The following is a 112,158-nucleotide window of genomic DNA, read 5'->3' on the forward strand; positions in this document are numbered from 1 at the left end:
CCGGTCGCCGCGCCCATCGTATCGCCCAAGCAGGCCGATCCCGCCTCAATTGAAGCGATCATCGCAGCGGCCGATCTGACCGAAATGGAGCCGACGCCGATCGCGGCCCGGGCGAACCCAGCCAACAAGATCGTCCCCAAGGCGCAGCCCCCGGTGCCGGCTGAAATCGAAGAGGACGAAGCGCCTGAAGAGGAGCCGGTTACCCCTCCTGTACCGCTTCGCAATGGCGGCAAGCCCGTGCCTTCGATCGTTGCGCGTGCGGAGGCGGCCAAAGGGCGCCCGGCGACCACCGTGTTCGCGATACCGTCGGACAAGCCTTATGACGCCGGACGGCGTGGGCCGAGTTTCGAGCCGCGCCGCGATGCCGTTGCGCTCAATGGCGGCCAGGCGGCGATGCGCAAGCCGGACGTCGAGCCCGGCTATGCCGAGCCGGAGGCCGTTTCGCCGGCCATGTCGAGCGTCCGCGAAGTTGAGGTCGAGCAAACCAATTCGGATCCGCAAGGCGCCATTGACCGCGCCATTGCGGCCCTCGATCGCGAGGCCCGGGGCGAGAAGGCGGATGCCGAACCGGTCGCTGAGATCGCCATCGATCGCGACGAAGTCACGCCCGTTGCGGCGCCCAAGAAGGGGCTGTTCAGCCGGAACAAGGCGCCCGATATTGCGCCGGAGCCGCCGCTCGCACGCAAGGATGACAAGCCAAAGCGTGAGGAGAAGGCAGAACGGCCGGAGAAGCCATCACGGCCGGAGAAACCGGCTCGCGGCGCCAAGCGCGGCCGTGGTGAGCGCGGCGCGCCGGTCGGCGACGCAGCTTTCCCGCGCGCCCGGCAGGAGACCGAGCGCGGCGGCATCGGCGCTGTCACGATCTTCCTTCTGATCTTCATCGTGCTGCTTGCAGGTGCCGGGGGTGCCGGCGTGTGGGCGTGGCGGGAAGGTTATGTCGATCTCGACGCCATGTTCGGCCGAGGGCAGGTGGTGGAAGAGGCCAGCGTCCCCGAGATCGAGCCGGGTACGCCCGCGCCGGTGCTCGAGGCAATAAACGACGTCGCCTCGACCCCGCCCGTCGAGCCGCCTCCGGTGCTGCCAAGCCAGGAGCGGCTGCCCAGTATTCCCAATGGCAGCGCCGCGACGGCCGCCCCCAATGCAGATTCGCCCCTTGCCCTTGCGCCGCAGGCGCCCGGTGCGACGGCGCCCAATGAAGAGCGCCTGCCCACCGACGATGGCGCGGCAACGCCTGCCGATCCCCAGGTGGCAGCGCTTCCTGAAGTCAGTGCCGGCAGCCAGTCGCTGCTGCTCGAGGCCGCCGAAAGCGGACAGACGGGCGCCGTGCCTTTTTCGGGCACCGTCGAGTGGAGCCGCGGCACGGACGAGACCGGGGCGCCCACGCTCGTCGGGAGCGCTTCGATTCCGGCGCGCAATCTCGGGGTCGACCTTCTCATCCGCCGCAATGCCGATCCGGCGCTGCCCGCAAGCCATCTGATGGAGATCAATTTCTCCGTAACCGACAGCTTCATCGGCGGTTCGATCGCTGGATTGCCCGGGGTATTGCTGAAGAACGAGGAACTCGTGCAGGGCACGCCGCTGATCGGTGCGTCCGCCCGTGTCGTGGGCAATTCGTTCCTCTTTGCCCTCAGCGCAACGCCGGATGACACGACGACCAACATCAATCTGCTCACCGGACGCAAATGGATGGACCTTGCGCTGATCTATGCGACCGGGCGGCGGGCGATCATCACGCTCGAAAAGGACGCCGAGGCAGAAGCGCTCTTCACCGACGTGTTCGACACTTGGGCCGACAGCGCTTCGGCGCAGTAGACCAACCGAGCCTCGAGAGCCGCCGGACCCATCCGGCGGCTTTTTCTATGGCGCCGCCATGGTAGAGGGCACGAGTTCCCCATCCCTGATGGCATAGGTCTGGCGGGCAAGGGCTGCGATATCGTCTTCATGGTGGCTGACGAGGATCGTCGTCCAGCCGCGTTCCGCCGTCAGCCGCGCGATGAGCGCCCGCATCCGAGCGCGGTTCTCGTCATCGAGAGCGGAAAAGGGTTCGTCGAGCAACAGCAGCGGTTTGTCACGCAGGAGCGTCCGCGCCAGTGCGACGCGCTGCTTCTGGCCACCCGAAAGCGTCGATGCGCGCTGACGTTCGAGCCCAGCGAGCCCCATGTCCGCGAGTGCGCGGGAGACCGCCCCCCCGCGTTCTGCGCGCGGCGTATTGCGGGGAAGGCCCAAAGCGACATTCGCTCCGGCGCTCAGATGATCGAAAACCGCGTCCGATTGGAAGAGGATCGAGAGCGGTCGGCGTTCCGGCCGGGGCGGCAGGAGGTCTACACCGTCGAGCTTGATTGCTCCACTGCTGGGCCTCAGGAAACCGGCGATCAGGTCGAGGAGGGTCGACTTTCCCGATCCGCTCGGACCCGAGATGGCGGTCACCTCGCCCGGAGCCGCGCTCATCGAAAAGCGATAGGGCGTGCCATTTGCGCCATGGCTAAACCTCACATCATCGAGAACGAGCATTTGCAATCCATGCGAAGAGGCGGGGCAGGGCGAGAAAGGCAAAAAGGGTAAGTAGGAGAATAAGGGCCGCGATAACCGCCGCATCATTGGTGCGATAGGCGCCGAGCGCGCGCACCATCAGCAGGGGCAGGGTCGAAAAACTATCCGTGCCGAAGAGGGAGATGACGCCCAGATCGCCGAGCGAGAAACAGAAAGCGAGCGCAAAGACGACGCCCATGTCGCGGGCGAGCAGGGGCCATTCGAGCAGTTGGAACTGTCGGAAACCGCCGATGTCGAGTGCGCGGATGAGCCGGCCCCTGCTGCTTGCAAGTGCTTCGAGCGGTGGCCCAAGGGTTGCGATCGCGAATGGAAGGGCGAGCAGGGCGTTGGCGAGCACGAGGACGATCGGCGCCGCACGGGTGGGCGAAACGCCCATGTCCCTCACGAAGAGGAAGAACCCGAGGGCGAGGACGATTGCGGGTACGGCAAGATAGGCGAAGGCGGGGAGCCCAAGCACAAGCTTCAGCCACCTGTCTGTCGCTGCGGCGCGGCCGAGGCCGAGCGCAAGCGCCAGCGCCAGGGTGAGGGTGGCAGAGGCAAGCCCGATGGCTACCGAAGCAATGGCTGCGCTCCAGAAGCTGCTGCTGGCAATAACGCGGCCAAGGCCTGGTCCCAGCCCATCGACGATAACGACGATGAGCGGGAGGGCAAATGCCCCAAGCCCCAGGCCGAGGACCAGCCATTGCAGAAGCCGGGCCATGGTCCCGTCCGCCCAGGTCTGAGCACGCGAGGGGCCCGTCGATGCCGGAACGGGGGAGAGGGCTGTGGTCGCAAGGATGATGCCCGAACACACGATGATCTGCACGAGGGCGAGAACGACCGCGCCGCGGAGGTCGAAATCGAGCCTCACGGCCGAGTAGATCGCGACTTCGAGCGTCTGGTTTGCCGGCCCGCCGCCGAGCAGCAGGACGATGGGAAAGCTGGTGAAGCAAAGAAGGAAGATGATCGCCCCGAGCCCCGGCAACGTGCCGCGGAGCATCGGCCAGTCGATAATGCGGAAACGCTCGAACGCACCGAGCCCGAGGCTCTGCCCGGTCTTGAGGCGCGCCGCTGGAATGGCGTCGAGGCGGGCGAGGAGGATGCGCGCGGCAAATGCGCCGTTCAGCGTCACATGAGCAAGAAGGATGCCGCCAAGCCCGAAGATCGGGTTGCCTATCCCCGTGTCCAGAAGCGCTTCGAGCGTGCGGTTGATCCAGCCATTGCGTCCCCAGATGGTGAGAAGACCGAAGGCCACGACGACGCCCGGGGTGACGATTGCGGTAGCAAAAAGCGCGATGACGAGATCACGGCCAAAAAAGCGCAGCCGGTTGAGCGCCCAGGCAATGAGCAGTCCGACGAACAGCGACAGGGCAGTCGAAAGCCCGGCCTGGATGGCGCTCATGCGCAGGAGATGAGGGATATCGACGCGCAGCGCTGCGCTCTCTCCTTCCGCCCCGGCGGCGCGGAGAATGGACGACAGAACCAGAATGACGAGGCCCAGAATGGCCAGCGACAAGCCCGCCCCGGCGGCGAGCCGGAACGGGCGATACGGACGCGAGAGCCGCTCAGCGGATGGCGGCAAGGGCCTGCTCGATCCAGAGCCGGCTGTTGGCAGTGACGGCGTCTTCGTCGAGGGCCAGGATCGTTTCGGGCTGCGCTTGTGCGGTGAAGGCCTCGGGAAGCGCGTCCCCCAGATCGACCACCGGATACATCCAGTTCGTCGTCGGGATCTCCGCCTGGCCTTCGGGCGAGGTCAGATAGGCGAGGAAATCGCGCGCCAGATCCTGCTGGTCGGAGGAGGCGAGGATGCCGGCCACTTCCACTTGGGGCAAATGGCCTTCGGAGAATTCCGCATAGGCGAAGCGATCGTCATCTTCGGCCACCGCGTGATAGGCGGGCGATGTGGTGTAAGAGAGGACCATGTCCGCTTCCCCGGAGAGGAAGAGGTTATAGGCCTCCGACCAGCCGCGCGTCATGGTGAGAATATGCGGGGCAAGGCCGGCCCAAATTTCAGGCGCACGCTCGCCATAGGCCGCCTCGATCCACAGCAGGTGCCCGAGACCCGGCGTGGATGAGCGCGGATCCTGAACGACAATCTTGAAGTCGTCCGGCAGCGCGATCAGTTCTTCAAAGGATGTCGGCGGTTCGGGCAGCGCTTCGGTGTTGTAGACATAGGCGAAATACCCGTAGTCGAAGGGGACGAACTGCGCGTCGGTCCACTCGCTGGGGAGCACCAGGCCGCTCAGATCAAGCCCGTGCTCCGCAAAGAGCCCCGTTGCACGGGCCTCCCCCGCAATCGCCGTGTCGAGGCCTACGACGACGTCCGCTTCGGTCGCCGCACCTTCGAGTTGGACGCGGCGAAGAACCGCAATGGCGTCGTCCGTGCCCAGGAAGTCAATGGTGCAGGTGCACTGGGCTTCAAAGCCTGCCTTCAGTGCCGGGCCTGGGCCCCATTCGGAGGCAAAGCTGTCATAGGTGTAGACGGTGAGACGGGGCAGGTCCTGCGCGACGGCGTAGGCGCCGCCGGCAAGGGTGAAAGCGACCGCAAGCGTGGTGCGGGTCAGATCGAGCATGGCTCTACCTTCCTCATGGAATGGCTGGCATTCCCGTTGCGGCCATGTGAGAAGGTGATGCGTCAATGGTCGAGGGCACGTGCCCTTGCCATCTCGAACTTCCTCCGCCAGCATGACCTGGTTCAGGTTCAATGGGTATTTCTCAGTTTCGGGCAGGCCCGAAACACCCCAGCGAGACAACCCCAGACTTAAATAGAGTTGGTAAGCCTTGCAAGTGCCCGCATCGGAGCGGATCGGTCCGCCGCTGCTGAGTTTTTCGCGAACGCTCGTCATCGTGGGCGGCGGGCGGGTCGATTTCGACATTCTGGCCGGTCTGGTCGCGAGCGGGGCCCATATGGTGGGTGCCGACGGAGGTGCTGACCTCATCGCGCAGGCCGGCGTGGTGCCCGATGCCATCATCGGAGACCTCGATTCGCTCGCCGACCCGCAAGGTTGGGCAAGGCGGACACGCGTGATCCACGTCGCCGAGCAGGAGACGACGGATTTTGAAAAGGCTCTCTACTGCACGCGCGCACCGGTGACCGTTGCGCTAGGCATGACCGGCGGGCGCTTCGACCATACGCTGGCGGCGCTCGACGCGGTATTGAGGCATGCCCATGAACGGGCGCTCATTCTCGTCGATGAAGAGGACGTGGCGCTGGCCGCGACGGGTCCGGTACGGTTCACCGTCGGTCGCGGGGAACGGATCTCGATCCATCCGCTGGGACCCGCGCGGTTTCTCGGTTCGGAGGGGCTCGACTATCCGCTACAAGGCGTGGAACTGAAGCCAGGTGGGCGCACGGGCACCTCGAACGTCGCGACCAACGGCACGTTCAGCATCGAGCCCGAGCCCGGTGCCGCTCCGTACCTCCTGATCTTGGGCCAGCGCAATCTGATGGCCCTGATCGAAATGGCAGGGCAGAGCGCAAAATAATGGCCCGGCGCTTTCCAGCGCCGGGCGTGAATTTCAGCCTCTAGACGGTTAGGCGTCTTCGCGGAACCGGGTGCGCGCCGCTTCCTTGACCGCATCCTGAACCTTTTCGAAGGCGCGGACCTCGATCTGGCGGATGCGCTCACGGCTCACATTGTATTCCTGCGCGAGCTCCTCGAGGGTGGAAGGATTCTCCTTCAGCCGCCGGGCCTGGAAGATCGCCTTCTCGCGGTCGTTGAGGTCGCCCATGGCGTCCGATAGCAAAGCCATGCGCTCGTTGAACTCCTCGGAGTTCCCGAGCACCGTCTCCTGATCCGGCGTGTCGTCGACCAGCCAGTCCTGCCATTCGGACGTGCCTTCATCGGCCCGCATCGGGGCGTTGAGCGATGCATCGCCGGAAAGGCGCTGGTTCATCGAAACGACGTCGTCCTCCGACACCGAGAGGGTGGTCGCGATGTGCTTGATCTGGTCGGGATGCAGGTTGCCGTCTTCGAGCGCCGCGATCTGTCCCTTGATCTTGCGCAGATTGAAGAACAGGCGCTTCTGGGCAGCAGTCGTGCCGATCTTAACGAGCGACCATGACCTCAGGACATATTCCTGGATCGCAGCGCGGATCCACCACATCGCATAGGTCGCGAGCCGGAAGCCCTTGTCCGGCTCGAACCGCTTGACCGCATGCATGAGCCCCACATTGCCTTCCGAGATCACCTCGGAAATCGGCAGGCCATAGCCACGGTAACCCATGGCGATCTTGGCCACGAGACGCAGGTGCGACGTGATCAGACGTTGGGCAGCTGCAGGATCCTCGTGCTCGCGATACCGTTTGGCGAGCATGAATTCTTCATCCGGCTCCAGCATCGGGAACTTCCGGATTTCCTGTAGATACCGGCTGAGGCCGCCATCGGAACTCAGCACGGGCAGATTTGACTGGGCCATAATGCACCCCTTTCCCCCGCAAGCGGGCAGAGCGACCCCATCATGTCCTGGCGGCACATGCAGGATCATGAACATATATAGGTCAGATTCCGGCGATGATAAGACCGTCTGCGCGTCCGCATCGCGCCGGTCTACATGCTCTCAACTCAGAGAACCAATGGCGTACGACCATCGCGGTTCCTCACGTCTCGCCAATTTGAACGGCAACGGCAGCCCAGTGGATCACCCGGCGCGGCCCGGAAGCGACCGATCAAACGGCATGAGCGCCTGCTCGAGGCGTTGCAAATCATCCGGCAGATCGGAATAAAACCCCATCTCCTCGCCGGTGATCGGGTGCGCAAAACCGAGCTCTGCTGCATGGAGAGCCTGTCGCCCGAGAGCAGAAACCGCCTCTGCGGCCGCCTCCGGCAGTCGCCTGACCTTGGTCGCAAAGCCCGAGGCGTAAAGCGTATCCCCGACGAGCGGATGGCCGATATGGGCCATGTGCACCCGGATCTGGTGCGTACGGCCGGTTTCCAGTCGGCATTCGAGACGGGTGATGTCCCAGCCCTCGTCTCCGAAGCGGGTTTCTGCCGTATAATGGGTGATCGCCTCCCGGCCGCCCTGCCGCACCGCCTGCTTCAGTCGGCTCTGGGCGTCCCGGCCGAGCGGTGCATCGACGGTGCCGCTGCCCTGCTGGGTGCGTCCCCAAACGAAAGCCGTGTAAGCGCGATGGAGAGGGCCGGTGCGGCCGTGATCGGCAAACTGCGCGGCAAGATCGGCATGGGCGCGTTCGGTCTTGGCGGCCACCATGACCCCCGAAGTGTCCTTGTCGAGCCGATGCACGATGCCCGGGCGTTTCACGCCGCCAATGCCCAGAAGGCTGTCCCCGCAATGATAGAGCAGGGCGTTGACGAGTGTCCCGCTGGGGTTGCCCGGGGCTGGATGGACGACGAGACCCACGGGCTTGTCGATGACGATCACCTGGTCGTCCTCGTACAGGATCGTCAGGGGAATGTCTTCTGGCGCCGGCTCGGCCTCTTCCGGCGGTGGCGCCACAAGCTCGACGATCTCGCCCGTCTTCAGCCGGTAGTTCGGCTCAGCGACCGTTTGTCCATTGATCGAGACGGCGCCGCCAACTATCAAGTCCTTGATGCGGCTGCGGCTGAACGCGCTGACCTGCCGCGCGAGCACCGCGTCGAGCCGGCCTCCGGCGGTTTCGGCATCGACGATCACCTGCCATTCCTCTGTAAAATCGGATACTGACTGCATGAGCGATCCCAAACCTGATGCTGAGCCCGAAGCCGCGCCGCTGTCGCCGGAGGCGCAGGCCCTGATGGCGCGTGCGCGGCGATCCTTTGCGGTCAGCATGGGGGTGTTGCTGTTCGGCTTTATGGCCATAGCGGGCGTGCTTGTCTATCGCGCGTCGCAATCGGAAGGCCCGACGGCAACAGCCTATGCGCTCGGCGCGGTCAGCCTGCCTGCCGGATCGGAAATCCTCTCGGCGGTCGCGGCGGACGGCCAGGTGACGGTCACGTATCGCAACGGGCCCAGCACCAGCATCCGCGTGTTTTCGGGCGAAGACGGCCGCGTTCTGCGCGAAATCGCAATCATCGCCGAATAGCGCGGCGGCGATCGGCGCCTATTTCTGATCCTGCAGATTGCGCAATGCACTGATCCGGTCGGACAATGGGCCTGTTCCTGCGAGGCGCGGCGCCTGATCGTTGGCGGGCAGGGCATAGTCCTGCATGCCCATGCCATCATCGGCGAACCGCTGCACCCGATCGAACAGGCTTTCCTCCGCATCGGCCGGCCCATGGCCTTCCATGGCGTAGACCAGCCGGCTGACGTCGGAGGCAATGTCATTGAGTTTCTCCCGGAGGTGGGATTGCTCGATGCGATCGGTGTCCCAATCGGCCATCACCGTTTCCTCCACGCTCAGAACTTTCTGGCGCAGCGCTTCCACTTCGGCCTCGAGGCCAAGCTTGTCGGCAAGCAGCTGGTCCTGCCGTTCTTCGCTCTCGGCGACGACACGTGTGGTCTCCAGCAGGATGGCGTTGACCCTGTTCTCGGCATCCGCAATGCGCGCCTCGGCGGCCACAAGCTCGGTGCCGACGGCGCTTGTCTCGTCGCTGCGCCGGGCCAGCGTGCGGCGGAGCTCGGCCGATGCTGCAGCGGCGTCAAGGCCGCGCTTGTCGGCGCGCTCCAGCTGGGTGATGAGCCCGCGGATCTGCGTTTCGAGGTGACCGGCACGCCGCCGCTCCTGCTCGAGCGCATCGATGAGTTCTGCGACGTCCTTGTCGTATTCGCCCGAGAGCGCCCTGCCGTCGAAAGCGAAAATCCCCGTCCGCTTCTCCTGCATCTGCATGCGCGCGATCTCGAGCTGCTCCACCTTGTCTGCGAACTCGCGGTCTCGCATGCGCAGGCGCTGCGCAAGGTCGGTGCTCTCCTTTTCGAGCTCCAGCACGCGGCGGCGCAACTCGCCTTCGCGCTCTTCAAGCTCGCGCACGATGGCGAGGTGCTTCTCGCGTTCTTCCTTGATCGCGCCGAGGTCAGTCCGGTTGGTGCTGACGTCGCGGAGCTGTTCTGCAAGCCGGCGCCGCAGCGTTTCGACGTTCTTTTCGAGCCGCCGCGTGGAAAGGGCAAACTCGGCCCGGAGCTGATCCTTGTCGGCTCGGAATTCGGCCATCGTCATGGGGGTCGCCGCTTCGATACGCTTCTTGGTGAGGCGGACGGCGCGCCGCCAGATGGCCGGCATCAGCATCAGCGCCAGAAAGCCTGCAGCCAGCAGGCCGAGCGCGAAATACATGACGTTTTCGATGATCATGGGATGCTCCGGCCTCTGGCTGCGCCAGCAATGGCGCATGGCCGGGTCCGTCCCGGCGCGTGAGGCGGAGTTTAATGGAAACGGCCCGCCGGGTCATCCGCCTTTGCTTGCGGAACACCCGACGGGCCGATCACAAAACGAATCGAGGATGGGTAGAAACCCTTAGAACGGGTTCCAGGTGGGCGTCTGGGTGAAGTTCAGATACCCCACATTGACCCCGAGCCGGGCCCCGACGCCCGAACGGATCGGCACCATGACGACATCGCCATAGCTCATTACCGTCATGCCAAGTCCGCCGACGACATAGGCCGAGCCATCCACCCCCGGATAACGGCCATAGACGTTCGATACGCTGTTGAGGTTGTAGACCAGCATCATGACCTTGGAGCCGTCGCCGCCGATATCGAAGCCGATCGACGGGCCCTGCCAGAAGAGCGGATGCTCACCCTGGTTGCGAGTGTACATGGTGCCTTCGCCATATCTGGCGCCGGCGAAGATCGCGCCGCCTGCTTCATCCCCGAGGATATAGGCGTTGGGCAGGCCGTACTGGCTGACTGCTCGCTCGACGAGCGATGCGAGACCCTGGGCAACCGACCCGAAGAACTCGTGGCCGCGATCGACGATCTCCTGGCTGGAGAAGGTCTCGCTGACCGAGCCGCCCTGGGCGTGGGCCAGTTGTGGCGCGCCGACGAGCCCGAGCAGCAGGATGAGGCTGAGGGCGAAGCGTTTGAGCATTTCGGCACTCCTGAGTTTCATGATCCGCCTGCGGTTGGATTCCATTTACCAAGGGCACACGCTTGCCCGTTAGGCTGAGGCCGTGCACGCCATCGAACTATGCGGACATGACGGCTATGATGGGGCAGAAGCGTAAACAAATCTTAACCATGGCGCGGCTCGCGCTGGTGGTGGTTGCGGCCGCAGCCGCCCTTCCGCTCATGCAGCCTGCGAGCGCCCAGTCGACAGGCGCACGGCTCGTCGTGGATCCGCTGATGGGGGTGGCGCTCGGTGGGTTCGACCCGGTCAGCTATTTCACTGAAGGGGCCCCGCTACCGGGCCGCTCCGAATACGAACACATCTGGCAGGGTGTGCCGCATTATTTTGCCAACGCAGCCAATCGGGATGTGTTCGCCCGCAATCCCGAGATCTACGCGCCGCGGTTCGGCGGGCATTGCGCGATGGCGCTGTCGCGGGGCTATTTTTCCGACGGCAAGCCACAACTGCATGTGATCCATCGCCAGCGGCTCTACCTGTTCCACTCGATCGGCAATCGCTCTGCATTCCTTGCGGCCCCAGACGCAGCGCTAGAGCGGGCAGAAACGAACTGGTCGGGCGAGGCTGCAGGCCCTGCTCCCGACTGAGCCCGAGATTGCCCCGGGGGCGCAGGCAGGTAAAGTGCCGCCCAGTGATTCCCTTTGTCGCCGATCATGTGGAGAACGCCCATAATGGCCGAAATCATCGAGCTCAAAGCCACCGACCTTGCGGCCATGCTCTGCTCCCGGGTCTGCCATGACCTGATCAATCCGGTCGGCGCCATCGGCAACGGGCTCGAAGTGCTTGCCGATCCGACGCAGTCGGCCATGGCCGATGGGGCGCAGGACCTGATTGCCAACTCCGCCAAGCATGCGCGCGCCAAGCTCGAATTCGCGCGGCTTGCCTATGGGGCATCCTCGACCTCGGGCACCGATATCGACACGCGCGAATGCGAGCGCGTGGCGCGTATCCTGTTCGACATCGAAAAAGCCGATCTCGAATGGCAGGTGCCGCTCATCCTCCTGCCCAAGCACAAGGCCAAGCTCTTCATGAACATGCTGCTGATCGGCACGACGGCCGTGCCGCGCGGCGGCATCGTGACGGCGCGGATCGAAGGCGAGGCGGACGCGGAGAGGTTCAGTGTCGTTTGCATCGGGGACCCCGAAAAGCGTCAGAAGACGTTGATGCCATCGGGTGTCGAAGCGCTCCTCGCCGGCAATCCAGAGGAAGGTGTCGATGCGCGCGGCATTCAGCCCTTTTACACGGGGCTGTTGGCGCGCATGACCGATATGGCGATCTCGGTGCGGCTCGAGGACGGCCGTTTCACCTTTACCGCTGAGCCCGGTGCCCAGAAGAGCGCGGCGCCGATCGGAGAAGAACCCGCCCCCAGCGAGGCTCCCGCTGCGGACGGCGTCGTCGAACCTTTTTCCCCGACCGATGAGAAATCGGCCTGATTACCTCTTTGCTAACCATTCTGGGCAAGACTTGCCGTAGCTGGTCGGGTCGAGCCTAGACTGGCGTCTGGGGGTGCCCAACGGGGCGCGGAACGGGGCGGAGCGGCGATGAAATCCTGTCTGATCGTCGATGACTCGACCATCGTGCGCAAGGTCGCCCGACGGATCCTCGAGGATATCGACTATGTGGTCGACGAGGCCGAGGACGGGCAGGAAGCGTTCGAGAAGTGCCGCCAGGAGATGCCGGACGCCATCCTGCTCGATTGGCAGATGCCGATCATGGGCGGGCTGGAGTTTCTCAAACTGTTGCGGGGCTATGTCGGCGGGGAGAAGCCGCGGGTCGTGTTCTGTGTGACCGAGAACGACATCGGGCAGATCGCGCTGGCCCGCAAGGCGGGCGCCGACGCCTACATGATGAAGCCGTTCGATCGTGACCTTCTGGAATCCATGTTCGTTGCCCAGGACGAAGGCGCGGATCTCGTCGCAGGCTGACCGCCTCAGCTCAAGAGGGTCGCGAGCGTCTCGGGGCGATCGATGTGCGCCATGCGCAGGCGCTGCCAGTCGACGATGATCAATGGCTCCGGCGATGGCAGGTGCGACAGCGCTTCGAGTACGACCCTGCTGTCCTGTATATCGTTGAGCCGCAAGCCGGCCGCGCTCAAAACGCCGGATTGGCGATTGACGGCCAGGATGAGCGCTCCGATGCCGGATCCTGGGCCGAAGGCCGTCAGGGCCGGGGCAGGGGTGGTGTTTGCCGAGCTTCCCACGCGCACGCTATCGAAGCGCGGCAGCCGGGCCTCCATGGCGGCAATTGCTGAAATGCCGTCGATACCCAGATCTCCGATCAGGCGAGGCCCTTCGCGTCGCAATTCCGCGTCCTGCCAGCCATGAAGCGCATCTGGCATGGGCGCGTCTCGACCGAGCCTCCGGAGCTCGCCGGCAACGAAGAAAGCGGCGGTTGCGGGCAGAATTTCGATGTCCTCGAGCTCGTCCTCTCCCATGAGGAAGATGCGCTGGCCTGAAGCGTCGGCGCGGCCCCGGCCATCGCCGGCTGCGCGGCCCGTCAGAGAACGCCACCAGTGCCTCAACATGTCCATCCGGTTTCCCTCTGCCCGGCACAGTCCATTCCGATAGAGTTGAGCTGTAAAGATCTGCGCTAACCAGGCTTCGCCGATGTAGCGCAGTTCAGGCTCCAAACGACAAACCCCGCGCCGGGGCGCGGGGTCTTGGCAGGGGCGGAAAGGGCTCAGGCGCTTTCGGAGTATTCGGCCTCGTCGGGCTCGCGCAGCACATAGCCGCGGCCCCAGACGGTCTCGATGTAGTTCTTGCCGCCCGTCGCGACAGAGAGCTTCTTGCGCAGCTTGCAGATGAAGACGTCGATGATCTTGAGTTCGGGCTCGTCCATGCCGCCATAGAGATGATTGAGGAACATCTCCTTGGTCAGCGTCGTGCCCTTGCGGAGCGAAAGCAGCTCCAGCATCTGGTATTCCTTGCCCGTCAGGTGGACACGGGAGCCCGTGACCTCGACGGTCTTGGTATCGAGGTTGACAGTCAGATCGCCGGTGGAGATGACCGACTGGGCGTGGCCCTTGGAGCGGCGCACGATGGCGTGGATGCGGGCGACCAGCTCATCCTTGTGGAAGGGCTTGGTCATATAGTCGTCGGCACCGAAGCCGAGGCCGCGCACCTTGTCCTCGATGCCGGCAAGGCCGGAGAGGATCAGAATGGGCGTCTGAACCTTGGCCACGCGGAGCGTCCGCAGCACTTCATAGCCCGACATGTCGGGCAGATTGAGATCGAGCAGGATGATATCGTAGTCGTAAAGCTTGCCGAGATCGACGCCCTCCTCACCCAGATCGGTGGTGTAGACGTTGAAGCTTTCCGATTTGAGCATCAGCTCGATGCTCTGCGCCGTCGCGCTGTCGTCCTCGATCAAGAGTACACGCATGCCAATCCCCTAAACCGTCTGTCCCTGACTGGAACCGGATGTCGTGCGTCATGCAGACATCCTTTACCGAACCCTACTGGATATGACTCAAACCTAAGCCCAATTAGTTAACAAAGTTTAATTCACTTCCGCAATACGCAATCCGTGGTAATATGAAATATATCTAAGTCGTTGATCTAAAACGATAAATCGGATGAAATTTTCTTAAGATTTTAGTTTAAGAAGGCCTTTCAAGCGACTCTGCGGACTCGCTCAAACGTGGCTACGGAAGGGTGTGATTGTGGCGGCGTGGCGCACTGACGCAGGGGCGGCCCGAGCATCGAGTGTGGCGCTTTTACCTTAACGTTCGGTTACGCTCAACCACCCGCGAATCGAGAGGTGAAGGCTCAGCATGGACGCGCTCATCACCGCCATAGACGGGATCGACGACGTCGAGGCTTTCGGGCGCGTACGGACGGTCCAGGGGTTGCTCATAGAGGTGGTCGGCCCAGTGCGCGAATTGCGCATCGGGGGGCGCGTGCTGGTGGAGGCTCCAGACGAAGCCCCGCTGGTCTGCGAGATCATCGGATTTCGCGACGGGCATGCCCTCTGCCTACCCTTCGGCCCCGTCGCTGGGATCAGGTTGGGCTGTCGAGCCATCTTCCGTCGTGGCGAGGGCGCGGTCCATCCTTCCGAAGCGTGGCTCGGACGAGTGGTCGATGCCATGGGGCAGCCTATCGATGGAAAGGGCCCCATTTCCTCGGGCCCGACAGCCTACCGCCTTCGCCAGAGCCCACTTGCAGCCCATGACCGCGCGGGGGTTGGGGCGCCGCTCGATCTCGGCGTGCGCGCGCTCAACAGCTTCACGACGGTTTGTGATGGCCAGCGCATGGGGATCTTTGCAGGCTCGGGCGTCGGCAAGTCCGTCCTCCTCTCCATGATGGCACGCAACACCGAAGCCGATGTCGCCGTGATCGGGCTGATCGGGGAGCGGGGTCGGGAAGTGCGCGAGTTCATCACCGAGCATCTGGGAGAGGCGGGGATGGAGCGGGTGGTGGTCGTCGTCGCCACCTCAGATGAAGCCGCGCTGATGCGGCGGCAGGCCGCTTACCTTACCCTCACACTTGCCGAATATTTCCGCGACAGCGGCAAGCGGGTTCTCTGCATGATGGACAGCCTCACCCGCTTCGCCCAGGCCCAGCGCGAAATCGGCCTTGCGACCGGCGAGCCGCCGACCGCAAAGGGCTACCCACCAACCGTCTTCACCGAACTGCCGCGGCTGCTCGAGCGCGCTGGCCCCGGCCTTGTTGGTTCAGGTTCCGTTACCGGCTTATTTACCGTTTTAGTCGAAGGTGATGACCATAATGAACCGATCGCTGACGCCGTGCGCGGCATCCTCGATGGGCACATTGTGATGGAGCGAGCCATTGCCGAGCGCGGACGTTATCCCGCGGTCAACGTGCTTCGATCCATCTCTCGCACCATGCCCGGCTGCGTGCCGGTCGAATTTCGGCCCGTATTGGGCAAGGCGCGGGAATTGCTGTCGGTTTTTGCCGACATGGAGGACCTGATCCGGCTGGGGGCATACCGGAAGGGATCGGATCCGAAGGTGGACCGCGCGATTGCGATCAACCCGGCGCTGGAGGCCTTTCTGAGCCAGCAGCGGGAAGAGCGGACTACGCTTGCCGACGGCTATCGGATGCTGGAGGCGATCGTGGACAAGGCAGGCGCGGCCGGCTGAGCCCGAACCCGGCGGGGGTCGTCCGCCGACGGGCGACTTGATGGGGTAAGGAGTACAAGTCGATGAAGTCGCGCAGCGCAAGCCTGATCCGGCTCAAGAAGTTCGAGGTGGACGAGAAGCGCCGCCAGGTTACGCAGATCCAGATGATGATTTCGGATTTCGAGCGCATGGCGAGCGAGCTCGACCAGCAGATCGAGATCGAGCAGCAGAAAACCGGCATCTCCGATGTTGCCCATTTTGCCTATTCCACCTTTGCCAAGGCGGCCATTCAGCGGCGGGACAATCTGCTCGCCTCGGCAAACGACATGCGCGACAAACTCGAGAGCGCGCAGGACGCGCTCGCCGAAGCGGTCGAGGATCTGAAGAAAGTCGAGCTGCTCGACCAGCGCGAAGCGGGGCGCGAGGCGGCAGCCGAAGCCCAGGCCGAGCAGGCCCAGTATGACGAAATCGGCCGGCTGCGCCGGCGGCGCTGAAGACAATAAACGCCCAAAGAGAAAAGGCCCGCCGGAGCGGGCCTTTTTTATTGCGGCTGATACTCGGGAAGCGCCTCGATGGCTTCGCGCGTCGCATCGACGACCATGAAGCTGTTACCATTGGCATCAAGTTCCAGCCTCAGTTGCCCATATGGCACCGCAACCGAGCGGGTGCCGATCCCGAGGAAACCGCCGACATCCACGATCACATCCTGAACCGTGCCGACATCGGAGACCAGTACATCGCTGATCATGCCGACGACCTGATTATTGGTGCTGTAGAGCGTCGCCCCACGCAACTGGTCGGCGGCGATCGAGCCGTCGTCATTGGGATTAGCGGTCTCTACCGCGGGCGCGTCGGGCATGGCGGTTTCGTCGATGGGAACGGGCCCGTCGGTTTCGCGGGACTGGCCGGGCTCTGCCAGCGTTTCCGTCCAGACGAATTCGGGCGCGTCCTGAAGCTGCTCAGCGGTCGTGGGATAGACCCAGCGCCAGGACCCGTCATGTGCCACCTGGTATTGCAGGTTTCGGTATTCGATTGCGATGTTGCGCGCGCCTATGCCCAGGAAGCCGCCGATTTCGACGACCACGGCGGCAATCGAGGCATCGGGCGTGACGATGATCTCGTTGATCGAGCCGATGTTCTCGCCGGTTTCCTCGACAGAGGTGTAGACGGGCTGGCCGAGAATTTCGGTGACCCGCCGATCTTCCGTGGAATAGGTGTAGCCGCTCTGGACCTGCAGCGGTGGGCGAAGACCGGCGCGTTCGAGTTCGCTCATCGGCTCATTCGACAGGGGCGATGATGGCGCCTGTGTCCCAAAGCCGTCAGCAGGCGGCGGCACGTCCAGTCCGCCCTGGGCGAAGCTGGGTGCGGTGAGCATCGTAGTAATGGTAAGGGAGAGGAATAGCGACCTGATCACGGGAGCCTCCGGAGATTATGTAAGAAAAAAGGCTGGCCACAGGGGCCAGCCTTCCAGAAAGTCTCGGTCTGGCGCCGATTACATCGCCGGGGCAGCCGGAGCGGCCGGGGCCATCGGATCGGCAGCAGGAGCCATCGGGTCTGCGGCAGGAGCCATGCCGGCATCCGCATCGTCGCGCCAGATGAACTCAGGCGCAGCTTCGAGGGCTTCCGAAGTGGTCGGGAAGACCCAGCGGCCGGTGCCGTCAGCGGCAACGGTCCACTCGAGCTGGGCGAAGTCGGCTGCAACCCACTTCTCGCCAATGCCGAGGAATCCGCCGACACCGATGACCACGGCAGTGATCTGGCCGGTCTCGTTCAGCACGATGTCGCTGACGTTACCGATGTTTTCCGCATCGTCGGCGGCCGACGAGTAGATCGACTGACCAATGATGTCAGATGCAAGGTGATCGGTGGGCTGGGCCGTATAGCCCTGCGCCAGGTCAAAGCCCATCACGCCAGCAGTTGCACCATCCATGGGCTCAGCCGTCATGTCGGTAGCAGGGGCTGCCGGGGTGGCCGGTGCGGCATCGACCGGAGCTGCTTCATCGGCGGGAGCCATCTCATCGGCCGGCTCCATCTCGTTGGCGGGAGCCATCTCGTTGGCCGGCGCCATTTCGGTCGCAGGAGCGGTTTCGTTGGCGGGGGGCGTGACCTGTGCAACCGCACCGGTCGCAAGAAGTGCTGCCATGGCGGTGGTGGTCAGAAGCGTGCGGAACATGGTTGTCTCCAATTTTTCTCGTTGACGTTCTTGGCTCCACGCGAGGCATCGTTATCGATGTGACGCGGCGCGGCTCCGTATGCCCAATCAACGACAAACTTGCGCAGTCGTTCCGTCATAAAGGCCGCTTTGCGGTCATCGCTTACCGATTGTCTGGTGGGCAGCGCACAAAGAAAAAGACCGGCCCGATTGTCTCGGGTCCGGTCTTTCCGCCTCCCAGCGGTTTGTCGGTGGAGCGCTCGGCTCCATGGCGCTCACCTTATCCAATCATCGCCGGCTCCGCGCCTTGAGCCGGCCATAAGGGTTAAGCACCAGTTAGCGCCCTGCCGGGTGGCGGGCGATCAGCCCGTGGATGTAGCCGAGCTTCTCGATGACCTGTGGTGTGAGCACGAAAGGATACGCATCCGGCTGTCCGATGGCCCGGTTCAGGTTGTTGAGGAGAGACGCAAGCGGGATCCATTGATCGATCAGGTCGCTGATGTCCCCGCGGGTATAAGGATCGAAGTCGATCGCTGCGGTCAGTTCGTGCCGCTGATCAATCCCGGGCCGCACGCGAAGGCCGTAGGCCGATGCCATTTCCACCGTGTCGACGATGTGCAGGTAATGAGCCCAGGTTTCGGCGAAATCCTCCCAGGGATGCGCGGTCGCGTAGCTCGAAATATAGCCCGATTGCCAGTCGGCCGGTGCGCCCTCCGCATAATGGCGCTGCAGGGCGGCTCCATAGTCGGCGCTTTCATCCCCGAACATCGCGCGGAAGCCAGCCTGCTCGGGCCCGCTGCCGATCAGAATGTCCCAATAGTGGTGTCCCACCTCATGGCGGAAATGTCCAAGCAGCGTGCGATAGGGCTCGTTGAGCTGGGTTCGCCTGTATTCGCGTTCGGCATCGTCGGCTTCTTTCAGGGCAATCGTGATGACGCCGTTGTCATGCCCGGTCATGACAGGGTTCGGTGCCACGTCCTCGGCCAGAAAGCGGAAGCTGAGGCCATGCTCAGGGTTCTCGTTACGCGTTTCGAGCGGCAGGTTGAGCCGCAGGAGCGAATAGAAAAGGCGCTTCTTGGCGCGCTCGATGGTCTGCCAGCGCGAGAGATTTTCGGCGTCGTCGAGGGGCGGGACGGTCTCATTGTGACGGCAGGCCCGGCAGAAGGGATCTCCGCCCGGGTTATAGGGCAGAAGCCAGTTGCAGGCGCCGTGCGCGGAATTGGCGCAAAACACGTAGGCGGCCCCGTCAGCCGCAGGCGCATTGAGCACACCATCGGTTTCCACGAGGGAGAGCAGGCGATTGCTGTCCGGCTCATAGCCGAGCGTGCGGCCGCAGTGCTCGCAGGCCACGTTCTCGAAATAGAGCGCGTGTCCGCAATTGTCGCAACGAAAGAGCTTCATGGTGTTCCCGCCTCAGGCGCCGACGCGACGCGGCACACAATGCGCGGCCATCTCACCTCGTTCCACGCCGTGCGCGCCGTTTCAGATGCTGCCGATTGTCTTGAGCCGGATACGGGGATGCACCTCGTTCTGGCTCATCACGACAGTCTGGGGCCGGAAGCGCTCGACGATGGCGCGGACATGGGGGCGGATCGAGGGGGAGGTGATGAGCACGGGCAGTTCGCCCATCTGTGCCGCATTCTCGAAGCCCTGCTGCACCGCGCCGATGAATTGCTGCAGGCGGGACGGTGCCATCGCAAGATGCCTGTTGTCGCCATCGCCCACCATGGCTTCTGCGAAATCCCGCTCCCACTGGTGACTGAGGGTGAGGAGCGGCAGATTACCGTCCGGGCCGAGATTGGCCGCGCAGAGCTGGCGGGCGAGACGGGTACGCACGTGCTCGGCGATGGCCTGCGCGGTTCGCCCGGGTCCCGCGATCTCGGCGATCCCCTCGAGAATGGTTGGCAGGTCGCGGATCGAGACGCGCTCGGACAGCAGCGCCTGCAGGACCCGTTGTATGCCCGACACCGAGATCTGGCCCGGAACGATGTCGTCGACCAGCTTCTGCTGCTCCTTGGTGAGCCCGCCCAGAAGTGACTGCACGTTGGCGTAGCTAAGGAGGTCCGCGACATTGCCCTTCAGCACTTCGGTCAGATGGGTCGAGATCACCGTCGAAGGGTCGATGATCGAGAGGCCGCGAAGCTCGGCTTCGTCGCGCAGGGCAGGTTCGATCCACGTGGCCGGGAGCCCGAAAGTGGGTTCGGTCGTATGATGGCCGGGCAGGGTGATGTCGCGCCCCATCGGATCCATCACCATCAGCTGGTTCGCAAAGATCTGCCCGTGGCCGGCCTCCACTTCCTTGATGCGGATCTTGTAGTCGTTGGGCTCGAGCTGCATGTTGTCGAGGATGCGCACCGGCGGCATGATGAAGCCGAGTTCGGTGGCGAGCTGGCGACGCAGGGCCTTGATCTGCTCGGTCAGGCGATCATTGCCGTGCTCGTCCTCCTTGACCATGGAAAGCAGCCCGTAGCCGAGCTCGAGCTTGAGTTCGTCGATCTTGAGGCTCTCGCTGATCGGAGCCTCCTCGCGCCCGGTGGGCGGTGCGGGCTGGGTCGCGGCGGCTTCGGCGGCGGCGACCATCGCCTTGCCGGCTTTGGCGCGCATCGAAGTATAGGCGAGCACCGACAGTCCGATGGCCAGCGCCATGAACGGCACGAGCGGCATGCCGGGCAGAAGGCCGAGCGTGCCGACGACGGCCGCGCTCATGCCGAGGGCCTTGGGATAGTTGGTGAACTGCTCGCCGAGCGCCTTGTCGGCGCTGCCGGTGACGCCCGCCTTCGACACGAGCAGGCCTGCCGCGGTCGAGACGATGAGGGCCGGGATCTGGCTCACGAGGCCGTCGCCGACTGTCAGCAGGGTGTAGTTGTTTGCTGCCTCGCCGAAGGAAAGGCCTTCCTGCATGGTGCCGATGATGATCCCGGCGACCACGTTGATGAAGGTGATCAGAATGCCCGCGATCGCGTCGCCGCGGACGAATTTGCTGGCGCCGTCCATGTTGCCGAAGAAGGCGCTTTCGGCCTCAAGCGTTTCGCGGCGGGTCTTGGCGGTGGTTTCGTCGATGAGCCCGGCGGAGAGGTCCGCATCGATCGCCATCTGCTTTCCAGGCATGGCGTCGAGGTTGAAACGTGCGGCGACTTCGGCGATGCGGCCCGAACCCTTGGTGATGACGACGAAGTTGACGATCACGAGGATGATGAACACCACCGCCCCGATCACGAAGCTGCCGCCCATGATGAAGCTGCCGAAGGCCTCGATGACGTGACCGGCTGCCGCCGTGCCGTTGTGGCCATCCGAGAGGATGAGACGGGTCGAGGCAAGGTTCAGGGCGAGCCGGATCATCGTGGCGATGAGCAGCACGGTGGGGAAGCTCGAGAACTCGAGCGGCGTGCGGATGAACAGCGCCGTCATCATGATCATCACCGAGAAGACGATCGATACGGCAAGGAACATGTCCAGCAGCATTGGCGGCATGGGCAGGATCAGCACGACGATGATCGTCATGATGCCGATCGCAAGCGCGATGTCGCCCGAGCGCAGCGTCTGCGAGACGGTGGCGAAGCTCGGCAGGGTGAAGCCCGGGCGGCCGCTGGGCACGTCAGTCATGGTCAGAGGCCCGTCTGGTCGCGCGGGGGAAATTCATCGATCAGGCAACCGATCGCTGTTCGCCGGGTGCGGGAATGGCAAGGCCCTCGTCGGCATACTGGTTGAGCTTGTTGCGCAGCGTCCGGATCGAGATGCCAAGGATATTGGAAGCGTGCGTCCGGTTGCCGAGGCAGTGCCCGAGCGTATCGAGGATGAGTTCGCGCTCGACATCGGCAACGGTGCGCCCGACCATCGCCCGTGTCGCGCTCTCGGCGGCCGCGGCGGCCTGACCGGCCAACCCGCCGGCCCGAACCGCATCGGCAAGCCCGGTCCCGTCGGGCATGGCGATGGCTTCGGGGCCTATCTCCTCACCCCCCGACAGCAGCACTGCGCGATGGAGGGTGTTTTCAAGCTCACGCACATTGCCCGGCCAGGGCGCGGCCAGCAATTGCTCGCGGGCAGAGGCGGAGAGCCTGCGCGGCCCCATGCCATTGGCCTTGGCGTATTTTAAGACGAAGAAATCCGAGAGGGCGGCAATGTCACCAGGCCGCTCGCGCAGCGCCGGCAGCTTGAGGTTCACGACATTGAGGCGGAAGAGCAGATCTTCCCGGAAATGCCCTTCGCGCACGGCCTGGCCGAGGTCGCGGTTGGAGGTGGCAAGGATGCGGATGTCGACCGGAACGGGCTTGGTGCCCCCCACGCGGTCGATCAGCCGCTCCTGGATGGCCCGGAGGAGCTTCGCCTGGAGACGGAAATCCATCTCCGAGATCTCGTCGAGAAGCAGCGTGCCTCCCGAGGCTTCCTCGAACTTGCCGATGCGCCGGGCGACGGCGCCGGTGAAGGCGCCCTTTTCATGCCCGAAGAGCTCGCTTTCGAGCAGTGCCTCCGGGATCGCGGCGCAGTTGATCGAAATGAAGGGTTTTCCGGCGCGACGCGAGCGCGCGTGAAGATACTTCGCCATCACCTCCTTGCCGGTGCCGCTCTCGCCCGTGATGAGGACGCTGGCGTCCGATCCGGCAATCTGGTCAGCGAGCTTAACGACGCGCGCCATGGAAGGGTCGCGGTAGAGGAAGTCGCTCGACTCCCGTGCCACGGCGGCAATGACCGCGGCGATCAGCTCGGCGTCGGGGGGCAAGGGGATGTATTCCTTGGCGCCCGCTCTGATTGCGTTGACCGCCGCCGCCGCATTGGTCTCGGTGCCGCAGGCGACGACCGGGATGACGATGCGCTCGGCTTCGAGGCCGGCAATCAGGCCCGGTATGTCCACCATGACGTCGACGAGCAGCAGGTCGGCGCCACGTCCGGCGCGCAGGCTGGCGAGGGCGATTTCGATGGAGGGCGCGTGCGCAACCTTGGCACCACCTTGCATCGCAAGGCGGGTGGCTTCGGTGAGCTGGCCCTCAAGGGCTCCGACGATCAAAAGGCGCATGCTGTTCTTCCTCAGGCCGCTCTGGCGATTTCGGTCATGGTGACGCCGAGACGGTTCTCGACGAGCACGATCTCTCCGCGTGCCACCAGCCGGTCGTTGACATAGATCTCCACCGCCTCGCCGACCTGGCGGTTGAGCTCGAGTACGGTGCCGACATCCATCTTGAGGAGGCTCGCAATGGGAATGCGGGTGCGTCCGAGGACGACGGAGATCCTGACCGGAACGTCGAAGACGGCCTCGAGGTCCGAGGCCATCTTGGCGCCGGTCTCCGGCGGGAGCGGCCGGTCGGGGGATCCCATGTCCTCGAAGGTGACGCCGCTTTGCGGGTCCGGCTTCTGGCCCGGGGGATTGGTCATTCCTGGTCTCCTCGATTGGTCCCGCGGGCGGCGAGATAAGCTGTGATCGCGTCGTCGATGGCGCTCTCGATGGTCGCGCTGTCGCGGACGAGACCGCCATCGGCCCATTCGATCCGGCCATCACCAATGGCGATCGCTTCATCGGGGAGGATGACGAGGCGGCCTTCGAAATGGCTGGCATCGGCCCGGCGGCGCGCCAGGGGCTCAAGCGTATCGACCAGATCGGGATGGCATCGGATGACGAGGTGCGGGACCTTGTCGAGCGAAGACAGGCATTCCCCGAGCAGCGCTTCGAGTTCAGCCTGTGGCTCGCGGGCCAGAAGGTGACCGGAGAGCTTCCCCGCCACGCTGCGGGCGAGGGCGATGGCGCCGGCCCTGAGCCCGTCCGCTTCGGCGTTCTGCCTCTCGATGAGCGCATCGATCCGTCCGGCCAGGGCTTCGGTCGCGGTTGCAAGGCGCCGAGCGTCGCTGATGCGGGCCTTGCGTTCGGCTTCGGCGTAGCCCTCGGCATACCCGGCCATACGCGCTTCCTGGGCGTTCTGGTCTGCGGCCTCGCGGCTCATCTGGGGATGACGCGACTGGCCGGTGCCCAGGTCGAGGTCGAAAGTGAATCGTGCGGCGTTCGCCATCAGACCACCATCTCGTCGTCGGACTTGGATTTCTGGATGACGATCTCGCCCCGCGCGGCCATGTCCTTGGCGATGCCGACAATGCGCGCCTGGGTCTCGTCCACGTCCTTGAGCCGAACCGGCCCCATCGCTTCCATGTCCTCGAGCAGCATGCGACCGGCGCGCTGGGACATGTTGGAAAAGAAGATCCCACGCACATGGTCGTTGGCGCCCTTGAGGGCGAGGCCGAGCTCGCGCTTGTCGAGCTTTTGCAGGAGCGCCTGGATGGCGGAAGCGTCGAGCCGGGTCAGGTCCTCGAAGGTGAACATCAGCGCCTTGATCTTTTCGGCGTCCTCGCGATTGGTTTCCTCGAGTGCGGTCAGAAAGCGCGCTTCGGTCTGCCGGTCGAAGGCGTTGAAGATTTCGGCCATCTGTTCATGGCTGTCGCGGCGCTTGGAATGGCTCAGCGTCGACATGAATTCGGTGCGCAGTGTCGATTCGATCTTTTCGAGAATGTCCTTCTGCACCGGGTCGAGCCCGAGCATGCGCTCGACGACGTCGAGCGCGAGTTCCTCCGGAAGCGCCGCAAGCACGCGGCTTGCATGCTCGGTCGGGATCTTGGAGAGGACGACCGCGATGGTCTGGGGGTATTCGTTCTTGAGATAATTGGCGAGCACGTCCTCGTGCACGTTCGCCAGCTTTTCCCACATGGTGCGGCCGGCGGGCCCGCGGATCTCGTCCATGATGATCTCGACCCGGTCGGGCGGCAGGAAGGACAGCAGGAGCCGCTGGGTCGTATCGGTGTTGCCCGAAACGGCGCCCGAGGAGGTGATGGACGTGACGAATTCGATCATCAGCTCGTCGAGCATTTCGGGGGTAAGCGGGCCCAGACGGACCATGGCGCGGGACAGCGAGCGGATTTCCAGTTCGTCGAGCTGCTCGAGGATCGGGCGCCCATAATCGGGACCGAGCGCCAGCAGGAGCGCCGCGGCTTTTTCATCGCCGCTGAGCGGCCGCTTGGCACCGCGCTCGCCCATGACGAGCTGGCGGCGCATCGCGTCCTCGATATTGGTCTCCTCGGACATGTCGCGGGTCTCTGTCATGCTGCGTCCGAAATCCAGTCACGCACGATGAGCGCTGCCTGTTTGGGGTTCTCGTCGACGAGGGTGCCGACGGTCTTGAGCGTCTGGGCCTGCGTTTCGCCCATGGCGCGGGCGCCGTCCATCCAGGCGGGCTTGCGCACCAGATTGGCCTCCGGGCCTTCATCGACGCGCTCGACGGCGCCGCTGGAGGGGCTGAGTTCGGCGCTCGCGGGGAGGGCAAGAGGGGCGGTCTCGGGGGTCAGTACGCGCCCCAGAAGCGGGCGCATGACGAAGAAGACGAGGGCGAGCGCGATCAGCAGCGTCACGGCCATTTCGGCGCCCTGCATTAGATCGTCGCGCGTGAAGTCGAAGAGACCCTGACCCTGGGTCCCGAGCGCTGCGAGTTCAGGCCGCTCGGCGAACTGCATGTTGACGACCTCGAGCTGGTCGCCACGCGTGGTGTCGAACCCGGCAGCGGAGCGGACGAGTGCCGCGATCTGCGCGAGCTCGGCATCGGAGCGCGGCTGGTAGCTCGCATTGCCCGAACCGTCATCGGCGTAGACGCCATCCACCGCCACCGCGATCGAGAGCCGGCTGATGCCGCCCGCTTCGGTCATTGCGGTCTCGGTGACGCGCGAAATCTCGTAGTTGACGGTTTCCTCGACGGTGCTCTGCTGCTCGTTGGTGCCCCCGCCAAGGCCTGCGTTTTCGCTTGCGCCGGGCAGTTCGTTGGCAACGCTGACCTGGCCGGACGTGCCGGCCCCGATTGCCGAGTTCTGCAGTTCACGCGTCAGGGTCGAGCGCACCACCTGGCCGTCCGGATCAAAGGATTCGGACGTCCGCGTCAGCCGGTTCATGTCGAGTTGGGCGCTGACCTGCACCCGTGCTCGACCCGGGCCGACGACATTGACCAGGAGGTCCTCAATGCGGGCGCGGAGCCGGCCTTCGACGCCCAGCGTGCGCTCTTCGAGTTCGCCGGCGAGAATGCCGTCTTCGCCTGTGCCGGCGCCCGAGGCAAGCAGGCGCCCCGCATCGTCGACGATCGAAACGCGGGTCGGGGTCAACCCTTCGATCGCCGACGCCACGAGGTGCTGGATGGCGCGGATTTCGCCGGCCGAGAGCTCACCGCGAACGCCGAGCACGATCGAGGCGCTCGGATCCTGCCGCTCGCGCCGGAAGAGTTCACGCTCGGGGAGAACGAGGTGCACCCGTGCGCTGCGGATGCGGGCCAGGGAAGAGATCGTGCGGGAGAGTTCGCCTTCGAGGGCGCGAACATTGTTGATGTTCTGCACGAAGCTCGTCGCGCCCAGAGTGTTCTGCTGGTCGAAGATCTCATAGCCGACCTGTCCGCGATGGGGCAGGCCGTCTGCCGCCAGGGACATCCGGAGCGTCGTGATCTGATCTCGGGGCACGAGAATGGTGTCGCCTTCCCCGCGCAGCTGGAAGGGGACGTTGGCGGTCTGCAGTTCGGAGACAATGGCGCTCGAATCCTCGATCGACAGGCCTGAATAGAGCGGCGCCATCTGCGGGCTGGCGCTGCGCAGGATCAGGAAGACGAAGAAACCGAGCATAAGGACGGCAACGACGCCCATGGCAGCGACGCGGGCCAGACCCAGCCGATTGAGAAAATTGACAAAATTATCCAAGTCGCACCCGACAATGTGTGTCGGTGATGCTCCGCGAGCCCCGCAGCCATCCCCTGGGCAAAAATTACCTAGCGGATGGTAAACATTGTCTTAACCGATGTCGCAGAATGCGAAATGGGGCGCGGATAAGCGACCGTGCGCACATGAACGAACCGCCCCGGCGGGGCCGGGGCGGTGCGAAGATCGGCGACAGTAGCGTTATCAGCTTTCGCGGTAGTGCTGGATCCAGGTCGTCCGAAGCCCGGCAAGGCCGTGCTTCTCGATGGCCGCCTGCCAGTTCAGGAACTCGTCCACGCTCAAGGTGTAGCGCTCGCACGCTTCCTCGAGGCTGAGCAGCCCGCCGCGAACGGCAGCCACCACTTCGGCCTTCCTCCTGATCACCCACCGCCTCGTGTTCTTCGGCGGCAGATCCGCAATCGTAAGCGGACTTCCATCCGGCCCGATAACGTACTTAACGCGGGGACGCATTTGTACGGTCATTTTACTCTCATACTCAGCCTGACCATGGGTCTAACCCTAGACCCGTGCACTTAAAATTTGGCTAAGGGGAAAGTTAAACCCGGTTAAGGATTTGAACCAAATGCGATGCACTTGATCTCTGGGCCGAGGACTTGAGTAAAAGACCCGCCGGACGAAGACAGGATCAGGCCGGCGGCTGGCGTACCGAGGTGACGCTCGAGAGGTTCAGCCGCGAAGTGCCCACGATCAGAACCGGCTCGCTGCCGGTGAAATCGACGCCGCTGACGACACCGGTCGTTTCGGTGGTGATGGGCACATATTGCCCATCGGCGTTGCGGCCGGCAATGGTTATCGAATACGTGCCATCGGGCTTGCGCTGCCCGTCATTGCCGATCCCGTCCCAGGCGAACTGGCCGACACCGGCCGTGAGGCGCCCTTCTTCGGTGTAGACCGTGTTGCCGGCAGTGTCCTTGATGGTGACGGTGACGTCGGCGGTATCCTGCAGCGCAAAGGACCAGGTCGCCGAGCCATTCACGAGCTCGGAACGTACGCCGGAAGCCGTCACCTGCTTGCCGATATAGTTGACGGCGTTGTTTATGCCGGAATTCGCGCCGGCCAGCATCATGGCTTCGAGGAACTCATTGGTCTTGAGCTGCTGTTCGACCGAGGTGAACTGCACCAACTGCTGGGTGAACTGGTTGGTGTCGAGGGGGTCGAGGGGGTTCTGGTTGCGTAGCTGGGTCGTCAGCAATTGCAGGAACGTGTCGAAGTTCTCGGCGATCGTCTGGCGCGACGAGGACATCGCGCTGGTGCCGGTGGAGGAAATGCCGCTGACGCTCATGTCCGTCTCCTAGACGAAAAGGTCGAGCCCGCCCGGTCGGGCGATGCCGCGATAGAGGATCGCTCGTTCGGTCTCGGGCCGATCCGGTTCGGTGCCGTCCAAGCCGGCGTTCCCATAGAAATCGGGGTCGCGTCCATCGCCCTGGGCGTTGGAAAACGGGTTCTGCCGAAGCGAGAATTCGAGATTGGTCTTTGTGCCGTCGAGTCCAGCCTGCATCAGCGCGCGCTCGAGCGCCCTCTGATCGCGCTGCAGGAGATCGAGGGTTTCGGCCCGTTCCACTGTGAGACGGGCATTGACGGTGCCCGAGCCATCCATATCGAGCCGCACGTCGATGCGGCCGAGTTCGGGTGGATCGAGCCGGATTTGGAAGCGGCTGTTTCCCGCCTGCACCTGCCGTACGATCTCGTAGGCAAGCTGCGGGACATTCACCTGCGAAGCAGGTGCGTTGTAGGCGGACTGGACGAGCTTTGCGCCCGCGCCGAGCTCGGGCCGGCCCTGCAAGGGGGTGAGCGGCTGTCCGTCGGCGTCGAGTTCACCCGGTGTGGTCTCCACAAGCCCGGCAGAGGCCGCAAGACCCGCCGGTGATGCCTCCGTACGGCCCTGTGCGCCATTCGGCTCGCTCGCCGCAGGCCGGATCGGGGCACTGGGTTCCGTTCTCGTCCGGACCTGCTGGGGGGAGGGGGCGTGCAGCGCCATGTCGGGCGTTTCGAGCCGGGCTTCCCCAAGGGGACGGGTCTGAGCGGCCGGGCTCACATCGACTGGCTTTCCGAGCAACGCCTGCAGGGCGGCCTCCAGCCCTTTCGTGCCGCCCGACGCGGCCAATGCTTCTGCAGAGGGCGCAGCGGCCAGTGCGGCAGCGAGTGCCCTCAGGCGAGCGGCGAGTGCTTCGCCTTCGGCCCCGAGGGGCGCGACAAGTTCGCCGGCGCGCTGGGCAAATGCGGCCAGAGGCCCGTCTTCGGGGAGCGGGGGCAACTCGGCTGTTGGCGGGAACAGGGCGGCGAGGCCATCGAGAAGATCATCGAGCCGGTCGACGAGTTCGGACGAAGGCGGCTGGTCATCCGGACGAGCCGCCTCAAGTTCGCCCAGAAGGGAGGCAAGCTGGTCGAGCAGTGAAGGTTCCCCATCCTCGCCACCGGGGGCGAGTGCAGCAGGGGACGTCAGGAGGGAAGAGGTCGCGTCGATCGCCGGCCTCGCCCCATCCCCGCCGATCGCGCCCAGGAGCGCGGCGAAGGCACCCAGCATGTTATCTCCCGGCGCCGCAGGGCGCGCCGAGGCCGTGCCCTTAGGCTGACCGGAAATCATGGTGACGACAAGATGAGACGACACGGACGCACTACCTTCAAACGGAGGTTCAGGGTTTCCCTTGCAATCGTCGGGCCAAACCGGCGGCTCGAAGGTTTTCCCAGTCATCTCATGGGTATAGGTGGTCCCGGCGGCGATCACGGCGCCCAACGAGGCGGCAGTTTCAGCCCGCAAGGCGGCAAGAACTGCCCGGTGCCGACGCTTGCCGAGGCTTTCCAAAGGGCGTAAACACCGCCACTTCCGCTGGCCCTTGACCCCAACCGGATGACACAGATGCTGAATTCGCTTGATATCGCCAAGCGCCCGGAGGACACGCGCGTCGTCGTCGCGATGTCCGGTGGCGTGGATTCTTCGGTCGTTGCAGGCCTGCTTGCCCGCGAGGGCTATGACGTGGTGGGCGTGACGCTCCAGCTCTACGATCATGGTGAAGCCACCCACCGCAAAGGCGCGTGCTGCGCAGGGCAGGACATTCACGATGCGCGCCGCGTCGCGGCCCGGCTCGGGATCCCGCACTACGTCCTCGACTACGAGGAGCGCTTCCGCAATGCGGTGATGGAGCCCTTTTCCAACGCCTATCGCCAGGGCGAGACGCCGGTGCCGTGCATTGCGTGCAACCAGTCGGTGAAGTTCGTCGACCTCATGGAAGTCGCCAGGGATCTGGGGGCGGACGTCCTCGCGACGGGGCATTACATCCAGTCACGGCTCGGTGCGGACGGGCTGCGCCACCTGTTGCGCCCCGTGGATGACAGCCGAGACCAGAGCTACTTCCTCTTTGCCACCACCCGCGCCCAGCTCGATTTCCTGCGCTTCCCCCTCGGCGGGATGGACAAGCCGCAGGTGCGCGAGCTCGCCCGGGACATGGGCCTCGAAGTTGCCGAAAAGCACGACAGCCAGGACATCTGCTTTGTGCCGCAGGGCAAGTATGCCGACGTGATCCGCAAGATGCATCCCGAAGCCCTGGAAGGTGGAGAGATCGTCCATCTCGACGGTCGAGTGCTTGGCCGGCATGAGGGCATCATCAATTATACGATCGGGCAACGCCGTGGCCTTGGCGTCGCCTCGGGCGAGCCGCTTTACGTCGTGAAGCTCGAGCATCGCACGGGGCGCGTGGTTGTCGGGCCGCGCGAGGCGCTGAAGACGCACACGGTGCGGTTGCGCGACGTAAACTGGCTCGGCGACCTGCCTCTTGCGGATGCCGCCGCCGGCAATGGCATGCCGGTCGAGGTCAAGGTGCGCTCGACCCGTCCGCCGCAGGAGGGCGTTATCACGCTGAGGGACGGCGAGGTGTTCGTCACGCTGCTCGCCGGGGAGTATGGCATATCCCCCGGGCAGGCCTGCGTCTTCTATGCGGATCAGACCCCGACCAGCGAAGTGCTGGGGGGCGGCTTCATTGCCGAGGCCGTGCCACAGGCGCTTGTCGCCTGACGACAAAATTCGGATGAGGCCTGATTTTCTCCCAAGGATTTCGATCGGCGCGCCGTCATAGACCCAGACGCGGCTTGATCGGGCCTTTGGCGCATGCAGATTGCTTTGATGACGCAGGAGACAATCGAGGCGGCACGGCCCGCGCCGGAGGGAACCGATTGGCTCCTGGCGCGCGCCCGTGCCGGTGATCGCGCCGCGTTCACGCGCCTGCTCGAACTCCATTACGACCTCATCTTCCGCACGGCATGCAAATGGAGCGGGCGTCGCAGCGACGCCGAGGACATTGCGCAGGACGTCTGCATCAAGCTTGCAACCGCCATCCACTCGTTCGACGGGCGATCCACGTTCACGAGCTGGCTCTATCGGGTGACGCTGAACGCGGTCCGCGACATGCAGCGCAGCTCCGCCCGGCACAGCCGGCGCGCCGCGGCACTCGCCGCCGAGACCGAGGACGCATTTCCGGCCGAACAGGAAGCCGCGGCGGAGGCGCACGCGCTCTGGGCGGTCGTGCGGCGCCTGCCCGACAAGCAACGGGACGCGGTGCTGCTCGTCTATGCCGAAGATCTGAGCCATGCCGAAGCCGCAACGATCATGGGGTGCAAGGAGGCGACCGTCTCCTGGCACATACACGAAGCGAAAAAGACCCTCAGGGGGCTGCTATGACCGATCAAGGCGCAGAGGACAGGCTACGGACGCTGCGGAGCGCGACGCCCGCGGCACCGGGCGATGCTGCCCGGCGGCAGGCGCTCGCCGCGGCGGTGTCTGCTTTCGATGCGAACGAGGACGCGCGCGCGAACCGCTTCGCAGGCCAAGGATCAGGCGCCTCCGGTCGTCTGAGGTCCATGCTCATCAAGGCAAGGACCTGGATCATGGATACCCGCATCCCCATCGGCGCAGTGGCTGCAAGCCTGCTGCTGGTACCACTCGGCTATCAGCTCTACGCCACGACGGCCATGACCGGGTCCGTACCGGACGACACCGGGCGGCCAGCCGTGATGCTGCGGCAGGTGGAGCCGGCCTCCGCTCCGCAAATGGAGATCGCGGCGGACAGCATCGCCGCTGTGCCGGCGCCACTGGCCGATGAGGCGGCGCCCGTCACCACGATGCGCGCCGAGCGCTCGGGCAGCTCAGTGTTGCGCCCCCAGGAGCCGGCGGCGCCGTCCATGCTCGCCTTGCCCGAAGGGGCTGAAATGAAAGCGCGGCACTTCGCCCCCGGGTCCACGCCGCTCGCCGGAGACCGGCTCACCCCATTCGAGGAAAACCGCGTGAAGGTTGCGGCCGAGGATCCGGTTTCCACCTTCTCGGTGGATGTGGATACGGCAAGTTATGCAGTGATGCGGCGCATGATCGGGCTTGGGCAGCTGCCAGCGCCCGGTTCCGTCCGGATCGAAGAATGGCTCAACTATTTCAGCTATGACTACCGGCTGCCCGAGGACGCCGCGGCGCCTCTTTCCCCGGACCTCATCGTCTTTCCCGCGCCCTGGGACACGCGCAAGCAGCTATTGCGCATCGGCATACGCGGCTACGAGCCTCAGGACGTGCTCGATCGACCGAGCAACCTCGTCTTCCTTGTCGATACGTCCGGCTCGATGGATGCGCCCGATCGGCTGGATCTGCTGAAGCGTGCTTTCGGCCTGCTGGTCGAGCAGCTTTCAGACAATGACAGCGTTTCGATCGTGGCTTATGCGGGCTCGGCCGGCGTCGTGCTGGAACCGACAGCCGGAACAGAAAAAGCGACAATTCTCGCTGCGTTCGACAGGCTCGAGGCCGGCGGCGCCACGGCAGGCGCGGACGGGATCGCGCTGGCCTATGAGCTTGCCGAAGGGGCGATGGTGGAGGGCGGCACGAACCGCGTCATCCTCGCCACCGATGGGGATTTCAACGTCGGGCCCGATACGCCCGACGCTCTTGAGCGGCTGATCGCCGAGAAGAGGGCGGGCGGCGTGTCGCTCTCGGTGCTGGGCTTCGGGCAGGGCAATCTCAACGACGCCGTCATGCAGTCGCTCGCCCAGGCGGGGAATGGCAATGCGGCCTATATCGACAGCTACTCGGAGGCCCGGAAGGTCCTCGTCGAGGAACTCGGCGGTACGCTCGTCACCATTGCATCGGACGTGAAGGTGCAGGTCGAATTCAATCCCGCGCTCGTCTCGGAATACCGGCTGATCGGATACGAGACGCGTGCGCTCATGCGCGAGGATTTTGCTGACGATCGCGTAGACGCAGGCGAAATCGGCGCAGGGCATACCGTGACTGCACTTTACGAAATCGTTCCTGCCGGATCCGGTGCCGAGGCGATCGCTCCACTTCGGTACGGTGCACCTCTGTCCAATACCGGCCCTGCGGACGAGCTTGCCCATCTTCGGATCCGCTACAAGCTGCCCGGCGCAGGCGAAAGCCGGCTGATCGAAGCCCCGATCACGACAGATCTGGTGGTTCGGGATCCCGAGGCCGTTCCCGCCGATGCACTCTGGGCTGCCGCAGTCGCCGCGTTCGGTCAGGTGATGGCTGGCACGCAGGGGGTTCAGCCGATGGCGCTTGAAGATATCCTCAGCCTGGCCGAACGGAGCCAAGGAGAAGACCGAGGCGGCTACAGGGCGGAGTTCCTGCGGCTTATACGCGACGCCATTTCGATCTCGGGCACTGCGCCATCGCGCTGTGCGGTGCCCGGAGAGCGCCGGACCTGCAGCTGAGCAGCGCGGAGCCGGAATGCGGGAAAGCCGGGGTGGGGGCCCCGGCTTTCTTGCGTTCTTGAAGGTCGACCGCTCAGGCGAGGGGCTTCAGCCCGGCCTCGATGCTCGCGCGCCGCGGCTCGAGGAAGGGGGGTAGCGCGAGGCTCTCGCCAAGGGTCTCAAGCGGTTCATCGGCGGTGAAGCCCGGCTCGTCCGTGGCGATCTCGAACAGAATGCCGTTTGGCTCGCGGAAATAGAGCGACGTAAAATAGTACCGCTCGACCTCTCCGCTCGAGCGCAGGCCGACGCTGTGCACGCGCGCGATCCATTCCCTGAGCGACGTCTTGTCGGGCGTGCGGAACGCGACATGGTGCACGCCACCAGCACCCGGGCCGGTGCGGCGCAGATCGGGATCGACCTGCACATGCAATTCTGCGCCCGGACCGCCTTCGCCCATCTCGAAGACGTGCGTCTCCCCGGTCCGCTCCCGCGCGGGATGCACGCGTGCCTTGCGCATGCCCATCACGCGCGTCAGGACCAGTTCGGTCGGCTCGAGATTGGGGACGCTCATGGTGATGGGACCAAGGCCAACCATCTGGCGCTCCGCGGGAATGGTGCTTTTTTCCCAGGGCTGGGCAGGGCTCGGCGTCTCGTCCGCAACGAAGCGAAGCCGCTGACCCTCGAAATCCTCGAAGTCAAGGCTCAGATGTCCCACCCGCTCTTTTATCGCGCTCGTGCCGACGCCCTGATCCTGCAGATGGCTCTTCCACCACGCGAGACCTTCTTCACCCCCGCGCACGCGCAGCGCCGTCCGTACGATGGCGTTCGTCCCGCGACGTTCGGGAAGCGTGTTGAAGTCAAAGAAGGTGAGATCGCTGCCAGGCGAGGCGACGCCGTCGCCATAGAAGAGATGGTAGGCGGTCGTGTCGTCCTGGTTCACCGTCTTCTTGATGAGGCGCATCCCAAGCACCCGGGTGTAGAAGTCGAGATTTTCGGAGGCGCGGGCCGACACCGCCGTCAGGTGATGAATGCCCGAGAGTTCGAGAGCCATTGTTTTTCTCCTTTGCAGGTCAGCCTGCTTGCTAACGACCAACATAGGGACTTGAGCGGGCGTCCGTCACCCCACCCCTTGACGACGGATTGTTGCGGCGCTGCGAACGATCAAACATCTCCGTCGACGAAAAGCGGCCAATCACAGTTTGCCGAGCCATGTCTTTTTTCAATGCGAACCGCTTCGCAACCCACTACTTCTGTTCGGAACAGAAAGTGAACGCATGGTCCAGCTCTCCCTCTCACGCAAGCTCGCTGTCCTTTCGGACGCTGCAAAATACGATGCGTCCTGCGCCTCGTCGGGCACAACCAAGCGCAACAGCCTCGGCACGGGCGGTATCGGTTCGACCGAGGGGAGCGGCATCTGCCATTCCTACGCGCCCGACGGTCGATGCATCTCGCTCCTCAAGATCCTGCTGACCAATTTCTGCATTTACGACTGCGTCTATTGCGTCAATCGATCCTCATCCAATGTCGAGCGGGCGCGCTTCTCGGTCGACGAGGTCGTGAAGCTCACTCTCGACTTCTACAAGCGCAATTACATCGAGGGGCTCTTCCTCTCGTCGGGCATCATCCGCTCGCCGGATTACACCATGGAGGCCCTCGTCCGAGTGGCGCAGCGCCTGCGCGAGGTGCACGGCTTTGCCGGCTACATCCACCTCAAGGTCATTCCCAATGCCGATCCGCTGCTGCTGGCCGAGGCGGGGCGGCACGCGGACCGGCTTTCGACCAATATCGAACTCCCCACCGATATCAGCCTTGCAAGCCTCGCGCCCGAAAAGCGCCCCGCCGAGATCCGCTCGGCCATGGCCAATATTCGCCTCAATGGCGAAGCGGCGACACCCGAGCCGAAGGCGCGTCATCGGCCGAAGAAATTCGCTCCCGCCGGGCAATCGACGCAGATGATCGTCGGGGCCGACCCCACCGACGACGCTGCGATCCTGAAGCGCAGCGCGGGGCTCTATTCGGGATATGGTTTGAAGCGTGTCTACTATTCGGCGTTCTCGCCGATACCGGATTCGAGCGCGCGGCTTCCCCTGCAGCCGCCACCGCTCATGCGCGAGCACCGCCTCTATCAGGCCGATTGGCTGATGCGGTTCTACGGGTTCGGGGTGGACGAGATCGTCGCAGGCGGGGAGGGTGGACATCTCGACCTCGCCGTCGATCCCAAACTCGCCTGGGCACTCAAGCATCGGCAGGATTTTCCGCTCGACGTTAATCGCGCGCCCCGGGAGATGCTGCTGCGGGTGCCCGGGTTCGGCACGCGCACGGTGGACCGGTTGCTCTCCACGCGCCGCCATCACCGCCTGCGCCTTGCCGATGTGGCGCGCATTGCCGGCAGCATCGAAAAGGCGCGTCCCTTCATTCTCGCCGCGGACTGGTCGCCCGGCGGGATGATCGATGAGACCAAGCTTCGCGGCCGCCTCGTGGTCCAGCCAGAGCAGTTGGCGCTTTTTTGATGGCCGGTCGCCGGATCACCCTCGCCTCGCGCAATGATTTCGCCGAATGGCGCGGTGTCGCGCGCTCGCTCCTGGCCGAAGGCGTGCGCCCGGAGGATCTTTCATGGACCGGCCCTGACGACACCGAAGATCTGTTCGGCGCGCCCGCGGAAGCGCCCCTTCCGTCACGCGCCGACAGGCCCGTCGGTCGCGTGCCGCAGAAATTCATCGGCCTTGCCGAGGCCGCGATCTGTCATGTGGATCCGGAACGCTTTGCCCTTCTTTATCGGCTGCTGTGGCGGTTGCAGAAGGACGCCAGCCTGCTTTCGATCCTGTCCGATCCGGACGTGCAGAAACTCGAGCGGCGCGCGAGCGCGGTTCGTCGCGACAGTCACAAGATGACGGCTTTCGTGCGCTTCCGGGAGATCGTGTCTGCGGAGGGTGAGCGGTTCGCCGCTTGGTTCGAGCCCGATCATTTCATCCTCGAGCGCACCGCGCCGTTCTTTGTGCGGCGTTTTTCCGGCATGGTATGGGCGATCGTCACGCCCTATGCATCGGCTTTCTGGGACCGCCAGGACCTCATCTTCGGTCCGGGTGGCAACAAGGCGGACGTGCCGTCGGAGGATGCGATGGAGGACGCCTGGCGAACTTATTTCGCGTCGATCTTCAATCCGGCACGGCTCAAGGTTTCGATGATGAAATCGGAGATGCCGGTGAAATACTGGCGCAACCTTCCCGAAGCCGAACTCATTGCGCCACTCATACGCGGCGCGCGCGAGGCAGAATCGGCCATGATCGAAAAAGCATCGAGCCAGCCCCCGTCCCGGCACCTGCGGCATCGGGCTCGTGAAGACGCACTCGTTTCGGAGGCCGCACCGGCAGACATGCTGAGCCTTGCCGACGCCCGTGCGGCAGCGTCAGGCTGCACGCGGTGTCCACTCTACGAGCACGCGACCCAGACCGTGTTCGGCGAAGGCCCCGAAGGCGCGGACATCATGTTCGTGGGCGAGCAGCCGGGTGATCAGGAAGACCTGGAGGGCCGGCCCTTCGTCGGGCCCGCAGGACAGGTTTTCGATGCCGCCCTTGCCGAGGCCCGGATCGACCGGGCGCGTGTCTACGTCACCAATGCGGTCAAGCATTTCAAGTTCGAGCCGCGCGGCAAGCGCCGCCTGCACAAGCGGCCGGATGGCGGGGAGATCGCGGCCTGTCGCTTCTGGCTCGGACTGGAGCGCGCCTTCGTTCGCCCCCGCATGATCGTCGCGCTCGGCGCCACCGCAGCGCATAGCCTTCTGGGACGCGCCGTCACCATTGGGTCCGTGCGCGGCGTGGCCCAGCCCCTCGAGGACGGGACGCTCCTCTTCGTTACCGTTCACCCGTCCTACATTTTGCGCATCCGCGACCGGGACGCCGCGATCGCCGAGCGCGCCCGCTTCGTCGCCGAGCTTACCGAAGCGGGGCGGATCGCCACTACCTTGGGCATCGGGCACGAACGCGCCGAGCGGCACGCGTAACGCTTGACAGCCCCCTTTGCCCTCCATAAGAAGCACCGGCGCAACCAGCGCCGCCGGCCAATGCCGCGCCCTGGGGCGGAGTAGCTCAGTTGGTTAGAGCAGCGGAATCATAATCCGCGTGTCGGGGGTTCAAATCCCTCCTCCGCTACCAAGTTTTTCCTAGGTAATTCAATGGGTTGACGCCGGAGAACAGACTGTTGCTCTGTCGCACATGTGCCGTGCGTGTGCCGCTTGTTTCCCTGTGTTTCCGGGGTTAGCAAATTCGCTCGGCAAATCCGTGGCACACCAACGGCACATGGAAGATAGGTCTATTACTGTGCGGTATCGCCGCATGGGCGCGCAGCGTGATCACCACAGGCAGCCACAACGCTTATGGGGCCGGAAGCGGACTTGCCGGTTCTGGCTGAAAGCCGAAGAAAGCCGCAATTCAGCTGCCGACCCCGTATCGGACTTTCGGATCATTGCTCCCACGACCAAGAGCTGCCAATCGGACTCATCTCGAATTCAGGCTTGCCAGCTTCACCGCCGTCTTTGAACCCACATGACCCCATAAACTTCCAAGCCCGCATCCAGTTGTTCACTTCGTTGCTCTTCAGCAGCGACAGCGGCGGGCGTGTGAAGCTCTGGATGTTGATCGTCGAGCGTGCGGTATCGCAGTCTGCGGCCAGACGACCGCGAGCTGCGGGAGGCGATGAAGACCGTTGCTGCTCAGCGGCGCCGGTTCGGATATCGTCGTATCCATGTGATGCTGCAACGACAGGGCATCGCGATGAATATCAAAAAGCTCAGGCGCCTCTAGGCCGAGGAGAAGCTGCAGGTGCGCAAGCGCGGCGGCCGCAAACGTGCCTTGGGAACACGGCGTCCGATCATCGTGCCGGACCAGCCTAACCAGCGCTGGGGCCTGGATTTTGTCAGCGATGCTTTGACCGATGGCCGGCGGTTCCGGGTGCTGACCGTTGTCGATGACCACACCAGGGAATGCCTCGCCCTGGTCGTGGACACTTCGCTCTCCGGGCGACGGGTGGTGCGCGAGCTTGATGCCATCATTGCCCAAAAAGGCTGGCCGTCGATGGTAGTCAGTGACAATGGCACCGAGGTCACCAGCATGGCGATCCTGCGCTGGTCCCAGGACCGGCAGATCGACTGGCACTATATCGCTCCGGGCAAGCCCATGCAAAACGGCTTCATCGAGAGCTTCACGGCAGCTTCCGCGATGAATGCCTCAAACGAGACGCTGTTCACATCACCGGCCGAAGCCAAGATGCGTATTGGCCCATGGAAGGATGATTACAACGACCATCGACCGCATTCCTCGCTGGGCAATCTCACGCCCAGCGAATTCGCCAGTAATCTGGCACTGGAAAAACAGGCCGCTTAGGGCCAAACATCAACTCAAGGACTCTCCGTAAAACCGGAGGGGACTTGGGGCTCAGGTCACGTCACTTAAACGTACATTGCAATGTTTGTAAGAGTTTGAGATTGACACGCCTGCTCAGCGCTCCAGGACAACGGTACGAAACGTCAGCGACACTCTGCGTTCACGGGTCACCATTCGTTGCTCGATAACATCAGATTTACGTGCGGGGATGCCGTGTTTCCATCCAAAACGTGCCTCGCCTTGCAAGACGAGCAGGCTTTGTGGTTCCAGAAGTCGGGTCAAAGAGTCCCCCGAGTGCAGACTGGAAAATTCCATCATGCAGGCCGAGCCTAGGCTGAGCGACGCGATGGTGTCGCCAAAGCATGGCTCACAATCCACATGCGCGGTTATGCCCTGTCCAGGCAGATACTCGTTGATGATCACCTGATCGGGTTTTGCGCCGAATATTTCTTCCTTCCAGATCCGATCTGCCAATTTGTCAAGCCAATCGGGCAGGGGGCTGAGATACGAGTCATCGGTAACGCGCCGGGCCTTGTAGTCGTAGCGATATCCGTAATGCTGGACGCGGCGTTTCAGGTCTCCAAGCCATGGTAGGGTATCGATTTGGCCAAGCAGGGCGGTTTCTTCGAACTGATCGATGTAGTTGGGTAGATATCGAGCACCTGGAGGCAGCATGGGCAAAGTCTCGTTTGACAATGCCGCTGATGATAGCGGTGGATTTTTATCGGGTCACGGCAATCTGAACACCCAAGTGCCGAAGGAGCGGTACTTGGTCAATGCGCTTCGGCCGTCCAGCGTGTTGGCGTGGATGTAGCCTGGAAAGCGGGATGGCTTGAACTCGTGAATTTCAGGTTCGCCAAAGCCCGCAAATCGAGCCGCAGCAGGCAGACCGAATGCGCCCGCATAGAATGTGCTATCGACGGCGGTCATGACCACAAGCCCACCGTGGACCAGTTGCCCAGCCGCGCTACGCAAGAATTTGTGGGCCAGAATGTGGTTTGGGTTGTGTCCGTAGATCGGCGTACGACTCGCGACGTTGGGAAAGTTGAAAATGATTGCGTGGAACTTGGTTGTGCCGAAGTGCGCCTGAAGCCGTGTTGCATCGATGCCGTTCAGAACCTTCGCGCTCATCCGCGCAAGTTGGCTTGCATTCTGAAGAGTGCGCGGGGAAAGCCGGACGGCAGGCTCAAAAGTCGTTGCGGTGAAGTCCCTTGCTGCGCTGGGTTTCAATTTTGCAAGCGCCCGCGAGAAACTCAGATTTCCGTCACCAAGGAAAAGAGTCCGCCCTTGGGAAACGGTTTGCACAAGGTCGAACGCCCCGATCTTTCCCTTGTGGGTCAGGAGCTGCTTGATGAGCCGCATATAAATCACCCGGAAGATGAGGCGGCTTGGACTCACCGATTTCGGCTCCGTCGAAGTCGGTCAATTGTGCGGTAGCGGGCGGGCCGAATGCACCCGCGTAGATCGTTGGTTCATCTGGATGTTCCATTGCTCATAATCGTTGGCGGCAATAGTGAGCCTGTACCCAACGGGCAGGATTAGCTCGACTGCGGTTCGATACAGAACACGCGTTTACCCCTTATTGCTGCGCGAGCCAGCGCAGCAGTCGTGCGAACAGTTCTGGTGTGCCAGGCCAGTTGAGGAACCGGTCGGGCATCCAATGGGGGCCGATGTCGCTGGCCCAGGCGGCGCTGCGGCCCTGGCCGGCCGTGCCGACGACGAGGAGGGGGTGCGTGCGCCCCTCGTCGATCGTCGCCGAGAGCAGCGTCTGCGCGTCGGGGCGGGCACGAATTTCGTTGAGGCCGAGCAGCACCGGCTCTGCCTCGAGCGGCAGGCCTTTTGTGATGTCGTGTTCCGCCCTCAGGTTCGGAACGAAGCCCTCGGGCACTTCGAGCCGATCGTCCTGCGGGAGGATGGTGACGGGCAGCACATCCTCGACCGGCGTGTCGCGGAACCGCGCGCCACCATTGATGCCCTGAAAGCTGTAATACCCCCCGACCATCAAGAGCCCTCCGCCGGCGCGGACGTAGGAGCGGATGGCCTTCAACCTGTTCGGCGTGGGTATGCTGCGCAGCCAGGTATCGGTGTGGAGCAGCAACGCGTTGGCGCCGATGTCGCTGAGAATGACGACGTCAAAAGCCGAGAGCGCTTCCTGGGTCGTCGGGAACTCCTGCGGCACGTCATGGGCCTTGATCCAGGTGACCTCCATGCCGGCCGCTTCGAGCATGGCGACGAAGCGGTCCGCCCCGGTGTGGTAGGTCGCGGTCGCAAACTGGTCGAAGCCCTTGATATGGCTGGCGGTGCTGATCCAGCTTTCGCCGGCGAGGAGGATCTTCATGCTTGGAGCTCCGAATTGGGGATATTGACGTCTGTTCAGCGGCCTCTGAGCTTCCGCCAGGCGTCGAAATCGCTGAGGGCGGTCTCGTCCGTGGGCGGATAGAGGCCCAGTATCGAACGGCCGGCCAGAACCTCTTCGGTCACGAAGTCCTCGAAAGCCGTCATCTCGAACGCCTCCTCGGCAATCTCGTCTGCCAGGTGCGCGGGGATTACGACGACGCCTTCGGCATCGCCCACGATCACGTCGCGGGGGAAGACGGGGGCGTCGCCGCACCCGATCGGCACGTCCATGTCGATCGCCTGGTGGAGGGTCAGGTTGGTGGGGGCAGAGGGTCTGTTGTGATAGGCGGGAATGGCGAGCCCGGCGATCTCGGGGCTGTCGCGCAGCCCGCCATCGGTCACGATGCCGGCCACGCCCCGCACCATCAGTCGCGAAACGAGGATGGAGCCGGCCGAGGCAGCGCGCGGGTCCTTGCGGCTGTCGATGACGAGAACGGCGCCGGGCGGGCAGGTCTCGACGGCCTTGCGCTGGGGGTGATCGCGATCCCGGAAGACGCTCAACGGGTTGAGATCCTCGCGTGCGGGGATGTAGCGCAGTGTGAAGGCCTCCCCGATCATCGGGCCGGCGGCCGGGTTCAGCCGATGCACGTCCTGGATCCACTGATTGCGAAGCCCGCGCTTGAAGAGCGCCGTCATCAGCGTCGGCGTCGCGACCTTGGATAGCTTTTCGCGGGTGCGTTCGGTCAGGGCCATCAGGTTCTCCCCCCGGTCGGTGCGGGGCGCTCCGAAGCTGTTCAGCGGCCCCAAATGTTGATAACTCCTACCATATACAAAGTCGGGCCGGCGGCGAGTCCCCTCGCAGCGGCATGGTGGAGACCGGATGGCGGCGCAGAACGACAGGGCGACAGGCCTGAGCCAGCTCGAAAAAGCCAATCTGAAGCTGCATCTGCGCGTTGCCGATCATCTCGGGATGGCGATCGCGCGCGGCGATTTCAAGCCGGGGGCGCTGCTGCCGGCGGAAGTGGACCTCTGCGAAGCCCTTGGCGTGAGCCGTACCGCGGTGCGCGAGGCGGTTCGCGGGCTCATCGCCAAGGGCCTCGTTGAATCGCGCCCGAAGCGGGGCACCTGCATCCGCGAGCCGGAATTCTGGAGCCATATGGATCCAGACGTGCTCCGGTGGCAGCTCGCAGCCACCGATACGGAAAGCTATCTGGTCAAGATGTTCCAGCTGCGCCGGGCGGTCGAGCCCACGGCGTCGGCGATCGCGGCCGAACAGTGCACGGCAGAGGACAAGGCCCGGCTTTCGGTGGCGTTCGCGGCAATGGTGGCTGCGGGGGACGACAACGACGCCTGGGTCGACGCGGACCTCGACTTCCATCACGCGATTTATCTTGCGACCCACAACGAGTTCTTCTGGCCGATCGGCCAGCTCTTCAGCCTTGGCCTGCGACAGATGTTCGTCATTGCCGCGCAGGGCTCGCACCGGCAGCGCGCGATCGCCGAGCATGGCGCGCTGGCCGATGCCATCCTCGCTCACCGGCCCGAAGACGCGCGGGCCGCGGCGCTGACGCTGCTCGGCAATGCGGTGGACGATATCGACCGCATCCGGTCGGGGCTCAGCGGGGCCCGGGAGCGCCGCGCCGCTGCGCTCTAGGCGTACGGCGCGGGCCGGGTTCAGCCGGTGATGCGCATCGACATGCCGCCGTCCACAGTCACGGTCTCGCCGGTCATGAAATCATTGCGGATGAGCTCGAGGCAGGCGGTAGCCACATCATCCACGCTGCCCTCGCGCCGGAGCGGAATGCGGTTGGTGATGTTGTGGGTGTAGGCGGCCTCCGACATCGCGTCGTGGAACCGGGTGCGGATGACGCCGGGCGCAATGACGTTGACGCGGATGCCTTCGGCGGCATGGTCGAAGGCGAGCGCCTTGGCGAGCGGGATCAGGGCGCCCTTCACCGTCTGATAGGCCGGCGTCCCCGGACACCCGCGCAGGCCGGCGACCGATGAGACGAGCAGGACGGCCCCACCTTCGCGCTTGAGGTAGGGATGTGCGGCGCGGAAGAGGTGGAACACCGGGTGGACGTGCACTTTGAACGCGTCCATCCAGGCGTCGGTGGAAATATCGGTGACCTTCCCGGGGACGGGGCCGCCGGCTGAATGCACGAGGATGTCGAGGCGGCCACGGCGGCTGCCGATGCCTTCGACGAGCGCCGTGGCGGCAGCCGGATCGCCGACGTCGCCGAGGGCGATCTCGACGCGTTTCGGTCCGAAATCGGCAAGGAGCTGACGGGCTTCGTCGGTCTCGCTCCGCCCGTTGATCACGACGTCGGCGCCGCCCGCCAGAAGATGCCGGGCAATGGCAAGGCCGATACCGCGCGTGCCGCCGGTGACGAGGGCGAGCTTGTTGGTGATGTCATACATTGAAGGACCTATCGATAGGTGCGCCGCGGCGCTGTTGGAGGATTGGCGGGCCGTCAGCCGAACACGGCATTGGGGATGGCGCTCGCAAGCGCCGGGAAGAAGATCACCGCGAGAAGGACGAGGATTTCTGCGCCGATGAAGGGCCAGGCATATCGGACCGTCTCGCGATAGGGACAGCGCGCGATGCTCGTCGCCACAAAGAGCAGCACCGCAACCGGAGGGGTGGTAGAGCCGATCTGGGTGGCCATGACCAGCGCCACGCCGAGGTGGAAGGGATCGATGCCGAAGGTCGAGCCGATATGGACCGCGATCGGAACCGTGATGATCAGCACCGCCATGGAATCGACGAACATGGTGAGGACCAGCATGGTCGTCACGAGCAACAGGAAGACGAGCATCGGCTCCTGGGTCAGCCCCAGAATGCTGGCGAGCACGATCTGGTTGAAGTTGAGGTAGGCCAAAAGCCAGCCGAAGCCCCCTGCAATGCCGATGATGCCCGAGACCATGCAGGTGGTCATCGCTGCGGCAAGAAAGATGCGCGGCAGATCCTTGAGGCGGATCGTGCGGTAGATGAAGAACGAGATAAGGAACGAGTAGACGCAGGCGACCACGCCGGCCTCGGTGGCGGTAAAGACGCCGCCCAGAATGCCGCCGACGATGATGAGCGGGGCGAGCAGCGCTGCCCAGACGTCGAAGAGTGCCCTGAGGGCGCGACGGAGGTCAAAACGCTCGCCGCTCTTTTGCAGTGCCGGGTGCGCGACCGGATTGAAAGACTGGATGAAAACGACGCTCATCAGCGCCAGCCCGACGAGGATGCCGGGGATGATGCCGCCGAGGAAAAGTCCGCCGATCGAGACATTGGCGAGCGCGCCATAGACGATCATGGTCATGGAGGGCGGGATGATGGCGCCGATCGTGCCGCTGGTCGCGGTGATCGCCGCGGCGTAGCCGGCAGGATAGCCCTTTTCCTTCATCGCCGGGATCAGCACTGAACCGATGGCCGATGTATCGGCAGTCGAGGAGCCGGAGACGCCCGAAAACACCATGCTCGCAACGATATTGGCCTGCGCGAGGCCGCCGCGCAGATGTCCCACCACGGTGCTGGCGAACCCGACGAGGCGGCTGCTGATGCCGCCGCGCGACATGAGTTCGCCCGCGAGGATGAAATAGGGCAGGGCGAGCAGGCTGAACGAATCCAGCGTCGAGAACATCTTCTGGGGGTAGAGCGGCAGGACGAGGTCGGGCACCAGCATGATGCCGGCGAGCCCGACAAGGCCGAGCGCGAGGATGACCGGCACGCCCACGAAGATCATCGCGAGCAGGGCGACGAAGAGCAGCACGAGCATCATGGCGTCACCTGGCCCGAATACTCGTCGCTTTCCGGCGGCAGACCACGCAGATTATCGACGATGCGGCGAAGGCCGATGAGCAGCATGTAGCCGGCGCCGATAAGGATGCCGCCATAGGCATAGGGCATGGGCAGGCGCATGCCCGGGCTGCGCTGGAAGTTGAGGAACTGCATGAGCTGGCCGAGCCCGATGAGCAGCGCAAGCGCGAGCGCACACCAGAGCAGGTCGATGACGAACTGGAAGATGCGCTTGCCTCTGGCCGACAGGCCGCCCGCCAGCGTCTCCATGCCGATATGCATGCCGCGCCGATAGGCCACCGGAATGCCCAGGAACACGAGCCAGACATGGCCGTAGCGCTGGAATTCCTCGCTCCAGCTCAGCGACAGATTGAGCACGTAGCGGTTGAACACCTGGGCCGTGCCGACCAGGACGATTGCCAGGAAGCACGCGAACACCAGAAACTCGATCGATCGATCGAGCAGGCGGAAGGCCCGTCTCATGATGATCCTCCTCGGGGCAGGGAAGGCGGCCATACCGCCTTCCCTGGAGCGGTCTAGTTCGCGGCGGCGCGGATCTGCTCGAGCAGATCGGTCGCGCCGGCGTCCGCAGCCAGCTCGTCCTGAAGGGGAATGGCCGCTTCGGCGAAGCGCGTCGTGTCCACCTCGGTGATGGTCATGCCCTCATCGATCAGGAGCTGCAGTGCCTGCTGCTCACGGCCCGGTGCGAGCGCGCGCGACACCTCGATCGCGAAGTCCGCCGCTTCCTGCAGCAACTCCTGCTGCTCGGCGCTGAGCTGGTTCCAGAGCGGGAGCGAATAGGTCATCACCGTGGGGCCGAAGAGATGACGCGTCAGGGCCACGGAGTCGGTCACCTCGAAGAGATTGGACGAATAAACCATCGAAGCGGCATGCTCGAAGCCGTCGAGCACCCCGGTCTGAAGGGCCGTGTAGACCTCCCCAAAGGCCATCGGCGTAGCATTTGCGCCCATTGCATTGAGGGCGGCCACGTAGATCGGCGACTGGATGGTGCGCAGCTTCAGCCCGGCGATGTCATCGGGGGATTCGACCGTGCGCCCGCGCGTCACGACGTTGCGGTAGCCCCAGCTGAAACCCCAGCCAAGCACCTTGAAGCCCGCCTGCTCGAACTCGGCCGCAAGCACGTCGCCGACCTCGCCATCGAGCGCGGCGCCGACATGCTCGTAATCTTCCCACATGAAGGGCAGGTCGAGCACGCCGACGCGCGGCAGGAACGAGTTGAAGAGGGCCGTGCCCCCGATATGCATGGTGGCCCCGGAGCCGAGCTGCAGGGCCTGGATCACGTCCTGGTCGCTGCCGATTTCGCTCGAGCCATAGATGCCGACTTCGAGGTCGTCGGTGCGGCTTTCCACATATTGCTTGAAGAGCCAGGCGGTGGCGCCATTGTCGTTTTCGAGATCAGCGACCGACGAGAAGCCGAACCGGATCAGGTTCGCATCCTGCGCCAGAACAGGCGCGGCTGTGACAGTGGCGGCAAGGCCGGCGATCATGAGAGCTTTCAGCATTTGGGTCTCCTCCTCCTTATGCTGCTCTTTATGTCATACAATATACATTTGCTGTCAACGCCGTCCATGTTCCGTGCCCCCAGATGAAAGCGCCCGGGACAGGGCCCGGGCGTGGAGGTGGATAGATGGGGCGGCGCAATCTCAGTCGCCTTCTCCATGCGGGTTCAGCGTGTCGTTGAGCCCATCGCCCAGAAGGTTGAAGCCAAGCACGATCGCGATGATGGCGAGGCCCGGCCAGACCGCCATCCAAGGTGCTTCGGTGAGGAATTGCCGGGCGATATCGAGCATGCTGCCCCAGGATGGTGCAGGCGGGCGTTGTCCGAGGCCGAGAAAGGCGAGGCTCGCCTCGGCAAGCACGGCAACAGCCATGGTGATGGTCGCCTGCACGACGACGGGGGCGAGAATGTTCGGCAGGATGTGCGAAGCGATGATGCTGCGGTCACGCACGCCAAGGGCACGGACGGCCGTCACATAGTCCTCGTTCTTGATCGACAGCACCTGCCCGCGGGTGAGGCGAATGAAGATGGGCATGGCCGAAACACCGATGGCGATCATCGCGTTTTCGAGGCTCGGGCCGAGAAAGGCTGCAAGGGCGATCGCCAGGACGAGGAAGGGCACGGCAAGCAGCGCATCTGTGAAGCGCGAGATCACCATGTCGAGCACGCCGCCGAAATAGCCTGCGATCAGCCCGAGCGGCAGCCCCAGGGCAATGGCGATGGTGACGGCGATCAGGCCCGCGGCGAGCGAGGCGCGCGCGCCGAAGATGACCCGCGAAAGCACATCTCTTCCCAGATCGTCGGTGCCGAACCAATGCAAGGCTGACGGCGCCTGCCGGATAGAGAGCCAGTCCGAGACATTGGGATCGTAGGGGGCAAGCCAAGGCGCGAAGATGGCGACGAGCGAGAAGAAGACGACGATGCAAAGCCCGATCATCGTGCTCGGATGGCCAAGCGCGCGGCGCAGCGCGGAAGGCCGGTTTCCGCCACGCGGGGCGGCGAGTGGGGTGGCGGTCGCGTCGCTCATGAGCGCAGCCTTGGGCTTAAGATCACATAGGCGATGTCGGCGATGAGACTCAGCAGGATGAAGATGGCCGCCGAGACCAGCACTACCGCCTGCACGACCGCATAGTCGCGGCTGAAGACGCCATCGACGATCATCTTGCCGAAGCCGGGAATGCCGAATACCTGCTCGGTCAGGACTGCCCCCGACAGCAGTTCGCCAAGATGGAGCGTGCTGGTGGTCACGACCGGGATCAGCCCGTTGCGAAGGGCGTGGCGGGTAACGACGATCCGCTCTTTCAGCCCCTTGGCCCGCGCGGTGCGGACATAGTCCTGCCGGAGCACCGCGATCATCGAGCTGCGGGTGTGACGCATGACGATCGCGGCTGCGGCAGTGCCGAGCACGAGGCTCGGCATGAGCGTATAGCGCAGATTGTCGATGGGGGACTGGAAGAAGCCGACATAGCCGCCGCTCGGCAGCCACCCGAGCGAGACTGCAAAGAGGAGGATCAGCATGATGCCGAGCCAGAAGCTCGGTATCGAGAGGCCACCGAGGCCGATGGTCGAGACCATCCAGTCGACCGGGGTGCCGCGCTTGATGGCAGCGAACACGCCCGCGGGAATGCCGATGAGGAGTGCGATCAGCATGGCCTGGAAGGCCAGCTGCATGGTGACCGGCAGACGCTGGAGGATGGTCTCGCCGATCGGCAGTCTTGTACGGATGGAGGTGCCGAAATCGCCCTGGACGATGCCACCGAGCCATCGGACGTATTGCACGGGGACCGGCTGGTCGAGCCCGTATTTGACCCGGATGGCCTCGACGATCTCGGGGCTCGGCTCCTGGCCGGCGAGGGCCAGCGCGGGGTCCCCCGGCAGCAGCTTGAGGAGCCCGAAGACAAGGATCGAGACCAGAAAGAGCGTCGGGACCGCGACCAGCAAACGCCGCAGGATGAAGGAGAGCATGGCGATCGCACCTCGGTCTTCGGGGAGGTGCCGCGCCCGGCAGGGGGCCGGGCGCGACGGGTCGGATTACTCGACGGGGCGGAGGCCCGTCACCCGGAGCAGGCCATCGGGGTAGATCTCGATCCCCTCGACATTGGCCTGGGCGCCATAGAACCAGGTCGGGTGGTAGAGCGGGATGGTCGGCCGATCGTTGAGGTAAATCCCTGCCGCCTCTTCATAAAGCGCCTTGCGGGCGTCGAGGTCGAGCTCGCTGCGGGCCGAGATCAGCACTTCGTCGAGCTCTGGGGAGGAATAGCCGTTGAGGTTCTGGCTGCCGCCCGTTCCGAAGAAGGTGTAGAGCGTCGGATCCGGATCGGCGCGGCCGCTCCAATTGCCGATATAGAGCTCGAAATTGCCCGCCAGATAGCGCTCGATTGCCGAGGAGGTCTCGAGCGGCAGCAGGTTGACGGTGAAGCCCGCCTCCTGCAGCAGCGACTGGATGATCTGGGCGACGCGGCCGTCGGTCAGCGAGTTCTCGTAGGTGATCTCGATGGTCGGGCTGGCGACGCCCGAGGCTTCGATCAGGGCGCGGGCGGCCTCGACGTCCCGCTCCGGGATCGGATGGCTCGCGCTGTGGAAGGCGCTCGAGGGCGGGATCATCTGGTTGGTGGGGATGAACTCGCCGTTGAAGGCCACCTGATTGATGACGTTGCGGTCGAGCGCCAGTTCCACCGCCTCGCGCAGTTCGGGGCTGTCCGCGAGGATGCCGCCGGCTTCGCCGACATTGATGAACAGGTGCGAAACCGCGAGGCCCGGGGCGGTGTGCAGCTCGAGCTGGGCGTTCGAGCGGACGGTCTCGAGGTCGGTCGGCGCGATGCGCTCGGCGACGTCGAGATCGCCGGCCTGCAGGCGCGAGAGGCGGACGGTGGAGTCCGGAATGATCTGGTATTCGATCCCTTCATAGCCGATTTCGTCGGCATTCCAGTAGCCGTCGAACTTTTCGAGGCGGATGAAGTCGCGGGCGCTGCGCTCGACGAACTGGTAGGGGCCCGAGCAGACCGGGGCGGCGCCGAACTCACCGCCTTCGGCGGCAGCGGTAGGCGAAACCATCATGCCGGCGCGGTCGGTCAGGACCGAGAGCAGCGGCGCAAAGGGTTGTTCGAGCTTGAAAATCACCGTCTGGGCATCGACCACTTCGACATCGACGATGGGGGAGAGCTCGGAGCGGCGACGGGAATCCTCGAGCGTCTGCATGCGCTCGATATTGGCCGCGACGGCCTCGGCATCGAAGGGCGTGCCGTCGTGGAAGGTGACGCCTTCGCGCAGGGTCAGTGTCAGTTCGGTGTTGGCGTCGTTCCAGCTCCACTCGGTGGCCAGCTGGGGGACAATTTCGAGATTTGCGTTGATATCCACGAGCTTATCGCAGAGGGCATCGAACACGATGCGTCCCGAATAGGTGCCGCCAACCGCCGGGTCCAGCGTGTCCGGGTCGTCCTGAAGCGCGACGCTCAGGGTCTGTGCGCTTGCCGATGTCATGGTCAGGGCAAGAACCCCTGCCAGCACCGCCATCCTCGTTCCAGCCGTCATATCGTTTCCCTCTCTAGCGGGGCGCACCATGCGCCGTGTGTCCACATGAGGGGAGCCAAGCACAAAGGTTTTCGATTGTAAAGTTGCCGAACCAATGAATCTCATCGGGCGTAAAACTTCACCGAAACGAGTACAAATTACAGCGTCCTGCGCTTGACCGGCGAGAAAATTTCGGGACATTTGTTCGACGAATTGACTAATAGGCCGTCGCTTTCATGATCGATCTCAGCTCGCTCGCCTCCACGCGCCAGATCACCCTTCGGACGGTGATGCGCATCCTGCTCGACAGGGGGGCGGTTTCGCGCGCCGAGCTGTCACGGATGACGGGGCTCTCCAAGCAAACCATGTCGGAGGTGTTCCGCGAGCTCGAGGATGGCGGCTGGGTGCAATTGGCCGGGCGGACGCAGGGGAGCGTCGGCCGGAGCGCGGCGACCTACGAGGTCTGCGCGGACCGGGCGCTGGTGTTCGGCGCCGATGTGGGCGGGACCAAGATCCATGCAGCCCTTGCGGACATGCACGGGATCGTCCTGACCGAGCTCATCGAGCCGACCGACCTCAGGGGCGGGGAGCATGTGGTGGGCCAGCTCGCGCGGATGAGCGGGGCGCTGGCGGATGCCATCGGGCTGCCGGCCGAACGGATCCTTGCGGGCACCGTCGGGATCCCCGGCGCCTATGATCCGCGCTCGCGGCAATTGTTCATGGTGCCCAACATCGAAGGGCTCGAGGGCACGCCGCTGGTCGACCGGCTCGAGGCGCTGGTCGGGTTCGACGTGCAGGTGGGCAATGACGTCAACATGGCCGCCAAGGGCGAGCAATGGCTGGGCGAGGGCAAGGACGTCGATAATTTCGTCTTCATCGCGGTGGGGACGGGGATCGGCATGGGGATCATCTCGGAGCGGCGGGTGCTGCGCGGGGCGCGCGGGGCGGCCGGCGAGATCTCGACCCTGCCGATCGGCTCGGACCCCTTTGACGGACGATCGCTGCGGGCCGGCGCGCTCGAGACGGCGATCGGCAGTGCAGGCATTCGCGGGCGCTATGAAGGGTCGGGCGGGGAGACGGGGCTCACCGTGAGGGAGATCTTCGATCGGATCGGGAGGGGCGACGCCATCGCCATCGCGACGCTCGACGAGGTGGCGCGCGCGCTCGCCCAGGCGATCCTCGCGGTCTCGGCGGTGATCGATCCCGAACGCGTGGTGCTGGGCGGCAGCATAGGGGCGCGGCCCGAACTGCTCGAACGGGTGCGGCATTTCCTCGACCGGTGCATGCCGAACGCGCCCCATTGCACGATCAGCGAACTGGGAAGCAAGGCGGGGCTCTACGGGACGCTGGCGACCAGTCTCGATGCGCTGCGCGAAAGCCTTTTCCAGACGCCCGGCTACGACATTCCGATGCCCGGCGCGAAGCCCCTGGAGCAGATCCCGTGAGCGTGCCGATGAACGAACCCTTCCGGGACGTCAGGGTCTGCGCTGATGCCGTGGCCGCCGAGGCGCTGGCGGCGGGGCTCGTCGCCGACCAGGTGGCGCGGCGGCCGCACAGCGTGCTCGGGCTTGCAACGGGGCGGACGATGATCGGGGTCTATGAGGCGCTGATCGAAAGGGCGCACGCCGAAGGGCTGAGCTTTGCTGAGGTGGAGAGCTTCAACCTCGACGAATATTGCGGGCTCGGCCCAGAAGACGCGGCGAGCTTTGCCCGCTACATGGAGCGGCACCTTTTTTCCCGACTCGATTTCGACAAGGCCCGCTGCCATTTGCCCGACGGGCTCGCCGCTGACGGAGCGCCGCGCTACGAGGCGCTGATCAGAAGGGCCGGCGGGATCGACCTGCAATTGCTCGGCATCGGGCGAAACGGACATATCGGGTTCAACGAGCCCGGCTCGGCACGGGGGAGCCGGACCCGCGTGGTCGAGCTTTCGGAGGAAACGCGGGAGGCGAACCGGCCCGATTTCCCAGCGGGACACGAGGTGCCCGGGACCGCGATCACCATGGGGGTCGCGACCATACTCGAGGCGCGCCGGATCGTGCTCGTCGCGACGGGCGCGGCCAAGGCCGAGGCGTTGGCCGGGGCGCTCGAAGGCGAAGTCGGGGAACACAATCCTGCATCCTTCCTGCAGGGGCATCGGCACGTTACCATTGTCTGCGACAGGGAGGCGGCCGCCGGTCTTGGCGCCGCCGCGCACAAGGAGACACACATTGGCTGAACGCGATTTCATGGTCCCGGGCAAATCGGTGGCACTCGCCCGGAACGGCATGGCCGCAACATCCCATCCGCTTGCGACGCTGGCCGCCATCGAGACGCTGAAGGCCGGAGGCAATGCCGTGGACGCGGCCATTGCAGCGGTGGCGCTGCAATGTGTCGTCGACCCGCACATGACCGGGCTCGGCGGGGACTGCTTTGCGCTCTATGCGCCCGCGGGCGGGAGCTTGGTTGCCTATAATGGTTCGGGCCGGGCGCCGAAGGGCGCCAGCCTCGAGACCTATCTCGAGCGCGGCTGGACGAGCATTCCGGACGGATCGGTGGATGCGGTGACGGTGCCGGGGGCGGTCGACACCTGGTGCCAACTCAGCGAAAGCCATGGCAGGATCGGCATCGAACGCATCCTGCAGCCGGCGATCGATGCGGCGGAAAACGGCTTCACCATCGCGCCGCGCGTCGCGCGGGACTGGGCGACCTATGCCGGGCGGATCGCGGCTTATCCGGTTTCCGCCGAGCATTACCTGCCCCAGGGCAAGGCGCCCTCCGCAGGCGACCGGCTCGTCCATCCGGCGCTCGCGCGCACGCTGAGAGCCGTGGCGAAATCGGGACGGAGCGGGTTCTATGAAGGCGAAACTGCCGAGGACATCGTTGCGACGCTGAAAGGCCATGGCGGCTTCCATACGCTCGAGGACCTCGCGAGCTTTTCGGCCGAGCGCACCGCGCCGATCTCGGGGGAATATCGCGGCCATACGCTCAACGAATGCCCGCCCAACGGCCAGGGGCTGGCGGCGCTGATCATCGCGCGGCTGCTCGACGGGTTCGACCTCTCCGAGGGTGCGCTCAGCGAAGCGGACCGGATCCATCTCTTGGCCGAGGCAACCAAGGCTGCCTATCGCCAGCGCGACGCGCTGATCGCCGATCCGGCCTTCATGACGGTGACGCCCGAAGAGGTGCTGGCCGAAGTCAACATCGCCAAGCTCCGCGCGGAGATCCGGATGGACCGGGCATCGGCACCCGAGAGCTGGGACATGCCGGTGCACAAGGACACGGTCTATGTGACGGTGGTCGATGGCGAGGGCAACGCCATGTCGCTCATCAACTCGCTCTTTTTCGCTTTCGGCAGCGGCATCTATGCGCCCAAAGCCGGCGTGCTGCTGCAGAACCGAGGCAATGGCTTCTCGCTGAAGCCGGGGCATCCGAATGCCTTCGCGCCGGGCAAGCGACCCTTCCACACCATCATCCCGGCAATCCTCAGCAAGGGCGGCCGCGCGGTCGCTTCGTTCGGGGTGATGGGCGGGCAATACCAGGCGACCGGGCACGCCCATTTCCTTTCGCAGGTGCTCGACCGGGGCCGCGACGTGCAGGCGGCATCCGACCAGCCGCGCAGCTTCTATACCGAGGGCAAGCTGACGCTCGAAACGACGATCCCCGAAGCGATCAAGGCCGATCTGAGCGCCCGCGGGCACGATACCGCCTGGGCCGACGAGCCGCTCGGCGGCTGCCAGGCGATCTGGATCGACCATGAGCGCGGCGTGCTCTGGGGCGCGTCGGACCACCGCAAGGACGGGATCGCACTGGGATATTGATGATGGAACACACCGCCCCCCGGCCCGTGGCCGTTTCGGTCGAACACCTGGCGCTACGGCTGCCCGAGGGGGCGGACCGCGACTATGCCCTCGCGGATCTGAGCTTCACCCTGCCCGAGGGCGAAATCCTCTGCATCGTGGGGGAGTCCGGCTCGGGCAAGTCGCTCTGTGCGCAGACGCTGATGGGGCTCCTGCCCAAGGCGATCCGCATCGAGCGGGGGGCGGCGCTGTTCGACGACGTCGATCTCATCGATACCGACAAGGCGACGCTCCGCAGCCTTCGCGGCCGGCGGATCGGCATGATCTTCCAGGAGCCGATGACTGCGCTCAACCCCTCGATGCGGATCGAGGACCAGATCATGGAGGTCTTCGAGGCCCATGACCTGCTGACCCCGGCCGAGCGGCGCGCGAAGGCGCTGGCGCTCGCCCAGGAGGTGAAGCTGCCCGACCCCGAGCGCACCATCAAGGCCTATCCGCACCAGCTTTCGGGCGGGCAGCGCCAGCGCGCGATGATCGCGATGGCGCTGGCGCTCGAGCCTGCGCTGCTGATCGCGGATGAGCCGACGACGGCGCTCGACGTGACGACGCAGGCGCAGATCCTCAGGCTGATGCGCGACATCCAGCGCCGGCGCGGCATGGCGGTCGTGTTCATCACCCATGATTTCGGCGTCGTCGCCGACATTGCCGACCGGGTGCTGGTGCTCGAAAAGGGCGTGGTGGTGGAGCAGGGGACGGCACGCGAAGTGCTCGACACTCCGCGCCATCCCTATACCAAGGCGCTGCTGGCCGCGGTGCCCTCGGGCACGCCGCCCGAGCGGAACGAGGTGGCCGATGCACCGGTTGCGCTTTCGGTTTCGGGGCTCACCAAATCCTACGTGACCAAGAAGAGCCTCTTTGGCGCCGGACGGACCGTGCACGCGGCGCGCGATGTGTCCTTCGAGATCAGGCGCGGGGAGACGCTCGGGCTCGTGGGGGAATCAGGCTCGGGCAAATCGACCGTGGCGCGGCTCGTGACGCGGATCATCGAGCCCGATGGCGGGCGGATCCTGCTCGACGGCGCCGATTTCGGGGCGATGCGCGGGGAGGACTTGCGCAACCAGCGCAGCCGCATCCAGATGGTGTTCCAGGATCCGTTCGCCTCGCTCAACCCGCGCCGCAAGATCGGCCTTTCCATCGCCGACGGGCCGATGGCACGCGGGATGAAGCGGGAGGCGGCGCTCCAAAAGGCGCGTGAGCTCCTGACGCTGGTCGGGCTCGATCCGCGCTCGGCCGAGCGCCTGCCGCACGAATTTTCGGGCGGGCAGCGCCAGCGCATCGGGATTGCGCGGGCGCTCGCGCTCGATCCGGACGTGCTGGTCGCCGACGAGGCGGTCTCCGCGCTCGACGTGACGGTGCAGGCGCAGGTGCTGAAGCTGCTCGAGACGCTGAAGGCGCGGCTCAACCTCGCCATGCTCTTCATCACGCACGACCTCAACGTCGCCGCGCAGGTCTGCGACCGGCTCGCGGTGATGCGCTCGGGCGAGATCGTCGAGATCGGGCCGACGCGGCAGATGTTCCTCGAGCCCCGGCACGAGTATACCCGCCAGCTGCTGGCGGCCATTCCCGGCGGCGCGCACAAGACCCTCCCACAGGACGCATAGATGAGCCAGGACCTCTTGATGGACTACGGCGTATGGACCGCCGCGATGGTGTTTGCCGGCCTGATGGGCGGGTTCGTCGCGGGGCTCCTGGGGGTCGGCGGCGGGATCGTGATCGTGCCGATCCTCTATTTCGTGCTGGGCGGCATGGGGGTGGACGACGACATCAGGATGAAGATCGCGGTCGCGACCTCGCTGACGACGATCGTCTTCACCTCGCTCTCCTCGGCGGGGAGCCATTACCGCAAGGGCGCGGTGGATTTCGACCTGCTCAAATCCTGGGGCGTGCCGATCTTCATTGGGGTCGTTGTCGGCACCGCGATCGGCGGGGCGGTGAGCGGGCTCGTCCTGACGCTGGTGTTTGCGGTGGTGGCGCTGCTGGTGGCGCTCAACATGGTGCTGCGCGCCCAGAGCGCGCCGCTGCGCGACGGGTTTCCCAACCGGATCGTCAAGGCGATCGCGGGGTTCTTCGTCGGTTCGGTCTCGGCGATGATGGGGATCGGGGGCGGGACGCTGAGCGTACCGATCCTCACCGCGTTCGGCTACGACATCCGGCGGGCGGTTGGGACGGCGGCGGCGATCGGGTTCATCATCGCCATTCCCGGCACGATCGGCTACGCGATCGCGGGCTGGGGGGAGGCGGACCTGCCGGCGGGGTCGCTGGGCTATGTGAACCTCCTGGCGCTCGTCGCGCTCGCTCCGCTCACCATGCTGGTCGCGCCGCTGGGCGCGCGGGTGGCGCACAATCTGCAGCGCCGCACGCTGAGCTATGCGTTCGCGGCGTTCCTGTTCGTCACATCGGTCCGCATGTTCATCGACATCTGGCAGGGGCTCTGAGCCCCGTTTAGAGGAGGATTTCGCCAATGACAGCAAGAACGACTGCCGCCGAAGAGCGCCGCCCGCTGAGGATCGGGTTCATCGGCTCGGGGTTCATCGCCCATTTTCATCTGAAATCGCTGACCGGCGTGCGCAATGTCGAGGTGGTGGGGGTCTATAGCCCGACGCCCGAGAAGCGCGCGGCGTTCGCCGCTTCGGTCGCCGAACTCGATCTGGGCGAGTGCACGGCCCATGAGAGCCTCGAGGCGCTGCTTGCGGACGACCGGCTCGATGCGGTCTGGATCCTCTCGCCCAACCATACCCGGCTTGAGACGATGGAGATGATCGCGGCCCAGGTGAAGGCGGGCCGTTCCGGGATCACGGCGGTCGCCTGCGAGAAGCCGCTGGCGCGTACGGTGGCGGAGGCGCGGCGCATGCTCGCGCTCGTGGAGGAGGCGGGGCTCAACCACGGCTATCTCGAAAACCAGCTCTTTTCGACCGCGGTGGTGCGCGGCAAGGAGATCATCTGGCGCCGGGCGGTGCCCAATTCGGGGCGGCCTTATCTGGCGCGTGCGGCCGAGGAGCATTCGGGCCCGCACGAGCCCTGGTTCTGGCGGGGCGACATGCAGGGCGGGGGCGTGCTGCTCGACATGATGTGCCATTCGGTCGAGGTGGGGCGGTTCATGCTGACCCGGCCGGGGGCGGCGCGCGATACGCTGCGGTTCAAGAGCGCGTCTGCGACGGTGGCGACGCTCAAATGGGCGCAGCCGAAATATGCGGCCGACCTCAAGGCGCGGATGGGTGGGGGCGTCGACTACACCAAGCGCCCGGCCGAGGATTTCGCGCGCGGGCTCCTCACTTTCGTCGATGAGGACGGGCAGGAGGTGATCGTCGAGGCGACGACTTCCTGGGCGTATGTAGGGCCGGGGCTCCGGATCGTGATCGAGCTGCTCGGGCCCGAATACGCGCTCGAATTCTCGACGCTCAACACCGGGCTCAAGGTGTTCATGTCGCGCGAGGTGACGGGCGACCAGGGCGAGGATCTCGTCGAAAAGCAGAATGCCGAGCAGGGGCTGATGCCCGTGCTCGAGGACGAGGCGGGGGTCTATGGCTATACTGACGCCAACCGGCACATGATCGAGTGCTTCCGCGCGGGCCGGACGCCGATGGAAACGTTTGCGGACGGCGTCGCGGTGATCGAGATGCTGATGGCGCTCTACAAGTCGGCCGAAGAGGGGCGGGTGATCGAGATGGCGGACACCGACCTCACCGATTATCGGCCGGCGGTGTCGAGGCCGCAGGACTGATCAGCGCTCGGGCGGCGTCCAGGGCGAAAACCCGAGGACGTTGCCCCCGAGCCGCGAAAAGGCGCGCTGGCGGCACGAGAAGACGAGGATCTGCTGGTCGCGGGCCTCCCGGTGGAGCGCATCGAACATGCGCTCGATCCGGTCGTCGTCCGAATAGACGAGCGCATCGTCGAGGATGACGGGGGCCTGGCGCCCGTCATTGGCGAGGAGGCGGGCGAAGGCGAGGCGGGTCAGAACCGAAAGCTGCTCGCGCATGCCCCCGCTGAGGCGGTCGACATCCTCCTCCTGCCCGTTGCGGCGCACGCGCTGCGGCAGGAGATTGTCCTCGTCGAACTCCACCACGATGTCATCGAAGAGGAGCCCGATCAGCGGGCGAAGCTCGGTGATGACCGGGCGGAGATAAAGATCGCGCGCCGCCGAGCGGGCGCTCGAAAGGGCGGAGCGGAGTTTTGCGAGCGTCGCGATCTCGGCCGAAAGCCGGGCGATGCGGGCTTCGGCCGCCTGCAGCGCCTCGGCGGTTTCGGCAAGGGCCTCCTCGATCGCCTCGTCGGCGCGGGCGCGGATCTGGCCGTTGAGCTCGGCAAGGGTGATCGACAGGCGCGAGGCTTCGGTGCGGGCGGCCTCGTCGATCGAACGGACGCGGCGCAGCCGCGCCTCGGCGGCGGCGAGGTCGTGCCCGGCCGCGCGGAGGGGGGCGATTGCGGCTTCGGCGGTCGCGAGGGCTTCGGCCGCGCTCCGCGCTGCGGCGTCGAGAGCGACATGGCGCGCCGCACGCTCGGGCTCCGGGCCGAGCCGGGAGATAAGCGAGAGGGTTTCGGTCTCAATCCGCACGGCGTCGGTTTCGAGGGTCGCGAGTTCCTCGGCGGCGCGCTGCAGGGCGGGGCCGGCCTCGTGATAGCGGGCGCGGGTCGCCTGTACCTTGAGGCCAGCGTCTTCGAGCGCGGCGCGGATGGCGGAGGGATCGAATTTCAGTTCGGGCGCCTCCCCGAGCGTCGCCTCGAGACGCGCGCATTGGGCGCGCAGGGCATCGAGCCCCTCGGGCGCCGCCTGGGCGAGGGCCTGCCGGGCAAGGGCGAGATCGCCTGCGAGGCGCGCGGCTTCGGCCATGCGGGTGCGCGCGGCGGCGAGACTTTCGACCCCGAGCGCGGCGAGAACATCGCGGTGGCGCGCTTCGGCCCGGGCGAGCTTTTCTCCGGCGCCGGGGGTCTCGGGGGTGCGAAGCGTCAGCCGGCCGATGCCGGGCAGGTCGACCCCGAGCGTGCCCGAGACGGGATGGTCCTGCGCCCCGGCCAGGGGGGCATCGGCGAGCATGAGGGGCGCGGCGCCCGGCGCATAATCGATGCGAAGCGTGGGGAGGGTGGCGGCGCGCGCGGCGCGGAGGCCGACGAGGTCGATTTCGAGGGCTTCGAGTTCGACAACGGATTTCTCGGAAAGGACGCGCGCGGCGTGGAGCGCTGCAAGCCTTTCGATCCCCTCGCGGGCGGTTTCGGCGCGGGCGAGGTGCTCGCGGAGGGTGGCGAGCCGGTCGGCGGCCTCCCGCGCGGCTGCCGCGGCCTCGGCCCCCGCCATCATGACGCGCGCTTCGGTTTCGCGTGCTTCGGCGGCGGTCATGGCCTCGCGGGCGGCGTCCAGCGTCTGGCGCGCGGCGTCGCGGCGGCTGGCGCATTCGGCGCGGCGGGCAGTGAGGGCGGCTGCGGACTGTGCGAGCGCTTCGGCCCGCGCGAGCGCTTCGGCGAAGGCGCGGCGCTCGGCTTCGGCGGCGCGGTGACGGTCGGCGGCGAGGGCGAGGCCTGCCTCGGCCGCGCGGAGCGCATCGCCATGGGCGCGGGCCGCTTCGAAGGCGGTTTCGGCCTCGGCGATGTCGGCGCGGCGTGTCGCGGCATCTTCGGGATTATCGATTTCGGCGAGGCGGGCCTGGGCGGTGCGGCGGCGCTCGAGCGCGGCATGAAGCATTTCGACATCGGCGGCAAGCGCGTCGCGGCGGATGAGGAGGCCATCGCGCGCGGCGAGCGCGGCGGCATAGGGACCACCGGTCTTGGGACGCATCGTAGCGGTGACGAGGGTGTCGAGTTCGGCTTCGCAGGCGGCGAGGATTTCGGCCATGCGCCGGCCACCGGTCAAGGCCTCGACCTCGCCCTGGACGGAGCTGAGAAGCGTTTCGCGCACGCGCCGTTCGTCGCGCTCCTCGCTCGGGCTCCGGCGCTCGAGCCCGGTGAGGCCCTGGCGCACCCAGAGGAGGCCCGCGGGGCCGGCCGGCCCGCCACGGGTCAACTCGGCGATGAAGGCCTCGGCCTCGTCGGCCTGCGCGACGAGGCGCCCCGAGCCCAGATCGGTGACGCTGGCCCGGCGGCCGCGATAGAATTGCTTGGTGAGCCTGAAGCGCCCGTTGCCGGTCTCGATATCAACCTCGACCAGCGGATTGCCACCGGCATAGGGGCGCAGCAGCTGCACCGCGCCGGGCGTGCCGGTATGGGCCTGGAAGAAGAGCGCATGGAGCGCTTCAAAGCAGGTGGACTTGCCATGCTCATTGGCGGCGGTGAGGACGTTGACGCCGCTCGAGATGTTTTCGATGGCGACGCCCCGTCCGGCGAAGCGTTTGACGTCGTGGAGGCGGAGGGCGGTGAGCTTCATGCGCCGGCCCTTTCGGCAAGGGTGAAGAGCCGAACGAGGGCGGCGCGGGAAGTTTCGCGCTCGGCAAGCGAAAGGAGCGGATCCTCGCTTTCGGCAAGGAGCGTCTGCGCGGCTTCGCGCAGTGCGCCCGCACGGTCGATCCGATCGAGATCGCCGGGCTCGCAGGCAATCGAGAGCCCGGTTTCGTCGGTTTCAAAGAGGGCGAATTCGGGCGCGACGACGTCGAGCGCTGCAACAAGCCCGTTGCGCTGGCCGAGCGAGAGATGGCCCGAAAGGACGAGCCGGACGAGGGCGGTGCGCCGGAAGGCGGGCTGGGGCAGGCGCGAAAGGAGCGCGTCGGGGTCGCTGCCTTCGAGAAGCGGATCGAACCCGATGCTGGTCCAGCTGAACTGGGCGGTCGGGACGGCGGTGATCTCGGGTGGCGCCCCGGGGCCTTCGATCGTAACGAGGAGGGCGGTGCCGGGCGCATCGTGCTTGAAGCGGTCTGGTTCGGGCGTGCCGGGATAGCGGGTGCGCAGATCGAGCGCCATGGGGCCATGCCAATCCCCGAGCGCCAGATAATCGAGTCCGGCGCGGCGGGCGCGATCGGGCGCGATGACGGAGGCGGCAGTGCCGCTTTCGGAGAAATCGAGGACGGGGCCGTGCGCGAGCCCGATGCGGAGGGCCCCGTCGGGCGTTTCCGCGCCATCCATCCATTCGGTGAGGTCGCGGCCGGGGCGCCGCGTGGTGCCGGGGGCGGGCAGGAGGGTGACGCCGGGGGCAAGCGTGAAGGGGTGGGGGCTGGTCGCCAGATGCAGGTTCGGCGGGGCCGCCTCGCCGATGCGGCGCCAGAGCTCCTCGGCCTGCAGCGAATCATGATTGCCCGGCAGGATGATCCAGCGGATGTCGGCCTCCTGCCCGATGGCGGCGAGGGCCTGGCGGAGGATGGCGGGCGAGGGGGTTTCGGTATCGAAGCTGTCGCCGGCAAGCAGTATCGTGCCGGCCCCGCCGCTGCGGGCGCGTTCGGCGAGCCGGGCGATCAGCCCGTGGCGGGCTTCGCGCAGGCGCCCGCGCAGATCCTCGGGCAGATTGCCGAAGGGCTTGCCGATATGCAGATCGGCGCTATGGAGAAAGCGGAAGGCCATGGCTCCTGTTTGAACCCGCACGCGCCGATCCGCAAGCGCAGATGGCGCGATGGAGGAGGATGCGGGGGGCGGCAGGGTGCAACGGCTCGCGCGCATCTTCGTTGGCACTGCTGAAACCGGAGCCGAGCAAGGATTTTCCCGATGAGCGAGACGATCGACCCCGCCCGCCCCGCCGACCCTGCCCCGCTGCCCGACGCAGCGGTGCCGGAAGCCAAGGGGACCGCGCCCAAGCGCAAGCGCGTCGTGATCGTGGGGGCCGGGTTTGGCGGGATTTCGGCGGCGCGGGTCCTCGAGAAATCGGACCTCGAGGTGATCGTGGTCGACCGGACCAATCATCACCTCTTCCAGCCGCTGCTCTACCAGGTGGCGACCGCGATGCTCGCCCCGACCGACATCGCCCAGCCGATCCGCTCGGTGCTCGATTGCACCCATCACGCCAATCTCTCGGTGCTGCTCGACAGCGTCGAGGCGGTGGACAAGACCTCGAAGGCCGTGGTGCTGGGGAGCGGGATGCGGCTCGCCTATGACTATCTCGTGCTCGCGCCGGGCTCGCGCTACAATTATTTCGGCAATGACGCGGAATGGGCGCCGCATGCGCCGGGGCTCAAGACGATGGACGACGCCATCATGCTGCGGCGCCGGATCCTCATGGCGTTCGAACGGGCCGAGCTCAGCCGTGACCCCGAGGAGCGGAGGCGGCTCCTGACCTTCGTCGTCATCGGCGGCGGGCCGACGGGCGTCGAGATGGCGGGCGCGATGGCCGAGCTCGCCAAGGCGACGCTGGCGCGGGATTTCCGGCATATCGACCCCAAATCGACGCGGATCGTGCTCGTCGAGGCGGTGGACGAACTTCTCGGACAGTTCACCGACCGCCAGAGTGCTTACACCAAGGAGACGCTCGAAAAGATGGGCGTCGAGGTGATGCTGAACGCCCCGGTGAAGGGGGTGGAGAGCCATCGCGTGATGGCAGGAGAGACGGCGATCGAGGCCGAGACGATCATCTGGTGCGCGGGCGTCAGCGCCTCTCCGCTCGTCGGGCAGATCGGGGCCGAGACCGCCAAGGGCGGGCAGGTGAAGGTCAGCCGCGATTTTTCGGTGCCGGGGAGCCCCGAGATCTTCGTGATCGGGGATGCGGCGGCCTATGAGGAGGACGGGCGTCCGCTGCCGGCGCTGGCGCCGGTCGCCAAGCAGCAGGGCAAGCATGTGGGCCGGCTGATCGCCGCGCGCGAGGGGCAGGGGCGCGATCCGGGGCAGTTCCACTATCGCGACTGGGGCACGATGGCGACGATCGGCCGGGCGGCGGCGGTCGGGAAGTTCGGCAAGGTGACGGTGAAGGGGTTTCCCGCCTGGCTCCTCTGGGGTGGGGTGCACGTCGCCTATCTCGTGGGCTTCCGCAACCGGATCATGGTGATCGTCAACTGGCTCTGGGCGTGGCTGACCTATGCCAAGGGTGCCCGGCTGATCACGGGTGCCGACCGGGAGGCGCCGGAGCGCCTGCCGACAAAGGGCTGATCAGGCAAAGCCGAGGAAGCGGGCGGTATCCGGATCGATCGGGATGCCCTCGCGCTCGCGGCGGGCGAGGGTTTCCCATTCCCGGTCGCCCGGGGCCATGACGCGGCCGCCTTCGCGCGCAGGGGCGCCCCGCAGCGCATCGAGATAGCGCAGGATGCCGCTTTCGTAGACGGCGCGGCCGGCGAAATGATCGGGCGAAAGGGCGAGGACGAAATGGCCCATATTGCGCGGGGTCTTGTCGTCGGGCGTGCCGTACATGGGAATGAAATCGGGATCGAGCGTCGTGCCGGTGAGGACCGCCGAGAGGAGGGTGGCGACCCCGGCGAGGCCCGCGCCCTTGTAGCCATAGCCCGTGCCCCCGAGGGGCAGCACCATGTCGACGGCGTCCGCATCGGTTGCGGGATGGCCATTGGCGTCAGCGGCGACGCCCTCGGGGAGGGGTTTTTGCAGCGAACGGTGGAGGAGCACCCGGTTCATCGGGATCGAGGAGGTGGCCATGTCAAAGAGCCAGGGCTTCTGGCCCGGGACCGGCGCGGCAAAGGCAAGGGGGTTGGTGCCGTGGAAGCGCGCGGCGCCCTCAAAGAGCGCCACCATGGAATCGGTATTGGTGGTCGCAAAGCCGATATAGCCGGCCTCGGCGCCCGCAAGGGCATAGGCGCCGGCGGCCCCCAGATGTGAGGAGCGGCGCACGCCGACCGCGCCGACGCCGCTTTCGGCGGCCAGCTCGCAGGCAAGCGCCATGGCGCGGTAGCCGGCCAGATGCCCGAGCGCATCATCGGCATCGAGGATGGCGCTGGCGGCGGTGCGGTTGAGGATTTTCGGGACGGGGCGGGGATTGATCCGGCCGCCTTTCATCATGGCGCAGTAATGGCCGGTGAGGCGGACGCCATGGCTGTCGATGCCCAGGAGCGAAGCATGCATCATGGCGCGGGTGGCGGTCGAGACGGATTCGGCATCGGCGCCGGCGGCAGCCAGAGCGTTCGAGACAGCCTGCTGCAGCGCGGCGGCGGCCACGATCGTCGTTTCGTTCATCGAAATCTTCCTTCTTGGGGGCGTGGGACCCGCCGGCGCCGGGGGATGCGCCAGGCGGAGCCGGACTTATTTGCGGAAGGGCACCGAGGCGGTCAGCACCTCGCCCGAATTGTTGAACTCGACCTCGAAATCGACGGTGATCGCCTCGCCGTCAAGCAGAATGCGCGAGCCGATGCGCACGTCGCTGCCGGCGCGGTCGCGCTGCTGCTCGCGCAGATCGAAGCTGATGCGGTCGCCCTGCTGGCGGCCCATGGCCATGCCGGTGAAGCCGGCATTGGAGCTCATCGCGGCTTCGTAGCGACGGGTCTGGTCGTTGTAGGCGATGGTGCCGCTGACCGAGAGGTTCATGTCCACGAGGCTGCAGCGGCCGGCATAGTTGATGCGGGCCTGGTTGCCCTTGTTGATGTTGAGCCGGCAGCGGAAGGGCTCGCCGCGATTGCCGCCCGAGAGCCGCCCCTCGCCGCGCCAATCCCCGATATAGCTCGTGAGCAGCGCGATCTCGGCTTCGCCGGCCTGCGTCGCGGGTGCGGTCATCATTCCGGCGATCGCGAGCGCACCGAGCGTCGCAAGGCCTTTGGTCAGCAGTTTGGTCATCTGGTCATCCCCCTTGTCACGGCGTCACTTCCCAAACCGCGGGCTTACCTGCATGGTTGCAGTGCCGAGTCGACCGGCCGCCGCCCCGAGGGCGTGACGGCCGTGACGCTGCCACGCATGAGAGGGGGAATGCCGCGCCATGACAAGACACGCTCCGCAGGTTGTGACGCTGCGCATGGAGGCTTCCTTTGTTCGTGATCGCCCGCAAGGGGAAAAATGTCACTGATGAAAAAAATCGACAGCGAAACGGGCGCGGGCGCCGGGCCGATCATCGATGCGCGCGGGGTGGGCTATTCGCTCGAGATCGCCGGGCGACCGCTGCACATCCTGCGCGGGGTGGATCTGCGGGTGGAGCCGGGCGAGGTGGTCGCCATCGTCGGGCCCTCGGGCAGCGGGAAAACCTCGATGCTGATGCTGCTGGCGGGGCTCGAAAAGGCGACGGCGGGCACCGTGCGGGTCTGCGGCGAGGGTCTGACCGCCATGGGCGAGGACCAGCTGGCGCTGTTCAGGCGGCGCAATGTGGGCATCGTCTTTCAAAGCTTTCACCTCGTGCCCTCGCTTTCGGCGCTCGACAATGTAGGGCTCGCCCTCGAGATCGCGGCGCCTGAGCTGAGCCTTGCCGAAACGCGCAAGCGTGCCACCGCTGCGCTGGCCGATGTGGGGCTCGGGGACCGAGTCCATCACCGGCCATCGGCGCTTTCGGGCGGCGAGCAGCAGCGGGTGGGCCTTGCGCGTGCCATGGTCTCTCGCCCGAGGCTGCTGCTTGCGGACGAGCCGACGGGCAATCTCGACCAGAAATCGGGCGCGGTGGTGATCGATCTCATGTTCGGGCTCGCGCGCCAGCAGGGCGCGACCGTGGTGCTCATCACCCATGATCCGGCGCTGGCGGCACGGGCCGACCGCATGCTGACCATGACCAATGGGGAATTGGTGGAAAACATGCGGGAACCGGCCTGATGGGCCGGCTGCTCAAGGCGGTTCGCATCGGGCTGCTCGACATGCGGGGCGATCTGCGGCGCTTTGCGCTGCTCGTCGTCTGCCTTGCGGTCGGCACCGCGCTGATTGCGGGGGTGAACCTCGTGGGCGCGACGATCACCCGCGCAGTCAACGAGGACACCGCGCTCCTCATGGGCGGGGACATCGAACTCTCGCGCGCCGACCGGCCCGCCGATGCCGGGGAACTGGCGCTCTTTGCCCGCTACGGGCAGGTGGCGCAGGTGACCGACACCAATGTGCGCGCCGAGAACGGGGCGCTCGGCGCCTTTGTCGACCTCGTTTCGGTCGACGAGGCCTATCCGCTGCTCGGCAGCGTCAGGAGCCTCGACCTTGCCGAAGGCGAGCGCCCGGCCGGGCTGCTCGCGCCGCGCGAGGGCGTGCCCGGGGCGCTGCTCGACCCGTTGCTGCTCGACCAGCTCGGGCTTTCGGTCGGCGACGAATTCGAGATCGGCGGCACGGTTTTCGAAGCCCGTGGCACGTTCCGCAGCCTGCCGGACGGGCCGGTGCGCGGCTTCCGGCTCGGCATGCCCGCGCTCATCACGATCGAGGCGCTGCAGACGATTTCGGACCGCACTTCGCCCTTGCCCGGGCTCGGCACCTGGTTCCGCTACAAGCTGCTGTTCGACAACATGGACGCAGAGGCCGGGCGGGCCGAGATCGAGGCCGCGCTCGACGATCCGGGCTGGACGGTCCGTTCGGCCCGCGACGGGCTCGGGCCGATGGTGCGCTATTACGACCTCTTCATGAGCTTCCTCGTCATCGTCGGGCTCGCTTCGCTGCTGATCGGCGGGGTCAGCGTGTGGACGAGCATTTCGGCCTATGTCGCCGAGCGCGCCAACGTCATTGCGATCCTGCGGAGCATGGGTTCGGGGACAGGGCGGATCTTCATCCATTTTCTCTCGCAGGTTGCGGTCCTCGCGCTGGTAGGTGTCGGGATCGGCCTTCTCGTCGGGACGGTGGCGGCGCTCCTCGTCCTGCCCACGATCGGGGAGGCGGTGGGCATTGCGCTCACGGCGCGCTTCGATCCGCGTCCGCTGCTCGTTGCGGGCGGGGTGGGGCTCCTCACCGCTTTCGCCTTTTCCTATCTGCCGCTGCAGCAGGCCCAGACAATCACCCCGGTCAGCCTCTTCCGCTCCAAGGGGCTCGGCATTCCGCCCATCGACTGGCGCAGGCTTATGGGATCGGTCCATGTGCTGCCCATGATCGGGGCGGTCATCGGCTTTCTCTGGCTCGCCATCCTGATGACGGGCGACCCGCGGCTCGTCGGTGCGTTCGCGATCGCGAGCCTCCTCTCGGTGCTGGTCTTCAGGGCGGCGGTGGGGCTGGCGCAAGGGGCGCTGCGGCGGATGGGAGAGCCTTCGAACCGGCTCCTGCGCCATGCGCTGCGCGCCATTGCCGATCGCGGCTCCAATGCGGTCTCGGTCGTCATCTCGGTGGGGATGGCGCTGGCCATGCTGGTCGTCGTCCTCGTCCTCGAGGTCAATCTGCGCAATGAATTCCTCGGCGCCTCGGTGTTCGACGCGCCGACGCTGGTCGCCTCGGACCTCTTTTCGGACGAGGTCGAGGATCTGGCCGAACTTTCCCGCACCGATCCCGACATCGCCCTTTTCACCTTCACCCCCATGCTGCGCGGCACGCTCAGCGCCATTGACGGGGTGGCGGCCGACGAGGTGCGGACGCGTGGGCCGGAAGCCTCCTTCCTTTCATCGGGCGAGGTGCCGCTGACCTATAGAAGCGTCCTGCCGCCCACCTCCCGCATCGTCTCGGGCGCATGGTGGGCCGCCGATCATGCGGGGCCGCCGCTCGTTTCGCTGCACCACAGCCTGCGCAACGGGCTCGGGGTCGAGCTTGGGGACACGCTGAGCTTCACCATTTTCGGCGAAGAGATCACGGCCGAGATCGCGAGCTTCCGCGACTATTCCTGGCAGGGGGGCATCGATTTTCTCGCCACCTTCTCCCCCGGCGTGCTCGAGGACTTTCCCGCAACCCTGTTCGGGGCGGTGACGGCGGTGCCCGGACGCGAGGAGGCGGTCGAGCGCAGGCTCGCCGAAACGTTCCAAGACGTGCGCTTCATCGCCATCGGGGAAACGCTCGAACTGATTACCGATGCGCTCCGCCAGCTTTCGTTCGCCGCCTCGCTCGTGGGCGCCCTTGCGGTCAGCAACGGGCTTCTGGTGCTGATCGGCAGCCTGACGGCCGGACGGCGCCAGCGTGAGGCGGACGCCGTGATCAACACCGTGCTGGGCGCGACGCGGGGCGAGGTGATCGTCGGGCAGGTGATCCAGTACCTGATCCTGGGCAGTTTCGCCGCGCTTCTGGCCACCCCGCTCGGGATCGGGCTCGCCGCGGCGCTCGCCATGGTGCTGCTCGACGTGCAGTTCACCATCGGGTGGCTGTCGCTGGGGCTCGTCGATCTCGGCGCGATCGGGGTAACGACGCTACTGGGCGTGCTGACGCTGTCGCGCGCGCTGAGGGTGCGCCCGGCGCGGCTGCTGCGCGAATTCGAAGTGGCGTGAAAACAAGAAGGAGCCGGAAATGGCCGCTGTGAGCGAACTGGCGCGACTGCGCCGTGAGATCGATGGGCTGGTGCGGGCGGTGGAGCTCGACATGAGGCCCGGATCGCGCAGCCCCATGACCCCCGAGGCGAAGCGGCGGCTGAAATCGGAGATCGAGACCTGCATGCAGACGCTCGACGAATTGCGCAACCGCCTCGGAGGCTAGGGCGCGCCGGTCAGAAGATCAGCGAGAAGATCCCGATGACCACCAGAAGCCCGATGATGAAGATGATGCCGACGGCACCGCCGATGAACTTGAGCATTGTCGCATTCTCCTGAAGCAAGGTCTTTCCCCCAACGCGACCGGGGATCGGGGGTTCCGGGGGTCAGGGGCAGGCGGCCTGGTGAATGATGCCGGACCTGATGAGGGTCTGGATTGGCGAGACGACAATCACCATGAAGCGGAATGCAGGACGATGAGGATTAACGGTCCCGAGAATGCCAACAGCACCATTCGCGAGCGGCTCGAGCTCAGGCCGATCATCAATGTTTCGGGGACGATGACGGCGCTGGGCGCGTCGATCATCGTGCCCGAGGCGCTGAGGGCCATGGCCGAGATCGGCAGCCAGTGGATCGAGATGGACGAGTTGCAGCGGCGCGCCAGCGTGGTGGTTGCCCGGCTGACGGGCGGGGAGGCGGGGTTCATCACCGCCTGCTGCGCGAGCGGGATCTCGCTGGCGGTAGCCGGGGCGATCACGGGGACCAATCTGCTCGCGATCGAACGGCTGCCGGACCGCACGGACGCGCTCAGGGACGAAGTGCTGATCCAGACGGGGCATCTGGTCAATTATGGTGCGCCGGTCGACCAGTCGATCCGCGTGGCAGGCGGCAAGGTGGTGGCAATCGGCGCGGTGACGGGCACGTCCGACTTTCACGTGCGCGAGGCGATCACCGAGAAAACCGCGGCGGCGCTCTACGTCGTCTCCCACCATACGGTGCAGTACGGCATGCTGCCGCTCAAGGCCTTCGCCGCGCTCTGCCACGAGAAGGGGGTGCCGGTGATCGTCGATGCGGCCTCCGAATACGATCTGCGGCGGTTCCTCGCCGATGGGGCGGACATCGTGGTCTATAGCGGGCACAAATTCCTCGGCGGGCCGACCTCGGGGATCGTGACGGGCAGGAAGGATCTGGTGCGCGCGGCATTCCTGCAAAACCGCGGCATCGGGCGGGCGATGAAGGTGGGCAAGGAGACGATCGCCGGGACGATGGCGGCGCTCGAGGCCTGGGAGACGCGCGACAATGCGGGCATTCGCGCGCGCGAGACCGCGGCGCTCAGGCTCTGGAAATCGGTGCTCGACCCGGTGGCGGGGATCGGCGCTGAGATCGTGCCCGACCCCACGGACAATCCGCTCGACCGGCTTACCGTTTTCGTGAGGCCCGAGAGCGGGTTTTCGGCCAATGGGCTTGCCCGGGCGCTGGCCGCGGGCGAACCGCCGGTGATCGTGCGTAACCACGAGGTGGAGCGGGGCCATTTCTATCTCGACCCGTGCAATCTGCATCCGGGCGAGGCCGAGATCGTCGCCGAGCGGCTCAGGGCCACACTCGCCGCCCCGCGCCCCGACGACGCCATGGCGCCCCCCGACAAATCGAGCGCGCGCGTGCTCAGCTGGCCGGACTGAGCGGGGACGTCAGGCGGCCGGCTCGACCATGAACCGGGTGTGGAACGGAAGTGACGCGGCGCCGATCGCCTTGGCGAGTGGCGAGCAGATGGCCGAGCTTGAGGCGGATCTCGAGAACATCGACTGACCTCATATCCTCATCCCGGGGGCGCGAGGGTTTGGCGGGTGTGGGTGAGGAAGGCGGCGACGGCGGGGGGGAGGGGGCGGTTGGCGAGGACGCAGATGTCGTGGGTGGTGAGCTTGAAGCTCTCGACCGGCAGGGGGCGGCTGACGAGGAGGCCGGCGTCGAGCTCGCCGCGTATGGGCAGGCTCGGCAGGCACGCGATCAGCATGCCCGAGCGCACGAGCCCGCGGAGCGCCTCGATGGAATTGGTCTCCATCGCCGGCTGAAGTGCGATGCGTTCGCGGCGAAATTCGGCGTCGATGAGGCGCCTTATGGCAAAGCTGCTCTGCGGGAGCCCGAAGGGAAAGGCCGCAAGATCGGCCATGGTGAGTGTCTCGCGCGCGAGCAGCGGATGGCCGGGCGCAGTAACGAGGCAGAGCGGGTCGCGGATCTGCAGGGCGAAATCGAGCTGCGGATCGGGCTCGGCATCGAAGGCAAAGCCGATATCGGCCTCGCCCGCCTTGATGCCCTCGGCAATGCCGGCGGTGCCGGTGATGGTGAGTGAAAAGCCGATCCCCGGATAGCGGGCGCTGAAGGCCGCGACGAGCCCGGTCAGCACGTGGGAGACGAGCCCCTCGGTGGAGAGGAGGCGCACATGGCCGCGCCGCAGCCCGTTGATGGCGTCGATCTCGCCATGGAGCCGGGTGATGTCGAGCTGGACGTCGCGGGCGAACCGCGCCAGCACCTCGCCGGCCTCGGTGGGCGCGACCCCGCGCGGACGCCGCTCGAAGAGCGCGACGCCGAGCTGGTCCTCGAGCTTCATGATCTGCCGGCTGACCGCCGAGGGCGCCACGTTGAGATTGGCCGAAGCCTCGCGGATCGAGCCGCAGCGATAGACCTCGCGAAAATAGCGAATGAGCGCGGATTCCATCTCGTCCCCTCCGTTGCCCGCCACGCAACAAGATGTACAGAAATTGGCTCTTGTCGCAACGCTGCCCATGGGTTGATCATGACCAAAGGCGGTGCTGAGAGTTTGGGCGCGAGGGGCGCCCGTTCAGCCCGCGACGGCCCGACCCTCGGGCTCGAGGGTGGGCCGCTTTGGGCAGCACAGCAGAGGGACACGAACCATGACGCATTTTCTGAAGGCCCGGAGCGGGCCGCCACGCCGCCTTGCGGGGATCGGGCTTGCCGCACTCCTTGGCTCCACGCTGATTTCGGCCCCCGCCTTCGCGCAGTCGCTGACGCTGCGCTTTGCGATGATCACGGCCGAGACCTTCCCCTATATGGATGGCGCGAACCGGTTCAAGGAACTGGTCGAGGAGCGTTCGGGCGGCGAGATCGAAGTGCTGCTCTATCCCGGCGCGCAGCTGGGCAATGAGCGCGAGATCAACGAGGCGATCCTCGAGGGCTCGGTGCAGATCGGGATCGGGGCGGGCGCGATGGCGAACCTCGCGCCGATCTACAACATCGTGCAGGTGCCGTTCCTGATCCGTGGGCAGACGCATATGGAAGCGATCGCGCTCGGGGAGATCGGCGAGGAGCTGGCCCGCCGCATCGAGGAGCAGGCCGGCTTCCGGACGCTCGCCTGGTTCAGCACGGGTGACAGCCCGATCGAGACGGTGGACGTGCCGGTTTCGACCCCGGCGGACTTGCAGGGGCTGCGCATCCGCGTGATCGAGAGCCCGGTGCTGCTCGACGCGATGCGGGCGCTGGGCGCCAACCCCACCCCGACCGCCTATACCGAGGTCTATACGGGCCTGCAGCAGGGCGTTATCGAGGGCGCGCATCTCGACGTGCTGTCGGTCGACACGCTCAACATCGGCGAGGTCATCAACTACATGACCGACTGGGAGCAGATGACGTTCGTCTCCGAACCGCGCCCGGTGATCATGAGCGCGGAATTCTTCGACGGGCTCGACGAGGAGACGCAGACGATCATCTCCGAGGCGATGATCGAGGCGGCCGCCTATGAGCGCGAAGTGGTGGCCGGGCGCATGTCCGAGATCCGCGACAAGCTCGTCGCGCAGGGGATCACCATCACCGATGTCGATGCGGACGCCTTCATCGAACTGGTCAAACCGGTATGGTACAGCTATGCCGAACAGATCGGGGCGACCGATCTGCTCGAGCAGATCATTGCAGCGACCCCCTGAGGGCAGGCCATGACGCATTTGCGCCGGATCGGCGATCTCCTGGAACGGGCCGGCATCGGACTTGCCGGCACGCTGCTGGCTGTCGCGCTCGGCTCGATCTCGGCGCAGATCTTCTTTCGCTACGTCCTGGGCAACAGCCTGTCCTTCGCCGAGGAGCTGGCGCGCTATGCGCTGATCTGGAGCGCGATGGTGGGCGGCGCGGTCGCCTACCGGCAGGGCGCGCATGTGGCCATGACCATGGCGGTCGAGCGGTTCCCGGGCCCGATCGCCCTGATCGTCGGCAAGGCGGTGCATCTCTTCGTGGCCGCGTTCGCGGGGCTGCTCGCCTATCAGGGCTGGGCGATCGCGATGCGCAATTTCGCGCGCCAGCAATTGTCCCCGGCGCTGCAGATCGAGATCGGCTGGATCTACCTCGCGATCCCGGTGGGCGGGGCGCTGCTGCTGCTCGCGGCGATCGAGGCACTGTTCGTCTCGCGGACGGGCGAGCAGGTCTCGGCGCTCTGATGGCCGCGGGCCGGCCCGGTATCGGGCACTGAAGGGTTTGTGATGACACTCCTGGGCAGCCTCTTTTTCGGATTACTGGTCTTCGGGGTGCCGGTGGCCTTCGTGCTCGGGGGCGCGGCGACGCTCTATATCGTGCTCGTGGGAGGCGTGCCGCTTTCGACCGTGCCGCAGCGGATCTTTGCGGGGCTCGACCAGTTCGTGCTGATGAGCATCCCGTTCTTCATCCTCGCGGGCTTTCTGATGAACGAGGCGCAGCTGACCGGGCGGCTCGTGCAGTTCGCCAACTACATGGTCGGGCGCTGGCGGGCGGGGCTGGCGCAGGTCAATGTGGTGACCAGCCTCTTTTTCGGCGGGATCACGGGGGCTGCGACCGCGGACGTCGCGGCGATCGGCCCGATCATGATCCCGGCCATGGTCAAGCAGGGCTATTCGCGCGAGAACGCGACGGCGGTGACGGTGGCAAGCTCGATCGTGGGTCCGCTGCTGCCGCCCAGCATTCCGATGCTGGTCTACGGGATTTCCTCGGGCGCCTCGATCGGCTCGCTGTTCCTGGCCGGGGTGACGCCGGGGCTCGTCGCGGGCTTCGCGATGCTGGCGCTCAACCGCTATCTCTTCCGGCACATGGCGCCCACCGCCGTGCCGCTCGAAGGGGCGGGCAGCTCGATGGCGCGGATCACCGGGTTCTTTGCCAGCCTCAGGATCGCGCTCGTTGCGCTCGCCATGCCGCTGATCATCGTCGGCGGGGTGGTGGGCGGGGTGTTCACCCCCACCGAATCCTCGGTTGCGGCCGTCCTCTATGCGGGGATCGTGGGGCTCGCCATGCGCACCATGGGCCTGCGCGTGGTGGCCAGGATGATCGGGCTCACCGCCATCCTCTCGGCGACCATCATGCTGATCGTCGCGGGGGCGAACCTGCTGGGCTGGGTGCTGGCCTTCGAGCGCGTGCCGCAGGCGATCGCCGAGATGTTCCTGTCGCTGACCGACAATCGGTGGGTCTTCCTCCTGATGGTGATGGCGATCCTCCTCGTCGTGGGGCTCTTTCTCGAAACCTCGGGCGCGATCATCATCCTGACCCCGGTGCTGCTGCCCTCGGCGCTCGCCTACGGGTTCGATCCCATCCATTTCGGCGTGGTGATCGTGTTCGGGCTCGTCATCGGGCTGATCACGCCGCCCGTGGGGCTCTGCCTTTTCGTCGGATGCAGCGTGGGGGGCGTGCAATTGCACAGGCTTGCGCGCGCGGTGACGCCCTACATGGTGCTGCTCATCGTCGTCTACGCCTTCTTCGCTTTCGTTCCGCAGGCCTCGACCTGGTTGCCGAGCCTGCTCAATCCCATCGGCTGACGCCGGAAAGGACCCTGTCCCGTGATCTACGAACTGCGCATCTACGACATCATCCCCAACCGGCGCGGCGCGCTCTACGACCGGTTCAAGGCCGGAGCGCTGCGGCTGCTCGCCAAGCACGGGTTCAAGCTCGTCAACATGTGGGAGCCGACGGACGGGCAGGAAAAGCTCTTCTATATCCTCGAATGGGAGGACGAGACGGCGCGTGCGCGGGGCTGGAACAGCTTCCGCTCCGATCCCGAATGGCAGGAGCTCAAGAGCACGACCGAGGCCGCAGGCCCGATGGTGACCAAGATGGAGCACTTCTTCCTGCGTGACCTGCAGCTCCTGCCGAAAGACTAAGCGGCAGGAACGACAAAAGGGGGCGCGGCAAGGGTAACCCGCCGCGCCCCCTTTTTCATGGCCGGCGCTCAGACCGGCAGGACGCGTTCGCGCAGCACGCGGCGGCAATCCATCTCGAATTCGAGTTCCTGCACCGGGGGCCGGTTGTGGTGGAGGGTCAGCCCCAGATGCTGGCCGATCCGCTCGATCATTGCGCCTGCGATGTGGGGGTGGATATCGTGGACGGTATAGACCTGCACGCCCGTGGTGTCGGCCCAGCCCCGGCCGAGCGCGCCGAGCCGGTCTTCCATGGCGGCGAGGACGTAGTCGACCTTGGCGGCCATGCCCGCTTCGCTCAGATCTCCGCGGGCGATGGCGTGGTCGAGATAATTGCCCATGCCCTCGGGCACCTCGGCGCTGCCCGCGATGACGAAGGTGCGCTCATCGGTCTGGCTCGGGCGGGCGAAGCAGAAGGCATGGAAGGAGGGTTCTGCGGGCGGCAGGACTGCAGGGCAGACATTGGAGCGGGCGACGGGATTGTCCGCGCCGGCCATGAGCCCGAGCCGTTTCAGCCCGTCGACATAGAGCGTGTTGAAGGCGGCAAACCCATCTTCGGTGAAGGGGGCCGGCGAGCGGAGTTCGCACGCGCAGAAGGCGGTGCCGGGCACGCCTTCATCGGCAAGGACGCGCTCGATCAGCCCAAAGCCGGCTTCGAGCGCCACCGGACGCGAGAAGCGCACGCGCTCGATTTCGAAGCCGGGCAGGGCTTCGACCCCGGCCGAATACTGAAACACGCCCGGAATGAACCGATATCCGCCCTGCCTGAATTCGGCGACCATTGTCCCTTACCTCTTCTTGTGGCCTCTCTACCGGCCCGGGCAATCCCGGGGCGGTCGTTTTCCGGAGCAAGCATGGTGAGTTGGAGTGTTTCGATAAAGCGCCGATTTTCGAATGAGGTGTTGCCCAAAAGTGGGCGGCAGGCTCGACGGCCGGTCCGATCGCGGGCCATAAGGCAAGGATGATCCGCAAGCGCCTCCTGCAGCTTTCCCTGCTGCTCGTCCTCATCATCATCGTGGTGTCGCTCATTCCCGGCGGCGCGCGGCCGCAGACGCCGCTGCGGGCGGTGCACGAGCATCTGCTCGCCTATGGCGCGGTGGCGTTCTGGTTCGCGCTGCTGCTCAAGGGCATGGGCGCGCGGGTGGCGCTAATTGCCGGGCTTTCGGCGCTCGCGGGCGTGCTCGAACTGGTGCAGCTCGTCGTTCCGGGGCGCGAGGGGCAGTGGATCGACTTTCACTACAGCACAGCCGGCGCCGTGCTCGGCGGCCTTGGCGGCGCCCTCCTCGCCGAACTCGCCCGCCGCGTCAGCCGCAGCTTGCGGCGGTGATCGCCCGGGGGGCCGCCCGGGCCATGGACGATCAGCGCCCGAGAAGGGTTTCGGCGATGCGGGCGAGGCAGGCTTCGTAGGCCGTGAGGTCGGTGAGGCGGGCCTTGGGCGGCGCTTCGTGGCGGATGACGAAGCCGCCGCTCCTTGCGATGCCGCCATCGATCATCAGATTGTCGATCATCTCGTGGTTCTCGATCATCAGCCCGTCCGGGCCGACGAGCCGGCCGGTCTCGGCGGTCCGCGTGTCGCCGCCATAATGGTCCTCGGCGACGCGGGTGGCGTAGGGGCGGGCGGTGTTGGTGTAGCCGAAGGCCTTGGCGCCGCGCGCGACCATGTAGCCGAGCTCGTAGACCGTGCCCGGATCGGCGCTGACACCGCGGAAGGGGGTGAGGTTGGCGATGACGATGTCGGAGGCGTCCATCAGCTCTTCATTGTGGCGACTGATCATGGTGCCGAAGGTGAATTTGTCGCCGCCCTCATACTTCAGGAAATCGCCCTGACGCGCGCTCGGCTCCATGCCGTATTGCCGGCAGAGCGCGCGCTTTCTTTCGACCTGCGCGAAGCCCTCGGGCAGGAAGACCTCGGGGCCGGCGATGTAGACGCGGATCATGAGGCCGCTCCCGCGAGCGTGTCATGGAAGCGGGTGAGAAAGCCCTCGATGTCGACCTGGTCGATGACGAGGGCATTGGGTTCGCGCTTGTTGCCCCAGTAATCGATGATGGTGCGGCCGCGCGAGGGGCCTTCGGAGCAGTCGATCGTGACATTGCACTGCCGGCCCGAAAAGAGTTCGGGCCAGAGGCAGTAGCCGACCGCGCACATGTCGTGCATGGGCCGGCCCTTGCCGGCAAAGCGCGGATGGGCGACGGGGAGCGCCAGGAGCGGGGCGAGGAAATCGGCGCCCGGCGTGCCGATCTTCGCAACGCGCTCGGCGAGCGCGGTGTCGACGAGCACGGTCGACGTAGTGTCGAGCGGCAGGACGACGCGCTCGAAATCGGCCTCGAAGACGACCCGCGCGGCATGGGGGTCGGCATAGATGTTGTATTCGGCGGCGGGCGTGGTGTTGCCGAGCCCGATGGCGCCGCCCATGAGGACGAGGCGCTCGACCTTCAGTGCCAGCTCGGGCGCCTTGACGAGAACGACGGCAAGATTGGTCAGCGGGCCGACAAAGCAGAGCGTGACGCTGCGCTCGGGCGCGTCAGAAAGCGTGCGGATGAGGAAGTCGACCGCGTGCTCCTTTTCGAGCGGGGTCTCGACGGCCTCGAAGCGCACCCCGGCAATGCCGGTGTCGCCATGAATGTGCTTGGCGTGCACGTGCGGCACGGCGAGCGGGCGTGGGCAGCCGGCATAGACCGGGACCCGGCGCGGGGCGCGATCGAGGATGCCGCGGGTGTTCCACTGGGTCTGGTGCAGTTCGACATTGCCCGCGACGGTGGTGATGCCGGCGACCTCGATGCCCGGGGCCGAGAGCAGCAGCATGATGGCCACCGCATCGTCGAGGCCGGGGTCGCAGTCCAGAATGATCATCATGGTCCTTTCATCGCCTATTTCGGCGTCTTCTTGAGCTTGCGGACGGGCACGGGGCGGCGTCCGGCGGCGAGGGGTGACTTCGGCTTCGTAGCGGCGGGCTTGCTGGCGCGCGGCTTGCGCTGGCCGGGATGCTCGGGCTCGAGCCAGGGCAGCGCGAAGCTTGCGAACTGCTGCTCGATCTCGACCGAGCGCGGCGAACGGTGCGCGACGGCGCCCACCAGCCCTTCGAGGAGCGCGAGCACGCTGGCGTTCGAGGTCGAGGCGAGCTGGCGCTCGGCGCGGGCGTAGAGGACGGTCTCGGTCAGCGCCGCGATGGGGGAAGCGGGGCCGTCGGTGATGGCGATCAGCGGCACGCCGCGATCCTTGACGAAGCGCGAGAGTTCGACCGCATCGCGGAAATAGCGGGGGAAGGCGATGGTGATGACGAGGTCGGCCGGCCCGTAGCGAAAGAGCTGGCGGCTCGCCCCGAACGCGCCATCGGCGCTCGAGAGGCTGCGCACATTGGGCCGGTAGCGCCCGAGCCCGCTGGCGAGGAGCCCCGCCAGATGAGCCGAATTGTCGATGCCCACGACGTAGATGCGCTCGGCCCGGAGGATGAGGTCGACCGCCTCCGTGCAGGTTTCGGCGCGCAGATTCTGCCGCGTTGCCTCGAGATTGGCGAGGTCCTGGCTGATGGAGGCGGCAATGATCTCGGCGCTGGTGGACTGGCGGGAGATCTCGTTCTTGAGCTTTTCGACCGGCGCGAAGGCCGAGGAAAAGCCGCTGATGAGCTCGGCGCGGAACTCGGCATAACCCTTGAAGCCGATGGCGCGCGCAAAGCGGTTGGCGGTGGCGACCGAAACCCCGACGCTCTGCACCGCCCCATGGATCGAGGTGCGCGCGACCTCGACCGGCTCGGCCAGCACATAGTCTGCGAACGCCCTCAGCGCCCCGCTGAACTGGGGATAGGCGCGCGATATCCGCTCGGGAATGGTGCCCGAGACGCTCCCGCTTTCGGCGGGCCGGGCATGAAGGGACGTCATCGACTCTTTCTCCGTTGATACATTTGTAACATGTGCTAGAGTTTTGTGTAACAGAAGTTTCTGTTGGGGCTTTGGTGCCCGTCCGCGTGACGGGCCGGAAGGAAGGGACCATGACACAAAACCTGCTGATTTCTCGCCGTCACTTCGTCGCCGGGGCCGGTGCGGCCCTCGGCATGATGCCGTTTTTCGGTTCAGGCGCCTTCGCGCAGGAGCGGACGAGCATCACCACCGCCTTCGGCTGGGTGCCGAACGTGCAGTATGCGGGCCACTGGATCGCGCTCGAGAACGGGTATTTCGCCGAGGAGGGGATCGACGCCGAGCACCTGCCGGGCGGCCCGAACGCGCCACAATCGCTCGTGACCCTCGCAACGGGCAATGCCCAGGTTGCGCACGGCCAGTGGCTGCCGCTGCTCGACGCGCGGGCGCGCGGCAATGATTTCGTGATGATCGGGGCGAACTTTCCGGTCAATCCGGCGGGCGTCATCTCGCTGCCGGGCCGGCCGATCCGGCAGGCAAGCGACCTCGTGGGCGCCCGGATCCTCGCGCAGGTCGAATCGGACCGCCAGATCATCGAGACGATCTTTGCGCTCAACGGGCTCGAGGACGATTACACCTTCGTGCCGTCGGGCTTCTCGCCCGAGCCGCTGATTGCGGGCGATGGCGACGTCTACATGGCCTTCGTCACCAACCAGCCGATCACGCTCGAGCAGATGGGCATGGTTGCGGGCGAGGACTTCATCGTGACGCTGCTGGCCGACCTCGGCTATGTGCAGCCGGGCGTCATCTTCGTCACCGAGCGGGCAACGCTCGAAAGCCGTCGCGACGAACTGGTGCGCTATCTGCGCGCGCTGCTGCGCGGCTGGCAGACCAATGCCGAGGATCCCGAATATGCGGCCCGGCTCGTCGTCGAGAAATACGGCGCAGACCTGGGGCTCGACCTCAACCAGCAGATCCGGCAGAACGAACTGCAGATCCCCTATGTCGAAGCGCCGGACGGCAAGGGCATGTTCTGGCTCGACGAGGCCATGGTGACGGGCCCGATGTACGACGTCGCCCGTGCCCAGGAGCGCGAGCTGCCCGCTTCGCTCGAGGACATCTACGACATGAGCCTGCTCGCCGAGGCCCAGGCGAGCCTCTAAGGCCCCTCGACCGGGGCGTTCAAGCGCCCCGGTCTTTCCTTTCGACGCAATTTTTCGAGGACCATCAGTGACCGATCCCGCCAACGCCGCCCCAGAACCCGTCGACATTCTCGTTACCGGGTGCGACGTCGTCACCCTCGACGATGCGGGCACGATCATCAGGAACGGCGCCATCGCCATCAAGGGCGGCCGGATCGTCTGGATGGGCAAGGCGGACGATGCGACGGGCAGGTTCACTCCCGAAACGCGGGTCGATGGCAGCGACCGGATCGCCATGCCCGGGCTGATCGACGGGCACATGCATACCGCCCAGCAATTGCTGCGCGGCAAGATCTTCGAAATGCAGCGCAAGCGCGCGCTCAAGATCCCGATCTGGAAGAATTATTACATCCCCTTCGAGGGCATGCTGACGCCCGAGGATGTCGAGCTCTCCGGGCTCGTCGCCTATACCAACATGATCAGCGTAGGGACGACCTGCTTTGCCGAAGCCGGCGGACCGCATCCGGACGCGATGGGCGAGGCGGCACTCGAGGTCGGCATTCGCGGCTTCATCGCGCTCTCGACGGTCGACCAGACCTCGGGGATCGGCGCGACCGTGCCCGCCTCGATGATGATGAACACACAGCAGGCTTATGACCGGAACGTCGAGCTGGTCAATCGCTGGGCGGGGCAGGACCGGGTGAAGGCGTGGCTGGGGCTGCGCCAGATTATCGTCTGTTCGCCCGAGCTCATCAAATCCATGTCGGCGGCGGCGCACGAGCTCGACGTCAAGATCCATACCCACCTCTGCGAAGGGGCCTATGAGATCGACTATGCGCTCGAGCATTTCGGCAAGCGCCCGACCGAATATCTCGCCGATCTGGGCGTGCTCGACCATCACCTCCATTGCGCGCATTCGGTGCTGCTCTCGCCCGACGAGGTCGATCTCTACGTCAAGCACCGGCCCTCGGCCTGCCATTGCGGGTTCAACAATTATTCGATCGGGGCGCCGCGGCTGCTCGAGATGTGGCGCAAGGGCATCGACATCGGGCTCGGCACCGACGGGGCGGCGGCGTGGGGCCCGCTCGACATCTTCCAGGTGGCGCATGTGACGCGGATCGGCCAGCAGGCGCTGGCGGGGACGCCCTGGCACATGCGCACGGCCATTTCGAGCGAGGAACTGCTCGCCATCGCCACCCGCGGCGGCGCGCGGGCGCTGGGGCTCGCCGACGAGCTCGGCAGCCTCGAAACGGGCAAGCGGGCCGACATCCTCCTCGTCGACACGACCCAGATGGACCAGCAGCCCATCCTCGATCCGCTGTTTGCGGTCTCGAGCATGGTGGTGGGGCGCGACGTGCGCAGCGTAATCGTCGATGGCAAGCTCGTGATGAAGGAACGCGAATTCCTCACCGTCGACACCGACGCGATCAAGGCACGGCTTGCCGCGCGCGGGCCCGAACTCATGGCGCGCTTCGAGGCGCTGGTTGCATGACAGACAGAACGGCCGCACCGGCCATCGACTTCCGGGGCGTCACCAAGAGCTTCCGTCTGCCGGACGGCAAGACGCTGACGGCCCTGACCGATACGAGCCTGTCGGTGGGGAAGGGCGAGTTCGTCGCGCTGCTCGGTCCCAGCGGCTGCGGCAAGAGCACGCTCCTGCGGCTCGTCGCCGGGCTCGAAGCGCCGAGTTCGGGCGCGGTCGCGGTCGAGGGGCGGGCGCCCGAGGAGCTGGTGAAGGCGCACCGGCTCGGCATCGCGTTTCAGGAGCATGCGCTGCTGCCCTGGCTGACGGTGCGCCAGAATATCGAGCTGCCCTTCCGCATTGCCGGACGGCCGGTGATGCGCGAGCGGGTGCAGGGGCTGATCAATCTCGTGGGGCTCGCGGGCTTCGAGGCGGCACGGCCAAAGCAGCTTTCGGGCGGCATGCGCCAGCGCGTGGCGATCGCGCGTTCGCTGGTGCTCGAGCCTGAAATCCTGCTGCTCGACGAACCCTTCGGGGCGCTCGACGCGGTGACGCGTCGGCAGATGAATGTGGAGCTCCAGCGCATCTGGTCGGAAAGCCGGATCTCGACGCTGCTCGTCACCCATGCGGTGGAGGAGGCGCTGTTCCTCGCCGACCGCGTGATCGTGCTCAGCGGACGGCCGGGCAAAGTGGTGCGCACGCTCGAAGTGCCCTTCGCGCGCCCGCGGCACCCCGATGTGATGCGGACGGCCCAGTTCCATCAGCTGGTGGACGAACTGACCGAAACGCTTCACCCCACGGACGGAGCGGGCCATTGAGCGGGGAGCGGACCCAATCGGCGCTGCTGGGCGCACTCGGGGTCGCGCTGATGCTCGGCGCCTGGGAGGTGATCGGGCAGAACCGGCTCGTGGGCATGACCTGGCCGCCCTTTTCGAGCGTCATGGCGTTTCTCTTCGATCCTTCGCGCCAGGCGCTCTTTTCGCGCGCGTTGACGGCGACGCTCGGCTCGGCCGGGCTCGGCTATCTGATCGGCGGGCTCGCGGGGCTGGCCTTCGCGATGCTGGGGCAGATCCTGCCGGTGCTGCGCCCCGGCACGGACCGGGCGACGGCCGTGATCCACGCCATTCCCTCGATTGCGCTCGCGCCGATCTTCATCGTGCTTTTGAGCCGCGAGGCGGCGCCGACGGCGCTGGCCGCGCTCAACGCCTTCTTCGTCTTCTATGTCGCGGGCGCCTCGGGGTTCGCGTCCTCGAGCCAGACCCAGCGTGACCTGATGGCGGCGCTCGGCGCTTCGGGCACCAAGCGTTTCTTCCATGTCGACCTGCCGGCGGCTTTTCCCGGCATCGTCAGCGGCATGAAGCTTGCGGTGCCGGCCGCGCTGATCGGCGCGATCATCGGGGAATGGTTCGGCGCGCCGCGGGGGCTCGGCATCCTCATCGTCAATGCCATGCAGAATTTCCAGATCCCGCTGCTCTGGAGCGTCGTGGTGCTGGCGGCAACGACATCGCTCGTGCTCTTTTCGGCAATGACCCTTCTCGAACGCATCGTGCACGAGCGCTACAGATGAGCCAGTCCGCAACCGCCAACGGGCCCGCGCGGCCCTCGCTAGTCGGCCGGATCGGGCGGACGCTCCTCAATTTCTGGGGCATCGCGCTCATCCTCGTGCTCTGGGAAGCGCTGGTCGTCCTCAACGATTTCAACGTCATCGTCATGCCCCGGCCCTGGGCGGTGTTCGCCGACATCTGGGCCAATCCCGGACTGTACCTCCAGAACTTCATGCAGACCGCCTGGGTGGCGATGGGCGGGCTGGTGCTCGGGATGATTGCGGGAACGACCATCGCGGTGCTCGCCTGGTCCTCGCGGATCCTCAACGGGCTCCTTACCCCGATCGGGCTCATCTTCTCCTCGATCCCGGTGGTCGCGATGATCCCGGTTCTGGCGCGGATGCTGGGCTATGGCACCGAAACCGTGCTGGCGATCGTCGCCATCCTCTCCTTTTTTCCGTTCTTCGTCTTCACCGGTTCGGGGCTGAAGCTGCTGCCGGCGGGGAGCGCGGACCTCTTCTCAGTGTTCGGGGCGAAAAAGCACCAGCGGCTCTTTCACCTGGCGCTGCCCTCGGCGCTGCCGAACTGGACGGTGGCGCTGCGCCTTGCGAGCGCCAATGCCATTCTCGGGGCGATGGTCGCCGAATTCCTGATGGGCACGAGCGGGCTGGGGCAGATGCTGCATGCGGCGAGCCAGGCCTTCAACACCGAGCGCGCGCTCGGGGCCAGCGTCTGCGCGACAATCGGGTCGGTGACGCTCTTCGTGCTCGTCGTCTCGCTCGAGGCGCGCGTGCGCGAGCGCTGGACCTGAGGCGGGAGCAGAGGGACATGGCTGGGCGGATCGTCGTCATCGGCAGCAACATGATCGATCTCGTGACCTATGCGCGGCGCATGCCGGAGCGGGGCGAGACGCTGGAGGCCGAGCGCTTCCAGAGCGGGTTCGGCGGCAAGGGCGCCAACCAGGCGGTGGCGGCGGCGCTGCTGGGCTCTGAGGTCGCAATGATCGGGCGGGTGGGCGATGATGATTTCGCCACCGGCACGCTCGCCAATTTTGCCCGGCACGGGATCGATGCGACCCATGTTGTGCGGGTGCCGGGGGTGGCGAGCGGGGTCGCGCCGATCCTCGTCGAGCCGGGCGGGGAAAACCGCATCCTGATCGCGCCGGGCGCGAATGCGCATCTGCTGCCCAAGGATCTCCTGCCGGCGCGCGGGCTCGTCGAAGGCGCGGCGCTTGCGATCTTCCAGCTCGAGATCCGCACCGAGACGGTGCTCGCCGGGCTCGAAATGGCGCGGAAGGCCGGGGTTGCGACGCTGCTGAACCCGGCGCCCGCGCCGGATGCTCCGCTGCCCGAGGGCATGCTCGGGCTCGTCGACCACCTCGTGCTCAACCAGAGCGAACTCGCCATTCTCTCCGGCCTTGCGCCCGACGCCGAGATCGACGTGATCGATTCGGCCAACGGGCTGCTGGCGCGCGGGGTCGGGCGGGTGGTGGTGACGCTGGGCGCGCGCGGGGCGCGGCTCGTCGGGCCCGAAGGCGTCGCGGTAATCGCCCCGGTGCCGGTCACGGCGCTCGACACGACGGGGGCGGGCGACGCGTTCATCGGGGCCTTCGCCCATTTCCTCGTTTCGGGAAGCCCGCTCGAAACGGCGCTTGCGGCGGCGAGCCGCTATGCCGCGCTTTCGGTGACGCGGCCGGGAACGCAATCATCCTATGCGGACAGAGCGAGCTTTGCGCGGTTCTCGGCAGGCGCCGTGGCCTAGCGGCGGCTTTCGGCGCGGGGGGAGGGGCGCGGCGCCCTCGGTAAAGACATGGCCGTCGGCCATGCGCTTCAACAGCCGGTCGCGCGCTGCGGTCACATGGTCGAAGACGGCCCGGCCCGCGCCCTCCGCATCGCGCCGCTCGAAGGCGCGGACGATGTCCTCATGCTCGGCGATGACGGTGTCGTAGACGGCCGGGATGTAGCCCCCGAGACTGTCGCCGACTGTGCGCACGACGCGCGTGCGCCCCTCGAGGATCATCTCGGCCTGCCGGTTGCCGGCGAGCCGGTAGATGCGGTTGTGGAAATGCACGTTTTCATGGGTCGCGACCATCGGCTTGCCCGAGCGAATGAGCGCGCAGAGATCGGTGTGGATGGTGCGCAGATCGGCGATGTCGGCATCGGTCGCGCGCTCGACGGCGCGGGTGGCGAGCATGGATTCGATGCCGACGCGGATGTCGTAGATGTTGCGGATGTAGTCCTCGGTCAGGGCCTCGATCTTGAAGCCGCGATGCGCGAGCGAGATCAATATGCCCTCGCCCTCGAGCTGCCGCAGGGCCTCGCGGATCGGCATGTTGCTGACCGCATAGCGTGAGGTGAGGCTCTCGATGGTCACGTCCATGCCCGGCTGGAGCACGCCCGCGACGAGATCGGCGATGATGGCGCGCTTCACTCGCAGATAGGTCGGTTCGTTGAGCGGCGTCGGCGCGTCGGCGGCCATGGCATTCTCCAAAGGTCTAATGGCTCGTTTGGCACGATAGCACAGGTTTGCGCAAATGTGGCGTTGACGATCACTGATCTTTGCGCAAATGTACGACGCGTCGCGCCGGGCGATCGGACCCGGGCGACGGGACGAGATTTGGGAGGAGACCCATGATGACGCATTCCAACGAGACCGGGGTGGCCGGACCGCAGACGCGCCGCACGCTTCTGGCGCGGGCCGCAGGGCTCGGCGTGGCGCTGATCGCGCTCGGCGCCGCGATGCCGGCGCTGGCCCAGGAGGGGGCGAGCGAGGAGCTGATCGCGGCCGCGCAGGCCGAGGGCACGCTGACCTATTACCACACCTCGCCGATCGACCTGACGAACAACTGGACGGCCGCCTTCACCGAGAAATACGGCATTCCCACCCAGAACGTCCGCGGCCCGAGCTACCCGCTCTGGGAGCGCTGGCTGACCGAGGAGCGCGTGGGCCAGCACATCGCCGACGTCATCCAGATCACCGACACCGTATTGATCGAGGCCGCCGACGAGGAGGGCCTGATCGCCGACTATACCCCGCCATCGGCCGCCGGCATCCGCCCGACGATGAAGAAGGAGGGGGTGTGGTACACCGTCTTCGTCAACGCCATGGGTATCGCCTGGAACGCAGACCAGGTGACCGAGGAAGAAGACGCCATGCTGCGCGAGGCCGATTGGAGCGTGCTGACCGATCCGCGCTGGGCGGGGCGCTTCGCGACCGGTACGCCCGCGTCGGGCGGCAGCTCGTACTCCTACGTCTACATGTTCCTCGGGGGCGAGCGCGACCAGTTCGGGCCCGAATTCCTCGAGCAGATGGCCGAGCTCAACCCGCAGGTCTATGAGAGCAAGGCGCCGATGTATGACCGGATGGCCGCGGGCGAACATGCCATCGTCGACCAGGCGTCCCAGAGCGACATGGGCAGCTTCTACCTGCGCGGCGCCCCCGTACGCTGGGTGTTCCCGAGCCCGACCCCGGCCAATCTGACCGTCCAGACCATCTCCGAGAACGCACCCCATCCCAATGCGGCGCGGCTCTTCCAGGAATGGGCGACGAGCCCCGAGGGGCAGGCCGAGTGGTTCAAATATGCGGGCGTCATGTCGGCGCGCGAGGACACGGTCGATCCGCGCAAGGAAGCGGGTGCGGACTGGTACCAGGAAGACTGGTACGCCGATCCCGAAGAACTCTACCTCGATTACCTCTCCGATCCCGCCTATGTCGATCCGGCCAAGCCGATCATCGGCGAGTGGAACGCGATCTTCGGGCGCTGAGGCAGACCATGACCCTCGCCACCCCCGCCGCACCGGCCGGGATGGGTGAGGGGTTCGAGGCAATGAGGAGGCGCCGCCGAGGGGTGGCGCTTCCCCTGGCGCTCGGGCTCCTGCTCACCATCCTCGTCATCGTGCCCATCGGCTTCATGTTCCTGGGCGCGGTCCGGACCGGCACGTTCGTCGATCCGGGCGCCGAGTTCTCCTGGCGCAGCGTGATCCTCGTCTACACCACGCTGCCTTATCTGAGGACGCTGGGGGTGACGGTGGGGGCCTCCATGCTCGTGTCGCTGCTCGCCTGCGTCGTGGGCATCGCGCTCGCATGGCTCATCGCGCGCACCGACGTGCCCTGGAAGCGGGGGCTCGAAAATGCGGTGATCGCGCCGCTCTATCTCTCGCCCTTCGTGGGGGCGCTCGCCTGGCTCGTGCTCGCCTCGCCGAATGCGGGCCTGCTCAACGTGCTGGCGCGCGACATCTTCGGGATTTCCGGCTCGATCGTGAACGTGATGACCGCGCCCGGCATCATCGCGATCATGGCGCTCTACAACGTGCCCTACGCCTACATGACGGTCTCTTCGGCGCTCAAGGGTATGGACCCGGCGATGGAGGAGGCCTCCTATCTCAACGGGGCGGGCGTGATCCAGACGGCGATGAAGGTGACGTTCCCGGTCGTCCGGCCGGCGATTATCTCGGCCTTCTTCTTCGTCTTCGTACTGACCTGCGGCACCTTCTCAATCCCCGCCGCGCTCGGGGGCACGCAGTCGATGCCGTTCCTCGCCGTCGACATCTACCGGGCGACCGCAACCTATCCGATCGATTATGCGCGGGCCGCCGCGATCGGCACGCTGCTCTTCTGGATTTCGCTGATCGGGGTGGCGTTCTACCGCTTCGCCTCGCAGGTGGCGACGCGCTTCGTCACCGTGACGGCCCGCGGCTTCCGCATGCGCGAGGTGCGCCTGCGCGGCTGGCGCGCGCTGGCCATCGCCTTCATCGCGATCTACGTGGTGCTCGCGATCATCCTGCCCTATCTCGCGCTCTTTTACGTCGCCTTCACGAGCTTCACCTCGGCCTCGATTGCCAATGCAAGCTACACGCTCGCCAATTTCCAGGCGGTGGTGAATTCGGTCGCGGTGCGCCAGTCGATCTTCAACACGCTCCTGATCGGGTTCATCGCGCCGACCGCCTGCGTGCTGCTCGGCGTCACTATCGCCTATGCCAACCGGCGCATGAAGGTGCATGGCGGGGCGTTCCTCGACTATGTCGCGATGTTCCCGATCGCGGTACCGGGGATCGTCTTCGGCACGGGGATCTTCTGGACCTATCTGATGACCCCGGCCTATGGCACGATCTGGATCATCGTCTTCGCCTTCGTCGCCTCCTACGTACCCTTTGCCTACCGGATGGCCGACACCTCGATCATCCAGGTGGACAAGGCGCTCGAGGAAGCCTCCGCGCTCTGCGGGGCCTCGCACTGGCAGACGGCGCGCCAGATCACCTTCCGGCTCATCCGGCCCGGCATCCTCTCGGCGTGGATCCTCGTCTTCATCTTCTCGGTGCGCGAGATCAGCGCGGCGATCCTGCTCGCCTCGCCGAGCAACAAGGTGCTTTCGGTGATGAGCTGGGACTATCTCGAATTCGGCAATGTGCAGAACGCGGCGATCATCGGGCTGCTGCAAACCGCGATCCTCGTCATCGGCATCTTCGTAGGCCGGTTCGTGCTGCGGGTCAGGCTGTCCGAAAATGGCTGAGCGCAACTCTCACATCCAGGGAGCCTCCAAGTGGCGCAACTGAAAGTAGAAGATCTGGTCGTCCGCTACGGCAAGGTGACCGCCGTGCGCGACGTGTCCTTCACGGTGGAGGATGGCGAGTTCGTCTCGCTGCTCGGCCCGAGCGGCTGCGGCAAGACGACGACGCTGCGCTGCATTGCCGGGCTCGAGGCCTCCTCGGCCGGGGTGATCCGAATCGGCGAGGAGATCGTCGCGGCGGACGGGCTCGAGGTGCCGCCCGAAAAGCGCGGCATCAACATGGTGTTCCAGTCCTATGCGGTGTGGCCGCATATGAGCGTCTTCGAAAACGTCGCCTATGGGCTCCGGACCCGGCGCGAGCCGCGCGAGCAGATCGAGGCGAAGGTGGGCGAGGCGCTCTCGACGGTCGGGCTCGAGGGCTATGCCAAGCGCTACGGCACCGAGCTCAGCGGTGGCCAGCAGCAGCGCGTGGCGTTGGCGCGGGCGATCGTCACCTCGCCGCGGCTCCTGCTGTTCGACGAGCCGCTCAGCAATCTCGATGCGGGGCTGCGCGAGCGCATGCGCTACGAGCTGGTGGAGCTGCAGCGGCGGCTGGGCAAGACCTCGCTCTACGTCACGCATGACCAGTCCGAAGCGATGCTGATGAGCGATCGGATCATCCTGATGAAGGATGGCGAGATGGTGCAGATGGGTTCGCCGCGCGACCTCTATGACCGGCCGGCAAGCCGGTTCGCGGCCGAATTCATCGGCAATGCCAATCTGGTCACGGGCGAAATCCGGCGAGCCGACCAACGACGGGCGGAGGTCGTGCTCGAGGGCGGCATCGTGCTCGAGGGCGGCTTTGCCTGGCCCGATCACGCCCGCCAGAGCGGACCGGTCCTCGTCTGCGTCCGCTCCGAGAGCATCGAGCGCGTGCCCGAGGGCACGACGGGCGTCAACTGCCTCGACGCGGTGGTCGAGACGGTGTCGTTCCTCGGCGCCACGATCAGCTGCGTGCTGAGGGTCGGGACCCTCGGCCTGCGGGCCGATCTTGCCGCGCGAAATCCGCCCGAACCGGGCAGCGCGATCCGCGTCCGGATCGACCCCGAAGCCGTCACCCTGATTTCAGAACACTAGCTTCCGGCCTCGTCCGGGCATTCCAAGGAACAATCCATGCGCATCGAAAGCGTCGAGAGCATCTTCGTCGACAAATATCTCTTCGTTGAAATCAGGACGGACAACGGCCTTGTGGGGCTCGGGGAGGGCGGCGCATGGGGGTTCCATGAAGCGACCGCCGGGGCCGTCCTGAGGTTCAAGGACTATCTGCTGGGCCAGGATCCGCTCCGGATCGAGCATCACTGGCAATACATGTACCGCTGGTCCCATTTCCGCGGCTCGGCGGTGATGGCGGCGATCAGCGCGATCGACATCGCGCTCTGGGACATTGCGGGCAAGCATTTCGAGGCCCCGGTGCACCAATTGCTCGGCGGCAAGGTGCGCGACCGGGCGCGGGCCTATTATCATGTGTTCGGGGAGACCAAGGAGGAGCTGTTCTCGGGTATCGAGGAGGCCAAGAAGATCGGCTTTACGGCGGTCGGGCATCTGACGCCCTTCCTCGACAGCCGGCGGGAGATCCCCTGGTTCGAGACGCACGCCCAGAAGGTCGGCGAGGCGGTCAAGACCGTCGCCGAATACCGCAAGATCGCAGGGCCCGAAATGGATCTCTGCATCGAGATCCACCGCCAGATGACGCCCTATGAGGCGGTGCAGCTGGGCCGGGCGATCGAGCCCTATTATCCGATCTTCATCGAGGATCCGGTGCTGCCCGACAATCTCGACGAGATGGCCTATGTGGCCGACAAGATCGCGATCCCGATCGCGACGGGCGAGCGGATGACCTCGCTCTGGGAATTCCAGATGCTGCTGGCTCGCAATGCGGTGCAGCTGGTGCGGCCCGACGTCTGCATCGTCGGGGGCATTTCGGGGGCGCGCAAGATCGCGGCGCTGGCCGAAGCGAGCCATGCCGGGGTCGTGCCGCACAACCCGCTGAGCGGCGTTTCGACGGCGGCGTGCCTCCAGATCGCGGCGACGGCGCCCAATTTCGTCCTGCAGGAATTCCCCAACGACACCTGGGACGTGACCGACAAGCGCCCCGACACCGACGCGATGCTGAGCGGGGCGAGCCAGCATGACGGGGAGGGTTTCCTCACCATCAGCGACGAGCCGGGAATCGGGGTGTCGCTGCGCCCGGACGCCGCTGAGAAATTCCCCTATCGGCCGCGCACCATCCATACGCGGCTCCATAAGGACGGGTCGGTGGTCGACCAGTAAACACACGACGTCCTCCCTGACGGGCCGGGCCCGCGCGCTATCTCGATGGCGCGCGGGTCATGCTTATGGGGCGCAGGGATTTGGGTTCTTGACGCAACCGGGGGGCGTGATAATCTGAAAATGCGTTTTCGTATATGAAATGCGCGCCGGGGCGGGAGGAACCGTCCGGTGCGTCAACGGGAGGACATCCTATGAAGCTTCTGACCCACGCCCTGCCGCTAGGCGCCATCGCCCTTGCCGCAATGGCCAGCACCGCAAGTGCGCAGACCATCCGGTTCGCGCACATGAATTCGCCGACCCATTTCGTGAACACCGCCGCCGAGACCATGGCGGCCAACGTCGCCGAGCGCACCAATGGCGAAGTGACGATCGAGCTCTATCCGAGCGGCCAGCTGGGCGAGAATGCCCAGATCACCGAGCAGATCACGCTGGGCGGCGATCTCATCGGGCAGGTGGGCGTCGGCACGATCGCGGACTACGTCCCCGATTTCTCGATCATCGTCTATCCGTTCATGTACCCCGATTTCGAGGCCGCGCAGCGCTTTCTCGCCAGCGACCTGATCAAGGAGCTCGAGGCCCAGGCCGAGCAGGCGGCGAACGCCAAGGTGCTCTGCTACCTCCATTTCGGCGTGCGCGATCTCTATACGCGCGACCGCGAAGTGCGCACCCCCGATGACAGCGCCGGCCTCAGCATCCGCGTGCAGCCGGTCACCATCTACACCGAGATGGTGGAGAAGGTGATGCAGGGCGCGCCGACCCCGATGCCGTGGCCGGAAGTCTACAGCGCGCTTGCGCAGGGCGTGATCGACGCGGCCGAAGCGCCCCCGTCGGCCATTCTCGACCAGAGCCATCAGGAGCATGCGCGCTTCCTGATCCAGACCAACCATATGCTCGACATTTCCCCGCTCGTGATGAGCGCATCGCTCTTCAACTCGCTGTCGCCCGAATATCAGGCGATCGTGCAGGAAGAGGCCGATGCGGCCTGCCAGAACATGTCGGAAGCCTCGATGGCGAGCTATGAGGGTGGCATCGAGGAGCTGGCTTCGCAGGGGATGACGATCATCTCCGACGTCGACCGCGAGGCGTTCGCCGCCCGCGCCGGCGCCATCGCCGAAGCCTTCCCCGAATGGTCCGAAGGGCTCTACGATCGCGCCCGCGAGATCATCGCGCAGTAACGCTCCACTGAACGCGCCGGACCGGTTCGCCGGTCCGGCGCCATTCCGAGGATTTCAGCATGACCGATGTCGTGCCGCAGACGCTCGTGCCCCCGCCGACGCAGGGATGGTCGCGTGCCCTCGAACGCGCCGAATTCTGGATCGACCGGCTGGTGTCGGTACTGACCGTGGGGACGCTCGTCTTCATGGTCGGGCTCGTCTTCTATGCGGTGGTGATGCGCTATGTGTTCAGCGCGCCGCTGGTCTATTCCTATGATCTATCGACCATGCTGTTTGCCTGGATCGTTTTCGTAGGGCTGTTCGTCGCCGAGCGCGACGGGGCGCATATCGGGCTCGACATCCTCTACCTCATCAAGAGCGAGGGCCTGCGACGGGCCGTGATCGCGCTGCGCCAGGTGTTCATGATCGCGCTGGCCGCCTACATGACCTACATCAGCACCGTGCTGATCCTGCGCACGGGCATGCAGATCTCGTCGATGCGTATATCGGCGCGCTGGCTCTATGCCTCGCTGCCGGTCGGCTTTGCCCTGCTCACCCTCATCTACCTATTGCGCCTGCCCCGGCTCGCGCTCGCAAAACAGGGCTAGAGCCATGCTCGCGCTGATTGCCGTCGCGTTCGTCGTGCTGCTTGTGGTCGGGGTGCCGATCGGGCTGATCCTGATTTCTCTCTCGGTCATCTACGTGCTGCTCGACCCTGCCATCATGGATCTGGCGTTCGCGCAGCGCGTGATCGCGGGGACGCAGAGCTTCCCACTGCTGGCGGTGCCGCTCTTTATCCTCACGGGCGAGTTGATGAACATTTCGGGCATCACCCGTCGGGTGATGACGTTCGCAGCGCTCGTCACCCAGCGCATGAGCGGTGGACTGGCGCAGACCAACATCCTGCTCTCGACGCTCCTTGCTGGTATGTCCGGTTCGGCCAATGGCGATGCGGCCATGCAGGCCAAGATCCTCGTGCCCGAGATGAGCAAGCGCGGCTATCCGCTGGCCTATTCGACGGCACTGACAGCAACCTCGGCGCTGATCGCGCCGATGATCCCACCGGGGATCGGGCTCATTCTCTTCGGCTTCGTCACCGACACCTCGATCGGGCGGCTGTTTGCCGGCGCGATCCTGCCCGGCCTGCTGCTGGCGGCGGTCCTGATGATCTACACCTATTTCGTGACCAAGAAGAACCGCTGGGATCCGCCCAATCACGAGCCGCGCGAAACGCCGCTGGGCAAGGCCTTTCTCGGCGCGCTACCGGCTATCATGCTGCCGATCCTCATCATCGTAGGGATCCGCTTCGGCATCTTCACCCCGTCAGAGGCGGCGGCGGTGGCGGTGCTCTATACGGGCGTTTTCATCGCGGTCTATCGCGAGGCGAGCTGGAAGCAGATCTGGACGGCGCTGCGCTCGACCGTGGTCACCACCGCCGCGATCCTTCTGGTGCTGGCCGCTTCGGCTGCGTTCAGCTGGATCCTCACCTTCGAGCGCGTGCCGCAGATGGTGGGCGGGGCGATGCTGGCCTCGACCGAAAACCCGCTCCTGATGCTAGCGCTGGTCGGTGCGATCATCTTCATTGCCGGGCTCTTCATCGAGGGGACGGCGCTGATCCTGATCCTGGGGCCGATGTTCCTGCCGGTGGTGACGAGCCTCGGGATCGATCCGGTCCATTATGGCGTGGTGTTCGTCCTGATGGCGCATCTGGGCGGCATCACCCCGCCGGTGGGCACGGTGATGTTCACCGCCTGCACGATCACGCGGGTCTCGATCATCGATTTCGCCAAAGCGGTCTGGCCCTATATCATCGCCTATCTTGTGGTGGCGGCGCTGCTGATCATGATCCCGCAGATCAGTACCTTCCTCGCCTATCTCTAGGAGAAGGCCATGACGAGCGAGGAGACGAGCAGCGACGCGGCCGGCGGGAAGGGCGGGCGCGTCCGCACGAGCGAGCGGGCCGGCGCCTATGCGGTGCCGGCGCTCAGCAAGGCCGCCGAGATCCTCGAACTGCTCGCCAGCGAGCCGGCCGGCCTCAGCGCCACCGACATCGCCGCGCGGCTCGGGCGCTCGATGGGCGAGATCTACCGGCTGGTGGTGGCGCTCGAGCGGCTCGACTTCCTTACCAAGGATGCGCTGCTCGATCGCTATGCGCTCTCGCTCAAGCTCTTCGAGCTCGCGCACCGGCATCCGCCGACCAAGCGGCTGATCCGGGCGGCCATTCCCATCCTCGAACGTCTCGCGGTCGAGGCCGAGCAATCGTGCCATCTGGGGGTGCTGCACGGGGATCAGCTCGTCATTCTCGCCCAGGCCGACAGCCCGCAGCCAATGCGCTACAGCGTCAAGATCGGGGCGACGTTTCCCGCGCTCGAGACTTCGTCGGGCATCGTCATCCTCGCCCATTCCGACGAGCGGGTGCAGGAGCAGTTCCTTTCGAGCCTGCTGCCCGAGGCGCGCGGGCCCATGGCGGAGCGGTTCGCCCGCGCGCTCGAGGTGGGCCATGAGCGGCACGCCAGCGCCGTGGTGACGGGTGTAACCAATCTCAGCCGGCCGGTCTTCGACCATGCCGGCACGCCGCTGGCCGCAATCACCATCCCCCATCTGCGCCAGGTGCCGGTGCACACCGAGATCGAGCGGGCGCTCGAGATGGTGATTGCCGCCGCCGATGCGCTGAGCGCCGGGCTCGGCTGGACCGGCGCGGCCGAACCGAACCCACACACACTCTAAACACGTCCGACAAGACCAGGAGACCAGAGACCAAATGGCCGAGCGCATCCTCAAGGGCATTGCATGGGACCATGAGCGCGGCCATGGCTGCCTCGCCCGCACCGCCGACGCCTTCACCGCAGAGCATCCGGGGATCCGGGTGGAGTGGAGCGTCAGGAGCCTGCGCGATTTCGGCGAGGGGCCGATCGACCGGCTGGCGGACACCTATGATTTCATCGTCGTGGACCATCCGTTTTCCGGCCATGCGGGCCGGTCGGGCGCGCTGATCGATCTGCGGCCGCTGTTCACCCCAGAAGAGATTACCGCGCTCGAAACCAATGCGGTGGGCAAGTCGACGATCTCGTACCAGTTCGGCGAGGCGATCTACGCGTTCCCGACCGACGCGGCAGCCCAGATCGCCTCCTACCGGCCGGACCTGCTCGACCGGCTCGGAAGCGCGGTGCCGCAGACCCATGCCGAGGTGCTGGCGCTGGCCAAAAAGGCGCGCGCAGCCGGGCTAGAGATCGCGACGCCCGCCTGCGCGATCGACGCGATGTGCCTCGTTCTGACCTTCGCGGCCAATCTCGGCGCACCGCTGGGGCCGGACGAGGCGGAGTTCTTCACGCCCGAACTGCTCGAGACCGTACTCGACCATGTCGAGGAGCTGGTGGCGGCGAGCGATCCACGCTCGCTCAACTGGAACCCGATCCACATGTATGAAGAGATGTCGGTGGCGGACGACATCGTCTATTGCCCCTACGCGTTCGGCTATTCGAACTATGCGCGGGTCGGGCGCGACAAGCCGATCCTTGCGGCCAATATCGCCGGGCCCGGCGCCGATCCGCGGGCGGGGGCGCTGCTCGGGGGCGCGGGCTGCGCGATCACGCGCTCCTGCAGCGATCTCGAAGCGGCGGTCGCCTATATGCGCTGGCTGCACCGCCCCGAATTCCAGGCCGGGGCCTATTTCGAGGCGGGCGGCCAGCCCGGGCTCCGCAACGCCTGGACCGATCCGGCGGTCAACGCGGCCGCGCAGGGCTTTTTCGCCGATTCCCTCGAGACGCTGGACAAGGCCTATCTGCGCCCGCGCTGGGACGGGTTCATCCCCTTCTTCGAGCCGGCCGGCAAGACCATTAACGCCCGCCTCAAGGGCGAGATCACCCGTGCCGACACGATCGAACGGCTCCGGACGCTCTATCGCGAGGCGCGGCCCCGCTAGCGCCCTGATCTGACGGCTTCCCCCGCCGCCCGTCTCCCAGGACGGGCGGCTTTTTTGTGGGAATGCCGGGCAATGAGGAGGGTGGTCTCAGGATCCATCTTGCCAAGCGCAATGAGTGATGTTAGCGCTAACGGGAACGCTAACATCGTTCTTGAACCTGGGAGGATTGATCATGAAACTGAACTTCACCGGCACCGCGATTGCGGTCGCCCTCAGCTTTTCGGTGGCTCTGCCTGCTGTCGCGCAGACCGCGACCTTTGGCGGGTCGGATGCGCTGGGCTCGCTCTATGACCGGCAGAACCGGATGTTCGTCGAGCTCGTCAACGAGCGCTCCGACGGCGCGCTCACGCTCAACTTCATCGAAGGCGAGCAGCTGGGCAACGACGTCCAGGTGATCGAGCAGGTGATGGGCGGCGCCGTGCAGTTCTATGGCGACGACCTCAGCTGGTATTCGAACTGGGTCGACGACTACGCGATCCTGGGCTGGGGCTTCACCTTCCACTCCAACGATCACATGCAGGCCTTCTTCGACACCGACACCTACGCTGCCATGGCAGAGCAGCTGGTCGAGGAGTATGGCGTGCGCCTGCTCGCGCAGGCTCCGATCCAGCCGCGCGTTACCTTTGCCAACAAGGCCATCGACAATGCCGACGATTTCAACGGCATCAAGATGCGCGTGCCCGAGATCCGGACCTATCTCGAGCTCTGGCAGACGCTGGGCGCGAACCCGACCCGCGTCGCCTGGGGCGAGGTGTTCCTCGGGCTCCGCACGGGCGTGATCGAAGCGGCCGAAGGCCCGATCTCGGCTGCCTATGCCGCGCGCTTCCATGAAGCGGCGCCCTATGTGATCCGCACCGACCACATCCGGACCGCGACCCACATTCTCGTCAACGAGGCGTATTTCCAGAGCCTCTCCCCTGAACTGCAGACGCTCGTGACCGAGGCGGCCGTCGAGGCGACCGCATGGGCCCGCGAGCAGGCCGAGGCGGAGACCGGCGAGATCATCGCCAAGATGGAAGCCGAAGGCGCGACGGTCGGCGAGATCGACCTGGCGCCGGTGCGCGAACGCGCCGTGGCGGCGGTCGAGCGCGTCGAGGCCGATGGCCTCTGGACGCCGGGGCTCTGGCAGGCCGTGCAGGACATGGCCGCCGAATAAGGCCGAATGCGGTGGGGCATGTCCCCACCGCACTTTTCTGGGCAACGACCCGCGGGGGAGCAGATAATGGACATTTTCCGCAAGGGGCTACGCGTTCTCGAGCGTATCGAGATCAGCATCGCCATGGCGCTGTTCGTCGTGATCGTCTTTTCGATCTGCGCGCAGGTCGTCTTCCGATATGTGCTCGGCTCGCCGCTCGTCTGGGTGGAAGAGGCGGCGACTTACGCCTTCATCTGGATCGTCTTCCTCGGCGCAGCGGTCGGGATGAAGCGGCTCTCGCATATCAAGATCGAGGCTCTCTCGCTCGCCATGCCCGTGCGGGCCCAGGGGATCCTGCGGCTCTTCGGCTTCCTCATCATGGGGTTCGTGCTCTGGCGGCTCTTGCTGGCGGTACCCGGCGTCATGGCCATCGAAGGGCGGTCCATGTCGGTGTCCCTGCCGATCCCGGTACCCCGCAGCTGGTTCTACTCGATGCCGCTCTATGTCTCGACCATCTCCATGGCGTTGACGCTGCTCTACTATTCGCTCGCACAGATCATTTCGCTCGTCCGGGGCACGCCGATGACCTTCATCGACCGCACGCCGGTGACCGAGGCCGCCCGGGAGGGCATCTGACATGTCGATCGGCATCCTGCTCGTCGTCTTCCTCGTCCTAATCGCCCTTGAAGTGCCCGTCGCCTTCGCGATGATCTTTGCGGCCCTGATGTTCATCCTCACGGGGCCCGGCCTGCCCGAGCAGATCGTGATCCAGCGCATGCCGGGCGGGCTCGACAGCTTCCCGCTGCTGGCCATCCCGCTCTTCGTGCTTGCGGGGCACCTGTTCAACCGCGCCGGGATTTCCGAGCGCATCTTCGACTTCGCCTCGGCCGCCGTCGGGCATCTGAGGGGCGGGCTGGCGCAGGTCAACATTGCCGCTTCGATCATCTTTGCGGGCATGTCGGGCGTGGCCCAGGCCGATGCTGCCGGTCTCGGCGCGGTGGAAATCCGCCAGATGCGCGAACGCGGCTATTCGGCGCCTTTCGCCGCCGCGGTGACCGCCGCCTCCTCGATCATCGGACCGATCATCCCGCCATCGGTGATCATGGTGATCTATGCGGTGACGGCACAGGTTTCGCTGACGCAGCTCTTTCTCGCCGGGATCATCCCGGGCCTCCTGATGGGGCTCTGCCTCATGATCATGGTCTACATCCTCGTGCGCACGGGCGTCGAAACCGCGCCGCAGGCACCGCGCGCGGAACGCAGCGAATTGCTGCGGACGTTCCTTCGGGCCCTGCCGGCGCTGGCGGCCCCGGTGCTGCTCGTCCTCGGCATGCTGACCGGCGTCGCGACCCCGACCGAGCTCGGCGCGCTGATCGTGCTTTATGCCGCGATCCTCGGGTTCATCAACAAGGCGCTCACCGTGCGCGGGCTGCTCGAAACGCTCGCGGCAAGCGCGGTCACGACGGGCGTTCTCGTCTTCATCATCGCGGCGGCCTTCCCCTTCGGCTGGCTCATCTCGGTGCAGAACCTGCCCGGAATGCTCGTCGCCTTCATGCAGAGCCTGACCGATAACCCGCTCGTGCTGCTGCTGATCCTCAACGTCGCTCTGCTGATCGTGGGGCTCTTCCTCGAGACGACGGCGATCATCCTGATCGCGACGCCGGCCCTGCTGCCGCTGGTCGCCGCCTATGGGATCGACCCGGTGCATTTCGGCGTGGTGATGATCCTCAACCTGCTGATCGGGTCGCTCACGCCGCCCTTCGGCGTCATCCTGTTCATCTGCAAGCACATCGCGCAAATCAGCTTCGGCCAGATGATCCGAGCGATCATCCCCTTCTACGCGCCGCTGCTCTTTGTCCTGCTGATGCTGACCTTCTTCCCGCAGCTCGTGCTGTGGCTGCCCAACCTCTTCTGATGGAAAAGCAAATGTCTTCCGTTTTGTCCGGGTACAAGATCATCGACTGCACGATCGCCATGGCCGGCCCCTTTGCCGCGCAGCGGCTCGGGGATCTGGGCGCCGACGTCATCAAGGTGGAGCCGACGACCGGGGAGTGGCAGCGCCACGTCTCGGCGGGCGGGGCCGAGGGCAAGCGCATCAACGTCTCGTTCACGGTGCTCAACCGCAACAAGCGCTCGCTCGCGGTCAATCTCAAGACCGACGAGGGCAGGGCGGTGCTGTTCGACCTCGTCAAAGCCGGCGACGTCTTCATCCAGAACTACCGGCCCGGCGTCGCCAAGCGGCTGGGGGTGGATTACGAGAGCCTCAAGGCGATCAACCCCAAGATCATCTACGTCTCCATGTCCGGCTATGGCGAGGACGGGCCCTATGTGAACTATCCGGGCCAGGACATGCTGCTGCAGGCCATGAGCGGGGCCATGTACAATGTCGGCCGCAAGGGGGAGGCGCCGCTGCCTTCGGGGAACTACCTTGTCGATGCGGTCACCGCCTATTCGGCTTTCGAGGGCGTTCTCGCCGCGCTCCTGCACAGGGAGCGCACGGGCGAAGGCCAGAAGGTGGAGGTCAACATGCTCGACTCCATCATTGCGCTGCAGATGCAGGAACTCTCGATCTATACGGTGGGCGGCATCCCCCAGGAGCGCTCCAGCGAGCCCGACGGGCACGTCTATATCCGCGCGCCCTATGGGGTGTTCAACACCGCGGACGGTGCCGTGGCGCTCGCCTTCCCGCCGCTCAAGACCTTCGGGCGGGTGGCCGATATCCCTGAATTTCTCGAGATGGAAGACGGGCGGGACTCCTTTGCGCGCAAGGATCTGATCATCGCCAAGACGCGCGAGGCGCTGCTGCGCAAGACGACTGCCGAATGGCTGGCGCTCTTTCGCGAGGCCGATATCTGGTCCGGGCCGGTCTATGGCTATGCCGATTTGCTCGAGGATCCGCAGGTGGCCCATAATGGCTCGCTCATCGAATACGACCACCCCACCGAAGGGCGGATCAAGACGCCGGGCTTCCCCTACAAGTTTTCGGCCACCCCTTGCGCGATCCGCCATGGCGCGCCGCTCGTGGGACAACACAGCGCAGAAGTGCTGGGCGAACTGGGCTATGACGAGCAGCGGATCGACGCGCTGATGAAGGCCGGCGTCATCGCAAGCGAAAAGGTGTGAGCCGGAGGGCCTCCCGTGACGTCACAGACCCAGACGCCCAACAACCGCCGCAAGCGGCGCACGGCCACGAGCCGGGTGACGATGACGGACGTGGCGACGCGGGCGGGCGTCTCGGCGCAGACCGTGTCGCGCGTCTTGCGGCAGCCCGAACTCGTCGGGGACGAAGTCTCCCGCCGGGTGCGGGAGGCGATCCTCGAACTGCAATACGTGCCCAATTTTGCGGCAAGCCAGATGGCGTCGAACCGTTCGGGCATCGTGGCCGCGATCATCCCGACCATCTCGGCCTCGATCTTTGCGGATACGGTGCAGGCGCTTTCGGACGTCTTCGTGCCAGAGGGCTACCAGCTGCTGCTGGGCAATAACGAGTACGACCTCGAGAAGGAAGAGGAGCTCGTGCGCTCCTTCCTGGGGCGCGGGCCGGACGGGCTCGTGCTCTCGAGCACCCACCACACCGAGGCGACGCGGGCCCTGATCCTCGGCGCGAAGATTCCCGTGGTCGAGACCTGGGACTGGGAAGAGACCTATCTCGACCTGATGGTCGGCCATTCCAACGTGAAGGCGGCGCGGGTGGTGATGGACCATTTCGTCAGCCGCGGCTACCGGCGCATCGTTTTCGCAGGGGTAACCAATGCCGGGGACTTCCGCGCCAAGGCGCGCCTCACCGGCTATCGCGCGGCGGTCAAGGCGCTGGAGCTCGACCGGGAGCGGGTGCTGACGCTGACCGGAAAGCCGCTCAGCATGGCGAGCGGGGCCGAGACGATGAACCGCGTCTTCGCCGAATTTCCCGACGCGGACGCCGTCTTCTTCTCATCGGACGTCTTTGCCGCGGGTGCGCTGCTCCATTGCGTGCGGCTCGGGGTTTCGGTGCCGGGCGACATCGCGATCGCCGGCTTCGGCGATTTCGACTTTTCGGCCCATCTGGTCCCCTCGCTTACCACCGTTTCGGTGCATGCGGGCGATATCGGCCGGACGGCGGCCAACCTGCTGCTTGCGCGCATGCGGGGGGAGGCGGTGGCGAGCTCGCGCATCGATGTGGGGTTCGAGCTCGTGCCGCGTGAAAGTTCATGAGGGAGGGCGAGCCAATGAAACTGTCCGAACGCAATTACTACGAAGACCTCGAGGTGGGGTACAGCTACGAGACGCCGGCGATAACGGTCAGCGAGCATCACGTGCTCGGGTTTGCCGGGCTCACCGGCGATTTCGCGGACGTGCATGTGGACGAGCAGTTCGCCCATGAGATGGGCTTCAAGGGACGGCTGGCGCACGGCATTCTGGTGCTGGGGCTGATCGACGCGCTCAAGAACCGCTGCATCATCAATTTCCACGTCGTGGCGGCGCTCAACTGGAACTGGCGGTTTGCCGGGCCGGTCTATGTCGGCGACCGGCTGCGCGCGCGGCTCACCATCTCCGAGAAGCGGCTGACCAAGAAGGGCGATCGCGGCATCGTCACCCTCGGGATCGAGGGGCTCAACCAGAGCGAAGAGGTCATCCAGTACGGCACCAACCAGATCATGGTGATGTGCCGGCCCTGACCGGCACGCCATTTGCGCCCCTGCGGAGAACGAGACATGACCGAGACAGTGACCATAGAGACGCGGGGCTTTCTGCGCATCGTGACGCTCAACCGGCCTGAAAAGCTGAACGCCGTGACCCCTGAAATGTCCGCGCGCCTCATCGCGGCGGTGGCCAGCTTCAACGCCGACGACGATGCGCGGTGCATCATCCTGACGGGGGCGGGCGAGAAGGCGTTCTGCGCGGGCAGCGACATCCGCACGCTCGACGCCTACGAGACGCCTTGGGCGTTCCGCAACCGGCCCGACTATTGCGACGCGCTGCGTCGGCTCAAGAAGCCGGCGATCGCCGCGATCAATGGCTATGCGTTTGGGGGCGGGCTCGAAACGGCCATGACCTGCGACATCAGGATCGCGTCCGAAAACGCCTCTTTCGCGGCGCCGGAGGTGAAGCTGGGATGGATCGGGGGCGGTGGCATGGCGGTCAATCTCAGCCACGCCATCGGGCCCTCGAACGCTGCGCTGATGATCATGACGGGGGACCCCGTCGATGCGCAGACGGCGCTCGGCTGGGGGCTGGTCTCGAAGGTCGTAAGCCGCGAGAGGCTGATGGAAGAAGCGGTGGCGCTCGGCAGCGCAATCGCGTCGCGGGCGCCGATCGCGGCCGAGACCGCTAAGCTCAACCTGCGCGCGGCCCATGGCATGTCGATCGAGGACGCCATCGTCTACGAGCGGGACCTGCAGACCATCTGCTTTGCGACCGAAGACGCCGCCGAGGGCCGCGCCGCCTTCAAGGAAAAACGCGCAGCCGTGTTCAGGCACCGCTAGGGCGGGGACAGGTGGGTCGGTCGGATTGGAGGGGCGGCACGGCGCCGAGGAAAGGGCCTTGCGGCGTAAGATGAACATCATGATGCTCAGGCGGCTACATTGCGGAAGAGAAGCTGCAGGCGCGCAAACAAGGCGGTCGCAGACGTACCTTGGGAACATGGCGGCCGATCATCGGTCCCAAACGAAGCCCAAACAGCGGTGGAGCCTGGTTTCTGCAGCGATGCTTTCACGGATCGCCGGCGGCCAAAGGTGCTGACCGTCATCGACGATCACGCCAAGTAATGACTCGCCTCGGCGGTGGATACCTCGCTCTCCGGGGACGACGGGTGGTGCGAAGCTCGATGCTATCATGCACCGAGTGGCGGCCCGTCGATTGTGGTGAGAGCCGATGGCGCGGAGTTCACCAGTGGGCGATCCCGCGCTGATCCAAGGACTGGCAAATCGACTGGCCTACATTGCTCCGAGAAAGCCTATGCAGAACGGTTTCATCGAGACTTTCAATAGCAGCTTCGGCGACGAATGTCGCAACGAGATGTTGTTCGCGTAAATGGCTTAAGTAGGGATACGTTTGGCGCGCGGCAAGAGTGATCACGGCCGTGGTAAGACTGGAGGAAATTTTAGGCTTGGGTCGAAACCAGCGCAGTTCAAGAATTTCCTGCCTATAGACTTACGTAGCGTCTGAAGCTTTACACGCTCGATGCCGGGATGTCCTCCATCCTTTAGTCACTCGCCATTTGTCCCACTCCGTCTTCTGCGACAAGAGGGAGGAAGCGAGATGTCGGTTCAGTCCCACATCGACGCTCGCACACTAGACCCGTCAGTTGGGGAGGCGATCCCTCTGGTCGGCTGCATTGGTGGGATGGCTGGCTTATAGGAATCAAACCGCGCGAACACGACCGGGAAGCTTCGTGGGCGAGGTGGCGCGTGCCTGGCGGCCTAGGTACAAAAAAGGGGCGGCATTGGGTTTCCATGCCGCCCCCCGAATTCCGATTGCGTGCCGGTCAGGGCAGGAGCGGGGTGACGCGCGCCACGACATCCTGCATGGCCTGTTCGGGCGTCTTGCTGCCCAGCATGACGGCCTGGACCTCTTCCTTGACGATGTCATCGACACGGGCCGATTCCGAGAAACCGGGGAGCGGTACGCGCGCCACGGCGACGGCTGCGGCTTCGGCCTCCCAATAAGGGATCGCGGCCTGGACCTGGGGATCCTGATAGGCCGCGCTGCGGGTCGGGCCATTGCCGTTGACCGCGCCGGAGATGGCCGCATCGAGCGTCGAGAGATGCTTGATGAACTTCCAGGACAGCTCCTTGTTGGGCGCGTTGCGCGGGATCACCAGCGACCAGATCTCGGTCTTGACCGGCACGACGGTTCCGTCTTCGGTCAGCGATGCGGTGAGCGGAACCGCCGTCGCCTCGATCTGGCCAGGAAAGTTGGAGCGTTCGGGGTCGTTAAGGGCGGCATAACGGCTGAAGGGATCGATCGCCATGGCGGCTCGGCCCTGCTGCATGAAGGTGGTGGCGTCCTCGGTGGTGAAGCTCACCGACTCGCGGGGCAGGATGCCGCGCTGGTAGAGGTCGGCGAGCAGCGTCACGGCTTGCACCATGCCCTCTTCGGCGGCCTTGAGCTCGAAATCGGCGGTGAGGAAATCCCCGCCATAGGCGCGCACGATGTCGATGATGTTGGACGGCCCCTGGCCGCTCAGCACAAGCCCGTAGACTTGGGTGCCGTCATCGCGGGTGAAGGTGAGCTGTTCGGCGTATTCGATCAGCTCCTCAAAGGTTTCCGGCGGGCTATCGAGACCGCGCTCGGCGAGTAGGGCGGTATTGTAGAGTAGCCCGTGGGTGGCGTGGCGGAAGGGGATGCCGTAGATCTGGCCATCATAGGTCATGGCCTCGAGCATGCCGGGGGAAATGCCCTCGAAATCCTCGATGGGATCGGCTTCGAGATAGGCGTCCAGCGGCTCGAAGAGGTTGGCGACGTTCTCATTGGCGAAACGGTTGAGCAGGAACGCGGCATCGACCGAGCCAGCCGAGAGGCTGGCTTCGCGGAACAGCTGCTCGTGCACCGGGCCTACGCCATAGGTCAGCCAGCGCAGCTGTACGCCGTTCTCGGCCTCGAAATTGGCACCGATATTGCCGCCGGCTTCCCCGGTAACGGCGCTCTGGTGCACGGCGTGGCCGATGACCGTGAAGGCCTCCTGTGCCATGGCCGGCACTGTCGCCGTGCTGACGAACAGTGCGGTCGACAGTGCTATCTCGAGCCATAGACGGCGACGCGGCGCGTTAGAAGCCCCCTGGGCATGTTGGTCCAACATTGGTTCCTCCCGTTGAATGAATGGATCAGTGACTGCCCGTCACGACTGGTGGGGCCGCATCGGGAAAGACGGCGCGCAGCCGGTCGTCGGCGGCGGCGAAATGGCCGAGCATGGCCTGGGTGGCGGCTGTGGCATCGCCCTCTGCGATTGCCTCACGGATCACCCGGTGGCGCTCGAAGGTGCGCTGCCAGTCTTCGGCGCTACGATCGGACTGGGAATTGAACATTTCCATGATCTCGTTGATCACGGGCCGCAGGCCGCGCAGCTGGAAGGTCAGCAGGCGATTGCCCGACATGGTGCCGAGCATGTCGTGAAAATCGAGATCGGCTTCGATCCAGCCCGGCACGTTGCCGAGGCTGGCATGCATGCGCTCCAGGATCGATTCAAGCCGTGCCAGCTGCTCCCCGGTGCGCCGGGAGGCGGCTAGGGCGGCCACCTGCGGCTCGAGAATGCGGCGCAATTCGACCGCTTCGGAGAGGCCATTGGCACTGCCGCGTACTGCGAACCGGAAGAACCGGCCTAGGGGCTCGGCATCGAGGCTGCAGACGCGGGCGACCTTGCCTTGCTGCACGTGCACCACACCCATCGAGGCGAGGTCGCGGATCGCCTCGCGGGCCACCTGCTTGCTGACACCGAACGCCGCGGCGATCCGGCTTTCCGAGGGCAGGGCGTCTCCTTCCTTGAGGCGCCCGTCCAGGATGGCCTGGCTCAGCTTTTCGACGACGATGCTCCCGAGCCTGACGCTTTGGGCGTTCTCGAGGCCGAACAGGTCGTCGGCAGGCGGGGTGGCGGTGGCTTGGCTCATCTGGCGCTCCGGCTCATGACGTGAACATGACGCATTCTCGCCCACTTTACAACTAGGCAACTTAGCAGCTAAGTAGGCAGGACACGTCTGGGAGGATCAAGTTGGACATTCGGGCCCCCGCGGTAAACCTGCAGATCGCAGATATCCGCTGCCATCCGCTGCGCGTTCAGTTGCCTGTGCCCCAGCGCACCTCGCAGGGTGACTGGGAAAGCCTCGACATCGTCGTGGTGGAGGTGGAGACGGCCGACGGCATCGTCGGGATCGGCGAGGGACTGGCCCGCAGGTCATCGGCGGCCTACGCGCTGATGATCGACGAGATTCTCGCCCCGCGGGTCATCGGGTGCCATGCGATGGACCGCCGGGCGATCTGGCGGTCAATGCGCTCGGCGCTGACCGGGCGGCCGGGCACGCAGATGCTCGAGGCGATGGCGGCGATCGACATCGCGCTCTGGGACATTGCGGGCAAGGCGCTCAACCAGCCGGTCTACCGGCTGCTCGGCGGGGTGGGGCGGACCCATCTGCCCGCCTACGCCTCATCGATCAACTGGCTCGACGACGAGACGGTGGCGCGCGAAGTTGGGAGCGCACTCGAAGCGGGATTTCGCCAGATCAAGGTGAAGCTGGGCGGGACGCCCGCGCAGTCGATCGCTCGGGCGCGCTATGTCCGCGGACTCGTGCCCGATGATGTCGCGCTCTGCGCCGATGCCAACTGGGCGTTCGACGTGCACGAAGCGATCCGGGTGGGTTTCGCGCTCTGGGATCTGGGCTATGATTTTTTCGAGGAGCCGATCGCGCCCGAAGACCGGGACGGCTATCGAACGCTGGCGCGCCAGCTACCGATCCGGCTCGCGGCAGGGGAGAGTGACAGCGTCGCATCGGACGTGCTCGAATTCCTACATGACCGCTCGCTGGGGCTGATCCAGCCCGACGTCGCGCGTTCGGGCGGCATCACCGAGACCTGGCGTATGGCTGAACTCGCGGCGGCGCACAATGTCGCCTACGCGCCCCATGTCGGCTGGTCGGGCGCGGTCTGCGCGGCAGCGAGTCTGCATCTGGCGGCCGCGGCCGAGAGCTTTCGCACCTATGAGTGCATGGTGTTCGACAATCCGCTGCGCCAGGCGCTTTGCACGCCGTTGCTGGGCGACGTGCGATGCCTCGAGAACGGCATGCTCGCCGTGCCGCAGACGCCGGGTCTCGGCGTCGAGTTTGACCGCGATGCGCTGCGTGAGTTTACCCGGAGGCCGGAACGGTGAGCGAACGCAAGGGATTGATGGGGGCGCTGGCGCTGGTTGCGCCCGTGCAGGCGATCGTCACACTCGTCATCTTCATACCGGCGCTTTACGTCCTCTGGCTCAGCTTCCAGAGTTCCACCTATGGACAGGCGGCACAGTTCGTCGGGCTGGCCAACTACTCGCGAGTCCTGTCGGACCCGTATTTCTGGCGGGCGCTGATCAATACCGCGGTGGTGGTGCTGGTGGTCGTTCACGTCGAACTGCTGCTCGGGCTCGGCATGGCGCTGCTGTTCGCCAGCGGGCTCGTTGCGCGCCCCCTGCTGCTGGCGGTCGTCCTCGCGCCCTATGCGGTGAGCGAGGTCAGCGCCGTCGTGATGTGGCGGTTCCTGTTCGATCCCTCGATCGGCATCGTCACCCAGGCGCTGTTAGCGCTTGGCCTGCCAACGCTGGAATGGGCGGTGTTCCCTTCGCATGGCCTCTTCATCGTGGCGCTGCTCAGCATCTGGCTGCACCTGCCGTTTACCTTCATCATTCTCTATGCGGCGCGCCTTTCGGTGCCGGGCGAGCTTTATGAAGCGGCCGCTATCGACGGAGCCAGCCCTTGGGCGCGGTTCCGCCGTGTAACCCTGCCGCTCCTCGTGCCGGCCATGCTGATCGCAATGCTGTTCCGCTACATCTTCGCCTTCCGGCTGTTCTCGGAAGTCTGGCTGATGACGGGCGGTGGGCCCGCGCGCCAGACCGAGGTGCTGGCCGTCTACCTCTATAACGAAGCCTTCCGCTACAACCAGTTCGGCACCGCCTCGGCGACCGGTTGGCTGCTGGTGATCGCCTCGCTCGGGCTGGCGCTCTTCTACCTGCGCAAGATCTACAAGGAGATGTTCGCCAATGCTCCGGCCTAAGCGTCTCGGCATCGCCCTGTTCAAGACGGTGATGGTGGCGATCATCGCCATCTGGTCGCTGCTGCCCATAGCGATGATTTTCATCTCGAGCTTCAAGTTCGATCGCGAGATCTTCGCGGTGCCGTTCCGGCTCGGCTTCACTCCGACATTCAGCAATTACGTCGCGCTCTGGGAGCAATGGGGCGGGTTCTTTTCGGGGCTGGTCAACAGCCTGATCATCACCGTGTTTGCCACGGTGCTGGCGGTGCTGGCGAGCGCCATCGCGGGCTATGCCTATTCGCGCAACCGCCATCCCGTGCTCTCAAGCAGCGCGTTCTTTCTCATCTTCATCCGGCTGATCCCGCCCATCGTCATTACGCTGCCGCTGTTTCCGGTGGTCAACCAGCTGCGCCTTAACGACACGCATCTGGTGCTGATCATCCTCTATGCAGCATTTTTCGTGTCGCTCGGCACGCTGGTGATGCGCACCTTCATCGACCAGATCCCGATCGAGATCGACGAGGCGGCGCACATCGACGGGGCGAGCCGGCTGCAGGTGCTGCGCCGGCTGATCCTGCCACTCTCGGGGCAGGGCATGGTCGCGGTGGCGGTGTTCGTCATCGTCTTCTCCTGGAACGAATATCTGTTCGCGCTGATCTTCACGACCGCCAATGCCCGCACCGCGCCCATCGTCATCTCCGAGATGATCGGGGCGATCGAGGGCGTGCAGTGGGGCGTGCTGTTCGCCGCGACCTCGATCCAGTTGCTGCCGGTGCTGCTATTCGTGATCCTTGCGCAAAAACAACTGGTCGCCGGCCTTACCGCCGGCTCGACGAAAGGCTGACATGTCCACTGCCAATACATCGCCCGACGGCAATGCCGCGCTTGCCGCCGCCATCGCGGGAGCCCTGCAGCGCCAGGATCCGAAGCTGGGGCGCTTCGATCCGCTGCCGCGCATTCTCGTGCATGACGATTTCGACCGCGGCTTCTGCGGCTGGACGCAGCTGGTGGGCAATTACGAGCACAGCCTCGACAGCATGCTGCCCGGCTACAGCCAGCACACTTCGCCCATGCTCTCTACGCTGGGCCATTGGGATGCGGGATCGCATGGCGGGGTCGATGGCAGCTACGCACTGAAGCTGGCGACGCGTCCGCGCGCCGGGGCGCAGAACGTGTCGATCAAGCGACTGACCTTCCGGCGCCGCGGGCCGATCCGGCTCGAGGCCTATTTCACCTTCAAGCCCGAAGCGAGCGCGCTGCGGCTGTCGGAAACGGACGTGCGTGCCTTCGGTTTCCTGTTCGACCTGCAGGTGGGCGACCGGGCCGGCGCGGGCGGCGAGCGCGTGATGCCCCATGTGCGGTTCCTCAATGCCGAGGGCGGCGCGCACGTGCAGAAATGGCAGTTCAAGCGCCAGCGCGTGCCGGTCAACCCAATCGGCACCGAGGGTAAGACGATCTCGCACTATCACCTCGCGCCCGAGGGCTGGGAGGATCTTGCGGAGGGCCAGCAGAGCCTCTGCTACAACGAAATCCCCACCAAGGTGAACTGGCACTATCTCTGCTTTGACTTCGATCTCGAAACCATGGCCTGCACGGGTTTCCGTTGTAACGACCGCTTTTTCGACGTGTCGGGCTTTGACTCGCTGCGCCTGCCGGCGATGAAGAATCTCTGGTGCATGCTCAACCTCGCCTTCTTCATCGAGACCGACACCGACAAGCGCAGCTTCGGCTATCTCGACGGCATCTGTCTGTCGGAAGGGGTTTGATCATGGTGCGGGAAAGCACGAGCGCGATCGTCGGGCGCAACGAGATTTGGCGCAGCGATTTCGCTACCGAGCCCTATGAGGCCGGCTGGGCCGGGGAACTCGTCCTATTCGTACGCGCCCTCGAGGCCGGCGGGGCAGACGGGGTGGAAGCGCGGGTGCAGATTTCGCCCGATGGTATGCACTGGGTGGACGAGGGTACGCGCCTGACGCTGCCCAGCCGGAAGGACGCTATCGGATATGCTCGGATCGCCCATTTCGGCAACTGGGTGCGGCTCGTCGGCACGCTGCCCGATGGCGCCGCGCTCAAGATCATCGTGACGATCCACGCCAAGGCCTGACGGGCCGGCGTACGACAACACCCGAGGGAATAGATCCATGGCTTCGGTCACCATCTCCGACATGCGCAAGAGCTTTGGCAAGCACGAGGTGATCCACGGCGTGGACATCAAGATCGCCGATGGGAGCTTCGTTGCGCTCGTCGGCCCGTCGGGCTGCGGGAAATCGACCTTGCTGCGCATGATCGCGGGGCTCGAGGAGATCAGTGCCGGCGAACTGCGCATAGGGGAACGGGTCGTCAACGAGCTGCCCTCCAAGGACCGCGACATCGCCATGGTGTTCCAGTCGTACGCGCTCTATCCGCATCTGACGGTCGCTGAGAACATGGGGTTTTCGCTGTCGCTGAAGAAAGCCAGCAAGGCCGAGACCGAGGAGCGGGTGGGCTATGCCGCGCGCACGCTGGGGCTCGAGGCACTGCTGGATCGCAAGCCCAAGCAGCTTTCAGGCGGCCAGCGCCAGCGCGTCGCCATGGGCCGTGCCATCGTGCGTGATCCACAGGTGTTCCTGTTCGACGAGCCGCTCTCCAACCTCGACGCCAAGCTGCGCGTCCAAATGCGCGGGGAGATCAAGGCGCTGCATCGTCGGCTGGCGACGACCACGATCTACGTGACCCATGACCAGGTGGAGGCCATGACTATGGCCGATGAGATCGTGGTGTTGCGCGACGGGCGGGTAGAACAGGCGGGCCAGCCCATGGACCTCTATGATGCGCCCGCTAACATCTTCGTTGCCGGCTTCATCGGCTCGCCAGCGATGAACTTTTTTGCCGCGACCATCGAGAGCGTCGACACGTTGCGGCTCGAAGACGGCACGGCCATTCCGTTTTCGGGCGGGGAGGGGCTGGCGAAGGATCAACGGGTAAGCGTCGGCATCAGACCCGAGCATCTGATGCTGGCGCCCGGCGGCGCGCCCTCCAAGATCACGCTGGTAGAGCCCACCGGGCCGGAAACGTTGCTGACCCTCGAGGTCGGGCACGCGGCCGTCACCATGGTGTCGCGCGAGCGTCGGCGGTTCACTGAGGGTGAGATCATCACCATCGCGCCCGAGCCGGATCGGCTTCACCTCTTCGATCCGGAAACGGGCATGCGCCTGCCCCAGCGCCAATAACTCAATCTGCAAAGGATTTTCTCGTGATCGACATCGATCTTTCCGGCCATGTCGCCATGGTCACCGGCTCCTCGCGGGGCATCGGCCGGGCCTCGGCTCTGCTACTGGCAAAGGCCGGGGCGCGCGTCGTCATCAACTACAAATCAAACCGCGAGGCGGGTGAACGCACCGTGGCCGAGATCGAGGCGGCCGGGTCCGAGGCGCTGCTGGTGCAGTGCGATGTCGGTGACACAAGTTCGATCGCGGCGATGGCGGAGGCGGGGCAGGCCCGGTTCGGTACGATCGACATTCTCGTCAACAATGCCGGTGGCGGTATCGCCAAGCCGGCCGACCAACTGAGCGACGACGAATACGAATATGTGTTCGACGTCAACGTGCGCGCCTATGTCGCCGCCGCGAGGGCCGTGCTGCCGGCGATGAAGGCGGCCGGCTGGGGCCGGATCATCTGCATCTCCTCGGTTGCGGGACGCTCGGGCAAGGCCTTTATCGGCACCTCGCCCGCCTATGCCGGGGCCAAGGGCGCGGTGATCTCCTATTCGCGCAGCATGGCACGCGAGTGCGGCCCGTTCGGGATCACCGTCAATACGATCTGCCCAGGCTGGATCGACTGGGAAGGCAAGGGGCGTGTCGTCGATCCGGACCTGCGTGCCGGCGCCATTGCGCAGATGCCGATGGGGCGAGTGGGGAGCGACGCCGACGTGGCGGGTTCGGTGTTGTTCCTTGCCTCGGATTATGCCAGCTACATCACCGGTGTGGCGCTGGATGTGAATGGCGGGCTCTACATGGCGTGATCCAGCCGAGCCACTACCGGCGCTGTTGCATACAAAATCGAGCCGGGGCATAAGCGTGTAGTTCTACAAAAACGGTAGCATCATGCTCAGCGACCTCGATCAACAGCGCCCCCGGTTCGGGCCGGCCGAATTGCGGCTGGCCGACTACATCCTGCAGGCGCCTCGCGCGGCGACGCAGTTGTCGCTCGCAACGCTGTCGGCCAATGCCAAGGTCAGCGAGCCGACGGTGATCCGGCTCTGCCGAAAGCTCGGCTGCACCGGGTTTCCCGATTTCAAGCTGCGGCTCGCCGAGGATCTCGCGGCGGGCACGCCCTATGTCCATCACGAGGTCAATCCTTACGACCCGATGCCTGAAATCAGCCGCAAGGTGCTGGATTCGACGATCTCGGCGCTGGTGACGCTCTCCAAGAGCCTCGATGCGGCGCTGTTGGAGCGGGCGGTGACGGTGCTAGCGCAGGCTCATCGGGTGGACCTCTTCGGTACGGGCCCGTCGAGCGTCGTCGCCTATGGCGCGCAGCAGAAGTTCATGTTTCTCGAGATGCCGGCAGTATTCCAGCACGATTCGCACCTACAGATCATGTCGGCGACGGGGCTCGGCTCGCGCGACGTGGCGATGTGTTTTTCGTTCACCGGGCAGACGACCGACATCGTCAAATGCGCGACCCAGGCGCGCAAGGCCGGGGCAACGGTAATCGGGGTCACAAGGAACGGTTCGGCGCTGGCCGAGGCCTCGCACATCACCATCGCGGTCGACACGGTGGAAAACACCTTTGTCTATTCCCCGACGACAACGCGGCTGGCGCATTTCGCGGTGGTCGACATCCTGTCCACCGCGCTGGCCGTGCGGCGTGGGCCCGGCATCAGCGATCGGATGCAGGCGATGAAGGAAGCGCTGCTCGACAAGCGCATTCCGCAATAATCAGTTTTACTACACAAATTCGCGGCGCGACCGGCTTGACCGCATTCTGATGTGTGCATAAAACTACATTTGCGATCCAGAGGGAAACGGATCGCGAGGGAGGATTACGCATGCTTATCTCACGCAGGGCGCTCTTGGGTGGCGCCGCCGGCCTCACCGCCCTTGGAATGCTGCCGCGCGCCGCGTTCGGGCAGGAAGACGTCGTCAACGTGCTGTCGCACCGGGTGCATCAGGGCGTGGCGGAGGGGCCGGCCGGCTCGATTACCGCCGAATGGGCGGCCGCCAACAACGCACGGCTCGAATGGCTGACCTACGACACCGGCCCGCTGCAGGAGCGGCTGTTCCGCGAGGCAAGCCTTGGGTCGACCGAGATCGATCTCGCCTATATGCTCAACACTTGGGCCAACCCCACCGCGCTCAATCTGTTCGAGCCACTTAACGCGCATATGGAGCGCGATCCGATCGAGGATTTCGAGGATTTCTTCCCCGGCATGGTTGAGGCGGTAAGCTCTGGCGGCGAGCTTTGGGGCATCCCCATGCGCCATGCGACGGCGGGGCTGCACTACAATGAGGAATTGTTCGAGGAGCGGGGCCTGTCGGGGCCGCCCGAGACCATGGAGCAACTGCTCGACTATGCCCGGCAGCTGACCTATACGCGCGACGACGGCACGCCAGTCGTCGGCTTCGTCATTCCCAACAATTATTCCAACATCGTGCACATGGCGCGCGCC

The 112,158-nt window shown here is 65.6% G+C and carries 108 protein-coding genes, 1 tRNA gene, 1 pseudogene and 1 riboswitch (2 of these 111 running past the window's edge); of the genes and pseudogenes, 64 read left to right on the forward strand and 46 right to left on the reverse strand.

What is annotated here, in order from left to right; all coding sequences use genetic code 11:
* On the forward strand, nt 1–1,812 hold the 3' portion of the coding sequence (locus EMQ25_RS01665; protein WP_127186815.1) for a hypothetical protein. It extends 336 nt beyond the left edge of the window; only the last 1,812 of its 2,148 coding nucleotides appear in the window; its start codon lies beyond the left edge, outside the window; the stop codon is at nt 1,810–1,812.
* A gap of 45 nt (nt 1,813–1,857) precedes the next feature.
* Here EMQ25_RS01665 and EMQ25_RS01670 read toward each other — a convergent pair whose 3' ends face one another.
* From EMQ25_RS01670 to thiB, 3 genes are read right to left on the reverse strand one after another with little or no spacing between them, the layout of a single operon-like run.
* Nucleotides 1,858–2,511, reverse strand: coding sequence for an ATP-binding cassette domain-containing protein (locus EMQ25_RS01670; RefSeq protein ID WP_158625914.1), 654 nt, complete (start codon nt 2,509–2,511; stop codon nt 1,858–1,860).
* The gene (locus EMQ25_RS01675) at nt 2,495–4,111 is read right to left on the reverse strand and encodes an ABC transporter permease family protein (RefSeq protein WP_127186817.1); all 1,617 of its coding nucleotides are present in this window, start codon (nt 4,109–4,111) and stop codon (nt 2,495–2,497) included. Before EMQ25_RS01675 ends, EMQ25_RS01670 begins: the two co-directional genes overlap by 17 nt.
* Nucleotides 4,095–5,102, reverse strand: a complete 1,008-nt coding sequence (thiB, locus tag EMQ25_RS01680) for a thiamine ABC transporter substrate binding subunit (RefSeq protein WP_127186818.1) — start codon at nt 5,100–5,102, stop codon at nt 4,095–4,097. The genes EMQ25_RS01675 and thiB overlap by 17 nt, the downstream gene beginning before the upstream one ends.
* Nucleotides 5,103–5,184: 82 nt before the next feature.
* Nucleotides 5,185–5,283, reverse strand: a riboswitch (TPP riboswitch).
* A 33-nt stretch (nt 5,284–5,316) separates the two neighbouring features.
* Between thiB and EMQ25_RS01685 the strand changes: the two genes are divergently transcribed.
* On the forward strand, nt 5,317–6,015 hold the full coding sequence (locus tag EMQ25_RS01685; protein WP_244606473.1) for a thiamine diphosphokinase: 699 nt from the start codon (nt 5,317–5,319) through the stop codon (nt 6,013–6,015).
* Nucleotides 6,016–6,063: 48 nt separating this feature from the next.
* Here EMQ25_RS01685 and rpoH read toward each other — a convergent pair whose 3' ends face one another.
* A complete protein-coding gene (gene rpoH / locus EMQ25_RS01690) occupies nt 6,064–6,948 on the reverse strand; it encodes an RNA polymerase sigma factor RpoH (RefSeq protein ID WP_127186820.1) in 885 nt (294 codons plus the stop codon).
* A gap of 222 nt (nt 6,949–7,170) precedes the next feature.
* Nucleotides 7,171–8,199 carry an RluA family pseudouridine synthase gene (locus tag EMQ25_RS01695; protein ID WP_127186821.1) on the reverse strand — a complete coding sequence of 343 codons (1,029 nt, stop codon included), beginning with the start codon at nt 8,197–8,199 and terminating at the stop codon, nt 7,171–7,173.
* On the opposite strand from EMQ25_RS01695, the gene EMQ25_RS01700 reads away from it, so the two are divergent.
* Nucleotides 8,198–8,551, forward strand: a complete 354-nt coding sequence (locus EMQ25_RS01700) for a hypothetical protein (RefSeq protein ID WP_127186822.1) — start codon at nt 8,198–8,200, stop codon at nt 8,549–8,551. The two genes, EMQ25_RS01695 and EMQ25_RS01700, sit on opposite strands and share 2 nt — an antisense overlap.
* Nucleotides 8,552–8,569: 18 nt before the next feature.
* Here the strand turns inward: EMQ25_RS01700 and EMQ25_RS01705 are convergent, their stop codons facing one another.
* Nucleotides 8,570–9,754, reverse strand: a complete 1,185-nt coding sequence (locus tag EMQ25_RS01705; RefSeq protein ID WP_127186823.1) for a coiled-coil domain-containing protein — start codon at nt 9,752–9,754, stop codon at nt 8,570–8,572.
* Nucleotides 9,755–9,916: 162 nt separating this feature from the next.
* Nucleotides 9,917–10,489: a DUF1134 domain-containing protein gene (locus EMQ25_RS01710; protein ID WP_244606430.1), complete on the reverse strand. Its 573-nt coding sequence runs from the start codon at nt 10,487–10,489 to the stop codon at nt 9,917–9,919.
* A 149-nt stretch (nt 10,490–10,638) separates the two neighbouring features.
* Between EMQ25_RS01710 and EMQ25_RS01715 the strand changes: the two genes are divergently transcribed.
* The 3 genes from EMQ25_RS01715 to EMQ25_RS01725 all read left to right on the forward strand — a co-directional run bounded on the left by EMQ25_RS01715 (nt 10,639) and on the right by EMQ25_RS01725 (nt 12,450).
* Entirely contained in the window at nt 10,639–11,112 is a 474-nt protein-coding gene (locus EMQ25_RS01715; RefSeq protein WP_127186825.1) for a YHS domain-containing (seleno)protein, read from the forward strand.
* Nucleotides 11,113–11,196: 84 nt separating this feature from the next.
* Nucleotides 11,197–11,958 (forward strand): histidine phosphotransferase ChpT, encoded by a 762-nt coding sequence (chpT, locus tag EMQ25_RS01720; RefSeq protein ID WP_127186826.1) that lies wholly within the window; start codon nt 11,197–11,199, stop codon nt 11,956–11,958.
* Between the two features lie 108 nt (nt 11,959–12,066).
* Complete coding sequence (locus tag EMQ25_RS01725) at nt 12,067–12,450, forward strand: response regulator (protein WP_127186827.1); 384 nt, start codon at nt 12,067–12,069, stop codon at nt 12,448–12,450.
* 5 nt (nt 12,451–12,455) lie between these two features.
* Here EMQ25_RS01725 and EMQ25_RS01730 read toward each other — a convergent pair whose 3' ends face one another.
* Nucleotides 12,456–13,154: a hypothetical protein gene (locus EMQ25_RS01730; RefSeq protein ID WP_148114826.1), complete on the reverse strand. Its 699-nt coding sequence runs from the start codon at nt 13,152–13,154 to the stop codon at nt 12,456–12,458.
* A 50-nt stretch (nt 13,155–13,204) separates the two neighbouring features.
* Complete coding sequence (gene ctrA, locus EMQ25_RS01735; protein ID WP_127186829.1) at nt 13,205–13,906, reverse strand: response regulator transcription factor CtrA; 702 nt, start codon at nt 13,904–13,906, stop codon at nt 13,205–13,207.
* Nucleotides 13,907–14,297: 391 nt separating this feature from the next.
* Here ctrA and fliI point away from each other — a divergent pair, with 391 nt between their 5' ends.
* Entirely contained in the window at nt 14,298–15,626 is a 1,329-nt protein-coding gene (fliI, locus tag EMQ25_RS01740) for a flagellar protein export ATPase FliI (RefSeq protein WP_127186830.1), read from the forward strand.
* Nucleotides 15,627–15,688: 62 nt separating this feature from the next.
* Nucleotides 15,689–16,099, forward strand: a complete 411-nt coding sequence (gene fliJ, locus EMQ25_RS01745) for a flagellar export protein FliJ (RefSeq protein ID WP_127186831.1) — start codon at nt 15,689–15,691, stop codon at nt 16,097–16,099.
* A 47-nt stretch (nt 16,100–16,146) separates the two neighbouring features.
* Here the strand turns inward: fliJ and EMQ25_RS01750 are convergent, their stop codons facing one another.
* The 12 genes from EMQ25_RS01750 to EMQ25_RS01805 all read right to left on the reverse strand — a co-directional run bounded on the left by EMQ25_RS01750 (nt 16,147) and on the right by EMQ25_RS01805 (nt 29,002).
* Nucleotides 16,147–16,878 carry a PRC-barrel domain-containing protein gene (locus EMQ25_RS01750; protein ID WP_158625915.1) on the reverse strand — a complete coding sequence of 244 codons (732 nt, stop codon included), beginning with the start codon at nt 16,876–16,878 and terminating at the stop codon, nt 16,147–16,149.
* A gap of 219 nt (nt 16,879–17,097) precedes the next feature.
* On the reverse strand, nt 17,098–17,778 hold the full coding sequence (locus EMQ25_RS01755; RefSeq protein WP_127186833.1) for a PRC-barrel domain-containing protein: 681 nt from the start codon (nt 17,776–17,778) through the stop codon (nt 17,098–17,100).
* A 315-nt stretch (nt 17,779–18,093) separates the two neighbouring features.
* Nucleotides 18,094–19,158, reverse strand: a complete 1,065-nt coding sequence (locus EMQ25_RS01760) for a zinc-binding metallopeptidase family protein (protein ID WP_127186834.1) — start codon at nt 19,156–19,158, stop codon at nt 18,094–18,096.
* 81 nt (nt 19,159–19,239) lie between these two features.
* The gene (gene flhA / locus EMQ25_RS01765) at nt 19,240–21,360 is read right to left on the reverse strand and encodes a flagellar biosynthesis protein FlhA (RefSeq protein ID WP_127186835.1); all 2,121 of its coding nucleotides are present in this window, start codon (nt 21,358–21,360) and stop codon (nt 19,240–19,242) included.
* Nucleotides 21,361–21,400: 40 nt separating this feature from the next.
* Entirely contained in the window at nt 21,401–22,768 is a 1,368-nt protein-coding gene (flbD, locus tag EMQ25_RS01770) for a sigma-54-dependent transcriptional regulator FlbD (RefSeq protein ID WP_127186836.1), read from the reverse strand.
* A gap of 11 nt (nt 22,769–22,779) precedes the next feature.
* Nucleotides 22,780–23,067 (reverse strand): flagellar motor switch protein FliN, encoded by a 288-nt coding sequence (fliN, locus tag EMQ25_RS01775; protein WP_244606474.1) that lies wholly within the window; start codon nt 23,065–23,067, stop codon nt 22,780–22,782.
* A 53-nt stretch (nt 23,068–23,120) separates the two neighbouring features.
* Nucleotides 23,121–23,753, reverse strand: a complete 633-nt coding sequence (locus EMQ25_RS01780; RefSeq protein ID WP_127186838.1) for a FliH/SctL family protein — start codon at nt 23,751–23,753, stop codon at nt 23,121–23,123.
* A complete protein-coding gene (gene fliG / locus EMQ25_RS01785; protein WP_204569804.1) occupies nt 23,753–24,835 on the reverse strand; it encodes a flagellar motor switch protein FliG in 1,083 nt (360 codons plus the stop codon). Before fliG ends, EMQ25_RS01780 begins: the two co-directional genes overlap by 1 nt.
* Entirely contained in the window at nt 24,832–26,460 is a 1,629-nt protein-coding gene (gene fliF, locus EMQ25_RS01790; protein WP_127186839.1) for a flagellar basal-body MS-ring/collar protein FliF, read from the reverse strand. Before fliF ends, fliG begins: the two co-directional genes overlap by 4 nt.
* Before the next feature lie 201 nt (nt 26,461–26,661).
* On the reverse strand, nt 26,662–26,940 hold the full coding sequence (gene sciP, locus EMQ25_RS01795) for a CtrA inhibitor SciP (RefSeq protein ID WP_127186840.1): 279 nt from the start codon (nt 26,938–26,940) through the stop codon (nt 26,662–26,664).
* Nucleotides 26,941–27,103: 163 nt separating this feature from the next.
* Complete coding sequence (locus tag EMQ25_RS01800) at nt 27,104–27,760, reverse strand: flagellar hook assembly protein FlgD (protein ID WP_127186841.1); 657 nt, start codon at nt 27,758–27,760, stop codon at nt 27,104–27,106.
* A gap of 9 nt (nt 27,761–27,769) precedes the next feature.
* Nucleotides 27,770–29,002 carry a flagellar hook-length control protein FliK gene (locus EMQ25_RS01805; protein ID WP_158625916.1) on the reverse strand — a complete coding sequence of 411 codons (1,233 nt, stop codon included), beginning with the start codon at nt 29,000–29,002 and terminating at the stop codon, nt 27,770–27,772.
* A 333-nt stretch (nt 29,003–29,335) separates the two neighbouring features.
* Here EMQ25_RS01805 and mnmA point away from each other — a divergent pair, with 333 nt between their 5' ends.
* From mnmA to EMQ25_RS01820, 3 genes are all read left to right on the forward strand, one after another.
* A complete protein-coding gene (gene mnmA / locus EMQ25_RS01810) occupies nt 29,336–30,487 on the forward strand; it encodes a tRNA 2-thiouridine(34) synthase MnmA (RefSeq protein ID WP_127186843.1) in 1,152 nt (383 codons plus the stop codon).
* Between the two features lie 108 nt (nt 30,488–30,595).
* Nucleotides 30,596–31,150 carry an RNA polymerase sigma factor gene (locus tag EMQ25_RS01815; RefSeq protein ID WP_127186844.1) on the forward strand — a complete coding sequence of 185 codons (555 nt, stop codon included), beginning with the start codon at nt 30,596–30,598 and terminating at the stop codon, nt 31,148–31,150.
* Nucleotides 31,147–33,177 (forward strand): vWA domain-containing protein, encoded by a 2,031-nt coding sequence (locus EMQ25_RS01820; RefSeq protein WP_127186845.1) that lies wholly within the window; start codon nt 31,147–31,149, stop codon nt 33,175–33,177. Before EMQ25_RS01815 ends, EMQ25_RS01820 begins: the two co-directional genes overlap by 4 nt.
* Nucleotides 33,178–33,250: 73 nt before the next feature.
* On the opposite strand, the gene EMQ25_RS01825 is transcribed toward EMQ25_RS01820, so the two are convergent.
* Entirely contained in the window at nt 33,251–34,207 is a 957-nt protein-coding gene (locus tag EMQ25_RS01825) for a ring-cleaving dioxygenase (RefSeq protein ID WP_127186846.1), read from the reverse strand.
* Between the two features lie 223 nt (nt 34,208–34,430).
* Here EMQ25_RS01825 and EMQ25_RS01830 point away from each other — a divergent pair, with 223 nt between their 5' ends.
* The 4 genes and pseudogenes from EMQ25_RS01830 to EMQ25_RS01850 all read left to right on the forward strand — a co-directional run.
* Nucleotides 34,431–35,666, forward strand: a complete 1,236-nt coding sequence (locus tag EMQ25_RS01830; protein WP_127186847.1) for a putative DNA modification/repair radical SAM protein — start codon at nt 34,431–34,433, stop codon at nt 35,664–35,666.
* Nucleotides 35,666–37,156 (forward strand): UdgX family uracil-DNA binding protein, encoded by a 1,491-nt coding sequence (locus EMQ25_RS01835; protein WP_127186848.1) that lies wholly within the window; start codon nt 35,666–35,668, stop codon nt 37,154–37,156. Before EMQ25_RS01830 ends, EMQ25_RS01835 begins: the two co-directional genes overlap by 1 nt.
* Before the next feature lie 74 nt (nt 37,157–37,230).
* Nucleotides 37,231–37,307 (forward strand) — tRNA-Met (locus EMQ25_RS01840).
* Between the two features lie 451 nt (nt 37,308–37,758).
* Nucleotides 37,759–38,534, forward strand: a pseudogene (locus EMQ25_RS01850) (IS3 family transposase); the annotation flags it as partial.
* A gap of 114 nt (nt 38,535–38,648) precedes the next feature.
* Here the strand turns inward: EMQ25_RS01850 and EMQ25_RS01855 are convergent.
* The 4 genes from EMQ25_RS01855 to EMQ25_RS01870 all read right to left on the reverse strand — a co-directional run bounded on the left by EMQ25_RS01855 (nt 38,649) and on the right by EMQ25_RS01870 (nt 41,624).
* Nucleotides 38,649–39,209, reverse strand: a complete 561-nt coding sequence (locus tag EMQ25_RS01855; protein WP_127186851.1) for an alpha-ketoglutarate-dependent dioxygenase AlkB — start codon at nt 39,207–39,209, stop codon at nt 38,649–38,651.
* Nucleotides 39,210–39,263: 54 nt separating this feature from the next.
* Nucleotides 39,264–39,896: a Rossmann-like fold-containing protein gene (locus tag EMQ25_RS01860; protein ID WP_127186852.1), complete on the reverse strand. Its 633-nt coding sequence runs from the start codon at nt 39,894–39,896 to the stop codon at nt 39,264–39,266.
* A gap of 217 nt (nt 39,897–40,113) precedes the next feature.
* Entirely contained in the window at nt 40,114–40,872 is a 759-nt protein-coding gene (locus EMQ25_RS01865; protein ID WP_127186853.1) for a glutamine amidotransferase, read from the reverse strand.
* 35 nt (nt 40,873–40,907) lie between these two features.
* Nucleotides 40,908–41,624 (reverse strand): ribonuclease activity regulator RraA, encoded by a 717-nt coding sequence (locus tag EMQ25_RS01870; RefSeq protein WP_127186854.1) that lies wholly within the window; start codon nt 41,622–41,624, stop codon nt 40,908–40,910.
* A gap of 127 nt (nt 41,625–41,751) precedes the next feature.
* On the opposite strand from EMQ25_RS01870, the gene EMQ25_RS01875 reads away from it, so the two are divergent.
* Nucleotides 41,752–42,525: a FadR/GntR family transcriptional regulator gene (locus EMQ25_RS01875; RefSeq protein ID WP_127186855.1), complete on the forward strand. Its 774-nt coding sequence runs from the start codon at nt 41,752–41,754 to the stop codon at nt 42,523–42,525.
* Between the two features lie 20 nt (nt 42,526–42,545).
* On the opposite strand, the gene EMQ25_RS01880 is transcribed toward EMQ25_RS01875, so the two are convergent.
* The 7 genes from EMQ25_RS01880 to EMQ25_RS01910 all read right to left on the reverse strand — a co-directional run bounded on the left by EMQ25_RS01880 (nt 42,546) and on the right by EMQ25_RS01910 (nt 49,708).
* Complete coding sequence (locus EMQ25_RS01880; protein WP_127186856.1) at nt 42,546–43,292, reverse strand: SDR family NAD(P)-dependent oxidoreductase; 747 nt, start codon at nt 43,290–43,292, stop codon at nt 42,546–42,548.
* Between the two features lie 53 nt (nt 43,293–43,345).
* Nucleotides 43,346–44,641 (reverse strand): TRAP transporter large permease, encoded by a 1,296-nt coding sequence (locus EMQ25_RS01885; protein WP_127186857.1) that lies wholly within the window; start codon nt 44,639–44,641, stop codon nt 43,346–43,348.
* Nucleotides 44,638–45,141, reverse strand: a complete 504-nt coding sequence (locus tag EMQ25_RS01890; protein ID WP_158625918.1) for a TRAP transporter small permease — start codon at nt 45,139–45,141, stop codon at nt 44,638–44,640. Before EMQ25_RS01890 ends, EMQ25_RS01885 begins: the two co-directional genes overlap by 4 nt.
* Before the next feature lie 53 nt (nt 45,142–45,194).
* Nucleotides 45,195–46,181, reverse strand: a complete 987-nt coding sequence (locus EMQ25_RS01895; RefSeq protein WP_127186859.1) for a TRAP transporter substrate-binding protein — start codon at nt 46,179–46,181, stop codon at nt 45,195–45,197.
* Nucleotides 46,182–46,322: 141 nt separating this feature from the next.
* Nucleotides 46,323–47,204 (reverse strand): ABC transporter permease, encoded by an 882-nt coding sequence (locus EMQ25_RS01900; RefSeq protein ID WP_127186860.1) that lies wholly within the window; start codon nt 47,202–47,204, stop codon nt 46,323–46,325.
* On the reverse strand, nt 47,201–48,142 hold the full coding sequence (locus tag EMQ25_RS01905; protein WP_127186861.1) for an ABC transporter permease: 942 nt from the start codon (nt 48,140–48,142) through the stop codon (nt 47,201–47,203). The genes EMQ25_RS01900 and EMQ25_RS01905 overlap by 4 nt, the downstream gene beginning before the upstream one ends.
* A gap of 66 nt (nt 48,143–48,208) precedes the next feature.
* A complete protein-coding gene (locus EMQ25_RS01910; protein WP_127186862.1) occupies nt 48,209–49,708 on the reverse strand; it encodes an ABC transporter substrate-binding protein in 1,500 nt (499 codons plus the stop codon).
* Between the two features lie 215 nt (nt 49,709–49,923).
* Here EMQ25_RS01910 and EMQ25_RS01915 point away from each other — a divergent pair, with 215 nt between their 5' ends.
* Genes EMQ25_RS01915 through EMQ25_RS01940 form a run of 6 tightly spaced genes read left to right on the forward strand, consistent with a single transcriptional unit; the run spans nt 49,924 to nt 57,247 of the window.
* Nucleotides 49,924–51,132, forward strand: coding sequence for an ROK family transcriptional regulator (locus EMQ25_RS01915; protein ID WP_127186863.1), 1,209 nt, complete (start codon nt 49,924–49,926; stop codon nt 51,130–51,132).
* A gap of 8 nt (nt 51,133–51,140) precedes the next feature.
* Nucleotides 51,141–51,905, forward strand: a complete 765-nt coding sequence (locus tag EMQ25_RS01920) for a glucosamine-6-phosphate deaminase (protein WP_127186864.1) — start codon at nt 51,141–51,143, stop codon at nt 51,903–51,905.
* A 10-nt stretch (nt 51,906–51,915) separates the two neighbouring features.
* Nucleotides 51,916–53,487, forward strand: coding sequence for a gamma-glutamyltransferase (ggt, locus tag EMQ25_RS01925; protein ID WP_244606475.1), 1,572 nt, complete (start codon nt 51,916–51,918; stop codon nt 53,485–53,487).
* Nucleotides 53,488–53,489: 2 nt separating this feature from the next.
* Nucleotides 53,490–55,127 carry an ABC transporter ATP-binding protein gene (locus EMQ25_RS01930; protein WP_127186865.1) on the forward strand — a complete coding sequence of 546 codons (1,638 nt, stop codon included), beginning with the start codon at nt 53,490–53,492 and terminating at the stop codon, nt 55,125–55,127.
* Nucleotides 55,128–55,961 (forward strand): sulfite exporter TauE/SafE family protein, encoded by an 834-nt coding sequence (locus EMQ25_RS01935; RefSeq protein ID WP_127186866.1) that lies wholly within the window; start codon nt 55,128–55,130, stop codon nt 55,959–55,961.
* 26 nt (nt 55,962–55,987) lie between these two features.
* Nucleotides 55,988–57,247, forward strand: coding sequence for a Gfo/Idh/MocA family protein (locus EMQ25_RS01940; protein WP_127186867.1), 1,260 nt, complete (start codon nt 55,988–55,990; stop codon nt 57,245–57,247).
* Here the strand turns inward: EMQ25_RS01940 and EMQ25_RS01945 are convergent, their stop codons facing one another.
* Together EMQ25_RS01945 and EMQ25_RS01950 are read right to left on the reverse strand one after the other, a co-directional pair.
* Nucleotides 57,248–59,878 carry an AAA family ATPase gene (locus tag EMQ25_RS01945; RefSeq protein ID WP_127186868.1) on the reverse strand — a complete coding sequence of 877 codons (2,631 nt, stop codon included), beginning with the start codon at nt 59,876–59,878 and terminating at the stop codon, nt 57,248–57,250.
* Complete coding sequence (locus EMQ25_RS01950) at nt 59,875–61,002, reverse strand: metallophosphoesterase family protein (RefSeq protein WP_127186869.1); 1,128 nt, start codon at nt 61,000–61,002, stop codon at nt 59,875–59,877. The genes EMQ25_RS01945 and EMQ25_RS01950 overlap by 4 nt, the downstream gene beginning before the upstream one ends.
* Nucleotides 61,003–61,143: 141 nt before the next feature.
* Between EMQ25_RS01950 and EMQ25_RS01955 the strand changes: the two genes are divergently transcribed.
* On the forward strand, nt 61,144–62,514 hold the full coding sequence (locus EMQ25_RS01955; RefSeq protein WP_127186870.1) for an NAD(P)/FAD-dependent oxidoreductase: 1,371 nt from the start codon (nt 61,144–61,146) through the stop codon (nt 62,512–62,514).
* On the opposite strand, the gene EMQ25_RS01960 is transcribed toward EMQ25_RS01955, so the two are convergent.
* Nucleotides 62,515–63,546, reverse strand: coding sequence for an Ldh family oxidoreductase (locus EMQ25_RS01960; protein ID WP_127186871.1), 1,032 nt, complete (start codon nt 63,544–63,546; stop codon nt 62,515–62,517).
* Between the two features lie 66 nt (nt 63,547–63,612).
* Nucleotides 63,613–64,140, reverse strand: a complete 528-nt coding sequence (locus EMQ25_RS01965) for a heme-binding beta-barrel domain-containing protein (RefSeq protein WP_127186872.1) — start codon at nt 64,138–64,140, stop codon at nt 63,613–63,615.
* Nucleotides 64,141–64,365: 225 nt separating this feature from the next.
* On the opposite strand from EMQ25_RS01965, the gene EMQ25_RS01970 reads away from it, so the two are divergent.
* From EMQ25_RS01970 to EMQ25_RS01980, 3 genes are read left to right on the forward strand one after another with little or no spacing between them, the layout of a single operon-like run.
* Complete coding sequence (locus EMQ25_RS01970; RefSeq protein WP_127186873.1) at nt 64,366–65,097, forward strand: ABC transporter ATP-binding protein; 732 nt, start codon at nt 64,366–64,368, stop codon at nt 65,095–65,097.
* Complete coding sequence (locus EMQ25_RS01975; RefSeq protein WP_127186874.1) at nt 65,097–67,652, forward strand: ABC transporter permease; 2,556 nt, start codon at nt 65,097–65,099, stop codon at nt 67,650–67,652. Before EMQ25_RS01970 ends, EMQ25_RS01975 begins: the two co-directional genes overlap by 1 nt.
* Nucleotides 67,653–67,671: 19 nt before the next feature.
* Nucleotides 67,672–67,857, forward strand: coding sequence for a hypothetical protein (locus EMQ25_RS01980; protein ID WP_127186875.1), 186 nt, complete (start codon nt 67,672–67,674; stop codon nt 67,855–67,857).
* Between the two features lie 10 nt (nt 67,858–67,867).
* Here the strand turns inward: EMQ25_RS01980 and EMQ25_RS18585 are convergent, their stop codons facing one another.
* On the reverse strand, nt 67,868–67,975 hold the full coding sequence (locus EMQ25_RS18585) for a small membrane protein YohP (protein WP_483189275.1): 108 nt from the start codon (nt 67,973–67,975) through the stop codon (nt 67,868–67,870).
* A 132-nt stretch (nt 67,976–68,107) separates the two neighbouring features.
* On the opposite strand from EMQ25_RS18585, the gene EMQ25_RS01990 reads away from it, so the two are divergent.
* Nucleotides 68,108–69,310 (forward strand): aminotransferase class V-fold PLP-dependent enzyme, encoded by a 1,203-nt coding sequence (locus EMQ25_RS01990; protein ID WP_127186876.1) that lies wholly within the window; start codon nt 68,108–68,110, stop codon nt 69,308–69,310.
* A gap of 137 nt (nt 69,311–69,447) precedes the next feature.
* On the opposite strand, the gene EMQ25_RS01995 is transcribed toward EMQ25_RS01990, so the two are convergent.
* Nucleotides 69,448–70,344 carry a LysR family transcriptional regulator gene (locus EMQ25_RS01995; RefSeq protein WP_158625919.1) on the reverse strand — a complete coding sequence of 299 codons (897 nt, stop codon included), beginning with the start codon at nt 70,342–70,344 and terminating at the stop codon, nt 69,448–69,450.
* 196 nt (nt 70,345–70,540) lie between these two features.
* Between EMQ25_RS01995 and EMQ25_RS02000 the strand changes: the two genes are divergently transcribed.
* Genes EMQ25_RS02000 through EMQ25_RS02015 form a run of 4 tightly spaced genes read left to right on the forward strand, consistent with a single transcriptional unit; the run spans nt 70,541 to nt 73,753 of the window.
* Nucleotides 70,541–71,566: a TRAP transporter substrate-binding protein gene (locus EMQ25_RS02000; protein WP_127186878.1), complete on the forward strand. Its 1,026-nt coding sequence runs from the start codon at nt 70,541–70,543 to the stop codon at nt 71,564–71,566.
* Nucleotides 71,567–71,575: 9 nt separating this feature from the next.
* Complete coding sequence (locus EMQ25_RS02005) at nt 71,576–72,070, forward strand: TRAP transporter small permease (protein ID WP_127186879.1); 495 nt, start codon at nt 71,576–71,578, stop codon at nt 72,068–72,070.
* 42 nt (nt 72,071–72,112) lie between these two features.
* Nucleotides 72,113–73,411: a TRAP transporter large permease gene (locus tag EMQ25_RS02010; RefSeq protein ID WP_127186880.1), complete on the forward strand. Its 1,299-nt coding sequence runs from the start codon at nt 72,113–72,115 to the stop codon at nt 73,409–73,411.
* Nucleotides 73,412–73,432: 21 nt separating this feature from the next.
* On the forward strand, nt 73,433–73,753 hold the full coding sequence (locus tag EMQ25_RS02015) for an NIPSNAP family protein (RefSeq protein ID WP_127186881.1): 321 nt from the start codon (nt 73,433–73,435) through the stop codon (nt 73,751–73,753).
* Nucleotides 73,754–73,821: 68 nt separating this feature from the next.
* Here EMQ25_RS02015 and cnbZ read toward each other — a convergent pair whose 3' ends face one another.
* Nucleotides 73,822–74,571, reverse strand: coding sequence for a 2-amino-5-chloromuconate deaminase CnbZ (gene cnbZ / locus EMQ25_RS02020; protein WP_127186882.1), 750 nt, complete (start codon nt 74,569–74,571; stop codon nt 73,822–73,824).
* A 179-nt stretch (nt 74,572–74,750) separates the two neighbouring features.
* On the opposite strand from cnbZ, the gene EMQ25_RS02025 reads away from it, so the two are divergent.
* Nucleotides 74,751–75,116, forward strand: coding sequence for a VanZ family protein (locus tag EMQ25_RS02025; RefSeq protein WP_127186883.1), 366 nt, complete (start codon nt 74,751–74,753; stop codon nt 75,114–75,116).
* 31 nt (nt 75,117–75,147) lie between these two features.
* Here the strand turns inward: EMQ25_RS02025 and EMQ25_RS02030 are convergent, their stop codons facing one another.
* From EMQ25_RS02030 to EMQ25_RS02040, 3 genes are read right to left on the reverse strand one after another with little or no spacing between them, the layout of a single operon-like run.
* A complete protein-coding gene (locus EMQ25_RS02030; protein WP_244606431.1) occupies nt 75,148–75,726 on the reverse strand; it encodes a nucleoside 2-deoxyribosyltransferase in 579 nt (192 codons plus the stop codon).
* On the reverse strand, nt 75,723–76,643 hold the full coding sequence (locus EMQ25_RS02035; protein WP_127186884.1) for a nucleoside hydrolase: 921 nt from the start codon (nt 76,641–76,643) through the stop codon (nt 75,723–75,725). The genes EMQ25_RS02030 and EMQ25_RS02035 overlap by 4 nt, the downstream gene beginning before the upstream one ends.
* 14 nt (nt 76,644–76,657) lie before the next feature.
* Nucleotides 76,658–77,665 carry a MurR/RpiR family transcriptional regulator gene (locus EMQ25_RS02040; RefSeq protein WP_127186885.1) on the reverse strand — a complete coding sequence of 336 codons (1,008 nt, stop codon included), beginning with the start codon at nt 77,663–77,665 and terminating at the stop codon, nt 76,658–76,660.
* 110 nt (nt 77,666–77,775) lie between these two features.
* Between EMQ25_RS02040 and EMQ25_RS02045 the strand changes: the two genes are divergently transcribed.
* From EMQ25_RS02045 to rbsK, 6 genes are all read left to right on the forward strand, one after another.
* A complete protein-coding gene (locus EMQ25_RS02045) occupies nt 77,776–78,804 on the forward strand; it encodes an ABC transporter substrate-binding protein (RefSeq protein WP_127186886.1) in 1,029 nt (342 codons plus the stop codon).
* A gap of 67 nt (nt 78,805–78,871) precedes the next feature.
* Nucleotides 78,872–80,275, forward strand: a complete 1,404-nt coding sequence (locus EMQ25_RS02050) for an amidohydrolase family protein (protein ID WP_127186887.1) — start codon at nt 78,872–78,874, stop codon at nt 80,273–80,275.
* Nucleotides 80,272–81,063, forward strand: coding sequence for an ABC transporter ATP-binding protein (locus EMQ25_RS02055; RefSeq protein ID WP_127186888.1), 792 nt, complete (start codon nt 80,272–80,274; stop codon nt 81,061–81,063). The genes EMQ25_RS02050 and EMQ25_RS02055 overlap by 4 nt, the downstream gene beginning before the upstream one ends.
* On the forward strand, nt 81,060–81,812 hold the full coding sequence (locus tag EMQ25_RS02060) for an ABC transporter permease (RefSeq protein ID WP_127186889.1): 753 nt from the start codon (nt 81,060–81,062) through the stop codon (nt 81,810–81,812). Before EMQ25_RS02055 ends, EMQ25_RS02060 begins: the two co-directional genes overlap by 4 nt.
* A gap of 230 nt (nt 81,813–82,042) precedes the next feature.
* Nucleotides 82,043–82,600, forward strand: coding sequence for an ABC transporter permease (locus EMQ25_RS02065; RefSeq protein WP_425290223.1), 558 nt, complete (start codon nt 82,043–82,045; stop codon nt 82,598–82,600).
* A 17-nt stretch (nt 82,601–82,617) separates the two neighbouring features.
* A complete protein-coding gene (gene rbsK / locus EMQ25_RS02070; RefSeq protein WP_127186891.1) occupies nt 82,618–83,550 on the forward strand; it encodes a ribokinase in 933 nt (310 codons plus the stop codon).
* Here the strand turns inward: rbsK and EMQ25_RS02075 are convergent.
* The gene (locus tag EMQ25_RS02075; protein WP_127186892.1) at nt 83,494–84,267 is read right to left on the reverse strand and encodes a GntR family transcriptional regulator; all 774 of its coding nucleotides are present in this window, start codon (nt 84,265–84,267) and stop codon (nt 83,494–83,496) included. The genes rbsK and EMQ25_RS02075 overlap by 57 nt on opposite strands.
* 152 nt (nt 84,268–84,419) lie before the next feature.
* Between EMQ25_RS02075 and EMQ25_RS02080 the strand changes: the two genes are divergently transcribed.
* The 17 genes from EMQ25_RS02080 (at nt 84,420) to EMQ25_RS18520 (ending at nt 101,825) form a co-directional block, all read left to right on the forward strand.
* A complete protein-coding gene (locus EMQ25_RS02080) occupies nt 84,420–85,553 on the forward strand; it encodes an ABC transporter substrate-binding protein (RefSeq protein ID WP_127186893.1) in 1,134 nt (377 codons plus the stop codon).
* Nucleotides 85,554–85,561: 8 nt separating this feature from the next.
* Nucleotides 85,562–87,298 (forward strand): ABC transporter permease, encoded by a 1,737-nt coding sequence (locus tag EMQ25_RS02085; RefSeq protein ID WP_158625920.1) that lies wholly within the window; start codon nt 85,562–85,564, stop codon nt 87,296–87,298.
* Nucleotides 87,299–87,328: 30 nt separating this feature from the next.
* Nucleotides 87,329–88,411, forward strand: a complete 1,083-nt coding sequence (locus tag EMQ25_RS02090) for an ABC transporter ATP-binding protein (protein WP_244606432.1) — start codon at nt 87,329–87,331, stop codon at nt 88,409–88,411.
* A gap of 36 nt (nt 88,412–88,447) precedes the next feature.
* The gene (locus EMQ25_RS02095; protein ID WP_127186895.1) at nt 88,448–89,605 is read left to right on the forward strand and encodes a mandelate racemase/muconate lactonizing enzyme family protein; all 1,158 of its coding nucleotides are present in this window, start codon (nt 88,448–88,450) and stop codon (nt 89,603–89,605) included.
* A 191-nt stretch (nt 89,606–89,796) separates the two neighbouring features.
* Nucleotides 89,797–90,780 (forward strand): TRAP transporter substrate-binding protein DctP, encoded by a 984-nt coding sequence (gene dctP, locus EMQ25_RS02100; protein ID WP_158625921.1) that lies wholly within the window; start codon nt 89,797–89,799, stop codon nt 90,778–90,780.
* A gap of 59 nt (nt 90,781–90,839) precedes the next feature.
* On the forward strand, nt 90,840–91,367 hold the full coding sequence (locus tag EMQ25_RS02105; RefSeq protein ID WP_127186897.1) for a TRAP transporter small permease: 528 nt from the start codon (nt 90,840–90,842) through the stop codon (nt 91,365–91,367).
* 4 nt (nt 91,368–91,371) lie between these two features.
* Nucleotides 91,372–92,640 carry a TRAP transporter large permease gene (locus EMQ25_RS02110; RefSeq protein ID WP_158625922.1) on the forward strand — a complete coding sequence of 423 codons (1,269 nt, stop codon included), beginning with the start codon at nt 91,372–91,374 and terminating at the stop codon, nt 92,638–92,640.
* Nucleotides 92,641–92,649: 9 nt separating this feature from the next.
* On the forward strand, nt 92,650–93,486 hold the full coding sequence (locus EMQ25_RS02115; RefSeq protein ID WP_127186899.1) for an IclR family transcriptional regulator: 837 nt from the start codon (nt 92,650–92,652) through the stop codon (nt 93,484–93,486).
* Between the two features lie 34 nt (nt 93,487–93,520).
* Complete coding sequence (locus tag EMQ25_RS02120) at nt 93,521–94,681, forward strand: ABC transporter substrate-binding protein (protein WP_127186900.1); 1,161 nt, start codon at nt 93,521–93,523, stop codon at nt 94,679–94,681.
* A 172-nt stretch (nt 94,682–94,853) separates the two neighbouring features.
* Nucleotides 94,854–95,837: a TRAP transporter substrate-binding protein gene (locus EMQ25_RS02125; RefSeq protein WP_192895614.1), complete on the forward strand. Its 984-nt coding sequence runs from the start codon at nt 94,854–94,856 to the stop codon at nt 95,835–95,837.
* Nucleotides 95,838–95,903: 66 nt separating this feature from the next.
* Nucleotides 95,904–96,452, forward strand: coding sequence for a TRAP transporter small permease (locus EMQ25_RS02130; RefSeq protein WP_158625923.1), 549 nt, complete (start codon nt 95,904–95,906; stop codon nt 96,450–96,452).
* A 1-nt stretch (nt 96,453) separates the two neighbouring features.
* Nucleotides 96,454–97,731: a TRAP transporter large permease gene (locus EMQ25_RS02135; protein WP_127186902.1), complete on the forward strand. Its 1,278-nt coding sequence runs from the start codon at nt 96,454–96,456 to the stop codon at nt 97,729–97,731.
* An 11-nt stretch (nt 97,732–97,742) separates the two neighbouring features.
* Entirely contained in the window at nt 97,743–98,939 is a 1,197-nt protein-coding gene (locus EMQ25_RS02140) for a CaiB/BaiF CoA transferase family protein (protein WP_204569810.1), read from the forward strand.
* Nucleotides 98,940–98,954: 15 nt separating this feature from the next.
* On the forward strand, nt 98,955–100,007 hold the full coding sequence (locus tag EMQ25_RS02145) for a LacI family DNA-binding transcriptional regulator (protein WP_244606433.1): 1,053 nt from the start codon (nt 98,955–98,957) through the stop codon (nt 100,005–100,007).
* Between the two features lie 14 nt (nt 100,008–100,021).
* A complete protein-coding gene (locus tag EMQ25_RS02150) occupies nt 100,022–100,471 on the forward strand; it encodes a MaoC family dehydratase (RefSeq protein ID WP_127186904.1) in 450 nt (149 codons plus the stop codon).
* A gap of 36 nt (nt 100,472–100,507) precedes the next feature.
* Nucleotides 100,508–101,278 carry an enoyl-CoA hydratase/isomerase family protein gene (locus tag EMQ25_RS02155; RefSeq protein ID WP_127186905.1) on the forward strand — a complete coding sequence of 257 codons (771 nt, stop codon included), beginning with the start codon at nt 100,508–100,510 and terminating at the stop codon, nt 101,276–101,278.
* Nucleotides 101,279–101,666: 388 nt separating this feature from the next.
* Nucleotides 101,667–101,825: an integrase core domain-containing protein gene (locus EMQ25_RS18520; protein WP_127186906.1), complete on the forward strand. Its 159-nt coding sequence runs from the start codon at nt 101,667–101,669 to the stop codon at nt 101,823–101,825.
* A gap of 454 nt (nt 101,826–102,279) precedes the next feature.
* On the opposite strand, the gene EMQ25_RS02165 is transcribed toward EMQ25_RS18520, so the two are convergent.
* Together EMQ25_RS02165 and EMQ25_RS02170 are read right to left on the reverse strand one after the other, a co-directional pair.
* Nucleotides 102,280–103,485: an ABC transporter substrate-binding protein gene (locus EMQ25_RS02165; protein ID WP_158625925.1), complete on the reverse strand. Its 1,206-nt coding sequence runs from the start codon at nt 103,483–103,485 to the stop codon at nt 102,280–102,282.
* A 133-nt stretch (nt 103,486–103,618) separates the two neighbouring features.
* On the reverse strand, nt 103,619–104,398 hold the full coding sequence (locus EMQ25_RS02170; protein WP_127186908.1) for a FadR/GntR family transcriptional regulator: 780 nt from the start codon (nt 104,396–104,398) through the stop codon (nt 103,619–103,621).
* A gap of 101 nt (nt 104,399–104,499) precedes the next feature.
* Here EMQ25_RS02170 and EMQ25_RS02175 point away from each other — a divergent pair, with 101 nt between their 5' ends.
* The 9 genes from EMQ25_RS02175 to EMQ25_RS02215 form a co-directional block, all read left to right on the forward strand.
* Nucleotides 104,500–105,651, forward strand: a complete 1,152-nt coding sequence (locus EMQ25_RS02175; RefSeq protein ID WP_204569812.1) for a mandelate racemase/muconate lactonizing enzyme family protein — start codon at nt 104,500–104,502, stop codon at nt 105,649–105,651.
* Nucleotides 105,648–106,529, forward strand: coding sequence for a carbohydrate ABC transporter permease (locus EMQ25_RS02180; protein WP_244606434.1), 882 nt, complete (start codon nt 105,648–105,650; stop codon nt 106,527–106,529). The genes EMQ25_RS02175 and EMQ25_RS02180 overlap by 4 nt, the downstream gene beginning before the upstream one ends.
* Nucleotides 106,516–107,352 (forward strand): carbohydrate ABC transporter permease, encoded by an 837-nt coding sequence (locus EMQ25_RS02185; protein ID WP_127186909.1) that lies wholly within the window; start codon nt 106,516–106,518, stop codon nt 107,350–107,352. Before EMQ25_RS02180 ends, EMQ25_RS02185 begins: the two co-directional genes overlap by 14 nt.
* 1 nt (nt 107,353) lies before the next feature.
* Entirely contained in the window at nt 107,354–108,274 is a 921-nt protein-coding gene (locus tag EMQ25_RS02190) for a DUF6772 family protein (RefSeq protein ID WP_244606435.1), read from the forward strand.
* 2 nt (nt 108,275–108,276) lie between these two features.
* Entirely contained in the window at nt 108,277–108,612 is a 336-nt protein-coding gene (locus tag EMQ25_RS02195; protein ID WP_127186910.1) for a hypothetical protein, read from the forward strand.
* Nucleotides 108,613–108,649: 37 nt separating this feature from the next.
* Nucleotides 108,650–109,717, forward strand: a complete 1,068-nt coding sequence (locus EMQ25_RS02200; RefSeq protein ID WP_127186911.1) for an ABC transporter ATP-binding protein — start codon at nt 108,650–108,652, stop codon at nt 109,715–109,717.
* Nucleotides 109,718–109,740: 23 nt separating this feature from the next.
* Nucleotides 109,741–110,508 carry an SDR family NAD(P)-dependent oxidoreductase gene (locus EMQ25_RS02205; RefSeq protein ID WP_127186912.1) on the forward strand — a complete coding sequence of 256 codons (768 nt, stop codon included), beginning with the start codon at nt 109,741–109,743 and terminating at the stop codon, nt 110,506–110,508.
* Nucleotides 110,509–110,590: 82 nt separating this feature from the next.
* Nucleotides 110,591–111,427 (forward strand): MurR/RpiR family transcriptional regulator, encoded by an 837-nt coding sequence (locus EMQ25_RS02210; protein ID WP_127186913.1) that lies wholly within the window; start codon nt 110,591–110,593, stop codon nt 111,425–111,427.
* A 110-nt stretch (nt 111,428–111,537) separates the two neighbouring features.
* Nucleotides 111,538–112,158, forward strand: partial view of a type 2 periplasmic-binding domain-containing protein gene (locus EMQ25_RS02215; RefSeq protein ID WP_127186914.1) — the start only. The gene runs 660 nt beyond the window's last position; 621 of the gene's 1,281 nt are visible here — the first part of the coding sequence; it begins with the start codon at nt 111,538–111,540; its stop codon lies off the right edge, out of view.

This window comes from Arsenicitalea aurantiaca (assembly GCF_003994485.1).
Classification (GTDB): domain Bacteria; phylum Pseudomonadota; class Alphaproteobacteria; order Rhizobiales; family Devosiaceae; genus Arsenicitalea; species Arsenicitalea aurantiaca.

Coding starts and splice junctions, on each gene's coding strand:
- EMQ25_RS01670 (WP_158625914.1), bottom strand. CDS start 2,511: ATGCTCGTTCTCGATGATGTGAGGTTTAGCCATGGCGCAAATGGCACG.
- thiB (WP_127186818.1), bottom strand. CDS start 5,102: ATGCTCGATCTGACCCGCACCACGCTTGCGGTCGCTTTCACCCTTGCC.
- rpoH (WP_127186820.1), bottom strand. CDS start 6,948: ATGGCCCAGTCAAATCTGCCCGTGCTGAGTTCCGATGGCGGCCTCAGC.
- EMQ25_RS01700 (WP_127186822.1), top strand. CDS start 8,198: ATGAGCGATCCCAAACCTGATGCTGAGCCCGAAGCCGCGCCGCTGTCG.
- EMQ25_RS01695 (WP_127186821.1), bottom strand. CDS start 8,199: ATGCAGTCAGTATCCGATTTTACAGAGGAATGGCAGGTGATCGTCGAT.
- EMQ25_RS01705 (WP_127186823.1), bottom strand. CDS start 9,754: ATGATCATCGAAAACGTCATGTATTTCGCGCTCGGCCTGCTGGCTGCA.
- EMQ25_RS01710 (WP_244606430.1), bottom strand. CDS start 10,489: ATGCTCAAACGCTTCGCCCTCAGCCTCATCCTGCTGCTCGGGCTCGTC.
- EMQ25_RS01715 (WP_127186825.1), top strand. CDS start 10,639: ATGGCGCGGCTCGCGCTGGTGGTGGTTGCGGCCGCAGCCGCCCTTCCG.
- chpT (WP_127186826.1), top strand. CDS start 11,197: ATGGCCGAAATCATCGAGCTCAAAGCCACCGACCTTGCGGCCATGCTC.
- EMQ25_RS01725 (WP_127186827.1), top strand. CDS start 12,067: ATGAAATCCTGTCTGATCGTCGATGACTCGACCATCGTGCGCAAGGTC.
- ctrA (WP_127186829.1), bottom strand. CDS start 13,906: ATGCGTGTACTCTTGATCGAGGACGACAGCGCGACGGCGCAGAGCATC.
- fliI (WP_127186830.1), top strand. CDS start 14,298: ATGGACGCGCTCATCACCGCCATAGACGGGATCGACGACGTCGAGGCT.
- fliJ (WP_127186831.1), top strand. CDS start 15,689: ATGAAGTCGCGCAGCGCAAGCCTGATCCGGCTCAAGAAGTTCGAGGTG.
- EMQ25_RS01750 (WP_158625915.1), bottom strand. CDS start 16,878: ATGAGCGAACTCGAACGCGCCGGTCTTCGCCCACCGCTGCAGGTCCAG.
- EMQ25_RS01755 (WP_127186833.1), bottom strand. CDS start 17,778: ATGTTCCGCACGCTTCTGACCACCACCGCCATGGCAGCACTTCTTGCG.
- EMQ25_RS01760 (WP_127186834.1), bottom strand. CDS start 19,158: ATGAAGCTCTTTCGTTGCGACAATTGCGGACACGCGCTCTATTTCGAG.
- flhA (WP_127186835.1), bottom strand. CDS start 21,360: ATGACTGACGTGCCCAGCGGCCGCCCGGGCTTCACCCTGCCGAGCTTC.
- flbD (WP_127186836.1), bottom strand. CDS start 22,768: ATGCGCCTTTTGATCGTCGGAGCCCTTGAGGGCCAGCTCACCGAAGCC.
- fliN (WP_244606474.1), bottom strand. CDS start 23,067: ATGGGATCCCCCGACCGGCCGCTCCCGCCGGAGACCGGCGCCAAGATG.
- EMQ25_RS01780 (WP_127186838.1), bottom strand. CDS start 23,753: ATGGCGAACGCCGCACGATTCACTTTCGACCTCGACCTGGGCACCGGC.
- fliG (WP_204569804.1), bottom strand. CDS start 24,835: ATGACAGAGACCCGCGACATGTCCGAGGAGACCAATATCGAGGACGCG.
- sciP (WP_127186840.1), bottom strand. CDS start 26,940: ATGACCGTACAAATGCGTCCCCGCGTTAAGTACGTTATCGGGCCGGAT.
- EMQ25_RS01800 (WP_127186841.1), bottom strand. CDS start 27,760: ATGAGCGTCAGCGGCATTTCCTCCACCGGCACCAGCGCGATGTCCTCG.
- EMQ25_RS01805 (WP_158625916.1), bottom strand. CDS start 29,002: ATGCTGGGTGCCTTCGCCGCGCTCCTGGGCGCGATCGGCGGGGATGGG.
- mnmA (WP_127186843.1), top strand. CDS start 29,336: ATGCTGAATTCGCTTGATATCGCCAAGCGCCCGGAGGACACGCGCGTC.
- EMQ25_RS01815 (WP_127186844.1), top strand. CDS start 30,596: ATGACGCAGGAGACAATCGAGGCGGCACGGCCCGCGCCGGAGGGAACC.
- EMQ25_RS01820 (WP_127186845.1), top strand. CDS start 31,147: ATGACCGATCAAGGCGCAGAGGACAGGCTACGGACGCTGCGGAGCGCG.
- EMQ25_RS01825 (WP_127186846.1), bottom strand. CDS start 34,207: ATGGCTCTCGAACTCTCGGGCATTCATCACCTGACGGCGGTGTCGGCC.
- EMQ25_RS01830 (WP_127186847.1), top strand. CDS start 34,431: ATGGTCCAGCTCTCCCTCTCACGCAAGCTCGCTGTCCTTTCGGACGCT.
- EMQ25_RS01835 (WP_127186848.1), top strand. CDS start 35,666: ATGGCCGGTCGCCGGATCACCCTCGCCTCGCGCAATGATTTCGCCGAA.
- EMQ25_RS01855 (WP_127186851.1), bottom strand. CDS start 39,209: ATGCTGCCTCCAGGTGCTCGATATCTACCCAACTACATCGATCAGTTC.
- EMQ25_RS01860 (WP_127186852.1), bottom strand. CDS start 39,896: ATGCGGCTCATCAAGCAGCTCCTGACCCACAAGGGAAAGATCGGGGCG.
- EMQ25_RS01865 (WP_127186853.1), bottom strand. CDS start 40,872: ATGAAGATCCTCCTCGCCGGCGAAAGCTGGATCAGCACCGCCAGCCAT.
- EMQ25_RS01870 (WP_127186854.1), bottom strand. CDS start 41,624: ATGGCCCTGACCGAACGCACCCGCGAAAAGCTATCCAAGGTCGCGACG.
- EMQ25_RS01875 (WP_127186855.1), top strand. CDS start 41,752: ATGGCGGCGCAGAACGACAGGGCGACAGGCCTGAGCCAGCTCGAAAAA.
- EMQ25_RS01880 (WP_127186856.1), bottom strand. CDS start 43,292: ATGTATGACATCACCAACAAGCTCGCCCTCGTCACCGGCGGCACGCGC.
- EMQ25_RS01885 (WP_127186857.1), bottom strand. CDS start 44,641: ATGATGCTCGTGCTGCTCTTCGTCGCCCTGCTCGCGATGATCTTCGTG.
- EMQ25_RS01890 (WP_158625918.1), bottom strand. CDS start 45,141: ATGAGACGGGCCTTCCGCCTGCTCGATCGATCGATCGAGTTTCTGGTG.
- EMQ25_RS01895 (WP_127186859.1), bottom strand. CDS start 46,181: ATGCTGAAAGCTCTCATGATCGCCGGCCTTGCCGCCACTGTCACAGCC.
- EMQ25_RS01900 (WP_127186860.1), bottom strand. CDS start 47,204: ATGAGCGACGCGACCGCCACCCCACTCGCCGCCCCGCGTGGCGGAAAC.
- EMQ25_RS01905 (WP_127186861.1), bottom strand. CDS start 48,142: ATGCTCTCCTTCATCCTGCGGCGTTTGCTGGTCGCGGTCCCGACGCTC.
- EMQ25_RS01910 (WP_127186862.1), bottom strand. CDS start 49,708: ATGACGGCTGGAACGAGGATGGCGGTGCTGGCAGGGGTTCTTGCCCTG.
- EMQ25_RS01915 (WP_127186863.1), top strand. CDS start 49,924: ATGATCGATCTCAGCTCGCTCGCCTCCACGCGCCAGATCACCCTTCGG.
- EMQ25_RS01920 (WP_127186864.1), top strand. CDS start 51,141: ATGAACGAACCCTTCCGGGACGTCAGGGTCTGCGCTGATGCCGTGGCC.
- ggt (WP_244606475.1), top strand. CDS start 51,916: ATGGTCCCGGGCAAATCGGTGGCACTCGCCCGGAACGGCATGGCCGCA.
- EMQ25_RS01930 (WP_127186865.1), top strand. CDS start 53,490: ATGGAACACACCGCCCCCCGGCCCGTGGCCGTTTCGGTCGAACACCTG.
- EMQ25_RS01935 (WP_127186866.1), top strand. CDS start 55,128: ATGAGCCAGGACCTCTTGATGGACTACGGCGTATGGACCGCCGCGATG.
- EMQ25_RS01940 (WP_127186867.1), top strand. CDS start 55,988: ATGACAGCAAGAACGACTGCCGCCGAAGAGCGCCGCCCGCTGAGGATC.
- EMQ25_RS01945 (WP_127186868.1), bottom strand. CDS start 59,878: ATGAAGCTCACCGCCCTCCGCCTCCACGACGTCAAACGCTTCGCCGGA.
- EMQ25_RS01950 (WP_127186869.1), bottom strand. CDS start 61,002: ATGGCCTTCCGCTTTCTCCATAGCGCCGATCTGCATATCGGCAAGCCC.
- EMQ25_RS01955 (WP_127186870.1), top strand. CDS start 61,144: ATGAGCGAGACGATCGACCCCGCCCGCCCCGCCGACCCTGCCCCGCTG.
- EMQ25_RS01960 (WP_127186871.1), bottom strand. CDS start 63,546: ATGAACGAAACGACGATCGTGGCCGCCGCCGCGCTGCAGCAGGCTGTC.
- EMQ25_RS01965 (WP_127186872.1), bottom strand. CDS start 64,140: ATGACCAAACTGCTGACCAAAGGCCTTGCGACGCTCGGTGCGCTCGCG.
- EMQ25_RS01970 (WP_127186873.1), top strand. CDS start 64,366: ATGAAAAAAATCGACAGCGAAACGGGCGCGGGCGCCGGGCCGATCATC.
- EMQ25_RS01975 (WP_127186874.1), top strand. CDS start 65,097: ATGGGCCGGCTGCTCAAGGCGGTTCGCATCGGGCTGCTCGACATGCGG.
- EMQ25_RS01980 (WP_127186875.1), top strand. CDS start 67,672: ATGGCCGCTGTGAGCGAACTGGCGCGACTGCGCCGTGAGATCGATGGG.
- EMQ25_RS01990 (WP_127186876.1), top strand. CDS start 68,108: ATGAGGATTAACGGTCCCGAGAATGCCAACAGCACCATTCGCGAGCGG.
- EMQ25_RS01995 (WP_158625919.1), bottom strand. CDS start 70,344: ATGGAATCCGCGCTCATTCGCTATTTTCGCGAGGTCTATCGCTGCGGC.
- EMQ25_RS02000 (WP_127186878.1), top strand. CDS start 70,541: ATGACGCATTTTCTGAAGGCCCGGAGCGGGCCGCCACGCCGCCTTGCG.
- EMQ25_RS02005 (WP_127186879.1), top strand. CDS start 71,576: ATGACGCATTTGCGCCGGATCGGCGATCTCCTGGAACGGGCCGGCATC.
- EMQ25_RS02010 (WP_127186880.1), top strand. CDS start 72,113: ATGACACTCCTGGGCAGCCTCTTTTTCGGATTACTGGTCTTCGGGGTG.
- cnbZ (WP_127186882.1), bottom strand. CDS start 74,571: ATGGTCGCCGAATTCAGGCAGGGCGGATATCGGTTCATTCCGGGCGTG.
- EMQ25_RS02025 (WP_127186883.1), top strand. CDS start 74,751: ATGATCCGCAAGCGCCTCCTGCAGCTTTCCCTGCTGCTCGTCCTCATC.
- EMQ25_RS02030 (WP_244606431.1), bottom strand. CDS start 75,726: ATGATCCGCGTCTACATCGCCGGCCCCGAGGTCTTCCTGCCCGAGGGC.
- EMQ25_RS02035 (WP_127186884.1), bottom strand. CDS start 76,643: ATGATGATCATTCTGGACTGCGACCCCGGCCTCGACGATGCGGTGGCC.
- EMQ25_RS02040 (WP_127186885.1), bottom strand. CDS start 77,665: ATGACGTCCCTTCATGCCCGGCCCGCCGAAAGCGGGAGCGTCTCGGGC.
- EMQ25_RS02045 (WP_127186886.1), top strand. CDS start 77,776: ATGACACAAAACCTGCTGATTTCTCGCCGTCACTTCGTCGCCGGGGCC.
- EMQ25_RS02055 (WP_127186888.1), top strand. CDS start 80,272: ATGACAGACAGAACGGCCGCACCGGCCATCGACTTCCGGGGCGTCACC.
- EMQ25_RS02065 (WP_425290223.1), top strand. CDS start 82,043: ATGGGCGGGCTGGTGCTCGGGATGATTGCGGGAACGACCATCGCGGTG.
- rbsK (WP_127186891.1), top strand. CDS start 82,618: ATGGCTGGGCGGATCGTCGTCATCGGCAGCAACATGATCGATCTCGTG.
- EMQ25_RS02075 (WP_127186892.1), bottom strand. CDS start 84,267: ATGGCCGCCGACGCGCCGACGCCGCTCAACGAACCGACCTATCTGCGA.
- EMQ25_RS02080 (WP_127186893.1), top strand. CDS start 84,420: ATGATGACGCATTCCAACGAGACCGGGGTGGCCGGACCGCAGACGCGC.
- EMQ25_RS02085 (WP_158625920.1), top strand. CDS start 85,562: ATGACCCTCGCCACCCCCGCCGCACCGGCCGGGATGGGTGAGGGGTTC.
- EMQ25_RS02095 (WP_127186895.1), top strand. CDS start 88,448: ATGCGCATCGAAAGCGTCGAGAGCATCTTCGTCGACAAATATCTCTTC.
- dctP (WP_158625921.1), top strand. CDS start 89,797: ATGAAGCTTCTGACCCACGCCCTGCCGCTAGGCGCCATCGCCCTTGCC.
- EMQ25_RS02105 (WP_127186897.1), top strand. CDS start 90,840: ATGACCGATGTCGTGCCGCAGACGCTCGTGCCCCCGCCGACGCAGGGA.
- EMQ25_RS02110 (WP_158625922.1), top strand. CDS start 91,372: ATGCTCGCGCTGATTGCCGTCGCGTTCGTCGTGCTGCTTGTGGTCGGG.
- EMQ25_RS02115 (WP_127186899.1), top strand. CDS start 92,650: ATGACGAGCGAGGAGACGAGCAGCGACGCGGCCGGCGGGAAGGGCGGG.
- EMQ25_RS02120 (WP_127186900.1), top strand. CDS start 93,521: ATGGCCGAGCGCATCCTCAAGGGCATTGCATGGGACCATGAGCGCGGC.
- EMQ25_RS02125 (WP_192895614.1), top strand. CDS start 94,854: ATGAAACTGAACTTCACCGGCACCGCGATTGCGGTCGCCCTCAGCTTT.
- EMQ25_RS02130 (WP_158625923.1), top strand. CDS start 95,904: ATGGACATTTTCCGCAAGGGGCTACGCGTTCTCGAGCGTATCGAGATC.
- EMQ25_RS02135 (WP_127186902.1), top strand. CDS start 96,454: ATGTCGATCGGCATCCTGCTCGTCGTCTTCCTCGTCCTAATCGCCCTT.
- EMQ25_RS02140 (WP_204569810.1), top strand. CDS start 97,743: ATGTCTTCCGTTTTGTCCGGGTACAAGATCATCGACTGCACGATCGCC.
- EMQ25_RS02150 (WP_127186904.1), top strand. CDS start 100,022: ATGAAACTGTCCGAACGCAATTACTACGAAGACCTCGAGGTGGGGTAC.
- EMQ25_RS02155 (WP_127186905.1), top strand. CDS start 100,508: ATGACCGAGACAGTGACCATAGAGACGCGGGGCTTTCTGCGCATCGTG.
- EMQ25_RS18520 (WP_127186906.1), top strand. CDS start 101,667: ATGGCGCGGAGTTCACCAGTGGGCGATCCCGCGCTGATCCAAGGACTG.
- EMQ25_RS02165 (WP_158625925.1), bottom strand. CDS start 103,485: ATGGCACAGGAGGCCTTCACGGTCATCGGCCACGCCGTGCACCAGAGC.
- EMQ25_RS02170 (WP_127186908.1), bottom strand. CDS start 104,398: ATGAGCCAAGCCACCGCCACCCCGCCTGCCGACGACCTGTTCGGCCTC.
- EMQ25_RS02185 (WP_127186909.1), top strand. CDS start 106,516: ATGCTCCGGCCTAAGCGTCTCGGCATCGCCCTGTTCAAGACGGTGATG.
- EMQ25_RS02190 (WP_244606435.1), top strand. CDS start 107,354: ATGTCCACTGCCAATACATCGCCCGACGGCAATGCCGCGCTTGCCGCC.
- EMQ25_RS02195 (WP_127186910.1), top strand. CDS start 108,277: ATGGTGCGGGAAAGCACGAGCGCGATCGTCGGGCGCAACGAGATTTGG.
- EMQ25_RS02200 (WP_127186911.1), top strand. CDS start 108,650: ATGGCTTCGGTCACCATCTCCGACATGCGCAAGAGCTTTGGCAAGCAC.
- EMQ25_RS02210 (WP_127186913.1), top strand. CDS start 110,591: ATGCTCAGCGACCTCGATCAACAGCGCCCCCGGTTCGGGCCGGCCGAA.